Origin of the sequence: Micromonospora sp. NPDC007230 (assembly GCF_042869115.1) — a bacterium.
In the GTDB taxonomy this organism is placed as follows: domain Bacteria; phylum Actinomycetota; class Actinomycetes; order Mycobacteriales; family Micromonosporaceae; genus Micromonospora.
This window is the reverse complement of the sequence record NZ_JBIAFE010000008.1, coordinates 168,132-283,474: the sequence shown is the minus strand read 5'-3', so window position 1 is coordinate 283,474 and position 115,343 is coordinate 168,132. Positions and strand designations below refer to the sequence as shown.

Below are 115,343 nucleotides of genomic sequence, written 5' to 3'. Positions count from 1 at the left end.
ATCACGACTACCGCAGCCGGTATGCCTTGATGACGGTGTGGTCGACGGTGGCGTCGTCCGCGTACGCCGCGCTGGCGCGCAGCGACACCTACCCCTGCTTCGGCTGGTGGAGCAGGGCCAAGAAGGCGTCCTTGCCGGTCGTGTCCCGGACAAAGGTTTGGACGGAAGGCCGGGGTCGTTGCCCTCGGCGGTTCACTGCCTGGGGCGGCCCGGTGCAGAAGTCCATCGGACCCCGGTCCTCCGCGCGGTGAAGAGTATCGGCGCCCACTGACACCCGGGTGCCGGTTATGGCGGATTTAATCCGCCAATAAGCTGTCGATCAGCCATAGTCGTTCGCTCATCGAGGATCGCCTGGACCGCGACGAACTGCTCCTCGGTGACCAGCGGCGGGTGGGCGATCTGGTTCGAGACGACCCAGTGCGGGGCAGTGTTCCACCGCTGGACCTGCCGGCGTACGGGTTCTGATGCAGAGTCAGGTACGCAAACATGCACAGCTCAGGGTGCCCGGCGCGGCTATCCTGCGCGGGTCCCCGCCCAGGCGGTAGCCCAGTCGACCGCTCACGTTGCGTTACCGTCGAAGTCTCGCCGCGCTCGGATCGCCAGATCAGTCCGTGTCTCATCCCCTATGCTGACGCTCGACGTCGGCCGGGTTTCGTCAGCTCAAATCGTGGCGGCCGGGAGGAAAGCGAGAGACTGGGACGAGGACATTGGCCAGCTTGGCAAGGGCGAGTCAGGACGCATGCGCTGCGGCGCTACGGCGTTACGGCTTCGTCGCCAAGCGCAGAGGTCTTCTCCTTCAGAGGGGTGCTTCTAGGGCAGCGTCGGGATGGCTGGGACTCAATCTCGCCACGTGGTCGCTACCTCAGGTCCTGCATATCAACCCCGTAGTCGGCGTCAGGCACGACGCCCTGGAAGCCATCCTGGTCTCCACTGCCGGTTGGTCGGCTCCCGTAGCGTGCGTCAGCAGGCCCCTGGGCTACCTGATGCCGCAGAACACTTTTGTCCAGTGGGACTTCTCCGCGACTGGCGATCTGGCGGCGGTAGCGGAGGACCTCACTCATGCAGTCGCGACCTATGGCCAGCCCTTCATCGACCACTGGTCGGACTGGAGCACATTCTCCCGTGAGGTCGCCAGTTCCGATCTCCTCCTCGACAACGTCCGCTTCGTCATGTTGCCGGCTGTAGCCGCAGTCAACGGCGACTACGAGTTTGCGGACTGGCTGATCCGAGGGGAAGTCGAGCGCACGGCAGGCGAGCAGGACGCCTATTCGAAGGGGTATCGCGACTTCGCCGAGAAGTTCCGCAGGACTGTCCTGACGCACTGATCTCGGCACGAGCGCGCACCGATTCCGCAGATCGGGTCGCCAGAGCGGTGCACGGAGCGTGACGATCGCCGGGGAGCCGCAGTTGTCACCGTTCGCAGTGGACTTCTTCGCGTATCCGCTCAGATCGTCAACGGCGCACCCGATAGCGCAGGTGAAGCACCCGGTTGCCCTGAATCACCACGTCAGGATCCTCCAACAGGTGCTGCGCGTGGACCGACCCGAAGTAGCGCTTGCCGGACCCGAACACGACGGGTACGACGTCCATGCGCACCTCGTCGATCAGGCCCGCGGCAAGCACCTGGCCACCGACGTCGCCAGCGGCGACCTCGACCATGCGGTCACCCGCGAGCTCCTGCGCCTTGGCCACGGCTGCCTCGACGCCGTCGACGAAGTGAAACGGCGCCTCGGGGTCCCAGCCATCGGGCGCCGGCCGGTGCGTCACGACGACCACGTGGTCGACCCCGCCCGGAGGCTTCCCGTCCCAGCCGTCCGTCATGTCGAAGACGTGGCGGCCGACGATTGTCGCCCCGATCTGGTCCCAGTACGGCCGGGTGTAGTCGTAGGACGTCTGCGACACCTTCAACTCGCCGCTCTCGTCCAACGGGACGTCACCGCTGGACAACCAGTCGAACAGCGGTCCGGGCTGGTCATTCTCGTCCGCGACGAAGCCGTCCACCGACACCGAGCTGTACATGACCACCTTGCCCACGGGGCTCTCCTCTGCTTTGGCGTGCCCCCAAATTAGCGGGTCGTGAGCCGTCGCTCTTGTAAGAAATCAATCGGCCGGCAGCGGCCAGCTGTCCAGCACGTGGCCGGGATGTTCGCGCAGGAACCGCCGCCGGACTTCGACGTACCGGGTCGGCGTGAGCCCGGTGAACGCCCGGAACTCATGGCCGAAGTGGGCCTGATCGAAGTAGCCTGCGCCACCGGCGAGGTCGCCCCAGTCGATCGGTCCGGCGGGGTCGATCGCGAACACGGTGGCGGCGAACCGGTAGGTGCGGGCCAGCCGCTTCGGCGTGACGCCGATGAGCTCCTTGAACCGCCGTGCCAGATGTGTGCTGCTGACACCGGCTGCCACGCTCAGGTCGCCGATCGCCACCGCCCCGCTGGCCGCCGCGATGACGCTGCTCGTATGGCGGACCAGCCCTAGGCCGGCGGTCTCGCACAGCCGTCGCATTAGCTCCTCCTCAAGCAGCGTCAGCATCTCGTGCGGTCCGTCCGCCGTGGCCAGCCGGTCTCGCAGCTCAGCAATGGTGGGCCGGCCCCAAACCTGCTCCACCGTCACCGGCCGGTCACACAGCTCGGCCGCGGGCATCGGCAGGAACGGCGCCAGCCCCCACGGCTTGAAGTGCACGCCGACGGATCGGGTCCGGAGTGGGTAGCCGAACTCCAACGCGCGGGTGGGCGTCGTGACCACGCAGCCGTCGGCGTACTCGGCCGTCTCGATGTCGGTGCCGGCGCGGATGCGGAACGGCGCCCCGAGGTTGACGATGAGCAACGCCGACGGCATCGGCGGCAGCGTCAGCCGGGCGTACGGCGGCGCACCCCCCAGGTAGTAGAGGTCGTCGATCAGCCCGTCCAGCGGCGGTCGCGGCACTCTGGACACGTACTCCACGCCCACAGCATCGCCGCCACCGTGTTCGCGATCAACCCCGCCGGCATCGCGCGCCGGGATGGTCCGGCCGCGCTGCCGCCAGCATCGAGCCGGCGCCGATCCCGGACGAGAGAGGCGTTCGAGATAGCGGCGTTTTCATCCTGAGTAGTGGCTAGTCTCGACGCGGTGTAGGACGAGGAGCCGTCAACTGCCTGTCGGGTTCGAGATGGCCTGCGGTGTCATCTCACAAATTCCGGTCGTGGGATGAAGGCCTCGATCCGGGTGCCGCGACTTGGCGTGCTGTGTAGGAAGAGTTTGCCGCCGAGCAGTTCGGTCCGTTCGCGCATGGAGGTCAGTCCGCTGCCGCCGGTGGAGCTGCCGTGGTCGGGGTCGAAGCCGACGCCGTCGTCGCTGACCCAGATGCGGATCTCGTGGGGGGCGATGTCGACGTGGCTGAGGATGGTGTGCGCGTGCGAGTGGCGGAAGGCGTTGCGGAGGGCTTCGCGGGCGACCAGGAAAACCTCGGCCAGTACTTCGGCGGGGACCCAGGCTTCGTCGCCGCTCACGGCGAGGTCGACGGTGGCGTTGCCTTCACCCATGACGTCGAGGAAGCCGCGCAGCGCCTGTTCGAGGTTGTCGAACTTAAATTCCAGTCGCAGGTCGGTGGTGACTCCTCGGATTGCTTCGAGGGTTTGCACGCTGGCCTGGTAGGCGACGTTGACCTTGTCGTGTGATCGGTCGCGGTCGGTGTCGGCGTAGGTTTTGGCCAGTTCCAGGTTGCGGGTGACCACGCTGGCCGGCCCGCCGACGCGGTCGTGCAGTTCGCGGGCTGTTCGGCGCCGTTCGGCGAGTTGGGCCTGCTGTACGCGGTCGAGCAGGAGGCCGACGTAGGCCTCGGAGGCCCAGCGGACGCGGGTCATGACACTGCGTTGCAGGGCCTGGGTGGCGGTGCGGATGATGCAGGTGGCGTCCGGGTGGCCGGCGGCGGTCTCGATCACCGCGTCGAGCACCGGTTCGAACAGTTCGGTCGCGGCTCGCAGGGACTCGACCGGGTGCAGGTTGGCCATGGCGCGGGCCGCGTCGGCCTGCCAGGCGAGCGCGATCGCCGTCTCATCGACCTGGACCTGTCCAGTTCGGATGCTCTCGGTGACGTCGGCCAGCACCTGCCGGGCCTGGATAACTGCCTGGTCGAGAAGCGTTTCCTCGACGTCTATCGGCCCGCAGGCCCCGATCAGACGCTTACGGAAAGTGTCCAGAACCGTGTCGTGGTGGGCCTGGAACGCGCTCGCGATCAAGAATCCCGTGGCGAGTCCGCTTGAATCCACCATGGAACGCAGACGGGGGTTCATTACGGAGGCCTCCTCGCGGGGGATGGGGTGGTGCGAGGAAGCCGGAGGGCGGATCGCCCGCCGGCTGATCGATGAAAGACCTTGCAATGATTCCAGGACGCTACCAGCTAAATGCATCAATGGGAACCGGCTGGCGATCGGCCGGGCGCGAGATGCCGCGCGTCCGGAAGGGCGGACGGCGAGCCCAGCAGCGGAAAGCTGTTGCACAGGCAGCAAGAACTTGCCGCGCCATCTTGGGTGGGTAGCGCACTGCCTTCAGCCGGCGCGGAAGCCGCCCGGCGCCCAGGTGTGGGCGCGTTTCCCACGCCGCGTCCATCGCACCCGCGCAGGATGCCGCACGGGACCTTGCCGACGTCGAGGTCGAGGTCGAGGGCCCGTCGGCGAAGGGAAGCGGCTCGCTGAGGTCGGCCACCAGCAGCGTGGCGTCCTCGCCCAACCGCCGTTCGGCCAGCTCGACCATCGCCGGGCTGGAGTCGAAGCCGGTCACGATGGCCCGTCGCTCGCGAAGAGCCGCGGACAAGGGACCTGAACCGCAGTCGGCAAGGCCCGGCAGGTCGCGGGTCCCAGGTTTCCAGCATCTTCCATCGGGACATGACGCATGCCCTCCGTCCCGGCCAACGCGTCATTCCAGCGCACCGGGTGCAGCCCTGACATCCGAAGCAACTTTCATTGCCCGCACCATGCTGGAATGCTGGCCCCGGGAGACGAAGCGCGGCGGTCTACGCCTCGCCGCTCGCTGGTGATGGCCGGCGACCTGCGAGTTCTCGGGTGCGCAGCGGGCTGCGCGGATCCGTCAGCAGCGGCGGCACCGCGGTCTCCGCCCACCGGATGGTGTCCGCGTCGCCGCCGAGGTAGGCGGGCAGGAGTTGGGCCGCCAGGAGGGTGCGTGACGACGGGTACCTGCGCCGGGCCAGCTCGCCGGCCCGGCGCAGGTAGTTGAGGCCCCGGGTGCGGTCCAGCCAGCCGACCGCCATAGCGCTACGGGCCAGGTGGACCCCATGCCCCCAGTGGAAGGCCAGCAGGGTGGGCACGAACTCACCGTCGCCGAGGATTCCGATGCGGCGCAGCTCCTCCTCGGCGCGGGCGACATGCTCGGCGATGTCGTGCAGGGCCGCGACGGCCTCCTCCGGCAACGTCGCGCGGGCCGCCCACTCGTCGATGGCGTGATGCCAGAGCTCCGGGCCGCCGCGCCGGCGGTGCCGGATCACCTCCTCGATCCGCGACAGGTGCCCACCGACGGTCTCCGCAGCCGGGCCGAGGAGGTCGTTGACGCAGCGGCTGATCGCGGTGGACACGTCTTCCTCGCCCAGTACCGACCGGCGGTAGGGCTCCGCCGCCGCCCGCAGGTCACGCTTGATCGCACCACGGGGGCGGCGGCAACCGACGGCGTCCAACACGTCGCCGGCCCGGAGGGCGGCCAGCGCCCCGACCGCCAGCGCGGGGGTGTAGGCCGTGACCGGCAGCGGCGCGTCGCCCGAGTACCGGGCGACCTCCGCCGGTGGTGACGGCCGCAGCCGCCATCGCTGGTACCCGGCCCGTAGTGCCGCAGCGAGCAGGATCAGCCCGACGGTGACCAGCAGCACCGCGAGCCGTGGCGTCACTGCCGGGAAGGCCAGGGAATCGTGAGCCACGGGCTGGCCGGCTCTGTGAACAGGACCTGGTGCGGTTCGAGCACGGTGGCGTACCAGACGTCGAACTCGTCGTTGTCGAAGCGGAGCACCCGCCCGAGCGCATAACCGGCGGACAGATCGGTCCACGAGGTGTATCGGCCGAAGGCTTGCTTGCCGGCGCGCAGCACGTAATCCCGTGCCTGCTGTTCCTTGATGTACCGCAGCTTGTAGCCCCATCGGGCCATGTTCACGGCGCGACCCCAGTCGTACGCGAGAAGGCTGCGGACGAATCCGTCGGCCGGCAGCAGCCCGTCCGCTCGGAACCGCTCCTCGTAGCGGAGCACGCGGTCGATGGTTGACATCATCTCATCGAGCGTGGTCTCAGGCACGCCCTGGCTGCGGGCGCTGGCGGTGACCGCCTGCCGCCACGCCTCCGTGCCGGGCGCGGCGCCGAGGCGGCCGGCGAGCTCCAGCCGTACGTCGAGCACGAAGTCGGCGACCGCGTCGCCGGTCTCGTTGTCCAGCAGGCCCTCCAGGCACTCCCGCAGCTCGCCGGCGTTGCTGATGTCCCACTGGTTCTTCAGGTTCGCGTAGATCTTCTGCGCGCTGTTCGCGTCGTCCTTGAGCGCGTTCCAGGAGACGCCGTGGTTAAGTGACATGTGCGCGCCGACGGCGAGCGCGGCGGCCAACTCGCCAGTGGTGGGCTGCTGCTGGTCCACGGCGACGACGTTGCGGAACGAGCGGACCATGCCGCGCGCGCTGCGGGCGGCGGACCGCACCCGGAACACGATCTGCACGACGAAGGCGACGATCACGAGGGGTGCGACGAAGTAGACGAAGGTAGGGATCTCCACGCGCGCAAGGTAGGCGCGGCCGCGCGAACTTTGCTCGCAACTCGCTATACCGCCAGCCCGTTGACTAGGATCGCGGGGTGGCCGACTCGCTGCGCTTCGAGCTTCTCGGACCGTTGCGGGCGTGGCGCGGCGACGTCGAGGTCGGGTTGGGTGGCGTCAAGCAGCAGACCGTGCTTGCGGTGCTGCTGCTGGAGGCCGGCCGCCCGGTCCCGGTAGACAAGATCGTCGGCACCGTGTGGGGCAGCGAGCCCCCGCCGAGCGTCACACACCTCGTGCAGACCTACGTGAGCCGCCTGCGCCAGGTGCTGAACCTCGGCCGGCAGCTGGTCTCCACCGACGCGGGCTATCTGTTACGGCTCGACCCGGCTCAGCTGGACGTCACGTCCTTCGACGGCCACCTGGCCGCGGCGCAGCAGCACCACGAGCGCGGCGACCAGGTGGCGACGGCTCGCGAGGTCGCCGCCGCGCTCGCGCTGTGGAGCGGCGAACCGCTGGGCGGGCTGGGCGGCGAGGCGATCGAGGTGGCCCGGCAGGGGCTGACCGAGCGGAACCTGACCGCTCTCGAACTGCGGATCACAGTGGACCTGGACGCCGGCCGGCACGCCGACGCGATCGCCGAGCTCACCCGGCTGGTGAAGGCGTTCCCGCTCCAGGAACGGCTGTGGGCGATGCTGATGTTGGCGCTCTATCGGGCCGACCGGCAGGCCGAGGCGCTCCGGACGTACGCGAACGCGCGCGCACTGCTCGTCGAGGAACTGGGCGTGGAGCCGGGCGTCGGCCTGACCCGCATGCACCAGCGGATCCTGGCGGGCGACCCATCCCTGGCAGCCCCGGACTCGGCGGGTTCCGATCGAGTGTGGACGCCGCGCGACGACCTTCCGGGTGACGTCGCCGACTTCACCGGACGGGAGCCGGAACTGCGGCGCCTGCTCGCCGCGCTCGAATCCGTGCCGCAGACGGCGGCCGTCGTGCTGGCCATCGACGGCATGGCCGGGGTGGGCAAGTCCACCCTCGCCGTACACCTCGCCCACCGGCTCGCCGACCGCTACCCGGACGGCCGGCTCTTCCTCGACCTGCACGCGCACAGCGAGGGCCGGCCCCCGCTCGATCCCGGCGCGGCCCTCGACCTCCTGCTGCGCGCCCTCGGCACGCCCGGCGACACTATCCCGGCCGAGATTGAGGAACGGGCGGCCCGGTGGCGCGCGGAGCTGGCTGGCCGCCGGATGCTGCTGATCCTCGACAATGCCGGCAGCGCCGCGCAGGTACGGCCGTTGCTGCCCGGCACCGCCGGCTGCCTGACGCTGGTGACCAGCCGGCGCCGACTCGCCGACCTGGACAGCACAGACGTCGTCTCCCTCGACGTACTGCGGCCAGCCGACGCGGCCGCGCTGTTCAACCGGATCCTCGGCGCGGAGCGGGCCGGGGCCGGCATCGAGGACGTCGCGGAGGTCATCGGCCTGTGCGACCGGTTGCCCTTGGCGATCCGCATCGCCGCCGCCCGGCTGCGCGCACGCCCCGCGTGGACGGTGCGTCACCTGGCGCATCGACTGCGCGACCGGCGGCGCGTGCTGACCGAGCTGGCGGTCGGCGACCGCAGCGTGGCGGCCTCTCTCGCCCTCTCGTACGCCCAGCTCACCGAACCGCAACAGCGGCTGTTCCGGCTGCTCGGCCTCGCTCCCGGCCCAGACTTCGACGCCCACCTGGCCGCCGCCGCGGCGGGCATCCCGGTCGACCGCGCCGAACGGCTGCTGGAGGACCTGCTCGACACGCATCTGGTGCAGGAGCCCGCGCCGGGGCGCTACCGCTTCCACGACCTGCTCCACCAGCACGCACACGCCGCCGCGCAGGAGATCGACGAGCCGGACGCGCGGCGTGATGCCGTGGGCCGGATGCTCGACCAGTACCTGTACACGGCGTCCGTCGCGATGGACACGATCTTCCCGCGTACCCGGCATCAGCGGCCGCGTCCCGCCGCACCGGCCACCGCGATGCCGCCCTTCACCGGCGCGGCCGACGCGCGGGCGTGGCTCGACGCCGAGCGGGTCAACCTGGTCGCAGCGGTCGGACACGCCGCCGCCGGCGGGTGGCCCGCGCACGCAACCGCCCTCGCTGCCACCCTGCGCCTCTACCTGGACACCGCCGCCCATCATGTCGACGCGCTCGCCGTCCACCGGCACGCGCTGGACGCGGCGCGGGGCGCCGGCGACCGCGCCGGGGAGGGCACCGCGCTGCACAACCTCGCCAAGGTCTGCTGGCGGCTCGGCCGCTACGACGAGGCGTACGACCACCTGCGGCGGGCGTTGCCGATCCACCGGGACACCGGTGACCGCCAGGCCGAGGCGGGCGCCCTGGAGACGCTCGGCGCGACCTGTTACAGCGTGGGGCGCTACGACGACGCCATCGACCATTACGGGCGGGCCGCGCTCATCCATCGGGAGGGCGGCGACCGCGTGGCCGAGGCGACCGTGCTCAACAACATCGGCGTTATCCAGGAGCGGCAGGGCCGCTATCGCGAGGTCCTCGCCCTGTGCCGGCAGGCCCTGGCCATCTACCGGGCGGACGGGGACCGGCCGGGCGAGGCCCGCGCGCTGTGCAACGGGGGCAACGCGTTGTGGCGGCTCGGGCGGTACGACGAGGCACTGGACCACCTGCGCCGATCGCTGGTCATCCACCGGGAGACCGGCGCCCCCAGCTGGGAGGCGCACACGCTGAACAGCCTCGGCAACGTGCTGGCCAGCCTCGGCCGGCACGAGGAGGCGGTGGACCACTGCGACCGGGCACTGGTCATTCAGCGGCGGAGCGGGGAGCGGGCCGACGAGGCGGCGACCCTCAGCGACCGCGGCGTGATCCACCGGATGCTCGGCAAGCACCAGGAGAGCATCGACGACCTCGGCCACGCGCTCGCCATCGCCCGGGAGATCGGCGACCGGGGCCTGGAGATCCAGGCGCGCAACGGCCTGGGGGAAACGCTGCAGACCCTGAGACGGCCGGAGGAAGCGAGCAGCCAGCACAAAGCCGCCCTCGCGCTCGCCCGCGAGATCGGCGACCGCCACGAAGAGGCGCGCGCCCACGACGGGCTCGGGCGCGCCCTGCGCGATCCCGGAGCCGCGCGAGATCACCGCGACCGGGCCATGGCGATCTATACGGATCTCGATGTGCCGGAGGCCCGGGCCGATGACCCGGCGACGGATGATCGGCGCTGTTCGCTGCCGGAAAACTGCGGTCAGCCCGGAGCGGGTGGCCGGGGCGCCACGGGTGGCGCCCCGGCCGCCGGTCAGGCGAGGGTGTAACCGTTCATTCCTTCGGTGATCTGGCCCTCGCAGTTCGGGTCGTTGGTGTCGAAGTGCTCCCCGTTGCTGCGGACCAGGCATCGGTAGATGGGGTAGGACGGCGAGGCCGGAGGGGCGTCGTAGACGTAGCCGATCACCCCGAGGACGGTGCGTCCCTCGCAGTTGGCCATCGGCGAGGTGAACCGGTCGGAGCCGACCAGGCACTGGTAGAGGGGGTGGGTGCCGCTCACCTGGCCAGTGTGGACCCGCCCGAGGCTGCCCTCGGCCAGGTAGCCGCCGCCGGGGTGGGTGGTGGAGCTGACGTGGTCCTTCCCGGGCCACCAGTACCGGGTGAGCACGGCGGTGCCGGGCTGCTGCGGCGGGCCGTTGAACAGCAGCCGGTTCGGCGAGCCCGTGCCCGGGTTGCTGACCTTGTTGAGGGTCGCGGCGTCGAGGACTGCGCTGGTCACCTGGGGCGGGGTGAGCCCGGGGTTCCCGCCGAGGACCAGCGCGGCGGCGCCGGCGACGTGTGGGCTGGCCATCGAGGTGCCGCTCAGGGTGGCGGTGGCGGTGTCGGAGCTGTTCGACGCCGACACGATGCCCTCGCCCGGGGCGAAGATGTCGGTGCAGGTGCCCCAGTTCGAGAAGCTCGCCCGGGCGTCCGCGCTGGTGGTGGCGTTCACGGTGATCGCCTCGGCGACCCGGGCCGGCGTGAAGTTGCACGCGTCGCTGTTGCTGTTGCCCGAGGCGATGGCGTAGACGACGCCGTCGGCGATGGAGTTGCGGATCGCGTTCTCCAGGGTGCTGTCGCTGCCGGAGGCGCCGAGGCTCATGTTGGCCACGGCCGGCACGCCGGCGGCGTGGTGGCCGGTCACCCAGTCGACGCCAGCGGCGACGCCGGCGAGGGTGCCGCTGCCGCCGCAGTTCAGGACCTTGACCGCGACCAGGGAGACGCCCTTGGCGACGCCGTACTCGGCCCCGCCGATGGTGCCCGCGACGTGGGTGCCGTGACCGTTGCAGTCGGTGTCGATGCCGTCGCCGCTGGTGTTGGTGCCCCAGGCGGCCCGACCACCGAAGGTGGTGTGCGTGGTGCGGATGCCGGTGTCGAGGACGTACGCCCGCACGTTGGCCGCCGTCGTCGGGTACGAGTAGCTGCCGTTCAGCGGCAGGTCGCGCTGGTCGATCCGGTCCAGGCCCCAGGAGGGCGGGGAGGGCTGCGTGTCGAGTACGCGGACGACGCGGTCCTGCTCGACGTACGCCACGTCGGCCTCGGCCGCCAGCCGGCGCGCCGCGACCGGGGTCATCGTGCCGGCGAAGCCGTGCAGCGCGTGCTCGTAGACGTGCCGCATTGCGACGCCGTACTTCGACGCCAGCCGGTCGGCCAGGGCGCGTGCGCCGCTGCGCTCGGCGGCCGCCGCGGTGTCCTTGAAGACCACGAGGTAGCTGTCGGCGACGGCGCCCGGGGCGCCAGCGCCGCGCACCTGCCCGGCGGCCGTCGCGGGCGTCGCCACTCCCGTGGTCAGCACGACCGCAGCAGCCGCCAGCATGCCCAGGCCGGCCAGTTTCCGTTGACGCGTTCGAAAGGGATCCATGCGGAGAATAATCGACGCAGACTTCGTCGGGTGTCAATGCGTTGAATTGCGGATCCGCCCCCCGTCTCGAGTTATGGCCGGATTGTTACGTCAACCCGATGGTCGAATCGGACCGTACCGGGACACCCGGGGAACGCCGGCAAGTTCCTTGCGGCCCTGCCCGGCGAGTCAGCCGTCGAGCGAGGCAGCGGTGCCAACGGCAGCAGCGTCCACCACCGCGTTGTTGCATAACTCGGCCGGACCGACGTAGCGGTACCGCTTGGTCTGGACCATCGCGCGGCGGTGTCCACCTGACGCGGGGCATCTGCACCCGATTTCGGACCGGCACAGGAACCCGCTCCGACTGCGGCAGAGCCGGATGCTCGATCAGCGAAGGGGTTGCGAGCGGTGTCGGATCGTGCAGCCGCGTCGCCGCGGAGGGCTGCGGCGTACAGCTCGTGGGTGGTTTCGTCGAACGCCCCGATTTGTCTCACGTTCGTGCACAGGTCGGGACGCCGGCTTGGATTTCGACCGTGCGGTAGCGACGGGCGGTGCGGACGAACTTTCTTGATCGACCAGCCGGTGCGGTCTTCGATCCAGCGGCTGACCGCGAGGGCGGCGAAAACGATCGTCAGGTCGGTCTCGATCGTGAGCCAGTCAGGCACGACAGCCGGCCGGTTCCCGCTACGCCGGCTAGCGGCGAAGTCACTCGCTGCTCGTCTGGCTAACAGCAGGGAAGTCGATGGTGGCGGGGGAGTGGTGCGACGACTCCTTTACTCGGCCGGTTTATGCCTCAGGTGACCTGGGCAAATGTGCGCGAGCATGCCGCTGGGCGGCCGGACTACTGGGGGTCATGTCTCAAGCATCTAGCCGGGATGTCTAGTCCCACCTGATGCTTGACGGATCCGTCCCAGGACGTGCTTGACGGTTGGTCTAGGAATCTTGTGCCCGGCTACTCGCGGCCGGTTGCCATGATGAGGGCCTCGGTGAACTGCTTCCAGGTCGGTTGTTCGGGGAAGTCGTCCCCGCGGTTGCGGTAGAGCCAGGGCAGGGCTTTGAGCGAGGACTCGAGTGCGGCCAGGAAACGTTCGAGGGTGTGGTTCTCCCACTCGGTGGGGTGCGCCTGCAGATCGGAGAGCATCCGGGCGACGATCTCGGCGGCCTCGGTGTTCGTGTTGACGTGGTTGACCTCGTCGGGACGGATGTTGGTGAACCTGCCGGTCTCATAGCCGCTGCTCATGGGGTCATCGTGCCTGTTCGGTAGAGGGAGTCGGTCTTGCGGGGTCGGCTGGCTTTGAGGTTGCGGACGGGCTGGTCGGTGGTGCGTCGGACGATGCGGGTGCCGTCGTCGCAGGCGATGGCAAGCTCGGTGTCGGTGACGTGGATGGTGACGGTCTTGCCGGCATGCACGCGGCCGAGGGCGACTTTCTGCCCGACGACCATGACCACTCCGCTGTTCGAAGCTCGGCGCTGCACCTGCACAGGTCCGGCCGCGGGTTGCGGGGGTGGCCCGGCGGGTCGGGCGCCGCGGAGCCGGGCCACCTCGGCGGGGGTGAGCGGGTTGGGTCGGGTGCGCAGCAGCTGGCGGGTGTCGAGGTCGAAGAAGCTCAGGGTCTTGTCGTCGATGCGGATGCCGACGCGTTGCCCGCCGAGGATTTCAGCGGCCAGGACGATGTGCTGGCCCAGGGAGACGTGGCCGGCGCGGCTGATGGTCCGGTCGACCTCGACTGCCTCGCCTGGTGGTGCCGGCGGCAAGGGTGGTTCACCGGCGGGGCGGCCTCCCTGTCGCAGCAGGGCGGCGAGGTCTGCGACGGACAGGTGTGAGCGCACCGATTTGAGGCGGATACCGGCGATCAGGAGGTGGATGACGTCGGTGTCGGCCCAGAACGTCACCGTCACACCGGAGCGGGCCGGGCCGAGCCAGAACTGCTTCCCGGCCACCTGAAGGTTCCCGGACGGTGGCACGACTCGGTCGAACTCCACCGCCCCCGTCACCGTCAGCGGCACCGGGATCGGAACTGGTGGGGAGACGAGGTCCTGGTCGACCGGCTGGGTGAGCCGAGCCGGCAGCTTCACAGGCACGACCTGCTCCGCGGCGAGGGCGGGGGTGAACCGGTCGGCGGGAAACGCCATGTCCAGGGACTGGTGCGGCCGGTCGGTGTTGTATTCGTGCCTGAAGGCGTCGACGGCCGCCTGGACGGTGTCCAGGTCGGGCCAGATCGGCACCTCGTCCAGGAGTTCCCGGCGCAGGGTCTGGTGGAACCGTTCCACCTTCCCCGTGGTGGTTGGCGACGCTGGCTGGGTGAGCCGGTGAATGATGCCGTTCTCTCGGCAGATCCGATCGAACATCACCTCCCCGCCCTTGCCGAACCGGTCGGTGAACTGCTTGCCGTTGTCCGTGAGCACTTCCTCAGGCACCCCGAACCGCTGCAACCCGTCGGCGAAGGCCAGGCAGACCGCCCGGCCGGTGGCCCGCCTGACCACGTGGGTGATGACGCAGAACCGGGAATGATCGTCCACCCCGGTGACGACCTTGGCCTCGGTTCCGTCGGCGAGCATGATTCCGCCGACGATGTCCATCTGCCACAACTCCATCGGCCGGGACCGCTGCCAGCGCACATAGTCCTTGCGACCCCGACGCCTTTTGGCCGGTTCGATCAGGCCGTGGCGGACCAGGATCCGATACACCGTCATCCGCGACGGCACCGGCTCAGGACACCCGTGCCGGCCCAGCTCGAAGGCGATCCGGCGAGTTCCCCACCGCGGGTGATGTCGGCGCAGCTCACACACCAACGCCTCCACCTCCGCCGACGCCTGATGACCACACCCCCGAGGCCGATGAGACCGGTCCTCCAACCCGGCCAGCCCCACCTCCGCATAGCGAGCCAGCCAGGAATGAATCGTCTGCCGGGACACCCCGGTCCGAGCTGCCACCTCCACCACGGGTTCTCCCGCATGCACGGCCAGAACCGCCCGATACCGCTGCTCCACGATCGACAACTCCACCAGCGCCAATCCCGGCCTCCCCAGCCCGCGATGCCCGCAACCATCACGCGATGAGGAAGCCGAATATCGATCATGTCAAGCATCTGGTGGGACGAGAGTGTCAAGCATCTCCCGTGACGGGACAAGCATCTAGCCGGGATACCTGCCGAATCGTTCGCTGTCTTCATCAAGGCCGGCCCGGCCCGGCCTGCTGGCGACCTCCGGCGGCATCGGTCGGGCCGGTCAGCCACACTACGTGCCGATCACCCTGCCCTTGGTGGCGGTACCCTGCTCTGCTTGCTGACGGCAGCTTCAGTCGCCCAGGAACCACAGATAACGGTGGGATTCCATGCGAGCGACCGCACAGAGCCGGCGTATCTCCGCTCGACTCTCGTCATTCAGCGCAACGCCTGACGGCAAGCGGTCCAACTCGTCAATCAGGAGCGGCAGCTGACGTTCGTTGAACATCGTGTCCAGATAGGCGCAGAGGCCACTGAGCATGGGGTAGGCCGACGGGAAGAGATCGATCAGCTCCTGCGACCAGTCGAAGCCGCGGGCTCCCCGGGCGACGATCTCCCCCTGCTCTGTCCTCACCTGCATATCGATCACTACGTCACCGTAGGCCCGGACGGCGAGGCATCTACTGCCGGGGCCCTGCCCCGTTGCCCGACCCTGTCTCAGAGATCAGCCGAAGGGCGACGGTCATCGGGCGAGGAGATCCCACCAGGCACGAGAGCGGGATGAACCCCAAAGAGCCAACCCGCCGTACAGCCATCCGTACAGCCAAGGCCACCCGCCGACGCCGACACGGCGCTGTAGCAACGGAGATTGCGTCTGGCTTCCTGGGGACCACGTCGGTCAAGTGCGCCGTCCGGAAGCGCTCCTTGACCGGCGGTCAAGCCATGGGCCAGCCCTTGTCCCTGCCGAATTGTTCTCTTCGCTTCGTCAAAGCGGGCCGCACCGGCCTGCTGGCGACATCCGGCCGCCATCGGCCGGGCCGGCCGGCCATGCTGCGGAGCACCAAGGGCATAAGAGACTGAGGCGGGACGATCGCCGGCAGGGTTGCCCCCGTCGATGCTGCGGCGATCGCTGCCGCGCAGCAGAGTTGCTTGCCCCCGAACTCTCGTGGGCACTGCCCGCGGTTCGATGACGACGAGGACCAGGGCGTGACCCCCCCGAGTGCCCGATCCTCTACGCCACCCGGCCGGCGTCAAGGGCGCTGCGTGTCGGCACGCCGATGGCCTACGGCCACCCTTGACACCGACCGGGCGTCGCAGTCCTTGGCACCTATCAGGGGATGGGAGCAGTGTGGCCGGCAGGTTCGAACGCTCGCCTGACTGCCGGACCCGCCGTCACGACCCACCCCGGCGGCGCTTGTCGGCGTCTTGGATCGCGTGCCGGACCGCAAGACGGATCACCCAGTAGAGAACGAAGAGGCTCAGCGCGTAGAAGGGAACGGCTGCGAGTAGGGCATCCATGATCGCGAACCCTAGAGATCAACCGCCCGGCCCGCTACAGCCATTCGTACAGCCAAGCCCGCCCGCTGGCGCCGACGCTGCCGGACAACGACGGACGGGCTGACCAGGAGCGACGCCACCCGACCAGCCATCCGCGATCTTCTTCTAATCCGAAGGCCAGCATGGGCCATCCGTGGGCGAGTAACGGTGGGGCACGAGCGGGCACGAGACGCAACCGGACCGGCCGCCGCCCGCAGGCGTTTCGGGCATCGCTACCGCCTGAGCGCGCTCGTCCAAACTGGCGTTCCAAGGCCGTCAATCAAAGAGTCTGCCGAGCAGGGCAGATTGGCCGGCGGCGAGGACGTGTCCTTGCGCCAGAGGCAGCCAGTACAGCTCGAAGCGGATCGGCTTGCCGGTGCCGTCGCCGTGTTCCTCAGCGATCCACCGGTCCGGAACCTCGGCGTCCTCGACGGATAACTGAAAGAAGTGCCGCACATGAACCGCATCGGCGTAGGGACGCATGTCCCACTCCGCTGACCCGAGGTATCGCTCAATGCGTAATCCGTGCAGGCCGGTTTCCTCGGCTGCCTCGCGCAGGACAGCCTGTTCCGGTAGCTCGTCGTCACGAACGGTGCCGGCAGGGACTTGGAGGCCGGATTGATCGAACTGTCCGTCGTCGGCATGGACGAACACCAGCAGCCGATCCTCGCGGACGATGTAGGCCAGAACCTTCTGCGGTCGCTTCACCGCCAGAGCCTACGACGGCGGGCGCGGCAGCTTCGTCGAGGAAAGCTGTGCCTGTTGCGTGCCCGATGCGGCGGCCAAGCGGGGGCAGTGGCGGTCAAGAACAGGCCTGGGCCAAGGTTCATGACCAGCGAAGGAAGCAGGTTCCTCCCAGACACCGGCGGTGAATCACTGGACATGACCGAGTGGGACAAAGTCAGCCGCCACCCGACCAGCCATCCCTGATCTTCTTCTAATCCGAAGGCACCTTCCAAACTGACGGTGGGGTAGAGGTCGACGGGGCCGCTTCTGGTCGGGGAGCATGTGGCGGTGAGTTTTGATCTTGTGGTTCTGGCGGTCGAGCCTTCCGCGACGGCAGACGCTGTGCGGCAGATGGCCGATCACTGCACCGGCATGGAACACCGAGATGGTGAGCTTGACCAGCGGATCGTCTCCTTCTATGAGGAACTGCGTGCACGCTTCCCGGATCATCCGCCGTATGACCCGGAGTCGCCCTGGATGTCAGCACCTCTCGCTGTCGGCATTGACCACGTGAGCATGAATATCAGCTACTCACCACGGGGCAACGCGGTGGTCGACGTCGTCCTGGATCTGGCGGAGCGGCACGGTCTAGTCATCTACGATCCTCAGTTCGACGAAGTCTTCGGCCTGCGTGGGGACTACGAGGTCCCGGTGGGACTGGGTGACTAACTGAGTGACGACCGGGACCGACGTCGGTGGACAACCGTGGGCGCCGGAGGACAGTTCTCGCAACTCATCTGTCGTGGGGGAGCAGGTCGGGTGGGTGTGTTGGTTGCCTTGGGGGTCAAGGGGTCGGCGGCTCAAATCCGGCCGTCCCGACAGCATGAAATGACAGGTGAGAAGGCTGGTCCGAAACATGGGGCCAGCCTTTCCGGCTTCTTGGGGACCACGCCGGTCAAGTGCGCCGTCCGGTAGCGCTCCTTGACCGCTGGTCAAGGCATGTGGTCAGCCCTGCTCCCTGCCGAATTGTTCTCTTTGCTTCGTCAAGCTGCTGGGTAAGCCGGTCGTCTGGAGACGGATAAGCGAGTCCGGACCTTGCTTCCTGACCAGACTTCGGACTCACTCGTCTAAGGCGCGTTTCGTAAGTGGGCGTGGGCCGGGTGAGATCACGGCGTGGCGGTGATCGATAACTGAAGAGGTCTCCGGTAAGTGGGTTAGCGACCAAGCAAACCTGAATACCGGAGACCTCGTGGCCAGCCTAGCGGCGGCGGCGCGGCATGACCTGAGCGACATCCAGTGGCAGCACCTGCACCCGTTGCTGCCTGCGGAATCGTCGCGGGGAAGACCGTGCAAGTGGACCAGACGACAGATCATCGACGGCATACGGTGGCGGGTACGCACCGGTGCACCGTGGCGTGACGTGCCCGCGAACTACGCCCCATGGCAAACGCTGTATCGATGTTTCCGCCGCTGGCAGCGTGATGGCACCTGGACCCGCGTCCTGGCCGGGCTGCAAGCCGCCGCCGATACGGCCGGGCGGATCGACTGGACCGTCAGCGTCGACTCCACGATCAGCCGCGCCCATCAACACGCGGCCGGTGCCCGTCGTGACGGCGATCAGCAGAAAGAACCACCCGGCGGGATCCAAGCCGAGCCTGCCGATCATGCGCTGGGCCGTTCGCGAGGCGGATGGACCACCAAGACTCACCTTGCCTGCGAACAGGGCCGCAAGGTCCTGGCCACCGTCGTCACGGCTGGGCACCGCGCTGACAGCCCGCAGTTCACCACGGTGCTCGACCGCATCCGGGTCACGCGGCCCGGGTCCGGTCGGCCCCGAACCCGCCCGCAGCAGGTCCTGGCGGACCGGGCCTACACGTCCAGGGCCAACCGCGCCTACCTGCGCCGACGTGGAATCAAGGCCTGCATTCCGAGCAAGAGCGACCAAGATGCCCACCGCCTCGCGAAAGGCTCCCGCGGCGGCCGGCCACCCGCCTTCAATCCTGAGATCTACCGCCGGCGCCACGCCGTGGAATGCGGCATCAACCAGCTCAAGCAGCACCGCGCCATGGCCACCCGCTACGACAAGCTGGCCGTGCGCTACGAAGCCACCCTGGCCATTGCCGCCATCAACCAGTACCTCCGGGCCTTATGAAACACGGGCTAGATCGCTCGGACGGGGCCGGAATCGGGCGTGGGAGCGGCGGTGGGGGTGATGGTGGCTTCGGCGGCGGCGATGGCGGCGGCGTCGGACCGCCGGTGACGCAACTCGGTCGGCAGCACGGCCAGCGCGATCAGCGCGCCGAGCAGGCCCGCCGCGGCGAAGCCCCAGGCCGGCGCGGAGGCATCGATCACCGCTCCGGCAAGCGGGGCGCCGAGCGCCAGCCCCACGGTCATCGCCGAGCCGTGCAGGCCCATCGCCTCACCCCGTACGCTCGCCGGCACCAGCCGGCTCACCGCATCGGCGGTGGCGGCTATGGTCGGCGCGGTAAGCGCCCCGGACGGCAGCAGCACCAGGGCCAGCAACCACCATTCGCCGCTGCCCAGACCGACCGGAATGGTGACCAGACCAAATACCACGGTAAGGCTCAGCGACGGCACCGGGCGGGACAGCGCACCGTAGGTGAAGCCGCCGACCAACGAGTACGAGGCCCAGAGCGTCAGCACCATACCGGTCCAGTCGACCTGACCGGCGTCACGTAGCACCGCCACCACCGCCACATCGGTGCCGGCGATTACCAGCGTGCTGGCCGCGCCACTGGCGAGCAGTCCGATCAGCCGTGGGGTCAGCCACTGCCGGCGGGGCAGCGGCTGGGCCGGTGTCGTCTCCTCGTCCCGGGCGTGGGTCGGCGGGTTGAGCACCAGCAGGGTGAGTCCGGCCAGCACGATGCCGCTGCCGACGACGTACATGGCCAGGGTGGGCGAGACATTGGTGGCCAGGGCCACCGCCACCGCCGGCCCGATCATGAAGCTGAGTTCGACCGACATTGAGTCCAGCGCGTACGCCTGACGGCGCTGGGCCGGCGGGACCAGCGCGGCGATCGACTGCCGGACCACGGAAAAGACCGGGAGGGTGAGCAGTCCGCCGACGAACGCGGCGCCCAGCAGCGCCGGGTACGGCAGGACCGGCGCCGTCCCCCAGAACAGCGCCGAGACGGCCGTGGTCAGCAGCAGCATCGGCCGCAGGCCGCGCCGATCGACCAGCCGGCCGAGCAGTGGTGCGCCGAGCGCCGAACCGAGGGTCATAGCGGCCCCGACCAGTCCGGCGGCGAAATAGCCGTGGCCCAGATCGAGTACGTGCAGCGTCATCACCACCGCGGTGGCCGCCACCGGCACCCGCGCCAGGATCGCGACCAACAGCAGGGGCCGCAACCCCGGCAGCGCGAGCGTGTCCCGGTAAGGCTTCAAATCCAACATGGTCCGTACCTCCCGGGCCATCCCGGCTAAGGCGAGTAGTCCCTTTGTCATCCCGGTGATGTGGGCATGGAGAAGGGTGTCGATCCGTTTGTCACGACAAACATCGGCATCCTTGGTGAGCCAGAGTTTGTTGTTGACCGACTGACCGGCCGGGAGTCCGGAGCCAACCCCGCCGAGCGTCGCGGGCCAGGGTCACCGAACCAGGGTGATCCAGTAGCGTCTCACTGGGCCGTGCTCGGTGTCGCGGATGTCTTCCAGAACGCCGCCGTTGCGTTCGATCGTGCGCGCCGAGGCGACGTTGTCGGCAAGGCATGGGATGAGTACACGGTCCAGGCCCAGGCCAGCCCGGGCCTCCTGGAGCATCTCGCCCAGCGCCCAACTGGCCAAGCCGCGGCGACGCGCGGACGGGCGTACGCCGTAGCCGATGTGCCCGATGTTGTCGTCGAAATTGTGCCGCAGGACGATCCCGCCGAGGACCTGACCGTTTTCGACGATCCACCGGGGTGTGCCGTGCTTCTCGTCCGGGCATGGTGTTCCGATCGGATGGACAAGCCGGACCCGTCGGTGCACCCAAGCGGCGAAACCATCCGGTGAGTCCACGTTGTCGTCGGCCCCCAGGCCGAAGCCGTCCTCGTGCACGCCGGGGCCCCAGTCGTCCCGGCACCCGAGGAAGGCGGCGTGCAAACCGGTGGTCGGCAGTATCAGTTCGGGCATGCGGCCGACGGTATTGCTGGCCTGGCGGCTAGGCCAGCCTGCCCACACCCAACATAAACAGCGCTCAGAGGTTGATCCTGCCACGATAAAGCCCCGCTCTACGGCAAGTAGAGAGGGACGCCCTGCCGCGCTCCAGGGCCGCACCAGGATCCTTAATGGGGACCATCAGCAAGAGAACGACGTCAGCCAGGCGCGGTTCCAGGTCTACCATTTGTGATGTGCACCACAGTTGGCCGGGCCGAAGGTCCTGTCAGAGTCGCCACTGATCAACAACGCCGACCAGGCAGCGGCTTGACGCGCGTGGTGAAGCCGTTCTCCATGGCGGAACTGCAGGCCCGGATCGAGGCGGTGCTGCGCCGGACCGCCCGCGCCGCGCGGGCCGAGGCGACGCTGCAGGTCGCCGACCTGCGGGTCGACCTCAACGCCCGGCAGGTCTGGCTCTCCGACCGAAAGGTGAACCTGACCCGCAAGGAGTTCGACCTGCTGATGGCGTTGACCCGGCAGGCGGGCACGATCGTGTCCCGCGAACGGTTGCTGATGGACGCATGGCAGACCACCCGGAAGGCCGGGCACACCCTCGACGTCCAGGTTGCGGCCCTGTGCGGCAAGCTCGACGACGCCGGCCTGGTGGAGACCGTACGCGGGGTGGGCTACCGGCTGCGGCCGAGCTGACGGCACCGGCCGATTCTCAGATCATCCTCAAGAAATCCCGCCCGGTCGGCCGCTGGCGGCACGGCTGGCGTGTGCTGACCCCACCGTGTCATCCCCCTGTTCTGGAGCTTCTATGAGAGACAGACGGACGATCACCTTCTCCGTCCTGCTCGCCGCGACCCTCGCGGCGACCGTTGCGCCCATGCCCAACGCGTCCGCGTCCAGCTTCGGCGAGGAGGGCTTCCAGCCGAGTGTCACCTACGATCTGTCGGTGACCGACGCCGAGCGGGACGCGATTCACGCGGAAGTCGAGGCGTTGGCTGGACGCGTCAACAGCGCGCGGGCGGGGGACGGCACCTACGACCCGCTCAGTCTGGTCGGGGCGATGCTGGACGGGTCGAGCTACGACTCCATCTCCCGAGGCGGCACGGCCGCGACGGCGTACCCCTTCCCGGTCAGCAACACTGCGGCCAACCAGTACGAGTACGACCGCAAGGTCGCCAAGCTCGCCTGGGTGGTCAAGCTGGCCACCGACCTGGGTTTCCCGGTGGTCGTCCAACGCCAGCCCGACAAGTACGTCTATGCAGAGATCGGTGACCCGGACGCCCCGGAGATGGTCATGGCGTTGAGCCACCTCGACTCGCCGACGGCTTCGGTTTCGCCAGCCCAGCTGGCGCGCTGGCGGGACGCCGATGGCAACCTCGGCACTCCTGGTGCGTACCACTCGCCCTATGTCCAGGACGGCTGGGTCTACGGGGCGGGCATACAGGACGACAGCGGCCCGACGCTGGCGACGCTGCTCGCGGCCAAGGCGCTGCTCGAGGCGGGGTTGCCCCTCGACCGACGCATCCGCATCGTCATGGGAATCTACGAAGACGGCGGTCCCGGCACGCCCTCGACGGCGAACACCGCCACCTTCCAGTCCATCCCGTACAACTCGAACCCGAGCTTCTACGACAACTGGGCCTACAAGAACCTCAACCGGGAAGAGATCCCGATCGCGGCCTACACCTCCGACTCGCGGTTCCCGGTCATCGTCGGCAACTCCGGATCGGTGACCCCGCCGGTGTCGATGAGCTTGGCCGCAGACAGCACCAAGGCCTTCCGGCTGACGAATGCCACAGCCGGCGTCACCCTGCGCGAAGGCGACCCGACGCTCAAGGACATCGCCTACGGCAGCACCACGCAGATCGCCTCGCGGGCCATTTTCACCCTCGACGTGGCGGGGGCCGGCTCCGCCGAGCGCGACCGATTCGTGTCGGCGATCACCGCTGCCGCGACCACGAAGGGTTGGCTCCCGGCCGCTCCCCGCACCACGCCCAAGGTGCAGACCACGATCACCGGCGACTCGCTCACGCTGGAGATCAACACCGATGTGGCGATGGAGATGCCGACCCCGCAGTACGGCAAGAATGCCGTCGTGTGGGGAATGTTCCTCCTCTCCAAGGGACTCGGCGCACTGGGAACCACGGCCGCCGACATGCAGTTGAAGAAAGCCGCCGACGGCATTGCCGACCTGTTCTTCCGCGACGGTGTCGAAGGCGAAGCCTATATCGGCAAGTACATGGGCATCCCGGCGAGCCTGTTGCGCAACCCGAGCAACGGCACCCCGAACCTGACCTTTGCCCTCATGGGAGGCATCAACTCGGAGACCCCGACGAGCTTTTACACGGACGCCTCCGGCATCCTCAGCATGCCGATGTATGTGCGCAGCATGCACGTCACGGCGGCTGACTCCGGCCAGGCAACGACGGCGGTCACGGCCGCCTTCCAGGCGAAGGGGTTCACCATCGGCAACCTCGGCTCGCCCGTCGGCGCCGGGTTGTACGTCACGCACGACAACCCGCTGACGGCTCTTCAGTTCGGGAGCTACCAAGCCTCGATCAACCGCAACCCGGGGGAGTTTGCGGATCCGTATTCCCTCAGGGACGTGGTCTATCCGCAGGGCACGACCGGCGGCACCCTGGCCAGCAGCTTCCGCAACAAGATGACCGCCTTCGGCGCCGTCATCCCGGGTAACGAGCGCTGGTGGCACACGGCCAACGAGCGGATGAAGATCGACTCGGCAGTGCAGATGACCAAGATCATGGCCGATGGCATGCTGGAAATGGCCCGGTACTCCGGGCCCGCCGGTGCCAAGTTCATGTGGGCAGACATGCCGGGGCTGAACGCCGACCGGGCGGACCTCGACCTGCTCGACGTCACGATCGGAACCTACAAGGACGCGTCGGCGGCTGTCGGCACGAGCCAGTTGGGCAACCAGGCCCTGCTCGGCGCCACCTCGTTCAACATCCCGATGTGGAACGGGCGCGGCAACTCGACCCCGACGGCGTCGGCTTTCGAACTGGGCCACGCCCCGGGAGGGGTCTACTTGCCCCTGACCGACACCGAGTACCTGAACTCCACGTACGTGGCGCCGATGCGTCTGGAGTTCAAGGTGGAGCGCCCCGACCACATGCCGGACGCGGCTTGGGCGAAGTTCGTCGCCGGGGGCTACGGCGACTTCCAGTTCAACATTCTCGTCGGCGACAAGGTTGTGCCGCTGGCCGTTCCTGCCGGGCAGAGTGCGGACAAGTTCTTCTCCTCGCGCATCTCGGCCAACAACCCCGACGCCATCTACCTGTCGGTCAACCTCGCGATCACCGATGCACCGTACACCGGGGTGCAGGCCAAGCTCGCGGATTCCAAGACGGACCTGTACACGGTCAATCCGACGTACTTGGCCTCAAACCCGGATCCGTTCCCCGGGCGCGGGGCCATCGAACAACGGGGTTTCTTCGTGTTCGGTGATGGGCAGAAGAACGCGGAGTTCTCTTCGCCCGACGCGGTCTACGTGACAGTCGCCAACGCGGTCATCGATGCGAAGCCGTCGGCGGTGGTGAAGAAGTTGAAGGGCAACACGAACGAGTTGACCATCACGGTGAAGCAGACCCACATCGACGGCAGCGAGTCTCCTGTGACGGCCACGTTCACCATCGACAACAACGCTGCTGGCACCTACACCGTCGGCGATTACAAGGTATTCGTCGACACGAAGGGCAACACCCAGGTGCGGTCGATCTCCATCATGTGACGCGTGTGAACGGGAAGTTCCGCGCGCGCACGAGATGGCATGCGCGGTGGCAGGATGCCTCGACTCGGGGTCAGCGGCCGCCGGGGTGCGAGGCACAGTGACAACGGAGTGGAGCCATTGCCGTCGGTAGTGGCTCCACTCCGTTGTGCGCCATTGGGCGTGGCTGTTCCTGTGAGTGGGAGGCTGGAAGGTCTACAACTGCCCGACGAGGAGATCCGCCAGGTAGCTAATCAGGTTGAAAGCAGCTCGCTGTCTGACAGGATCCTCTGCCGTGAGCACCTACCACGCCCTTTTCCGCCATCGTGGCTACCTCGCCTTCTGGCTTGGTCAGGTGACAAGCGTCATCGGCAACGGCATCCGGCTAGTAGCCCTTCCCGCGCTGATCCTGCAGTCCCACAGTGGCAAGACCTATGCCTACGTGCTCGCCGCCGACGCGTTCTTCTCGGTGGTTTTGATGCTGCTCGGCGGCGCATTTGCCGATCGGCACTCGCGGACCGGCCTCATGGCGCTGTCGGATGTCATCCGGGCGATCGCCGTCCTCGGCTACCTCACCTTCGGACCCCAGTCGGCGCTGGCGCCGCTGCTGTTGTGCGCAGCGCTCGCCGGCACTGGCTCGGCTCTCTTTCAGCCCGCGCACCGCGCGGCACTGCCACAGATCGTCCCAGCTGAGCTGCGGCAGAAGGCCAACTCACTCGACGGCGCCACCAACAGCCTCGGCCTGGCCGCGGGCGCAGGGCTTGGCGGCGTCCTCGTCGCAAGCGTTGGCCCTCGCTGGGCGCTGCTGTTCGACGTCGCGACGTTCATGGTGAGCCTGCTCACGTTGCTGTGGATCCGGCTACCGGGGGTCGCGGCGCCTTCAGTCAAAGCCGCGTCCCCGTCCATCTTCGCTGAGATCAAGGAGGGTGCCAGGGAGGTACGCCGCCGCGCATGGGTCTGGACGATCATGCTTCAAGGGACACTGCAACTCCTCCTCGTCTTCGCGCCCTACTCCGTGCTCGTCCCAGTGGCCAGCGCGGACCGCTACGGTTACGTCGCCTACGGCTGGATCAGCGCCTCCGGCTCCCTCGGCATGATCATCGGCTCAGCGCTGGCTGGACGGGTCACAACCGCGAGGCCAGGCCTGTGGGCAATGAACGCCCTCACGCCAGCCGCTCTGTTCGTCTGGTGCCTCGCCGTCGATGTGCCGCTTGCCGTCTTCTGCGTCTGTGCGTTTCTCGGCTGGGTGGGCATCGGGATTTTCGTCGTCTTCTGGTTTACGGCGCTGCAGAAGGAGTTCCCCCAGGAGGTCCAGGGGCGGGTATTCGCGCTGGAGTCCGTTGTAACGTTCGGCCTCAACCCGGTCGCGTTCGCTCTGACTCCGCTGGTTGCTGACCGAGTGGGGCTCACCGCGTTCGCAGCCATTGCCGTCGCGATGTTGATCGCGAGCAACTATGTGGTTCTGCTGGTGCCCGGGGCGATCACCCTGTCAACCCCGACGGCGGTCAAGGAACCTGCCGAAAGTAACGCCGCCGAACTAACGACTTGAGCCACCATCGCAACACTGCACCGGTTCATCACCTCTCTCCGGGGCGGATCGGCTGCCGTGGTCAGACTCGCAACGGGCGCGGTTGGGCGACGGGCGGGCGCATCCAGAGCGGAAAAGCGGGCCCGCGCCGGCCGGCCATGCCCGTTGCGGGTGTTGTCCAGCCTTTGTGATCATGAGGACCGCCCACTCCGTCGACGTGTTTGCCTGGCCTGCCGGTTGTGGAACCAGAGCGCCAGCCCTTCGCGATTGCGGTACGCCGCGATACCGGCCACCAGGACGGTGATGAGGACTGTCCAAAACCAGAATCGGGGACCCACCCCGTGCGGCGGGCTTGCGCCGCGGGTGCGGCCGCTGCGGATCACGTCGTTGGAGACGTCGATCGAGACGACGTCTTGTGGAGCGGTGAGCAGGGTGGTGGGAACCTCTGCGCCCCGGCCGAGGGCCAGCACCCGGACGGTGCCGACATTGCCGTACGCCAGTCGCTGATCCATCTCTAGGGGCACGTCGAACGCGGCCGGCGCGTGGGGTGCAGGGAGGTAGGCGACGACCCGCGCGGATCCGTCCGCTGCCCACCCGAGCAGCCGGATGGCGGTCACCCCGGAGACGGCGGGGGTGTCCATCGCGCCGAGGTCCCGGCCGGTGGCCGGGTCGATCTGTCGCAGACTCCAGCTGTCGCCGTCCCGCCGGGTGACCGTCAGCGCCCGGCCGTCGGTGCTCCAGGCGCCCTTGCCGGCCAGCTCCGTCTCGGGCGCGAGGCTGAACGAGGAGAGCCGCCGGCCGTCCAGGTCGGTGACGGTGACCGTCCGTCCGGTCTGGAAGGCGAGCCGTGCGCCGTCCGGGGCGAATGCCGGCCAGGCGAAGCCCTCGGGCTCGTCTGCCAGCCGGGTTCGGCGATTGCCGTCCAGCCAGACGATGCTCAGCACTCCCCGGTAGGCGCTGCGCTCCGGGTTGGCTGGCACGGCGTCCCCGACGAGCAGCGCCCGGCCGTCCGGCGACCAGCCGGCCGGCCCGGTCAGGACCGTGCCCGGGACGCCGCTGGACACGGTACGGCTGTGCCCGGTGACCAGGTCGACGATCTCCACCCGGGGCGTGAGGCCGACCGAGCGGAAGGCGATCTGACGGCCGTCGGGGGACAGGACCGTGTCCCCGCCGGCTAGCGCCTCCCTTTCGCCCTTGATGATTCGGTAACGATCGGCGTCCGCACCGACCACCGTGATGATGCTGCCCTCGTCGCCGTACATCAACCCGGGAGCCTGACCTGTGAAGATCACCGAGGCGGGGCCGAGTCGCGGCCGATCGGTTGCGTGCAGACTGCCGAAGGGCGGCACGCCGACCCGGTCGGGCAGCGCGGCGTCCACGCCGGCCGCCGGGCCGACCGCAGGGGTACGGGCCAGCGGCAGCACCGCCCCGGCCAGCGCGACCAGCACCAGCACCGCCCCGGCCGCGAGCACGGTACGGCGGCGGTGGCGGCGGGCCGTGGCGAGCGCCTGCCCGTAGACCGGGTACGCGGGGATGTCGGCCGCGGCGGTGTGCAGCACCTCGCGAAGTCGGTCGGTCATCGTGGGCTCCTTTCCGCCGTCCGGTCGACCAGGTCGGGGGCGATGGCGCGTAGCCGGCGGACCGCGTCGTGGCTGTGCCGCTTGACCGTGCCGACCGAGCAGCCGAGCACCTCGGCGACCTGCGACTCGGTCAGGTCTTCGTAGAACCGCAGCACGACCACGGCGCGCTGGCGCGGAGTGAGCTGACGCAGCGCAGCCGCGAGGCTCAGCCGCAGCGCCGTAGCGTCTGCATGGTCGTCACCGGCCCGGTCGGTGGGTTGCGACTCCAGCCGCTCGGCCGGCCGTCGGCGCCGCCACCAGGAGACCTGCTGGTGGTACATGACCCGCCGCACGTACGCTTCGGGGTCGCCGCCGTGGATCCGCCGCCAATGCCGGTACGTTCGCGCCAGGGCGGTCTGCAGCAGGTCCTCGGCAAGCTGATGATCGCCGGCGAGCAGGTAGGCCGTCCGGGACAGCGCCGGCGACCGGTGCACCACGAACTGATGGAACGTCTCGGTCATGCCCACCCCCTCGCACGTTAGAACGCCTCCCGTCGCCGCGATGGTTGAGGCCGGGCGCGGCGGGAAAGCAAGCACCACCGCCATGTCCCCATGCCGGCTGTCAGGACCTGCACGACAGACCGTCTCGGGACGTGCGTGACACGTCCGGCTAGACGATCTAGGAATGGCGGGCCGGTCACCCTACGGTGAAGCCGCCGTGGCTGACGGTCCGCCTCAGCCAGTCGAGCCAGGCCACCCACAGGTCATCCCCCTCCAACTCTGCGCGGAGGCTGGGTGATGAAGCTTGGTAGAGGTTCAGCGCTTGCTCGATCTCCCGCGCACCTACAAGCCACGGGCCGTTGCTCGTCAGCTTGAACTCCGGGATGCCAACCATTCCCGCGACCGTCTGGGCCGACGCCGCCCGTTCGGCCGCGTTGTAGGCGTCACGCCGGCTCTGATCGGCAGACCGCAAGTCGTCGATGTCATCGAACGGCCTGTCGGGGAACGGCTGCGGGGCTGCCTGGTAGGTCATGCCCGTGCGGCGCATACCGTCGCGGCAGAAGGCCATGCCGGCGATGTTCAGATGGAACTGATAGGCATCCGCAAGTGAGTGGTACTTGTCCGTGCATGGTCGGCACAGATCCCCGAGTTCCAGGTATGCCTGGTAGCGGAAGCGAGCGGTCGCAGCAGGTTCGGGCAGATCAACCCACTCGAAGCTGTAGCCCATGAGACCTCCTTCACTGTCGGCCACAACAGCCAATCGCTCAGCGCCATGAAACTTGGCCGTGTAGCGCAGGCGGTCGGGGCGTGGGCATCGGGCGACCTGGCTAGCCCAGGACGGCGAATCCGACCATCCCGACACAGCATGGGAGGGCACACCCACCGATGGGCGTGCCCTCTTTTCATAGCTGGGTTACTAACTGAGTGTCACCGTAAAACCCCGCCATGAATGCAGCGCCCGTGCCCGTGTAGCCAAACTGGGTGGTCCAATCGGGGTGGGTCGGCGACCATGGTCGGCATGACAGGGGGTCGGGTGAGGTTGCCGCTGCAGGGTGGGCTGCCGCCGGTGGATGCGGTGCCCGGCACAGTCGTGGAGATCGCCTGTGACGAGTCAGGGTTTTCCGGCACCAATCTGCTTGATCCAGCCACCCCCGTGATCACCCACGCGAGTGTCGACCTGTGTGGCGAGGAGGCGGCGGGGCTGATCGCGACACTGCGGTCCGGTTTCCGGTTCTCGCCGAACGAGTTGAAGTCCCGGCAGTTCCTCCGCCGGCCCGAAGCGGGTGAGGTGCTGGAGTGGTTCCTGGCGGCGCTGCGCGGCCGGGCGCACGTCCACCTGGTCGACAAGCAATACTTCCTCGTCACCCGCATCGTCGACCTGCTGCTGACGGAGCCGTCGTACGCGGCCGGTACCCGTCTGACCCAGGAACACCGTTCGGCGGCCCTCGCCTTGTATCGGGCCAGGCGCTCGGCCGGTTCCGATTGGGGGGTCTTCCTCGCGGCCTTCGTCGAGATGCTCCGGACCAAACGGCGAGACCGGCCGGATCGCCGCAGCGTGGAACGGTTTTTCCAGGCACGGGATGTACTGCTACGACACGCGCTGGGCGCGCCGGCCGAGGCCATCCTTCTCGGACTCGACCGGACCCGGGTGGCCAACGTCCAGGCCCGGCTGCACGGCAACGACCGGTCGATCCCTCCACCGCTGGAGCCGATGCTGCCGGCGCTGGCCGAGACCGTCCTGTTCTGGAGCGGCGGGGGGCGGCGGGTGCTGGTGATCCACGACGAGCAGAGCGCCCTCACGGCCGACCGGTTGCGCCGCCTCCAGCAGGTGCTGGCCGACAGCGCCGGACTGTCGCCGGCCGGGGGGTCGCCGCTGGCCGGGCTGGTGATGGTCGACTCCCGGGACGATCCGCGCGTCCAGGTCGCCGACCTGCTCGCCGGGGTGGCCCGGCGGTTGCCGGGGATTGTCGACGACGGCCCACTCCGGCCGTTGCTCTCCCCGACCTCACTGCGCGATCCGATCGGTGACGCCCTACCGACCTGACGGCCAAACGGGGACAGGGTTGGCGGAGCTCACTGGGTGGGCGGTGGGTGGCTTCGGGCCGCAGACACGGGTGGCCACGATCCTCGACGTTGCGGCCCTGCTGGCCTACGGGGCGTTCGGCCCGTAGAAGGGCTCCCGGTCTTCTCGACCTAGTGGAACTGCGCTGGGCAGTGAGAGCACGAGTGCCACCGGGGTCGGCCCATGTCCGTGGAGGTTGGGCACGCCGAGAAAAACCAGCTCGCGTCCCTACATCTCACACGTCACCCCGCGCATGATCCCCCCGATCGCTACCGCGATGCCTCGGCTTGTCAACCAAGGTCGTGAGGATCCGGAGCAGCCAGTGCCTCAGCCTCCGACAAACCTAGGCGGCTGGCGACCCGCCGCCGCATCCGGACTTCGGCGCTCGTTCGTGGCCGGAACTTCGGCTCCCGTGAACAGCCGCACACCTCGAAGCCTTCGTAGCGCAGCCCCGCCCTGAGAACTGCCGCAACCGCAGCCCACCCGGAGTCGTTCCGCCGACGGGGTGCCGCGAAGTCGTGCCCAGCAAAGACCATCGGCTGCCGGCACGACGTGCATGGGTGCTTCGCGCCGTCCCAGGGATACTTGTGACTACGACGGCACGGCACGCACACGTAGTGGACCTTGTAAGTGATCTCTGCGTACCGGCACACCTCCGCATGTTAGCGATATCTCGGTGGTACGCCTGCCAGCGCCAGGGCGCTCGGTCGCGGCGGGCGGTTTGGCGACTGCCCGGCGAAGAGATCGGCTCGGGGGCACCGCCATCCCGCCGCTGCCATGTGTTTGACGATGGTCCCCCGGAGACTGGCGGGTTGCGATACTGCATGAACTCGGCCGCGCTTCGGTTCGTCCGGCGCGACGACCTCGAGCGTGAAGGCTATGGCGAGTACCGCAGGATGTTTGACACCCAGACGGTGCGCGATGACCGAGGGGAGGAGCCTCTCCCCTGGGCCGGCCGCGCGTCACAGATCCGCTGATCGCGTCAGTTCGACGATGCAGAGCCTCTTGGTAGCGCGCGTCAGGGCGACGTAGAGGTCCCGCTGCCCTGACGATCGGGCCGCCACGATCTCGTCCGGAGCCACGACGATGACCGTGTCGAATTCGCGGCCACGCACCTGCCCGGCCGGCACCATTTCGGCATGGTCCGCGATCGCGGTGGCGGCGAGAAGGTCGGCTCGCTGGGCGGAGCAGATCACGCCGGCCAGCTCACCCGGCTGGGCCTCGCGCTGGGTCAGTAGTTCTCGAACGAGCGTCTCGATCAGCAGCCCGTCCGACGTGGTCAGGGTGCGGGGACTCTCGCCGTGGCGCAGTGAGGCGCTCAGCGACTGCTCCGGCGCGATCGCGGCAAGCAGTTCCCGGGTGCAGCCGAGGATCTCGGCCGTCGTGCGGTAGTTCACGGTGAGGGTGTGCACGTCGAGCGGGGCGCCGACGAACGGGCGGAAGATCTCCTGCCAGTCGTTGTGTACGGACGATGGGCCGGCCTGGGCGAAGTCGCCGACCACGGTCATCGATCTGGTCGGGCACCGACGCGTGATCATCCGCCATTCCATGTCGGTGACGTCCTGGGCTTCGTCGACGACCACGTGACCGAAGATGCGCTCGGGTGGCCCGTCAACCAGTGCGCGGGCTTCGTCCAACAGGGGCAGGTCCGCGCGGGTCCAGGGAGCCTCCGGCGTTCGTAGGAGGAGTTCTCGATCGCTCTGCTCGATGGCGGGAAGGAACTGCGACAGTGCCGCCTCATCGGTCAGCAAGCCCCGCACCACGTCACTGGGACGCAACTGTGGCCACAGACCCTCGATCACGGTGTCGACCTGCGCGTCCGCGCCAAGCGCACGCTGGACTGCTTCGCGGTCGAATGTCTCGTCCATCGCGTCGGCCGCGTCGTCGGTGAACCCCAGCGCGTCGAGATCGGCCGCTGCCGCCTTGTCCAGGTCGATGCCGACGAGGCTGGCCACCTCGGCGTCGATCTGCTCCAGAGATTCGACCGTTCGGCGCTCGACCGCATTCACCAGCTCGGACACCACGTGTTCCTTGAACGCCGCCCTGGCTTCGTTGTGGGCCAGCCCGGACGCGACCGCGCGGGCCTCAGCGATGACGGAGGCGTGGAGACGTAGCCGCTCCTGGCCGACCGTGATGGTGACGGGCACTGGCTGCGGCTGCTTGCTGCGCACCCAGCGGGCCAGGCCGTCGGCGAGCATCCGGTGCCCCTTGATCCGCGCCGTCTGCTCGTCTTCGGGCACTACGCGCAGACCGGGGTCGAGTAGGTCGTCGCGGGTGGCCAGGACCACGTCGTTCTCGCCGAGGGACGGCAGGACCTCCGAGATGTAGTCGAGGAAACGGCGATCCGGGCCGACCACCAGGACCCCGTCCTGGGTGGCCCGAGGGAACGCGTACAGGACGTACGCCGCCCGGTGCAGCGCGACGATGGTCTTGCCCGTACCGGGTCCGCCCTGGACCACGGTGATGCCTTTGCTCGCCGACCGCACGATGGCGTCCTGCTCCTCCTGCAGGGTGGAGATCGCCGCGCGCATCCGGCCGGTACGAGCCTCGGCCAGCGCCTCCGCCAGGGGACCGTCGCCGAGGACGTCGTCGGCGGTTGGCGGGGACCCGTCCAGGATCTCGTCGGCAAGTCCGATCACGGTGCGCCCGTCGACGCGCAGGTGTCGGCGCCGGCGCACGCCCAGGGGCTGCCGCGCGGTCGCGGCGTAGAACGGCCGGGCGGCCTCGGCGCGCCAGTCCACCAGCAGCGGCAGCTCTCCACCAGGCATCCGTAGTCCCGTTCGACCGATCCGCAGAACCGTGCCGTCGAGCTGGTCGATCCGCCCGAAACACAGTCCCTGCTCGGCGGCCTGGAGGCCATGCGACCGGCGCGTCAGCCTGGCTGCGGCGACCTCGCGTTCCTGCACCTCGCCCGCCGTCTCGGGGGTCGTCCTGAGAACGTCCGCGAGCTCGTCGCGCGTCGCCGCCAGCAGCGTGTCGAACTCCTGGTAGATCGCGGCGAGCGCCGACTGCTCCACGTTGATCTGTCGATCGGTACCGGCCATCGACCGCCTCGACCCCCCTTTTTTTGGGACTGCCGTCCGGGCGCCGTCCATAGTCCGCCGGAAGTCGCGGCGAAGTAAGCCTTGACTTACCTCCGGCCGTCCGCCGGGGGTGATCCTTCGAGGTGATGCATGTCATGGTGCCGTCTGAGAAAGTGTTGGGTAACTGGATGGCTACTTCTGGTTGAGTTCGTCGCTGAGGCGTCGAGCTGCCTCGGTCTCGATCAGGCCTTGTGGCTCGCGCCAGATCACGCGGCACCAGCCGCCGCGCGCGGCCAGTACGCAGCACGTACAGGATCGTGTCGATCACCAACCGACGTGGATAGCCCAGAGGCTGCCCGCCCCGGCGTGGATCACGCTGCGGCAGCAGCGGCTCGATCACCGCCCACTCCGGATCGGTCAGCGACGACCCGTACGCCGGTTTACAGACCAACGATACGGACGTGATCTTCGCCGACGCAGTCAGCGAAGATCACACCGAGGTATCACAACACTTTCTGAGGCGGAGCGCCGCGGCGACATCAGCAGCGCCCTGGCCACGCACCGCGAGCCACTGAAGCTTGTAGCCAAAACCAATCGCGGCCTCAGTCATGGCGTGATCGTAGGTGGCTGGGCCGTAAATGATGGTGCGTCGTCGCTCGCCTGGTGATGCCAACTACCGGGCCATCTCGTCTGACGTGTTCCGCGACACACTGGACACTGTGGACATCGGTGGTAGGAAATAGCTGACTGTCTACCTCCAGGAGATCACCGTGAAGCTCTCTCGTCTCTCTCGCCGGTCGCTGCTCGCGACCGGTGGCGCCGCCGTCGTCGCCGCGGCGGCTGCTCAACCCGCCGTCGCCGCGCCGGCTGAGGAGCCCGCTGTCACGCCGGACGAGGCCCTGCGCCGACTGCTGCGCGGCAACCACCGGTTCGTCACCGGGCACGGCCGGCACCCTCACCAGAGCCTCGACGACCTGCACCGGCTGGCCGCGGGTCAGCACCCGTTCGCCGTCACCGTCGGCTGCGCCGACTCCCGGGTGGCCCCGGAAGTGCTGTTCGACCAGGGCCTGGGCGACCTGTTCGACAACCGGGTGGCCGGGAACATCGTCGACGACCTGCTGTTGGGCAGCGTGGAGTTCGCGGTCGAGGAGTTCCACAGCCCGCTGATCATCGTCCTCGGGCACGAACGCTGTGGGGCCATCACGGCCACCATCGACGCCATCCGCTCCGGCGGCACGGCGCCGGGCCACATCGGCACGATCGTGGAGGCCCTCCGTCCCATCGTGGCGCCGGTTCTCGAGCAGCCGGGGGACCCGGTCGACAACGGCGTGCGGGCGAATGTCCGGGCGCAGGTGCGGGGGTTGGTCGAGCGCAGCCCGATCATCGCCGAGCGGGTGCACCAGGGCGCGCTGCGCGTGGTGGGCGGCCGGTACGACCTCGACACCGGCCACGTCACGCTCGTGGACTGACCCGAAACCAGCCGCGACGCCCGGAGGCGCGAGACGTGCCTCCGGGCGGGGCCGCTCGTGGCGACCGTGCCGGCGTCAGCCTTGCAGCGCCGCGGTCAGCAGGTCGTACGTGGCTTGGTCGAAGGCGACGAGGCGGACCTGCTCGACCTTTGTCGGGGTTGCCCGGATGGTCGAGACCGCGATGGTCGCCGCCTGGTCGGCGGGGAATCCATAGACGCCGGTGGTGATGGCGGGGAAGGCCACGCTGCGGGCGCCGATCTCATCGGCGACATCGAGGCTGCGCCGGTAGCACGACGCCAGGATGTCGGCCTCGCCGTGGTCGCCGCCTTCCCACACCGGACCGACCGTGTGGATGACATGGCGTACCGGTGGGTCCAGGTCGAACGCGGGTGTGGCCACCGCGTCGCCCGGGGCGCAGGGCGCCAGCGCGGCACCCGCCCGGGCCAGTCGCGGCCCGGCCGCCCGATGGATCGCCCCGTCCACCCCGCCGCCGCCCAGCAGCGACTCGTTCGCCGCGGTGACGATGGCGTCCGCGTCCTCGCTGGTGATGTCACCGAGCACAACTTCGACCACAGGCATCTGCCGATGATGCCACCCGGCGCTTCCTGGTGTGCGGCTCACCAGCCCGTTGCCGCCGGCATGCGACCGGTCGTCGATGCTGCCTCGACCCGGTCGTGGTCAGGTCGATGCTTCCAGGATCATCCGACCAACGACCGGCGATGGTGCGGCCAGGCCGGTGGGATAGAGGCGATCAGCTGTGCTGCGAGAGAGACTCCGGCGGTGGGACCCCCGGGTGTGGAACGCCACCCCGGAGGAGGTGGCGGCCGACTATCCGTGCGACCGCCACATGGCGATGCCGTTCCGCTCGTTCGTCCGGGCCGTCGACGTGGCGGCGCCCGTCCCGCTGGTGTACCGGTGGCTGTGCCAACTCAAGGTCGCGCCGTACAGCTACGACCTGGTCGACAACCTGGGACGGCGCAGTCCCCGGACCCTCACCCCGGGCGCGGAGCAGTTGGCGCTCGGTCAGAAGTTCCTGATCTTCGAAGTGGTCGACTTCGTCCCGGACGAGCATCTCACCGGGATGATCGCCCAGCGGCACCGGCGCAGCTACGGCGAGGTGGCGGTCACCTACCGGGTGACGCCGGCCGCGGGTGGCACCCGGCTGGTCGGGCGGCTCGACGTCGGTGCCACCACCGTCTTCGAACAGGCTCGACGGGCGGCGCTGGCGGTCGGTGACGCGCTCATGGGCCGCAAGCAGTTGCTCACCATCAAGGCTCTCGCCGAGCGGTCTGCCCGGGCGGAGTGAACCGTGGATGGGCCCGCGCCGGTTGGCGGCGGGCGCGTCGGTGAAATGGGAGTGAACGCGAATCGCAATCGCATTCCTCGGCTGCGGGTGGTCCGTTGTCGGCGCCTGGCGGCCTGCTTGGGAACTGTTTGTGAAACTGTCCTGCACGCTCAGCGACTTCGATGGCTGAAAAGTCAAGTCCTTTAGGGGGGTGGTGGCGTACCACCAAAGTGGTATCGATGAGGTCCGATGAGTAGCGGGTACGTTCACCTTGGACGCAGAAGGGCTTGAGACGGGCTCACAGGCAGTTAGCGTCTACGTCAGATGCGTAGAGAAGAGGGTACAAAATGCTCCGCTTCAACATCCTCGGCAGCCTGGAAGTCCGACACCACGGCGTGGATTGCACGCCCACCGCGCCGAAGGTCCGTGCGGTCCTCGCGCTGCTGCTGCTCCGGGCCAATCAGACGGTGAGCCAGGACGCCATCTTCGACTGGCTGTGGGGCAACCGGCCACCCCGAAGCGCCGCCACCACCACCCAGACGTACGTCTACCAGCTCCGGGCGCTCTTCGAGCGGGTGGGCGTGGCCGGCTCCGCCGACCAGCTGCTGATCACCCGGCCGACGGGATATCTGCTGTCACTCGGCGAGGAGCAGCTCGACGCGACCGTCTTCGCCCGCCTGTGCGAGGAGGGCGGCGCGTTGCTGGACGCCGGGCAGGCGGCGGAGGCGGCCCAGCGCCTGCGTACCGCCCTGTCCCTGTGGCGGGGGCCGGTGCTCGACGACGTCAACGTCGAGGACTGGATGGCCGCCGACCTCGCGCACCTCACCGAGCTGCGGATGCGGGCGTTGGAGCTGCGCATCGAGGCGGACGCCCGGTTGGGTCGCTACCGGGAACTGATCACCGAGCTGCGGGCCCTGGTCGCGGCGCACCCGTTCAACGAATGGTTCCACGCCCAGCTGATCACCGCGCTGAACCGGTGCGGCCGGCGGGCCGAGGCGCTGCACGCGTACCGGAGCCTGCGGCAGACCCTCTCCGACGAACTGGGCCTGGAACCGACGCCCGAGCTGCAGGAGCTCCAGCGGCAGGTGCTGAACGGCAGCCCCGCCCGGCTCCTCGTCGCCGCTGGCTGACCGCCGGGCCGGCGCCCTCGGTCCCGCATGCGGATCGAGGGCGCCGACAGCGTCAGCTGCCGCCCGCGGTCACCCACGCGGCCGCGGGACGGCCGGCTTCTCCGGGCTGACCAGGTTCATGGCGATGGCCTTGTTCACCGCGTCGATCCGGGACACCGCGCCCAGCTTGGTGAACACGTTGCGCAGGTGCCGCTTGACCGTGCCCTCGGTGATGTCCAGCCGCCGGGCGATCTGCGAGTTGCTGTAGGCCTGCGCGACCAGGCTGACGATCTCCACCTCGCGGTCGGACAGGATCCGCGCGCCGGCGTCGCTGACCTGCTCGAAGCTCTCCCGCGAGATCGACAGCATGATCCGGCCGGCGTCGGTGCGCACGCTGCGCAGCGTGGCGACCAGGTCGTCGCGGGTCACGCTCTTCAGCAGGTACGCGCGGGCTCCGGCGCCGAGCAGTTCCCGCACCACGGTGGGCTCGTCGAACATGCTCAGGATGACGATGCGGGTGGCCGGCGCCGCCGCCAGGGTCCGGGCGATGGTGGTGGCGGCGTGGTCGCCGGGGATGCCGACGTCGAGCAGCATCACGTCGGGCCGGTGTGCGGCGGCGAAGGCCACCGCCTCGGCCCCGGTGCTGGCCTCGCCGACCACGGTCAGGTCCGGCTCCATCGACAGCAGCTCGCGCAGGCCGTGCCGGAACAGTGCGTGGTCGTCGACGAGGAGGATCCTGGTGGGCGCGGAAGGCTGGGCGGACGATGTCATCGCGAGGTCCCCGAGAGTGGGATGAAGGCCTCGACCCGGGTGCCGCGACCTGGCGTGCTGTGCAGGAAGAGTTTGCCGCCGAGCAGTTCGACCCGTTCGTGCATGGAGGCCAGCCCGCTGCCGCCGGTGCAGGCGCCGTGGTCGGGGTCGAAGCCGACGCCGTCGTCGCTGACCCAGACCCGGATCTCGTGGGGTGCGATGTCCACGTGGCTCAGGATGGTCTGCGCCTCGGAGTGGCGGAAGGCGTTGCGCAGTGCCTCGCGGACCACCAGGAAGACCTCGGCCAGCACTTCGGCGGGGATCCAGGCCTCGTCCCCGCTGACTGCGAGGTCGACCGCCGCGTTGTCCTCGCCCATGACGTCGAGGAAGCCGCGCAGGGCCTGCTCCAGGTTGTCGAACTTGGACTCCAGCCGCAGGTCGGTGGCCACCCCGCGGACCGCCTCGAGGGTGTGCACGCTGGCCTGGTAGGCGACGTCGAGCTTGTCGTGCGACCGGTCCTGGTCGGTGTCCGCGTACGCCTTGGCCAGTTCCAGGTTGCGGGTCACGACGCTGGCCGACCCGCCGACGCGGTCGTGCAGTTCGCGGGCTATCCGGCGCCGCTCGGCGAGCTGCGCCTGCTGTACGCGGTCGAGCAGGAACCCGACGTACGCCTCGGAGGCCCAGCGGACGCGGGTCATGACGCTGCGCTGCAGGGCCTGGGTGGCGGTCCGGACGATGCAGGCGGCGTCCGGCTGGCCGGCGGCGGTCTCGATCACCGCGTCGAGGACCGGATCGAACAGTTCGGTCGCGGCCCGCAGGGACTCGACCGGGTGCAGGTTGCCCATGGCGCGGGCCGCGCCGGCCTGCCAGGCGAGGGCGATCGCCGTCTCGTCGACCTGGATCTGTCCAGTTCGGATGCTCTCAGTGACGTCGGCCAGCACCTGCCGGGCCTGGATAATTGCCTGGTTGAGAAGCGTTTCCTCGATGCCAATCGGGCCGCAGGCCCCGATCAGACGCTTACGGAAAGTGTCCAGAACCGTGTCGTGGCGGGCCTGGAACGCGCTCGCGATAAAGAATCCCGTGGCGAGCGCGCTTGGATCCATTGGTCTCTTACCTTTCGCCGAACTGTCCCCGCGAACGGCAAGTCTCCATTGTTTCGCACCGGATGGGCAAGGTCTTGTGACACATGATCGAACTAGTTTACCTATTTGTGCCGCAGAGTTCGTATGCTAAGCCTCGAGTAGCGGATTGCCGCCAGGGTGAACAGCAGGCCACCGGAGAGCCACACCGGGTCCCAGAGCAGCAGGTGCCAGGGCAGTGCCGCCCGGCCGAGCCCGGCCGGGACCTCGACCAACCCCGTCACGATCAGCAGGTGTTGCGCCAGGTTCGCCACACCATACAGGGACAGCAGGGCGGCGGCGCCCCAGCCGGCGAGCAGCCGCATCCAGCGCGGCAGCCAGCGGGGGCGCTCGTCGACGAGCGCCAGGGCGAGCGCCGCGGCGACCAGCTTGAGCACCGCGGTGGCCCACAGCAGGGCCACGAAACCGGGCTCCCGGGCCAGTGCCGGGCCTTCGACGGCCGGGCCGATGGTGCCGGTGCCGACCCGGCCCCCGGCCGCCCAGTAGAAGCTGAGCGCGGCGAACAGCACGGACCAGACGCAGGCGCCGTACGCGGCCCAGGGACCAGCTTGCCCACCGGCCCGCCGCGCCGGATCGGCGGAACCGCCGTCGCGCTGGCCGTCGGTGCTCGCTGCGGTGCTCCGGGTCACCGGTCCTCCCGTGGTCGGGTTCGTTGATCGGCATCGTATCGGTGGACGTCGGTGCGGCCGCGTCCGCCTTCCGTGGCAAGGCTTTTCCGTGGCCCTCGAAGCGGCCTCTACGTTGGCTCGACGTCGCGGCCGGGGGTTCGAGGCGGCGTCGAGGCCGCCGCGAGGCCGTCACAAGGCGGCGGCTCGACGGTGAGAACCCGACCACGCTGCGGATGACGGGGCGGCGCGCGGCGCTCGCCGACGGACGCGGCCCAAGGACTCACGAAGGACTCCTGGGTGATGAACCGACGGGTTGTGGTAACCGGGCTCGGGCCGGTGTCGAGCATCGGCATCGGCGTCGACGCCTTCACGACGGCACTGCGCGCCGGGCGCAGCGGCATCACGCCGATCGCCAGCTTCGACACCACCGGCTTCCTGACCGACCGGGCCGGCGAGGTGCACGAGTTCGCGCCGGAGGCCATGCTGGCCCGGCTCGACCCGGCGGACTGGGGCCGCAGCAGTCTCTTCGCCGCCGCCGCGGCCCGGCTCGCGCTCACCGACGCGGGAGCCACCGACCTCCCGGACCGGTCCGACCGGATCGGCGTCTGCATGGGTACGACCAGCGGCGAGTCCCAGGTGGTGGAGCGGCTCACCGAACACTGGTTGGCCCACGGCTACCCGGACACGCCGCAGCGGCTGGCCCGCCAGCTGCCCGCGGGACGCGTCGCCGAGGCGGTGAGCCGGGAACTGGGCCTCACCGGCGCGGCGCTGACCGTCTCGACCGCCTGCTCGGCGAGCAACTACGCCCTCGGCTACGCCCTCGACGTCATCGCCACGGGCGAACAGGACTACATGCTGATCGGCGGAGCCGACTCGGTGTGCCGGTGGGCCCATGCCGGCTTCTACCGCTTGGGCGCGCTCGCCGCCGAGCGGTGCGCGCCGTTCGACCGCGACCGGGCCGGGGTGATCACCGCCGAGGGCGGCGTGGCGCTGTTCCTGGAGAGCCTGGACTCGGCCCGGGCCCGCGGCGCCCGGATCTACTGCGAGGTGCTCGGCTACGGGCTCACCTGCGACGCCAAGCACCCGACCGCGCCGGACGCGACGAGCGTGGCCCGCTGCATGCGGCTGGCCCACCAGGACGCCGGCGTCAAGCCCGACGAGGTCGACTTCATCTGCGCCCACGGCACCGCCACCCCGGCCAACGACGCCGCCGAGTACGAGGCGGTCCGCGACGTCTTCGGCGACCGGCTGCCGCCGATGAGCTCGGTGAAGTCGATGCTCGGCCACACGATGGGCGCGGCCAGCGGGTTCAGTGCCCTGGCCGGGGCGCTGGCCATCTCGGCCGGCTTCCTCGCGCCGACCATCAACCACGTGACCACCGACCCGGCGATGACCGGCCTGGACGTCGTACCCAACGAGTCGCGTCCCGAGCAGCCGCGCATCGTCCAGGTCAACGGTTTCGCCTTCGGCGGCAACAACGCCATCACGATCCTTGGACGGCTCGCATGACCGTGACCACCGATTCGCGTACCGACTCCTTCGTGCTCGGCGTCTCCGGGTGGGGCGTGCTGTCCCCGTTCGGGTTGGGCGCCGACGAGTTCACCGCCGGCCTGCGTACCGGGCGGGACGGCACGGTCGACGCGGCCGCGCTGACCGAGGAACCGGTGCCGGACCCGCGGGCGTACGGCCTGGTCGGGTTCCGCGCCCGGGACCACCTGGGCCGCAAGGGCACCAGCTTCCTCGACCGGCGGACCGCGTTCGCGGTGCTGGCCTGCGGCCAGGCGCTGGCCGACAGCGACCTCGTGGTCGGCGACGACAACCGGGACCGGGTCGGCGTCGTGCTCGGCACCAGCGTCGGCAGCCTCCAGTCGACCAGCGACTACAGCCGGGACACCCTGGTGCAGGAGAAGCCCTACCTGGTCAACCCGATCCTGTTCCCCAACACCGTGCTCAACTGCGCGGCCGGCCAGGCGGCCATCTGGCACCAGCTGCGCGGGGTCAACACCACCCTCGCCGGCGGCGGGATGGCGACCCTGGCCGCGCTCCGCTACGCCACGACGGTGCTGCGGCGCGGCCGCGCGGAGGCGCTGCTGGTCGGCGCGGTGGACGAGTACACCCCGCAACTGGCGTGGACCGAGCACGCCACCGCCGCGTCGCCGACCGCGGTCGGCGGCGAGGGCGGCGCGGTCTTCCTGGTCGAGGACGCGGCCGCCATGCGCGCCGCCGGCCGCGAGCCGGTCGCCGAGATCCTCGCGGTCGGCCTCGGCCACACCGGAGGGCGGACGGAGCTCGCCGCGGCGCTCGCCGACCGGGTACGCCGGGTGCTGGACCAGGCCGACGTCCACCCCCAGGACCTCGCCACCGTGGTCACCTCCGGCGCCGCCGCCGAGGAGCAGGCGCTCGACGAGGTGGTCGGCCCGGACGCCGACCGGGTGGCCATCACCGACCTCGCCGGCAACTGCCCGACCGCCGCCGGCGCGCTCCAGGTCGCTGCGGTGCTGGCCCACCAGCGGGGCGCGCCGGAGCACGACGGGTGCCTCTCGCTGATCGTCGCCAGCACCGCCGACGGCTCCGTCGGCGCTGCCGTCCTGAAGGGAACCGGGCGTGCGGCTCGCGATCACCGGTAGCGCGATGCGCACCAGCCTCGGCGACACCGCCGAGACGTACCAGGCGTTGCTGGCCGGGGAATCCGGCCGGCAACCGCTGCGGTACGTCGCCCCGGACGGCGTCAACGTCCGCCACGGCTACCACCTGGACGCGGCCGGCCCGGAACGCCCGTACCGGGCCAGCGCCTGGCTGGCCGAGTGCGTGGCGGCGGCGGCCCGGGAGGCCGGCCTCGACTACGCCCGGCAGCGTGTCGTCGTGCTGGTCGGCACCGGGCTGCGGGAGCTGCGGGCGGTGGAACGGTGGCGGGCCGACGGGCAGCCGGCGGACCTGGACGCGCTGCACTTCGGCGCCGCCGTGCGCGCCGCGTTGCCCGGCGTCGAGGACGTCGTCACGGTCTCCAACGCCTGCTCGGCCTCCTCGCACGCGCTCGCGCTCGCCGCCGACCTGCTCCAGCTCGACGAGGCGGACGCGGTGCTGGCCTGCGGCGCCGACGCGATGACCGAGAGCATGCTCGCCATGATCGGGCGGGTCGGGGACGAGTCCAGCGACGCGGTACGGCCGTTCGACGCCGACCGCAAGGGGGTGCTGCTCGGCGACGGCGCGGTGGCCGTCGTGCTGCAGCGGGCCCCCGACGACGCCACCGTGCTGCTGCGCGGAGTGGGCATGTCGTGCGACGCGTACCACGAGACGGCGCCCGACCCGGCCGGCCTGCGCGCCGCGATGGACGACGCGTACCGGCGGGCCGGGCTGAGCCCGGCCGACGTCGGGCTGGTGCTGGCGCACGGCACCGGCACCGCGCTGAACGATCCGACCGAGGCCGGGGTGCTGGCCGGGCTGTTCGCCGACGCCGGCCCCGGACCGCTGGTCACCGGGATCAAGGGCGCGATCGGGCACACCTCCGGCAGCGCCGGGCTGATGAGCCTGCTGGTCGCCGTCGAGGCGCTGCGGCACGGCCAGGTGCCGCCGGTGGTCGGACTGCGCACCCCGATCCCCGAGGCGGCCCCGCTGCCCCTGGTGATCGGCGGGCCGGCCGGCACCGACGCCCGGGTGGCCCAGGTCAACGCGTTCGGATTCGGCGGCGTGAACGCCGTCTGCCTGGTGGAGGTGCGGCATGGACGGTGACCGTGTGGTGGTCGGGGCCGCGGCGGTACACGTGCCCGGGATCGCGCCGGAGCGGCTGATTGCCTCGGCCACCGAGCCCGACTGCGGCCCCGACGAGGCGCACACGCTGCTCGGCCGCAAGGGTCTGCTGTTCAAGGAGCCGGCGGTGCGGCTCGCCATGTGCGCCGTACACCGGGCCCTGGGCCTGCCGCCCGGCCGACCGACCGGGCCGGTGCCGGGCGCCGCCGGGACCGCCGTCGTGGTCAGTTCCAACCTCGGCAACGTCGCCACCGTCTGCGACATCGTCGACCAGGTACGCGCGGGCGGCCTGCGCGGGGTGAGCCCGATGCAGGCGCCGAACGCGTCGAGCAACATCATCGCCAGCAGCATCGCCATCCGGTACGGCTTCACCGGCCCCAACCTGATGGTCTGCTCCGGCGCGACCGGTGGGCTCGACGCGGTGCGGCTCGGTGCCCTGCTGGTGCGCAGCGGCCGGGCCCACCGTGCCGTCGTGGTGGGCGCCGAACCGGCCGACGAGATCGCGGCCGGGTTGCGCGCCGCCGGCGGGATCCCGCCGGGGCCGCCGCAGGGGATGGCCGCCTGCGTGGTGCTCGTCCCGGCCGAGCAGCCGGGCCCGGTCCGGCTGCACTCGGTACGCCGGCACCGGGCCCCGGAGCCGGTCCCGGCCGGCGGGCCGCGGACCATCCGGCTGGCCTGCGGCACCGGCGATGGCCCGGACCAGGACCTGGCCGCCCTGCTCGGGGGCGGATACGGCGCGGCCGGGGTGCTGCAGACCGGGCTCGCCACCCGGTGGCTGACCGACCCGGCCACCCGACCGGAAGGTGTCGAGGACGCGGTCGAGGCGGTGCTGACCTGCGGCTCGACCGGCGACGGATTCGCCACCGCACGGCTGTGCCGCGACGGGGACCGGACATGACCTGGCGGCTGCTCGCCGCGCCCGGCGCCGCCCCGGAGCACGGGCGGGCCCGGGTGGTGGCGGCCGTGCACGGCCTGGCCGACCACGGGAGCACCTGGCAGGACCTGGCCGTACGACTCGGCCCCGGCTACCGCTGCTATGCCGTCGACGCCCCGTGGAGCGGCGACCCCGGTCGGTCCCTGGTGGACTCGGCCGGTCCCGCCGAGTGGCTGCGACGGGCCCTGGCGGCCGTGCCCGAACCCGTCGACGTGCTCGTCGGCCACTCCTTCGGCGCCAACGCCGTCCTGGACCACCTGGCCACCGGAGCGCCGCCGGCGGTCTGCGCCGCCGTCCTGCTCGCGCCGCTGGTCCGCCCCGCCGACCGGGCCCCGCACCCGGTGCTGATCGCCCGCACCCGGGCGGCGATCCGGCAGGTGGTGGCCGACGGGCTGCGGGCCCGGCTCGGCCCCCGCGCCGCGCACGTCGCCGACGACCTGCTCGCGGCGATGGTCGACAAGGCCCTGCAGCGGGTGCCCGACGGTGCCGCCGACCTGGTGCTGGACCGGCTGCTCGCCACGCCGCGGCCCGCGCTGGGACAGGTCCGCACCCCGATCCTGGTCCTGGCCGGGCGGGACGACCAGCGGCTGGCCGGGGTGCGGGCCAACTCGCTCGCCGTGCTACCGGCGGCGCAGGTGCGCGTCCGCCCGCACTACGGCCACTTCTGTCACATCACGCAGGCGACCGAGGTGGCCGCCGAGTGTGCCGAGTTCCTCGACCGCGTCGTGCCGGCACTGTCGCCGGCCGGTCCGACCTTGGAGGTTTCCGCATGACCGTCCTGCTCGACGCCCACCCGACGACCTACCGCGGCCGGCCGCGGTACGAGGGTGCCAACATCGGCACCTGGGTCGGTTTCAAACAGTTCGTCTACCTGGCCGAGGACGCGGTGTTGCAGTACTACCGCGACCGCGGGACGGGTCCCGGCCAGCTGTTCCACGGGGCCGGGGTGCAGCTGTCCATCGTGGAGCACTCGGTGCGGCTGCCCGGCCCGGTGTTCGTCGACGACGAGGTGCACGCCGAGGCGACGCCCGCGCCGGGCGGCAACGACGCCGAGGACACCTTCGCCGTCACGCTGACCGTCGAGCGGCACGGACAGCCGGTGCCCGTGCTCAAGGGCAAGGTCCGGGTCGCGTTTGTCGCGCCGACCGGGGTCACCGGGAAGCTGCCCGCGGAGCTGGCCGGCCGGGTGGTGCCCGGCGTCGCCGCGCTGCGCCCACCGGCCGAACCGCCCGCCGCCTTCCGGCCCGGCTTCCGGTGGAGCGAGACGATCCCGTACCCGCACTGCCAGTTCTCCGACCGGATCCAGCACTCCGGTTACGTGCGCGACCTGGAGGAGGTGGTGCACCGGTACCTGGCCGAGCGGGGCATCTCGATCCGGCGGATGCTCACCGAACGCAACTGGATCCCGGCCGTGACGCGCTCCCAGGTGCGGCTGCTCGCCGACGCGCACCTCGAAGAGGAGCTGCACATCGTCTTCACCGTCGACGACATCGTCAAGGACGTCATGTTCAGCGGCCGGATGGACTGCTACGTGGTCCGCGACGGCCGGATCGTGCACACCGCCACCGGATCGATCACCCACGGGTACGGGGTGGCCAGCGGCCCCGACGCCGGCCAGGTCGCCGTCATGGACCCGCAGACGCAGGCCGCGCTGCTGTGGAGCGCGCCGTGACCGGCCGGCCGAGGGTGTACTTCTCGTTCCAGAGCCCGTTCAGCTGGATGGCGTTGCGGCAGCTGGAAGAGCGCGTACCGGACTTCGCGGACCTGTTCGAGTACGTACCCTTCTGGGACCCCGACGACCGGACCCGGGCCGGCCTCGACGCGCACGGTGCGGACTTCCACTACACCGTGATGAGCAAGGCCAAGCACCTGTACATCCTGCACGACACCAAGCGGCTCGCGGCCGGCTTCGGCTACCGCCTGGTCTGGCCGGTGGACGTCGCGCCCTGGTGGGAGCCGTCCGCGCTGGGCTGGCTGCGCGCCCGCGAACTGGGTTGTGAACGGCGGTTCTACCAGGTCGTCACCGAGGCCCGCTGGGACCGGGGCGACAACATCAGCGACCCGGCGGTGCTGCGGGCCGCCTGCGACGCGGCGGGCCTGCCCGGCGCCGAGCTGATGGCCGCCGTCGACGACGACCGGATCCGCGAACTGGGCGTGGCAGCGCTGGTCAGCGCGCACCACGACGAGGTGTTCGGCATCCCGCTGTTCCTCGTCGACCGCCAGCGCTACTGGGGCGTGGACCGGATCGCCGACGTCGAGGCGGCGGTACTGGCGCTGCGCGGTGCCGGCCCGGCGGTCGAGTCGGCCGACCTGCTGGCGAGCCTCCCGGTGGCGGCGCTCGCCACGGTCGGCTCGTTCGACCACGACGAGCCCGGCGGCTGCGGCTGACCGGGCGAGGGGAGGAGATGACAGTGCGCACCTGGCAGGGATCCCGCATCGCCGGGCTCGGCTACTACCAACCGCCGCGGGTACTCACCAACGAGCAGCTCACCCAACTGGTCGACACCGACGACGCGTGGATCCGCAGCCGGGTCGGCATCCAGCAGCGGCACATCGCGGAGGACCAGTCGGTGGCCGACATGGCCTCCGCCGCCGCCGGCAAGGCGCTCGGCGCGGCCGGCATCATGCCCGCCGAGGTGGACCTGGTGGTCGTCGCCACCTGCACGTCCATCGACCGGGTGCCGAACGTGGCGAGCCGGGTGGCGGCGAGCCTGGAGATGGCCGGGCAGGCGGCGTACGACATCAACACCGCCTGCTCCGGCTTCTCGTACGCGCTGGCCACCGCCGACCACGCCATCCGCGCCGGCGCCGCCGGCACGGCCGTGGTGATCGGGTCGGAGCGGCTCACCGACTGGATCGACTGGCAGGACCGCAGCACCTGCATCCTGTTCGGGGACGGCGCCGGCGCGGCGGTGCTGGTCGGGGACGACGACCCGGGCATCGGCCCGGTGGTGTGGGGCGGGTCCGCCCAGCGCGGGCCGGCGATCCGGATCGAGGGCCGCTCGGCGCGGATCGAGCAGGACGGCGCGACCGTGTTCCACTGGGCCACCACCGCGCTCGCGCCGATCGCGGAGGAGGCCTGCCTGCGGGCCGGCATCAAACCGGCGGAGCTGGCTGGATTCGTGCCGCACCAGGCGAACCTGCGCATCATCAACGCGATCGCCCGGGAGCTCGGGGCCGAGCAGGCCGTGATCGCCCGGGACATCGTGTCGTCCGGGAACACCTCGTCGGCGAGCACCCCGATCGCCCTGGCGAAGCTGGTGGAGCGGCGGGAGGTGCCCAGTGGCGCGCCGGTGCTGCTGCTCGGGTTCGGTGGCGGGCTGACGTACGCCGGTCAGGTGATCCGCTGTCCCTGAGCCACCGCCGACCGCCCGGCGCCGCCCGGCGTCCGCCGCCCTGCAGGGCGTCGGGTGCCGGGCGGCGCCGGTTCGCGCCGTCCGGGGCCGAAGGGGGAAGCCCCGGACGGGCGGTCCGGGCCGGACTGGCAGCAGGGCGGGCCGCGTCAACCCCGCGGGTGTGTCCGGGGAGTCGTCGAGTGCCGGGACCGAGATCGTCGACGCCTGGTCCGCGTCCACGCCCTGCCGCGGTGCGACCCTGGCCGGACTCCGGTCGGTTTCCGGCCCGGACGGCCTCTCGTGGCGGCCGCCGGTGTCGCACGGGAACCAGCCTGCCCGGCCACCCTCGAACCGGGATCGACCGTGGCTCGACGGCGGTGGCCCGGCGGCCGACCCCGGCCCGACCGCCCGCCCCCTTCGGCCCGGCCGCCCGCCCGCGGCCTGACCGGCGGCTCGAGCCGGCTGCTAGCCGTCCCCGACCTCGATCCGAGCCCACCCCGAGCCGGGTGGCCGACCGTGAGCGGCGTTCCCATCCGCCCGCCGGTGCCTGACCTGAGCCGCCGGGCCTTCATCGAGCCGGACCGGGAGTAGTCGAGATGGACCAGTGCGGAAGTGATAGCCATGAGCCGTGAGGCGCTGCTGGCGCGCCTGGCCATGGTCGGGCGGGCGATGCCCCGCACCCCGGTGGTGCAGCTGCGGCACGACCGGCTGGACCTGTTCGCCAAGCTGGAGTACGTCAACCCGAACGGCAGCTCCAAGGACCGCTCGGCGTACTGGATCCTGCAGCGGGCGGTCGAGCGCGGCGATGTCACCGAGCGGACCACCATCGTGGAGTCCTCGTCGGGCAACTTCGCCATCTCCCTCGCCTCGTTCTGCCGCTGGATCGGGCTGACCTTCGTCCCGGTGATCGATCCGAACGTCAACGCCAGCACCGAGGCGTACCTGCGCCGGCTCTGCGACCGGGTCGAGAAGGTCACCGAGCCGGACGGGACGGGCGGGTACCTGTCCACCCGGCTGCGGCGGGTGGAGGAGCTGCGGGCGGAGCTGCCCTCGGTCTACTGGCCCAACCAGTACGCCAATCCGGACGCGATCGAGGCGCACGACCGGCTCACCGGCGCGGAACTCTGCGCCGACCTGCCCCACATCGACTACCTGTTCGTCGGGGTGAGCACCGGCGGCACCATCGGTGGGCTGTCCACCCGGCTCAAGCGGCTGCACCCGGACGCCTGGGTGGTCGGCGTCGATGCCGAGGGGTCCGTCATCTTCGGTGGCCCGCCGGCCAAGCGACGCCTGCCCGGGCTCGGCTCCAGCATCGTGCCGCCGCTGGTGGGCAAGGCCAGCATCGACGACGTGGTGATCGTGCCCGAGGTGGACGCGGTACGCGGCTGCCACGAGCTGTTCGAGCGGCACGGGCTGTACACCGGCGGATCGACCGGCAGCGTCTACAGCGCGATCGAGCGGTACTTCGCCGACCACCGGGGACCGCGCCCGACCGTCGCCTTCCTGTGTGCCGACCGCGGCACCGGTTACGCCGACACCGTGTACGACCCGGACTGGGTCGACCGGTTCGTCGCCCAACGCGACCGCGGCCAGTCCGTGGCCCTGGTGTGAGAGGAACAGCATGACCGAGACGCACCGACCGACCGTCCGGCCGTTCACGGTGGTGACCGCGGCCGAGGTGGCCGCGGCCATCGAGGCGGACCGGGCGGCCTGTCTGGACGCGGTACGCCGCTGCTACCTCGCCCACGACGAGGCGACCAGCGCGCTGCCGCACAGCAGCTTTCTGCGCTTCCCGCAGCTGCCCCGGGACCGGATCATCGCGCTGCCCGCCTACCTCGGCGGCGAGTTCGAGGTGGCCGGCATCAAGTGGATCGCCAGCTTCCCCGGGAACACCGCGCACGGCATCCCCCGGGCGTCGGCGGTGCTGCTGCTCAACGACCTGGCCACCGGCTACCCGTACGCCTGCCTGGAGTCCTCGCTGATCTCGGCGACCCGGACCGCGGGCTCCGCGGTGCTGGGCGCGGAGGCGCTGGTCGGCGGCCGGCGGGTCGGCAGCGTCGGCTTCATCGGCACCGGCCTGATCGCCGAGCACGTCCGCCGGTTCCTGCGCGACCTGGACTGGGAGATCGGCGAGTACCGGCTGTTCGATCTCGACCCGGCGGCGGCCGAGCGGTTCGCCGCCACCGTGCAGGCCGACGGGGTGGCCGCGGCCAAGGTGGTCCCCGAGGCCGCCGACGCCTTCGCCGCCGACCTCGTGGTGCTCGCCACCGTGGCCGGCGAGCCGCACCTGCACGACCCGGCGCTGCTCGCCCACCACCCGGTGGTGCTGCACCTGTCCCTGCGCGACCTGTCGCCGGAGATCGTGCTCGCCGCGCAGAACGTCACCGACGACGTCGACCACGCGGTCCGCGAACGGACCTCGCTGCACCTGGCCGAGCAGCGGGTCGGGCACCGCGACTTCGTCGCCGGCACCATCGCCGACGTGCTGCGCGGCCGGATCCGCCGGGACCCCGACCGGGCCGCGATCTTCGCGCCGTTCGGCCTCGGCGTGCTCGACCTGGCCGTCGGGGCATGGGCCTTCGACCGGGTACGCGCCGCCGGCGGCGGCCGGGAGATCGCCGACTTCTTCCCGCTGGCGAACTGAACTAGGGGGTGGGCACGTGGACCTGACGATCGAGGCCGAAGGGCTGCGCAAGACCTACGGCACGCACACCGCGCTGGCCGGGGTGGACCTCGCCGTGCCGGCGGGCACCGTGCTCGGCCTGCTCGGCCCGAACGGCGCCGGCAAGACCACCATGGTGCGGATCCTGTCGACGCTGCTGACGCCGGACGGAGGCACCGCCCGGATCTGCGGACACGATGTGGTCCGGCAGCCGCGCGAGGTACGCCGGCGGGTCGGTCTCACCGGCCAGTACGCGGCCGTGGACGAGCTGCTGACCGGCCGGGAGAACCTGGTCCTGATCGGCGTGCTGCACCACCTCGGCCGGCGGGCGGCCCGCGCCCGGGCCGACGAACTGCTCGAAAGGTTCCAGCTCACCGACGCCGCCGGCCGGGCCGCCCGGACCTACTCCGGTGGCATGCGGCGCCGGCTCGACCTGGCCGCGAGCCTGGTCGCCGACCCGCCGGTGCTGGTGCTCGACGAGCCCACCACCGGGCTGGACCTCACCAACCGCCGCACCCTGTGGACGATGGTCCGGGAGCAGGTGGCCCGCGGCACCACGGTGCTGCTGACCACGCAGTACCTGGAGGAGGCCGACCAGCTCGCCGACCGGATCCTGGTCCTCGACGGCGGGAAGGTGATCGCCGAGGGCACCCCCGACGAGCTGAAGCGCAAGGTCGGCGACGAGCAGCTGCAGATCCGGCTGCGCGACGGCGGGCAGCGCTCCGCCGCCGTCGCCGCCCTCGCCGCCGTCACGGCGCACCAACCGGTGCCCGACGACGACGAGGCGAGCCTGCGGCTGCCGTTGACCGACGGGCTGGCCGGCATCGCGGCCGTGGCGGCGGCGCTGGACGGCGCCAGGATCGACGTCGAGTCGTTCGCCAGCTGCACGCCGACCCTGGACGACGTCTTCCTCTCCCTGACCGGGCGGAGCACCGCCGAGAAGCCGGAGGCAGCGGCATGACCACCCTCGCCGTCGAGACCTCGGCCCTGGTGGGCCGCCACCTACGGCACCTGGCCCGGGTGCCGATGCGGTTGCTCGGCGTGACCGTGATGCCGGTCGCGTACGTGGTGATCTTCGGGTACCTCTTCGGCAGCGTCATCGAGGTGCAGGGCGGCGGCTACCGGGAGTTCCTGATGGCCGGCATCTTCGCCCAGATGATGCTCACCAACCTGCAGCACACCGCGCTCGGCGTGGTCGACGACCTGGGCAACGGCATCGACGACCGGTTCCGGTCGCTGCCGATCGCCGGGCTCGCCGTACCGCTGGCCCGGACCATGGCCGACCTCACCCGGGTGGTGGTCGCCTGCGTCGCCATGGCCGTGGTGGGCTTCGCGATGGGCTGGCGCACGCACGCCGGCCCGGTGCAGGCGCTCGCCGGCTTCGGGCTGCTGCTGCTGCTCGGCTTCGCCGCCTCCTGGCTCGGGGTCCTCCTCGGGCTGCGGCTGCGCTCGGCCGAGGCGGTCAGCGCCGTGGCCTTCCTCGTCGTGATGCCGATGACGTTCCTGTCCAACGCGTTCATCCCGCTGCACGGGCTGCCGGGCTGGCTGCGCACGGTGTGCGAGTGGAACCCGCTGTCCGCCGTGGTCGCCGCCTGCCGGGACCTGTTCGGCAACCCGGGCTCGGCCGGCGACGCCCTGCCGATGCGGCACCCGGTCGCCGCCTCCCTGCTGCTGATCACCGCGCTGCTGGTGGTCAGCGCGTCCCTGGCCACCCACGCCTACCGGGCCGCCGCCCGGGGCCGCTGACCCCGCCGCCCGCCCGGCCGGTTCGCGCGTACGCCGACCGGCCGGGCGGCCACCCGCTCGCCACCCACCGAGCAGCCAGCCACCCCGCGAACACACCACGTCCGTAGCTCCGGAGGACTGCTGTGCCCGACCACGAGGATGTTCACTGCCCGCTGACCACCGCGCAGTTCGGGGTCTGGCTGGCCCAGCGGCTCGACCCGGACAACCCGATCTACCTCCTCGCCGAGTACGCCGACCTGACCGGCCCGCTCGACCACGCGGTGTTCGAGGCGGCGCTGCGCCGGACCGTCGCCGACACCGAGGCCCTGCGCAGCCGGGTCGAGGAGCCGGTCGAGGGCCGACCCGTGCTGGCGGTGTCGCCGGCGGTCGACTGGCCGCTGCCGGTGCTCGACCTGCGCGGGGAGGCTGACCCGTTCGGCGCCGCCCTGGACTGGATGCACACCGACGCCGCCCGGCCGCTCGACCCGGGCCAGGCGCCGCCGTTCCGGTACGCGCTGCTGCGCCTGGCCGACGACCGGACCCTGTGGTACCAGTGCTACCACCACCTGGCCGTGGACGGGTACGGCATGGTCCTGGTGGCCCGGCGGGTCGCCGCGGTCTACACCGCGCTCAGCGGCGGCGACGAGCCGGAGCCGGCGTCGTTCGGGCCGCTGCGGGCGCTGGCCGACGCGGAGGCCGCCTACCGGACCAGCGAGCGGTTCGACCGTGATCGCGGGTACTGGACCGGGCGGTACGCCGACCGGCCCACCCCGGCCAGCCTCGCCGGCCGGCGGCCGGCCACCCCGCGCCGGCTCACCCGGCGTACCGCCCCGGTGGCACCGGCCACCATGGACCGGCTGCGGGCGGCGGCCCGGGAGCGCGGCGTCGCCGTGCCGGCGGTCGTGGTGGCCGCGATCGCCGCCTACCTGCACGGGCTGACCGGCAACGAGGACGTGGTGCTCGCCCTGCCGCTGACCGCCCGGCAGAACGCCGCGGCGCGGACCACCCCCGGCATGGTCTCCGCGATCGCGCCCCTGCGCGTGGCGGTACGCGCCGACGCCACCCTCGGCGCGCTCGTCGCCGGCGTCTCACGGGAACTGCACGACGCGCTGCGCCACCAGCGCTACCGCTTCGAGGACCTGCACCGTGACCTGGGCCTGACCGCCGGGGCGTCGGTGCTCGGCCCGCACGTGAACATCCTGCTCGACGCCGGCGGCGGAGCCGGAACCCGGTTCGGCGCCGCCACCGGCACCGACCACAACCTCGCCGGCGGCCCCGTCGACGACCTGGCCTTCGTGCTCGACGCCCGGCGCGGCGACGCCGACGCCCGGCTGGACCTGGACGCCAACCCAGACCTCTACCCCGACGAGCAGGTCAGCGGGCACGCCCAGCGCGTCGCCGCCTTCCTCGACACCTTCGCCCGGGCCGCGGCGGAAGACCCGGACACCCCGGTCGGCCGGCTCGACCTGGCCGGCCCCGCCGAACGGCGGCTGGTGCTGCACGAGTGGAACGACACCATCCGGCCGGTGCCGGACGTGCGGCTGCCCGCGCTGATCGAGCAGCAGGTGGCGCGTACCCCCGACGCCCCGGCGGTCACCTGCGGGCCGACCACCCTGACGTACGCCCAGCTCAACGCCGCCGCCAACCGGCTGGCCCGGCTGCTGGTCGCCCGCGGCGCCGGCCCGGAGCAACTGGTCGCGCTGGCGCTGCCCCGGTCGGCGGAGATGTTGGTCGCCCTGCTCGCCGTCCTCAAGGCCGGTGCCGGGTACCTGCCGGTCGACCTGCGGTACCCGCCGGACCGGGTCGAGTTCATGCTGGCCGACGCGGACCCCCGGCTGGTGCTCACCGTCGACGGCGCCGGCGCCGGACTGCCGGTCGGCGACCGGCTGCTGCGCCTCGACGAGCCCGCCGTCCGCGCCCTGCTCGCCGCACAGGACGACGGCGACCTGACCGACGCCGACCGGCCGCGACCGTTGCGCGGCGCGCACCCGGCGTACGTCATCTACACCTCCGGCTCCACCGGCCGGCCGAAGGGCGTGGTGGTCAGCCACGACAACGCGGTCGACCTGGCCTGCTGGGCGGTCGCGGAGATCGGCCCGGCCGCGCTGTCCCGGGTGCTGGCCAGCACCTCGCTCAACTTCGACGTCTCGGTGTTCGAGATGTTCGGCCCGCTCGCCTGCGGCGGCGAGATCGAGGTGGTCGACGACCTGCTCGCCCTCGCCGAGCGGGCCGACGGCTGGTCCGGCAGCCTGATCAGCGCCGTCCCGTCGGCCTTCGCGCAGCTGCTGGCCGGCGGGGCGGTCGACGCGCACGCCGACCTCGTGGTGCTCGCCGGTGAGGCGCTGTCGGCCCAGGCGGTGCGGGACATCGGCGCGGCGCTGCCCGGCGCCCGGGTGGCGAACATCTACGGCCCGACCGAGGCCACCGTCTACTCCACCGCCTGGTACGGCGGGGACCTCGCCGACGGCGGCACCCCGCCGATCGGCCGACCCACCACCAACACCCGGGTGTACGTGCTGGACAGCGCGCTGCGTCCGGTGCCGCCCGGCACCGTCGGCGAGCTGTACCTGGCCGGCGCCGGACTGGCCCGCGGCTACCTCGACCGGCCGCGGCTGTCCGCCGAGCGGTTCGTCGCCGACCCGTTCGGCGCGCCCGGCGCCCGGATGTACCGCACCGGCGACCTGGTGCGCTGGCGGGCGGACGGTCACCTCGACTACCTCGGCCGGATCGACCACCAGGTCAAGGTGCGCGGCTACCGGATCGAGCTGGGCGAGATCGAGTCAGTGCTGTCGGCCCACCCGGCCGTGGCCCAGGCCGCGGTGGTCGCCCGCGCCGGGGTCACCGCCCAGCTCGTCGGTTACCTGGTGCCGGCCGACCCGGCCACCCCGCCGACCCCCGCCCAGCTGCGCGACCACATCGCCGCGGCGCTGCCGGAGTACATGGTGCCGGCGGCCTTCGTGCTGCTGGACGCGCTGCCGCTGAACCCCACCGGCAAGCTGGACCGCGGCGCCCTGCCCGCCCCGGACTTCGCCGCGGCGGCCGGCGCCGGCCGGGCCGCGGCCGGCCCGCGCGAGGAGCTGCTCGCCCGGCTCTTCGCCGAGGTGCTGGGGCTGCCCGGGGTCGGCGCGGAGGACAGCTTCTTCGACCTCGGCGGGGACAGCATCGTCTCCATCCAGCTGGTCAGCCGGGCCCGGCAGGCCGGGCTGCGGCTCACCCCGCGCGAGGTGTTCACCCACCGGACGGTGGCCGCCCTGGCCCGGGTGGCCGGCGAGCTCGGCTCGGCCGAGACCGAGGACCCGGACGCCGCGCTGGGGGAGGTGCCGCTGCCGCCGATCGTCGACTGGCTGCGCGGCCGGGCGGGCGAGGCCCACCCGGTCGACGGGGTGGCGCAGAGCGTCGTCGTGCGTACCCCCGCCGGGCTGCGCGCGGCGGACCTGGCGGCCGGGTTGCAGGCGCTGCTGGACCACCACGACGCCCTGCGGATGATCCTGCACCGCGACGGCACGGCGTGGCGGCTGGCGGTGCCGCCGCGGGGCACGGTGTCCGCCGCCGACTGCCTGCGCCGGGTGGCCGCCGACGCCACGGTCGGCGCCGCCCGCGCCGACGCCCTGGCCGGGCTGCGCCCGGGCGACGGGCAGCTGCTGCGGGCGGTGTGGGGTGACGCCGGGGCGGACCACCCGGGCTGGCTGGTGCTCGCCGTCCACCACCTCGCCGTGGACGGCGTGTCCTGGCGGATCCTCCTCGACGACCTGGCCACCGCCGTGGCGGCGAGCGTCGCGGGTGAACCAGCCCGGTTGGCGCCGGTCCCGACCTCGTACCGCACCTGGGCGCGGCGGGTGACGGCCGCAACGCCGACCGGGAACGCGACGGGCGCTGGGCCGGCGGTCGAGCCGGTCGAGTCCATCGTGGACCCACCGTTCGGGCGCCGACCGGTCGGCCCGGACGACACCGAGGCGACGGCCCGCCGCCGGACCGTCGGTCTGCCCGTGGCCCGCACCGAGGCGTTGCTGCGCACCGCCGCCCCCCGGTTCTACGCGGGCGTCGACGACCTGCTGCTGGCCGCCTTGGCGGTCAGCGTGGCCGACTGGCGGCGCCGGCACCGGCCCGGCACCGGAGCCGGACTGCTGGTGGACGTCGAGGGGCACGGCCGGGACGGCGTCGACGGGCTGGACCTGACCCGCACCGTCGGCTGGTTCACCCGGCTGGCCCCGGCCCGGCTCGACCTCGGCGACCTCGACCCGGCCGAGGCGCTGGCCGGCGGTCCGGCCGCCGGCCGAGCGGTGAAACGCCTGAAGGAACAGCTGCGGGCGCCCGGCCGACGGGGCGGCGAGCCGCAGATCGGGTTCAACTACCTGGGCCGGCTGACTGCCGACGACGGCGCCGACTGGTCGCCGCTGACGGTCGACGGCGAGGTCGCGGCCGGTGGGGCGAGCGCGCTGCCGATGGCCCACCCGCTGGAGATCAACGCGGTGGTGGTCGACGGACCGGACGGGCCTCGGCTCACCGCCGAGTGGAGCTGGCCGGACGGGGTGCTCACCGACGGCGACGTCCGCGAACTCGCCGACGGCTGGCTGGCCGCGCTCGAGGCGATCACCGAACACGCCGCCCGCCCGGGCACCGGTGGGCGTTCCCCGTCGGACCTGCCCCTGGTCGAGCTGGACCAGGCCGAGGTGGAACGGCTGGAGCGGAGCTACCCGGCGCTGGCCGACGTGCTGCCGCTCGCCCCACTGCAGGAGGGGCTGCTGTTCCTGTCCGCGTATGACGAGCAGACCCCGGACATCTACACCGTGCAGTTCGTCTTCGACCTCGACGGCGAGCTGGACCCGGCGCGGCTGCGCACCGCGGCCCAGGCGCTGCTCGACCGGCACCCCGGGCTACGCGCCGGCTTCACCCACCGGGACCTGCGCCGGCCGGTGCAGGTGGTGCTGGACGGCGTCGAGGTGGACTGGCGCGAGCCGGACCTGACCGGGATCGCAGCGGCCGACGTGGACCGCCGGCTCGCCGAGCTGCTCGCCGCCGACCGGGCCGAACGCTTCGACCTGACCCGGCCGCCGCTGCTGCGCTTCACCCTGGCCCGGCTGCCCGGCGGGCGGCACCGGCTGGTGCTGACCAACCACCACATCCTGCTCGACGGCTGGTCGATGCCGGTGCTCGCCGGGGAGCTGTTCGCGCTGTACCGCGCGGGTGGCCGCACCGACGGACTGCCGCCGGTCACCGACGCGCGGGCGTACCCGGCCTGGCGGGCCCGGCAGGACCGGCCGGCGGCCGAGGCGGCGTGGCGGGCGGCCCTCGCCGGGCTGACCGAGCCGACCCTGGTGGCGCCGGCCGCCGAGCGGGGTCCGGTGCCGCCGGCCAAGCTGCTGCGTGCGGTGCCGGCCGCGCTCACCGAGGCGCTCACCGCCACGGCCCGGGCGGCGGGCGTCACCCTGAACACCGTCGTGCAGGGCGCCTGGGCGGTGCTCGTGGGCAGCCTCACCGGCCGCGATGACGTGGTCTTCGGCGCCACCGTCGCCGGCCGGCCGGCGGAGCTGCCCGGCGTGGAGACCATGGTCGGCCTCTACATCAACACCGTGCCGGTGCGGGTACGCCTCGACCCGGCCGAACCGGTGGCCACCGCGCTCGCCGCGTTGCAGGAACGGCAGGCCGCCCTGCACCCGCACCAGCACCTCGGCCTGCCCGACATCCAGCGTCTGGCCGGGCACGGCGAACTCTTCGACACCCTGGTGGTCTTCGAGAACTACCCGGTCGACCCCGCCGTGCTCGACCTCGCCGGCACCGGCCTGGCGGTACGCGGGGTGCACGGGCACGACGCCACCCACTACCCGCTCACTCTGGTGCTGGTCCCCGGTGACCGGCTGGGGCTGCGGCTGGAGTACCGGCCCGACCTGATCGACGCGGACACCGCCGGGGCGCTGCTGGAGCGGATGTGCCGGCTGCTCAGCGACATCGCCGCCGACCCGTCCGTCCCGGTGGGCCGGCTCGACCCGGTCACCCCGGCGGAACGCCGGCAGGTCCTCGTCGAGTGGAACCGCACCCGGCAGCCGGTCGACCCGGCCACCCTGCCGCAGCTGCTGGCCCGGCAGGCGGCCGCCACCCCGGACGCCACCGCGGTCGTCTTCGAGGGGAGCAGCCTGACCTTCCGCGAGCTGGACGAGGCGAGCAACCGGCTGGCCCGGCTGCTGGTCGGGTACGGCGCCGGGCCGGAGCGGTTCGTCGCCGTGGCGGTGCCCCGCTCACTGGAGCTGGTGCTGGCGCTCTGGGCGGTGCTGAAGGCCGGCGCGGCGTACCTGCCGGTCGACCCGGACTACCCGGCCGACCGGATCGCGTACCTGCTCGACGACGCCCGGCCCGCCCTGCTGCTCACCACCCGGGCCACCGCCGCGCTGGCCACCGGCACCGCCACCGCCCTGGTCCTCGACAGCGACGAGGTACGCCAGGCCGTGACGGAACACGCCGCGACCGCGCTGACCGACGCCGACCGGGCCGGGCCGCTGCGCCCGGCCAACCCGGCGTACCTGATCTACACCTCCGGCTCCACCGGCCGGCCCAAGGGCGTGCTGGTGCCGCACCAGGGCATCGTCAACCGGCTGCTGTGGATGCAGCACGAATACCGGCTCACCCCGGCCGACCGGGTGCTGCAAAAGACGCCGTCCGGCTTCGACGTCTCGGTGTGGGAGTTCTTCTGGGCCACCATCGTCGGCGCCACCCTGGTGGTGGCCCGGCCCGAGGGGCACAAGGACCCCGCGTACCTGGCCGGACTGATCCGCGCCGAGCGGGTCAGCACCCTCCACTTCGTCCCGTCGATGCTGCAGGCGTTCCTGGCCGAACCGGCCGCCGCCGACTGCACCGGGTTGCGCCGGGTGATCTGCAGCGGCGAGGCGCTCCCCGCCGACCTGGCCGACCGGTTCTTCGCCACCCTCGACCCGGCCGGCGCGCACGGCATCGAGCTGCACAACCTGTACGGGCCCACCGAGGCGTCGGTCGACGTGACGTACTGGGCCTGCCGGCCGGGGGAGCGGAGCGTGCCGATCGGGGCGCCGGTCTGGAACACCCGGCTGTACGTACTGGACGCGTTCCTCCGGCCGGTGCCCCCCGGCGTGGCCGGCGAGCTCTACCTGGCCGGCGTGCAACTGGCCCGCGGCTACCAGGGCCGGGCCGGGCTCACCGCGCAGCGGTTCGTCGCCGACCCGTTCGCCGCCGCGCTGGCCGCCACGGACCCGTCCGTCACGCGCGGGGAGCGGATGTACCGGACCGGGGACGTGGTGCGCTGGCGGGCCGACGGGGTGCTGGAGTACGTGGGCCGGACCGACCACCAGGTCAAGATCCGCGGCTTCCGGATCGAACTGGGCGAGATCGAGGCGACCCTCGCCGAGCATCCGTCGGTGGGGCAGTGCGTGGTCCTCGCCCGGGAGGACCACCCGGGGGTGAAACGCCTCGTCGCGTACGTCGTGGCGGCCGCCGGGCAGCGGGTCGACGCGACCGTCCTGCGCGAGCACGTCGCCGGGCGGCTGCCCGAGTACATGGTGCCGGCGGCGGTGGTGGCCCTGGCCGGCCTGCCGGTGACCGCCAACGGCAAGCTCGACCGGGCGGCCCTGCCGGCCCCCGACTTCGCCGGGGTCAGCGCGGCCGGACGGGCGCCGTCGACGCCGCGCGAGGAACTGCTCGCCGGGCTCGTCGCCGAGGTGCTCGGGCTGCCCCGGGTCAGCGTCGACGACAGCTTCTTCGACCTCGGCGGGGACAGCATCGTCTCCATCCAGCTGGTCAGCCGGGCCCGGCAGGCCGGGCTGGAGCTGACCCCGCGCGAGGTGTTCACCCACAAGACCGTGGCGGCGCTGGCGACGGTGGCCCGGGAGGCGGCCGGCAGCGCCGCGACCGATCCCGATGCCGGCATCGGCGAGCTGCCGCTCACCCCGATCGTGCGGTGGTGGCTGGACCGGGCCGGTTCGCTGACCGGGTTCCACCAGTCCGTGGTGGTGCCCGCGCCGGCCGGACTGACCGCCGACCGGCTGCGCGACGCGGTGCAGGCGCTGCTCGATCACCACGACGCGCTGCGGATGCGGCTGGCCGGCCCGGCCGGGCAGCGGCGGCTGGTGATCGGTCCACGTGGCAGCGTGGCCGCAGCGGACCTGATCACGCCCGTGCCCGCCACGGACACCGGCCCAGCCAGTGCGGACAACGGGTTCGAGGTCGGCGGGACCGACGCCGACGGACCCGACCTGAGCGCACTGGCCGAGGCGGCCCGGGCCGAGCTGGACCCGGTCGCCGGCCGGATGCTGCGCGTCGTCTGGTGCGACGCCGGCCCCGGCCGGCCGGGCCAGCTGCTGATCCTGGTGCACCACCTGGCCGTCGACGGCGTCTCCTGGCGGATCCTGCTGCCCGACCTGACCGCCGCGCTGGACGCCACCGCACCCGACGGGACGGCCGGTGAGGCCGCCGCTGGCAGCCACCCGCCCGGCACGTCGCCCCCACTCACCCCGGTCGGCACCTCGCTGCGGGAATGGGCGGAGCACCTGGTCCGGGACGCGCACAGCCCGGCCCGGCTGGCCGAGCTGCCACTGTGGACCAAGCTGCTCGACCAGCCGGAGCCGGCCCTGGCCGGGCGGCCGCTCGACCCGGCCCGGGACACCGTCGCCACCCTCGCGGACCTGCAGGTGGAACTGACCGCCGCGCAGACGGAGCCGCTGCTGACCGCCGTACCGGCGCTGTTCCACGCCCGGGTCGACGACGCGCTGCTGGCGGCGCTGGCCCTCGCGGTGGCCCGCCGGCGGCAGCGGCGCGGCCTGGGCGACGACCCGGCGGTGCTGGTGGACCTGGAGCGGCACGGCCGGGCCGACCACGTGCCGGGCGTCGACCTGTCCCGCACCGTCGGCTGGTTCACGAGCCTGGCTCCAGTCCGGCTCGATCCCGGGACGGTGGAGTGGGACCAGGTGCGCAACGGCGGTGCGGCCGTCGGAACCGCACTGAAGCGGGTCAAGGAGCAGTTGCGGGCCGCACCCGACGACGGCCTCGGCTACGGCCTGCTTCGACACCTGAACAGCGAGACCGCGGGCGTGCTGGCGGACCTGGCCGAGCCGCAGATCATGTTCAACCACCTCGGCCGGCTGGGCGGCGCCCAGGGCGGCGGTGCGCGGATCGGCGGCGGCGCGGACCCGGAGCAGCCCGTGGCGTACCCGATCGAGGTCACGAGCTGGACCGTCGACGGCGCCGACGGGCCGCGACTCACCGCGGTGTGGCGGTGGCCGGCCGGGCTGCTCGACGAGGGTGACGTGCGTCAGCTCGCCGACGACTGGCGGACGGCCCTGGCCGGGATCGTGGCGTACGCCGCGGCGGGCGGAAGCGGTGGGCACACCCCGTCCGACCTGACGCTGGCCTCGCTGTCCCAGGACGAGATCGACGAGTTCGAGGACGAACTGGAAGCGGAGTGGGGGTAACGTGGTGAAGCAGTCACGCGTCGAGGACATCCTGCCGCTGTCACCGTTGCAGCAGGGACTGCTGTTCCACGCGCTGTACGACGGAGCGGCGTCGGACCTCTACACCGTCCAGTTCGCCCTGGACCTGACCGGTCCGGTCGACGGCGACCGGATGCGTCGCGCCCTCGGCGCGATCCTGGCCCGGCACGCCAACCTGCGGGTCGGCATCCGGCAGCGCAAGACCGGCGAGTCGGTCGCCGTGGTGCCGCGCGAGATCGCCCCGGCCTGGCAGGAGCACGACCTGACCGGCCACGCCGCGGCGGACCGGGACGACGAGGTGGCCCGGCTGCTCGCCGCGGACCGGGCCGCCGGGTTCGACCTGGCCCGCCCGCCGCTGCTGCGCGCCGCGCTGATCCGGACCGGACCGGAGCGGGCGAAGCTGGTGCTCACCAACCACCACGTCCTGCTCGACGGCTGGTCGATGCCGCTGCTGGCCAGGGAGCTGTTCGCGCACTACGTCGCCGGCGGGCACGACCGCACCCTGCCACCGGTCACCCCCTACCGTGACTACCTCGGCTGGCTCGACCGGCAGGACCGAGCCGCCGCCGAGCGGGCCTGGCGGGACGCGCTGCGCGGGCTGACCGGGCCGACCCTGCTCGCGCCGGCCGACCCGGCGCGCCCGGCGGCCGCACCCGAACAGCTCACCGTGGCTCTGCCCGCCGAACTCACCGCCGGGCTGACCGCCGCGGCCCGCAAGCTCGGCGTCACCCTCAACACCGTGGTCCAGGGCGCCTGGGCGCTGGTGCTCGGCATCCTCACCGGCGACGACGACCTGGTCTTCGGCGCCACCGTCGCCGGCCGGCCGCCGGAGCTGCCCGGTGTCGAGTCGATGCTCGGCCTGTTCATCAACACGGTGCCGGTGCGGATCCGGCTCGACCCGGCCGAGTCGCTGGCCGCCCTGCTGGCCCGGGTGCAGGACGAGCAGTCGGCGCTGATGACGCACCAGCACCTCGGCCTCGCCGACATCCGCCGGCTGGCCGGCACCGGCGACGGCGACCTGTTCGACACGCTGACCGTGTTCGAGAACTACCCCCTCGATCCGGCCGCGCTGGACCTGCCCGGCACGGGCCTGCGGGTCACCGCGGTCGCCGGGCACGACGCCACCCACTACCCGTTGACCCTGGCCGTGCTGCCCGGAGAACAGTTCACCCTGCGCCTGGACCACCGGCCGGACCTGCTGGACGCGGCGGCCGCCCGGCGCATCGCCGACCGCCTGGTCCGCCTGCTCAGCCAGGTCGTCGACGCGCCGCAGACCCCGGTCGCCGCGCTCGACGTGCTCGACGGCGCCGAGCGTGACGCCGTGCTCGGCGACTGGGCCGCCGGACCGCCGCCGGTGGCGCCGCGCACCTTCCCGGAACTGTTCGCCGCCCAGGTCGCGGCCCGACCGCAGGCGCCGGCCCTGATCGGCGACGACACCATGTCGTACGCCGAACTGGACGCCGCCGCCGACCGGCTGGCCCGGCTGCTCGTCGACCGCGGCGTCGGCCCGGAGCAGGTGGTCGCCCTCGCCCTGCCGCGCAGCCCGGAACTGGTCACCGCCGCGCTCGCGGTGAGCAAGGCCGGCGGCGCCTGGCTGCCGGTCGACCCGGACTACCCGGCGGACCGCATCGCGTTCATGCTCACCGACGCCCGGCCGGTGCTGCTGGCCACGCGGACCGGGATCGACCTGCCCGACACCGGCGTGCCCCGGCTGCTGCTCGACGAACCGTCCACCGTGGCCGACTGGGCGGCCCGGCCCCCCGGCCCGGTCACCGACGCCGAGCGCACCGCCCCGTTGCGGCCCGGCCACCCCGCCTACCTCATCTACACCTCCGGTTCCACCGGCCGGCCGAAGGGGGTGGTGGTCACCCACGCCGGCCTGTCCAGCTTCACCGCCGCGATCGTGGCCGGCTTCGACGTCGACCCGACCAGCCGGGTGCTGCAGTTCTCCTCGCCCAGCTTCGACGCGTCGGTCCTGGAACTCTGCGCCGCCTTCGGCGCCGGGGCGGCGCTGGTCGTACCGCCGCCGGGGCCGCTCGTCGGCGACGACCTGGCCGCCGTGCTGACCGGCCAGCAGGTGACCCACGCGCTCATCCCGCCGGCCGCGCTCGCCGGCCTGCCCACCGTGGCGCCGCCGGTGCTGCGCACCCTGGTGGTCGGCGGCGACGCCTGCGGCGAGGACCTGGTCGCCCGGTTCGCCCCCGGCCGGCGCATGGTCAACGCGTACGGGCCGACCGAGATCACCGTGGCCGCCACGCTCAGCGCGCCGCTGGTCCCCGGCGCCGGCGCCCCGCCGATCGGCGTCCCGGTCGCCGGTGCCCGCGCCTACGTCCTCGACCGGTTCCTGCGCCCGGTGCCGCCCGGCGTGCCCGGGGAGCTGTACATCGCCGGGGCCGGGCTGGCCCGCGGCTACCTGGACCGGTCGGCGCTGACTGCCGAGCGGTTCGTGGCGGACCCGTTCGCCGCCGAGCACGGTGGCCGGATGTACCGCACCGGCGACCTGGTGCGCTGGCGCGCCGACGGGACGCTGGAGTTCGTCGGCCGGGCCGACGCCCAGGTGAAGATCCGCGGCTTCCGGGTCGAGCCGGGCGAGATCGAGGCGGTGCTGTCCCGCCACCCGGCCGTCGGCCAGGTCGCGGTCATCGCGCGGGAGGACCAGCCGGGCGTGAAGCGCCTGGTCGGGTACGTGGTCCCGGCTCCCGGCGCGCTGGTCGACCCGGCCGCGCTGCGGGCGCACGTCGGCGCCAGCCTGCCCGAGTACATGGTGCCGGCGGCCGTCGTCGGCCTGCCGACGCTGCCGCTGACCCCGAGCGGGAAGCTGGACCGGCGGGCGCTGCCGGCCCCCGGGTTCACCGGCTCCGCCGGCGGCCGGGCCCCGGCCAACGACCGCGAGACCCTGCTCGCCGGGCTGTTCGCCGAGGTGCTCGGGCTGGACGCGGTGGGCGTCGACGAGAGCTTCTTCGACCTCGGCGGCGACAGCATCGTGTCGATCCAGCTGGTCAGCCGGGCCCGCAAGGCGGGACTGTCGTTCAGCCCCCGGGACGTCTTCGTGCACCGGACGGTGGCCGGCCTCGCCGCCGTCGCCGCGGACGACGCCATGCCGGTGCCCACCGACGACGGTACGGGTGAGGTGCCGCTGACCCCGATCGTGCACTGGCTGCGCGAGCGGGGCGGCCCGATCGACGGCTTCCACCAGTCGATGCTGGTGACCAGCCCGGCCGGGCTGCGGCCCGAGCAGCTGGTCGCCGCGGTGCAGGCGCTGGTCGACCACCATGACGCGCTGCGGCTGCGGCTGGTCCGCGACGCGGCGGGCGGCTGGCGGCAGGAGATCGGCCCGCGCGGCAGCGTGTCCGCGGCCGAGCTGGTGACCCGGATCGACGCGGCCGGGCTGGACGCCGACGAGCTGCGCGGGCTGGTCGAGGAGCAGACCAAGGCGGTCCAGGCCCGGCTGGCCCCGGGTGAGGGGCGGGTCCTGCAGGCGCTGTGGTTCGACGCCGGGGCCGACCGGCCCGGCCGGCTGCTGCTGGCCCTGCACCACCTGGTGGTCGACGGGGTGTCCTGGCGGATCCTGCTGCCCGACCTGGCCGCCGCCGCGCAGGCCGTCGCCGCCGGGCGTACCCCCGAACTGGAACCGGTGCGGACCTCGCTGCGCCGCTTCGCGGAGCACCTGGTCGCCGAGGCCGCGCGCCCCGAGCGGACCGCCGAACTGGCCGGCTGGCTGGACCGGCTCGGCGTCGCCGAGACCCCGCTCGCGGGGCGGCCGCTCGACCCGGCCCGGGACATCGTGGACGCCGGCCGACTGCTGACCGTCACCCTGCCCGCGGAGCGCACCACGCCGCTGCTGACCCGGGTGCCGGCAGCGTTCCACGGCCGGGTCAACGACGTGCTGCTCACCGCGCTCACCCTCGCGGTCACCCGGTGGCGGCGCCGGCGCGGCAGCCAGGAGGCCGGACTGCTGGTCGACCTGGAGGGCCACGGCCGGGAGGAACTCGCCGCCGGCCTGGACCTGTCTCGGACCGTCGGCTGGTTCACCACCATGTACCCGGTCCGGCTCGACCTCGGCCGGCTCGACCTGGACGAGGCGTTCGCCGGCGGCGCCGCCGCCGGGCGCGCGGTCAAGCGGGTCAAGGAACAGCTCCGCGCGGTGCCCGACAACGGCATCGGGTACGGCCTGCTCCGCTACCTCAACGCCGACACCGCCCGGCAGCTGGCCGACCGGCCGGCCGCGCAGATCGGCTTCAACTACCTCGGCCGGTTCGCCACCGCCGACGGCGGCGACACGGACTGGACGGTGGCCGCCGACGCCCGGGCCCTCGGCGGCGGTGCGGACGGCGCCCTGCCGGTGCCGCACGCCATCGAGGTCAACGCGGTCACCCGGGACCACGCCGACGGTCCCCGGCTGTCGGCGACCTTCTCCTGGCCGCAGACCCTGCTCGGCGAGGCGGACGTCCGCGAGCTGGCCGACGACTGGCTGGCCGCGCTGGACGCCCTGATCGCCCACGTCGCCACCCCCGGCGCCGGCGGGCACACCCCGTCCGATCTGCTGCTGCCCCTGTCCCAGGAGGAGATCGAGGCGATCGAGGCGGCCCAACCGGCCGCCAGCGACCTGCTGCCGCTGTCCACCCTGCAGGAGGGGCTGCTCTTCCACGCCCTGTACGACGGACCGGACCGCGACGTCTACACCGTGCAGCTCTGCTTCGACCTGGCCGGTGAGCTGGACGCGGAAGCCCTGCGCGGTGCCGCCGACGCCCTGCTGGCCCGGCACGCCAACCTGCGGGCCGCGTTCCGCCAGCGTCCGTCCGGCGAGTCGGTGCAGGTCGTGGTGGACGGGCTCCGAGCCGGCTGGCGGGAGCACGACCTGCGGGAGCTGGCCGGGACCGAGCAGGCCGACCAGGTTTGCGCGCTGCTCGCCGCCGACCGGGCCGAGGGCTTCGACCTGACCCGCCCGCCGCTGCTGCGGTTCACCCTGCTGCGGCTGGCGGACACGGCACACCGGCTGGTGCTCACCAACCACCACATCCTGCTCGACGGCTGGTCGGTGCCGACGCTGATGCGGGAGCTGCTGGCCCTGTACGCCGCCGGCGGCGACGACCGGCAGCTGCCCCGGGTGGCGCCCTACCGCGACTACCTGGCCTGGCTCGGCGCGCAGGACCGGGCGACCGCGGAGCGGGCCTGGGCCGAGGCCTTCGCGGGCCTGGCCGAGCCGACCCTGCTCGCCCCGGCCGACCCGGCCCGGGCCCCGGAGCTGCCCGACCGGCTTGTCCTCGACCTGCCGGCCGAGCTGACCGCCGACCTGCAGGCGCAGGCCCGGCGGCACGGCGTCACCCTCAACACCATTTTGCAGGGCGCTTGGGGGGCGCTGCTCGGCGCGCTGACCGGCCGCGGCGACGTGGTGTTCGGCGGCACGGTCTCCGGCCGTCCGCCGGAGATCGCCGGCGTGGAGACCATGGTCGGGCTCTTCATCAACACCCTGCCGGTCCGGCTGCGGCTGGACCCGGCCGAGCCGGTCGCCCGAATGCTGCTGCGCCTGCAGGACCAGCAGTCCGCGCTGATGGCCCACCAGCACCTGCCACTCACCGAGGTGCAGCGGCTGGCCGGGCACGGGGAACTCTTCGACACCCTGGTGGTCTTCGAGAACTACCCCCTCGACCCAAAGCTGCTGACCCTGCCCGGCACCGGGCTGCGGCTGACCGGGGTCTCCGGCCGGGACGCCACCCACTACCCGCTCACCGTCACCGCGATCCCCGGCGAGCGGCTGCGGCTGCAACTGGACCACCGCACCGACCTGTTCCCGGCCGACGCGGCGCAGCGTCTCGCCGACCGGCTGCTGCGGCTGCTCACCACCGTCGCCGCCGACCTGGACACCCCGGTCGGGCGGCTGGACGTCCTCGACCCGGCCGAGCGGCGGCTCGTGCTGGCTGACTGGAATGACACCACCCGGCCCGAGCCGGCGCTGACCGGCGGGGTGGCCGCCCGGTTCGCCGCGCAGGCCGCCCGCACCCCGGACCAGGTCGCCGTCCGCGCCGCCGACGGCGCCACGCTGACCTACCGGGAACTCGACGCCCGGGCCAACCGGCTGGCCCAGCACCTGGTGGCGCTCGGCGTCGCCGCCGAGGACCGGGTCGCCCTGCTCCAGGAACGCTCGGTCGACCAGGTGGTGTCGGTGCTGGCCATCCTCAAGGCCGGCGCCGCGTACGTCCCGCTGGACCCGCGCTACCCGGCCCACCGGTTGACCCACATCGCCGCCGACACCGCCAGCTCGGTGCTGCTCACCGACCGGGCCATGGCCGGCCTGCGGTTCGACCACGACCTGACCGTGGTGGCCGTCGACGGCGACGCCGCCGCCGAGATCGCCGCCCGGCCGGACGCCGACCCGGGCCGGCCCGCCCACCCCCGGCAGCTCGCCTACGTCATGTACACCTCCGGGTCGACCGGCACCCCCAAGGGTGTCGCGGTCACCCACCACGACGTGCTCAGCCTCGCCGCCGACCGGTGCTGGCGGACCGACCGGCAGCGCCGGGTGCTGCTGCACTCGCCGCTGGCCTTCGACGCCTCGACGTACGAGCTGTGGGTGCCGCTGCTGAACGGCGGTGAACTGGTCGTGGCCCCGCCGGGTGACCTGAGCATGGACGACCTGCGGGCCGTCCTCACCGGTGGCCAGGTGACCGCGCTGTGGCTGACGGCCGGCCTGTTCCGGCTGCTGGCCGAGGAGACCCCGAAGGCGTTCGCCAAGGTCCGTGAGGTCTGGACCGGCGGTGACGTGGTGCCCGCGCCGATGGCGCGCCGGGTGCTGGCCGCCTGCCCGGGCCTCGTGGTCGGCGACGGCTACGGCCCGACCGAGACCACCACGTTCGCCTCGCACCACCTGATGCACGCCGTGGCCGAGGTGCCGGACTCGGTGCCGATCGGCCGGCCGCTGGACAACATGCGGCTGTACGTGCTGGACGACTACCTGCGCCCCACCCCGCCCGGGGTGGCCGGTGAGCTGTACATCGCCGGCGCCGGGCTGGCCCGCGGTTACCTGAACCGGTCGCGGCTGACCGCGGAGCGGTTCGTGGCGAACCCGTTCGGCGCCGCCGGCACCGGTGACCTCGGCTCCCGGATGTACCGGACGGGAGACGTGGTCCGCTGGCGGCCCGACGGCACCCTGGAGTTCGTCGGCCGCGCCGACGAGCAGGTGAAGATCCGCGGCTTCCGGATCGAGCTCGGCGAGATCGAGGCGGTGCTGGCCCGCGACCCCGGCCTGGGGCAGGTGGCCGTGGTGGTCCGCGAGGACCGGCCCGGCGACAAGCGGCTGGTCGCCTACGTCGTACCGGCCGCCGACGCGGCGCCGCCGGACCCGGCCGCGCTGCGCGCGCAGGCCGCCGCGGTGCTCCCGGAATACATGGTCCCGGCCGCGGTGGTGGTGCTGGACACCCTGCCGCTGACCGGCAACGGCAAGGTGGACCGCCGGGCCCTGCCGGCACCCGACTACGCGGCCGGCTCCACCCGGCGGGCGCCGCGCACCCCGCAGGAGGAGGTGCTCTGCGGGCTCTTCGCCGACGTGCTCGGCCTGCCCGAGGTCGGCATCGAGGACAGCTTCTTCGCCCTGGGCGGCCACTCCCTGCTGGCCACCCGCCTGGTCAGCCGGATCCGCACCGCGCTCGGTGCGGAACTGGCCATCCGGGACCTGTTCGAGTCGCCCACCGTGGCGGGGCTCGCCGCCCGGCTCGGCGGCGCGAAGCAGGCCCGCCGGGCGCTGGCGCCGATGCCCCGCCCGGAGCGGATCCCGCTGTCGTACGCGCAGAACCGGCTCTGGTTCATCAACCGGCTCTCCGGCGCCGACTCCCCGTACAAGATCCCGATCCTGCTGCGGCTGACCGGCGACCTGGACGTGGCCGCGCTGCGCGCCGCGCTGCGCGACGTGCTCGAGCGCCACGAGAGCCTGCGCACGATCTACCCGGACGCCGACGGCGACCCGTACCAGGTGATCCTGACCGCCGACGCGGCCTGCCCGCCGATCACCGTGGAGACCGTCGACCCGGCCGAGGTACGCGAGCTGATGCTCGCCGAGACCCGGCGCGGGTTCGACCTGGCCGTCGACCCGCCGCTGCGGACCCGGCTGTTCGACCTCGGCGGCGGCGAGTACTTCCTGCTGCTCGTGCTGCACCACATCGCCGGTGACGGCTGGTCGATGGCCCCGCTCGGCCGGGACTTCTCCGCCGCGTACGCCGCGCGGGTCGCCGGGCGGGCACCGGAGTTCCTCCCGCTGCCCGTGCAGTACGCCGACTACGCCCTCTGGCAGCGCGCGGTGCTCGGCGATGAGTCCGACCCGGACAGCGCCATCGCGGAGCAGGTGCGGTTCTGGCGGGACACGCTGGCCGGCGCGCCGGACGAGCTGACCCTGCCGGCCGACCGGCCGCGCCCGCCGGTCGCCAGCCACCAGGGCGGGATGCTCGGCTTCGTCGTCGAACCGGCGCTGCACGAGCGGCTCAACGCGCTGGTGCACGCCACCGGGGCCAGCCTGTTCATGGTGTTCCAGGCGGCCCTGGCGGCGCTGCTCACCCGGCTCGGCGCCGGCACCGACGTGCCGATCGGCAGCCCGATCGCCGGCCGTACCGACGACGCCGTCGACGAGCTGGTCGGCATGTTCGTCAACACGCTGGTGCTGCGCACCGACACCGCCGGTAACCCCACCTTCCGGCAGCTGCTGGACCGGGTCCGCGAGGCCGATCTGGCCGCGTACTCGCACCAGGACACCCCGTTCGAGCGGCTGGTCGAGGTGCTCAACCCGCCCCGGTCGATGGCCCGCAACCCGCTGTTTCAGGTCATGCTGGTGCTGCAGAACAACGCCACGGTCGACCTGGACCTGCCCGGCCTGCGGGTCGTGGTGGACAACGTCGGGGCGCACGCCGCCCAGTTCGACCTGTCCATCGACCTCACCGAGCGGCCGGCGGGCGCCGGCGGCATCGACGGCCGGCTGGACTACAGCCACGACCTGTTCGACGAGACCACCGCCGAGCGGATCCTCGCCGGGTTCCTCCGCATGCTGGAGGCCGCCGTCGCCACCCCGGACGCGCCGATCGGCGCCGTCGACGTGGTCGGCCCGGCTGAACGGCAGCGGATGCTGGTCGACTGGAACGCCACCGGCCGGCCGGTGCCCGGCGAGGACCCGGTGACCCTGATCCGGGCGGTGGCCGCCGCGCGGCCCGACGCGGTCGCGGTGACCGACCCGCGGCAGACCCTCACCTACGCCGGGCTGATCGCCCGCGCCGACGAGCTGGCCGCCCGGCTGCGGGCCGCCGGCACCGGGCGGGGCTCCCTGGTCGCGCTGCTGACCGACCGGGGCGCCGACGCGATCACCGGGGTGCTGGCCGCGCTCACCGCCGACGGCGCCTACCTGCCGCTGGACCCGCGCTCGCCGGTGGCCCGCAACGCTGACCTGCTGGTCGACAGCGGCACCCGCTGGCTGCTGGTCGACCAGGCGCACGAGGCACTGGCTGCCGAGGTGGTCGCCGCCGCCGGTGTCCCGGTCACCGTCCTGCCGCTGGCCCAGGCCGGCCCGCCGGTCGGGTCCGCGCCGCTGGCCGCCGGCCTGGCCGACCTGGCGTACGTCATCTTCACCTCCGGCTCCACCGGCCGCCCCAAGGGTGCCATGGTGCACCGGCGGGGAATGCTCAACCACCTGCTGGCCAAGGTGGAGGACCTGGACCTCACCGAGGCGGACGTGGTGGTGCAGAACGCCGCGCTCACCTTCGACGTCTCGGTCTGGCAGATGCTCTCCTCGCTGCTCACCGGCGGCAGCGTCGACGTGGTCGACGACGACACCGCGCTGGACCCGGGCGCCCTGTTCGGCCGGGTGGAGCGGCACGGCGTGACCATCCTCGAGGTGGTGCCGTCGCTGCTGCGCACCGCGCTGGACGCCTGGGACGCCGGCGCCCCGGTGCCCGAGCTGCCGAAGCTGCGCTGGCTGCTGGTCACCGGCGAGGCGCTGCCGCCGCAGCTGTGCCACCGCTGGCTCGCCCGGTTCCCGCAGATCCCGCTGCTCAACGCGTACGGGCCGACCGAGTGCTCCGACGACGTGACGCACGCGGTCATCGCCACCCCGGCCGACGTTGACGCGGACCGGGTGCCGATCGGCCGGGCCATCCGCAACACCCAGCTGTACGTGCTCGACGCCAACCTGCAGCCGGTGCCGCCCGGGGTGCCGGGTGAGCTGTGCGTCGGCGGCGTCGGGGTGGGCTTCGGCTATCTGGGCGACCCGCGCCGCACCGCCACCGTCTTCGTCGCCGACCCGTTCACCGACCGGCCCGGCGCCCGCCTCTACCGCACCGGCGACCGGGTCCGCTACCGCCCCGACGGGCAGCTGGAGTTCCTCGGCCGCAACGACGACCAGGTCAAGATCCGCGGCCAGCGGATCGAGCTGGGCGAGGTCGAGGCGGCGCTGCGGGCCGCGGTCGGGGTGACCGCCGCCGCCGTGGCGGTGAACACCGACCCGGCCGGCACCAACCGCCTCGTCGGCTACGTCGTCGGCGACACCGACCCGGAGGCGGTCCGCGACCACGTGGCCGCCCGGCTGCCGGACGCCATGGTGCCCTCGGTGGTGGTCCGGCTGGACGCGCTGCCGTTGAGCGCCAACGGCAAGGTCGACCGCAAGGCGCTGCCCGCGGTGGACTTCGGCTCGGCCGGCGGGCGGCCCGCCCGCACCCCGCAGGAGGAGCTGCTCTGCGGCGTCTTCGCCGACGTGCTCGGGGTGGCCCGGGTCGGCGTGGACGACGACTTCTTCGCCCTCGGCGGCCACTCGCTGCTGGCCACCCGGATCGTCAACCGGATCCGCGCGGTCTTCGGCGTGGAGCTGCCGATCCGGGCGGTCTTCGAGACCCCGACCGTCGCCGGCCTCGCCGCGCGGCTGCTGGCCGGCGGGGAGAGCCGCCCGCCGCTGCGCCCCGGGCCGCGCCCGGAGCTGGTGCCGGTGTCCTACGCCCAGCGGCGGCTGTGGTTCCTCAACCGCTTCGACGACTCCGACGTCAGCTACAACGTGCCGCTGGCGCTGCGGCTGCACGGCGACCTGGACCGGGCCGCGCTGCACGCCGCGCTGGCCGACGTGACGGCCCGGCACGAGACGCTGCGCACCGTCTTCGTCGAGGTCGACGGCGAGCCGTACCAGGGGGTCCTCGACCCGGCGGCGGCGGTGCCCACGCTGGCCGAGCACGACGTCACCGAGGCGGACCTGCCCGTCGCGCTGGCTGCCGCGATCGGGCACCGGTTCGACCTGGCCGGCGAGCCGCCGCTGCGCGCCGACCTGTTCCGGCTCGCCGACGACGAGCACGTCCTGCTGCTGCTGATGCACCACATCGCCAGCGACGGGCAGTCGGCCGGGCCGCTGTCGGCCGACCTGGCCGCCGCGTACACCGCCCGGCGGGCCGGCCGGGCGCCCGACCTGCCCGCCCTGCCGGTCCAGTACGCGGACTTCGCGCTCTGGCAGCGTGCCGTGCTGGGCGCGGAGACCGACCCGGACAGCCTGGTCAGACGGCAGACCGGCTACTGGGCGCAGACCCTCGCCGGGCTGCCCGAGCAGCTGGAGCTGCCGGTCGACCGGCCCCGCCCGGCGGTGTCCAGCCGGCGCGGCGGCAGCGTCACCTTCGAGGTGCCGGCCGACCTGCACGCCCGGCTGACCGACCTGGCCCGCGAGCGGCAGGCGAGCCTGTTCATGGTGGCCCAGGCCGGCCTGGCCGCCCTGCTCACCCGGCTCGGCGCGGGGGAGGACGTGCCGTTGGGCACCCCGATCGCCGGTCGGGTCGACGAGGCGGTCGACGGGCTGATCGGGTTCTTCGTCAACACGCTGGTGCTGCGCACCGACACCTCCGGAGACCCGACCTTCGGCGAGCTGCTGGACCGGGTCCGGGCCACCGACCTGGCCGCGTACGCCCACGCGGACGTGCCGTTCGAGCGGCTGGTCGAGGTGCTGAACCCGGCCCGGTCGGTGGCCCGCCACCCGCTGTTCCAGGTGGTGCTGGCGGTGCACAACCACGCCCGCCTCGACGTGACGCTGCCCGGCCTGACCGTGTCAGGGCTGCCGGCGGGCACCGGCGGGGCCAAGTTCGACCTGAACGTCAGCCTCGCCGAGCAGGTGGACGACGCCGGCGCTCCGGCCGGGCTGGCCGGCCGGATCGAGTACAGCGCCGACCTGTTCGACCACGGCACCGTCGAGCGGATCGCCGACCGGCTGCGCACCATGCTCGCCGCGCTCGCCGCCGACCCGGACCAGCCGATCGGCGCGGTGGACCTGCTCACCGGACCGGAACGCGAGCAGGTGCTGGTGACCTGGAACGACACCGCCGCCCCGGTGCCGGCGGCCACCCTGCCGGAGCTGTTCGCCGCGCAGGTCGTCCGTACCCCGGACGCGCCGGCCCTGGTCGACGCGGACACCGAGCTGAGCTACGCCGAGCTGGACGCGTACAGCAACCGGCTGGCCCGGCTGCTGATCGCGCGGGGCGTCGGTCCGGAGCGGTTCGTCGCGGTGGCCCTGCCCCGCTCGGCCCGGCTGGTCGGCTGGCTGCTCGCGGTGCTCAAGGCCGGCGGCGCGTACGTGCCGGTCGACCCGGCCTACCCGGCGGACCGGATCGCCTTCATGCTCGCCGACACCGCGCCCGCGTTGCTGCTCACCGACGCGGCCACGGCCGCCGAGCTGCCGGCGGGCGGGGTGCCGCGGCTGCTGGTGGAGGAGTGCGACCCGGACGGCTTCGCCGCCGAGCCGGTCACCGACGCCGGCCGGGCCGCCCCGCTGCGGCTGACCAACCCGGCGTACGTCATCTACACCTCCGGCTCGACCGGTCGGCCCAAGGGGGTGGTGATCGAGCACCGCTCGCTCACCGACTACCTCACCTTCGCCGGCGGCGACTACCAGGGCGTACGCGGCAGCGCGCTGCTGCACTCGTCGATCTCGTTCGACCTGAGCGTCACCGGCATGTGGGTGCCGCTGACCGTCGGCGGCACGGTGCACGTCGCCGGCCTGGACGACGACCCCGCGACCCGGGAACGGCTGGGCCGGCACGCCTGCACCTTCCTGAAGGCCACTCCCAGCCACCTGCCGCTGCTGGCCGCGCTGCCGGACGACTACGCCCCGACCGCCGAGCTGCTGCTCGGTGGGGAGTTGCTGCTCGGCGAGGTGGTCGACGAGTGGCGCCGGGAGCACCCGGGCGTGGCGGTGTACAACATGTACGGCCCGACCGAGACCACGGTCAACTGCACCGAGTACCGGATCGCACCGGGTGCGGTGATCCCGCCCGGCCCGCTGCCGATCGGCGGCCCGCTGGCCAACACCCGGCTGTACGTGCTCGACGCCCGGCTGCGGCCGGTGCCGCCCGGCGTGCCCGGTGAGCTGTACGTCGCCGGTGGCGGCCTGGCCCGCGGCTACCTGGCCCGGCCGGGCCAGACCGCCGGGAAGTTCGTGGCCGACCCGTTCGGCGCGCCCGGCACCCGGATGTACCGCACCGGCGACATCGTGCGGTGGACCGACACCGGCGACCTGATGTTCCTGCGCCGGGTCGACGACCAGGTCAAGCTGCGCGGGTTCCGGATCGAGCTGGGCGAGATCGAGGCGGTGCTGGCCGGTCACGACGACGTGGCCCGCTGCGCGGTGATCGTCCGCGAGGACCGCCCCGGCGACCAGCGGCTGGTCGGGTACGTCGTACCGGCACCCGGCCGGAGTCCGCAGCCGGCCGAGCTGCGCGCCACGGTCGCCGCGGCGATGCCGGAATACATGGTGCCGGCGGCCGTGGTGGTGCTGGCCGAGCTGCCGCTGACCCCGAACGGCAAGCTGAACCGGGGTGCCCTGCCGGTGCCGGACGCGGCCGACACGGGCGCCGGCGCGCAGCGGCGCGCCCCGCGCAGCCACCGGGAGCGGGTGCTGTGCGGGCTGTTCGCCGAGGTGCTCGGCGTACCCGAGGTGGGCATCGACGACGCCTTCTTCGACCTGGGCGGGCACTCGCTGCTGGCCACCCGGCTGATCAGCCGGGTCCGCGCCACCTTCGAGGTGGACCTGGCCCTGCGTACGCTGTTCGAGGCGCCGACGGTGGCCGAGCTGGCCGACCGGCTCGACACCGCCGACGACGACGGCCGCAGCGCCTTCGACGTGCTGCTGCCGCTGCGCCGGCACGGCGCCCGGCCGCCGCTGTTCTGCGTCCACCCGGCCAGTGGCTTCAGCTGGTCCTACTCCGGCCTGATGGGGCACCTCACCGACCGGCCGATCTACGGCCTGCAGTCGCGGGGCCTGGCCGAGCGCGCCGAACTGCCGGGCAGCGTCGGGCAGATCGCCGAGGACTACCTGGCCCGGATCCGGGAGGTCCAGCCGGCCGGCCCGTACCACCTGCTGGGCTGGTCGTTCGGCGGGCTGATCGCGCACGAGATCGCCGCCCGGCTGCGGGCCGACGGCGAGCAGGTGGCGCTGCTGGCGCTGCTGGACTCGTTCCCGAAGACCGAGGCGGAGCGGGCCGAGCCGGGCATCCTCAACCGGGCCGAGTTCCTGGCCGGGATGCTGCAGCTGGCCGGCTACCCGGGCGACGCCGCCGCCGCGCAGGTCGACGAGGAGCAGGTCGCCGAGCTGCTCAGCCGCAACGAGGGAGTGCTCGGCCGGCTGGAGGCCCGGCACATCACCGCCCTGTACGAGGTGTTCGCCAACAACTCCCGGCTGGCCCGGGAGCACCGCCCGGGGCACGTCGACCTCGACGCGCTGCTGTTCGTCGCCACCCGCGACCGGGCACCCGGGGCGGACCCGCGGGCCGCCTGGCGGCCACACCTGTCCGGCGGCGTGCGGACGCACGACGTCGACTGCCAGCACAACGACATGACCCAGCCGGAACCCCTGGCCGCCATCGGCCGGGTGCTGGCCGAGCGGCTGAGCGCGATCGACACCGAGCGAGAGGGAGAAACGCGATGAGCAGCAACCCGTTCGAGAACGAGGAGGGCCGGTACGTGGTGCTGGTCAACGACGAGGGGCAGCACTCGCTGTGGCCGTCGTTCGTGCCGGTGCCCGACGGCTGGCACACCGCCTTCGGCGACGACAGCCGGCAGGCCTGCCTCGACTACGTCGAGCGCGAGTGGACCGACATGCGCCCGAAGAGCCTGATCGCCGCGATGGCCGCCGACGGCGTCGCCGCGGCCCGTTAGGAGGACCGGATGGAGCAGCGCACCGCGCTGGTCACCGGCGGCTCGCGCGGCATCGGCCGCGCGGTGGCGCTGCGGCTGGCCGAGGACGGGTACGACGTGGCGTTCTGCTACCGCAGCGGCGGCGAGGCGGCGGCGGAGACGGCCGACGCGATCAAACAGCGGGGGGTGCGCTGCTTCCACGCCCCCTGCGACGTGGCCGACCCGGACGCGGTGACCGCGTTCGTCGCCGCCGCCGAGGCGGAGCTCGGGCCGGTGGAGGTGCTGGTCAACAGCGCCGGCATCGTCCGGGACAAGCCGCTGGTGCTGATGCCGTTCGCCGACTGGGCGGCGGTGCTGGACACCAACCTCACCGGCACCTTCAACTTCTGCCGGACCGTGGTGTTCGGCTTCATGAAGCGCAAGCGCGGCACCGTCATCAACATGTCCTCGGTGGCCGGGGTGTACGGCAACGCCACCCAGGCCAACTACTCGGCCAGCAAGGGCGGGATCAACGCGATGAGTCGCGCGCTGGCCAAGGAGCTGGGCCCGTACGGGGTGCGGGTGAACGTGGTGGCGCCCGGGTTCATCGAGACGGACATGACCGCGGCGCTGTCCGAGAAGGCGCGGGCGAAGGCCGTCGGCATGATCCCGCTGCGCCGGCTCGGCCAGCCGGCCGACGTCGCGGAGCTGGTGTCCTTCCTGGCCTCCGACCGGGCCGGGTACGTCACCGGCCAGGTGCTGCAGGTCGACGGCGGGATCGTGCTCTGACGGCCCGAGCCGACCTTAAGCCGGCCTCGAGCCCACGCCGGTGCAATACGGACAGCGAATCGGAGAGGAGGGCCATGAGCCGCAGTTTCGCCGCACCCCTGGACGCGGTCGACGAGGTGCGAACGAGCGCCGACGGCATCACGGCGACCAAGCGGATCGTGGCCACCGACCCGTATCTGGCGGGCCACTACCCCGGCTTTCCCATCTACCCGGGAGTGTTCACCGTGGAGACGGTCCACCAGGCGGCCCGCCGGGCCGTCGAGGCCAGCCGCGGCCCGGACGTCCGGGTGGAGCTGGCCGCGGTGCGGTCGGTGCGGTTCAAAGCGCCGCTGCTGCCCGGTGACCTGCTCACCGTGAGCTGCCAGCTGCGCGACGACCCGGACGACCCGCGCCGGGTCCGGGTGGTCGCCGACTGCCGCCGCGGCGACGGCGCGGCCAGCGCCAAGGTCACCCTGGAGCTGCGCGTGCGGTCGGGGGCGACCCATGCTTGAGTACGCCGACCTCACCGCGATCCTGCCCCACCGGCACCCGATCCTGCAGGTGGACCGGGTCCTCGAGGTGGAACCCGGCCGGCGCATCGTGGCGACCAAGGCGGTCACCGGCACCGAGCCGTGCTTCGCCGGTCTCGCCGAAGGACTGCCAAACTCCGCGTACGCCTATCCGGCGGCGCTGATCGTGGAGTCGCTCGGGCAGGCCGGGGCGGTGCTCTGGCTGCTCTCCGCCCGCGCCACCGGCGAGACGCCGGAGGGCACCCTCGTCTTCGGCGCGGCCCGGGACTTCGAGTTCCTCGGCGCCGCGTACCCGGGCGACGTCCTGCGCCACGAGGTGGTGGTGGAGTCGCTCAAACCGAACAGCGCGGTCATGCGCGGCGAGACCTGGGTCGGTGAGCGGCGGATCGCCGTCGTCGGCTCGATGCTCGCGGTCGCCCGGCCGGACACCGAACTGGCCGCCGGGCCGACCGGCTGAGCCATCCAGTCACACCTAGAGAAGGGAAGGCAGCACGATGACCCAGGTCATGAGCAACCGGATGAACGAGTTGCGCGAGATCGTCGCCGAGGTGCTCGAGGTGGAGCCCGAGGAGATCACCGAGACCAGCCACTTCATCGACGACCACGAGGCGGACTCGCTGCGGGCGATCGAGATCCTGGCCCGGCTGGAGAAGATGTACAAGATCGAGATCCCGCAGACCGAGCTGCCCAAGATGGAGAACCTGCGCGCCGTCTACGACGTCGTCAAGCAGCATGCCGGCTGGCAGGACTGACCCACATGACCGCCCCGGTCCCGCCGCGGGCAGCCACCACCTGGTGGCCCCGCGGCGGGCGAGGCTCGGAGGTACGCCGTGACCTGGTATCCCGTCGTCGAGGCCGAGTGCCACGGCGAACGCCTTGCCGTGCACCGCGGTCCGGGCCGCGGCCCGGCGCTGGTGCTCGCGCACGGCATGGAGGACTCCTGGCACACCTGGCAGCCGTTCCTCGACGCGCTGGGCGCTGACCTCCCCTTCACCCCCTACGCCCTCGACCTGCCCTGGCGCGCCGGCGCCGAGTACGAATGGGTGCACCGCACCAGCCCCGCAACGCTGCTGCGGCACGCCCTGGCCCTGCTCCCCGAACCGCCCGCCCTGCTGGTGGGCCACTCGTTCGGGGCGAACGCGGTGCTGGAACTCCTCGCCGCAGCCGAACTGCCCGCGGCGGACGGTGTCGTGCTGCTCGCCCCGTACTTCCGGCCCCCCGACGACCCGGTCAGCTGGCGGCTCTTCGACCGGGAACTCGCCCGGTTCCGCGCCGTGATCGGCGAGGGACTCCGGCTCCGGCTGGGCCGCCGGCGGCACACCCTGGACCCGGACCTGGTCGACACCATGGTCGCGAAGGCCCTCGACCGGGTTGGCCCGCTCGGCTTCGTCGCCCTGCTCCGCCAGTTCATCACGACCGCCGATCTCGGACTCGACACCGTCACGGTGCCCACCCTGGTGGTCACCGGCGCGCTCGACCCGGCCCTCGCCGGCGCCCGCACCGAGGCGCTCCGCCGGGCGATGCCGGTGGCGTCCGTGCACACCAGGTCCGACGGCGGTCACTTCTGCCACCTGGAGCAGGCCGCCGCGGTGACCGCGGAGATCCGGCGGTTCCTCGCGGCGCTGCCCACCCCGACCGTCGCCTGACCCCGAGGAGACCCCCCGACATGCGTAAGCCTCCCCGGCTCTACTTCTCGTTCCGCAGCCCGCGCAGCTGGCTCGCCGTACGTCAGCTCACGGAACGCTGGCCCGAAGCGCCGGACGCCATCACCTTCGTGCCGCACTGGGTGCCGGAGGACGGGCTGCGCACCGCGTTGGCCGAGGCGGACTCAAGCTTCCTGGACACCCCGATCAGCCGCGCGAAGCACGAGTACCTGCTGACCGACACCAACCGGCTGGTGCACCGGCTCGGGTACCGGATGGTGTGGCCAGCCGACATGGACGTCGACTGGGCGGTGCCCCACCTGGCCTGGCTGTACGCCCGCCAGCAGGGGCGCGGCTGGGACTTCTACCAGGCGGCGGTCCGCGCCCGGTGGGAGCAGGGCGAGAACATCAGCGACCCGGGCGTGCTGGCCGGCCTGGCCATTGAGGCGGGGATCGATCCGGCCGGGGCGATCGGCGCCGCGGCCGACCCGACCCTGCGCGAGGCGGCGGTGCAGGCCCTGGCCGGCGCGTACGACGACGACATCTTCGCGGTGCCGTACTTCATCGTGGGCCGGCACCGGTTCTGGGGCCTGGAGCGGCTGGACGGCTTCCTCGACGCCCTGCACGCCGCGGGGGTACGCCGGTGACCGTGCTGGCCCCGGCCCAGCCGGCCGCGACCGGCGGCGGCCGCACCGTGCTGCTCGGCACGGTCTCCTCCGACGCGCACACCTGGAACCTGGTCTACCTGCAACTGCTGCTCGAGGAGGCCGGGCACCGGGTGATCAACCTGGGTGCCTGCGTGCCGGAGGAGCTGTTCGCCGCCGAGTGCCACCGGAGCAACCCCGACCTGGTGGTGGTCTCCAGCGTCAACGGGCACGGCTGCACCGACGGCAAACGGCTGGCCGCCGTGCTGCGCGCCGACCCGGCCCTGGCCGACGTGCCGATCGTCATCGGCGGCAAGCTGGGCGTCGACGGCAGCCTGACCGGGGCACAGGTCGCCGAGCTGTTCGCCGCCGGCTACACGGCCGTCTTCGACGACGGCGCCGACCGGGACCGCTTCCTGGACTACCTCGGCCGGCTCGAACTCGTCGCGGCGGACCGGCCGGCATGACCGAGCGGAGCGCCGCCGGGGTGCCGCGCGGCCCGTTCGCCGCGGCCGTCGCCGCCGCCCGGGCGCGGGGCGAGCTGGTCGTGCAGCCCCGGATGGGCTTCGGCGACCCGGCCGCCATGCGGGCCGGGCTGGACGCCGTGGCGCGGGCCCGGGCGGCGACCGCGGCCACCGTCACGCTGGACAGCTACACCCGGGTCGGTGACCACGCGGCCGCCCGGCGCGCGCTGGCCGACGGATCACCCCTGAACGGGTATCCGATCGTCGACCACCCCCCGGAGGTGACCCGCTGGGTGCTCGCCGCCGCGCACCGGCACGACGTGCCGGTGCAGGTGCGGCACGGCTCGGCGCGGCCCGAGCAGATCTTCGCCGCCCTGCTGCGGACCGGGGTGGACGCGACCGAGGGTGGCCCCGTCTCGTACTGCCTGCCCTACAGCCGGGTGCCGCTGCGGGACGCGGTGGACAGCTGGGCGCGCTGCTGCGCCGGCTACACCCGGCTGCGGGACCTTGGCGTCGAACCGCACCTGGAGAGCTTCGGTGGCTGCCTGCTCGGGCAGCTCTGCCCGCCCAGCCTGCTGCTCGCCGTGACCGTGCTGGAGGGCATGTTCTTCCGGCAGCACGGGCTGCGCAGCGTCTCGCTGAGCTACGCCCAGCAGACCTCGCCCGAGCAGGACGAGGAGGCGCTGGCCGCGCTGCGCCGGCTGATCGCCGAACTGCTGCCCGACCTGGACAGCCACGTGGTGCTCTACACCTACATGGGGGTCTATCCACGGACCACCGAGGGGGCGCTGCGGCTGCTCGGCACCGCCGCCCGGCTGGCGGTACGCGGCGGAGCGGCCCGCCTGATCGTGAAGACCCCGGCCGAGGCGCACCGCATCCCGACGGTCGAGGAGAACGTGGCCGCGCTGGAGCACGCCGCCCGGGCCGCCGCCGCCGAGCAGCCGGCCCCGGCCGAGGTACCGGACACCGGCATCTACGCCGAGGCGCGGACCCTGATCGAGGCGGTGCTGGAGCTCAGCGAGGACGTGGGCGTCGCCCTCCGCCGTGCCTTCGCCCGCGGCTACCTCGACATCCCGTACTGCCTGCACCCGGACAACGCCGGACAGGCCCGCGGCTACATCACCGACCGGGGCCGACTGGCGTGGTCCCGGGCCGGCCGGATGCCGGTGACCGTCGACCGGTCGGCCGCCGGGCGGCCGGTGGAGATGACCAGCGACGGGCTGCTCGCCGCGCTGTCGTACGTGGCCGGCCGGTACGACTCGGTCCCGCCGCCGGTGGCCGGGCCCGGGCCCACCCCGGCCCTGCCGGCCACGGAGTTCATCCGTCAGCGGGCTCAGCAACCGGCCGTACCATGACCGTCCATGACCCGCTCCACACCGATCGCGCCTCCCGCCACGCCGCTGACTGACGGCACGGTCGCCCTGCGGCCACGGCGGGAGTCCGACGTCGAGGCGATCGCCGCGGCCAGCCACGATCCGGAGATCCGCCGCTGGCTGGACGACGAGCCGATGGACGCGCAGGCGCGCCGTGACTTCGTGGCGCGGGGCGCGGAGATGTGGCGCAGCGGGAAGGCCGCCCCGCTGGTGATCGCGGACGCGGTGACCGACGAACCGGTCGGGAGCATCAACCTGCAGTTCCGCAGCGACGCGGTGGCCACCGTGGCGTACGGGGTGTTCCCGCAGTGCCGGGGGCGGGGTGTCGCGCCCCGGGCGGTCCGGCTGCTGGCCCGTTGGGCGCTCGCCGACCTCGGCCTGGAGCAGGTGATCCTGGAGGCGGACGAGGCGAACACGGCCTCGATCCGGGTCGCGGAGAAGTGCGGGTTCCAGCCGGCCGGCACCCGCACCGAGCCGGCGGGCGACGGCGGCGAGCGGACCGTCGTCGTCTTCGCGCTCGGCGACTCCGGCGGGCCAGGCTGACGCCGGCCGGGCTCGTCAGGGCTGCGGGGCGGTGTCGCGCCGGACCCGGTAGCGCAGTCCGTCGGCCGAGCACCACGGCGCCCGTGTTCGCCATCGTCCCGCGGGGATCTCCGCGTCCACCTCGTTGGACGAGGCGTTGAAGATCCACTCGTGCAGGCGCAGCCCGCCCACGCCCATCGGGTGCTCCACGTCGACGTCGGGGCCGGCCATGAAGCCGTCCAGCGACATCGTCACATCCAGCAGCACGCTCATGGCAGCCCTTCCTTGCTGGACGCGGCGCCGTCCGGGTAACAGCATGTGGTGGACACCGTACCGATCGCAGCGGCGGGCGGCGGCACGGGCGGCAGTGCGCCCGTCACGTCCCCGTGGTTCGGCCTGGTGGCCGGGACGGCGGGTGGCGTGGCGCACGGCGTGGGCCGCCTGGCCGGCCGCTCAGACGGCGCCGGCGGGGCGGTGGTCGGTTGCGCCACGCTTTGGAGCTGATGGCGCAGACGATTCAGTCGGCGTCGCCGTCAGCGACCGCCGGTCGGTCCGTCGGCGTCGCCCATGAGGGAGGAGAGGCACGACCCGCACCCTGCAACGAGCCAGAACGACGCTCAAGGCCGCACGGCCGTGAGGCCGAGCTCGTTGCCGGCGGCGGGACCGCGCGGACGGGATGGCTTCGCCCTCGCGAGGCCGGGCGGCTGAGTCGTTTGCGCCATCAGCTCCAAAGGCGTCGCCACAGTGACGCCCGCCCGGCGGGCTGGCCCGGGTGAAGGCCACCCGGCGCCCCGACCGATCGACCCCTCTGGCGCCTACGACGGGCAGCCGCCTCGGGCAGGCCGGGCCGGCAGCAATTCGACGCGAGGGGACGCGGTCAGCGGGACCGGCCTCGGGGGAGCGGGTTGATGTTGCCGAGCCAGTCGACCACCTCGTCCTGCAGCGGCGACACCACGGCGTACGCCGCGTTGTACCGGCGGGGCGCCTGGTCGTCGGGTTGGAGGTGGGCCTGTTCGCGCCAGGTCACGGCCACGTCGGCCAGTTCGTCGGCCACGTCCTGCACCCGTTGGGCGAGCCGGGCGTTCTGTTCTGCGACCAGCGCCGCGGCGAGCCGTAGCTGGAAGTTGAGCACGGCCACCGCTTCGTAGTCCTCCCGCCAGGGCCGGTTGTCGGGCACGCCGACGAAGGTGTGGATGCTCGCCTCGATCGCCTCGATCAGCTTCTGCCGGGCCTCCTGCCGGCGGGTGAGCAGGCGGGTGCCGGCGTTGGTGCGGTTGACCACGGCGAAGCTGACCACGGCCGCGACCGCGCCGGTGATCGCGCCGCTGAGCAGACCTTGGAGGAGGTTCGGCCAGCCACCGGCGACGGTGTCGAACCAGGTGGGCGGGACGGCGGTGAGCATGCGGCGACCCTACCGGCCGCGCCCGACCTTGATCAGGTCGGTGGACGCCCGCCGGGCCCCGGGCGGACCGGACCTGCCGGCCCTGCTCAGTCGAGCGCGGGCGGGGTCGGCGGCACGGCCAGGGCCAGCGTGAGGTCGAGGACGGTGGCCGGGTGGTGGAGTCGCTCCCCGTACAGCTCGCGCAGCTTGCCCATTCGGTAGCGGACGGTCTGCGGGTGCACGAAGAGGTCGGCTGCCACGTCGTCGCGCCGGCCCTGGTGCAGCAGCCAGGAGCGCAGCGTCTCGGCGAGCCGGTGCGCGGTGGCCGGGGGCAGCGCGGCCAGCGGGCGCAGTGCCTGCGTGCGCAGGTCCGCCAGCCCCTCCGGGTCCATGCTGAGCAGCAGTTCGGCCAGGTGCTGTTCGGTGTCGACCGGGCCGGCGTCCGGCTCGCCGAGGCCGAGGGCGAGCGCCCGGGTGGCCCGCTGGTAGGAGGCGGCGACCCGGTGCCAGGGCCGGGCCGGCCCGAGCACCGCCCGGTGGCCGGGCAGCAGCCGGGCGAGCTGGCGGCGTCGGCCGCCGTGCATGTCCGGCACCAGCAGCACGGCCAGTTCCTCGGCCGGGTCCATCCCGGGCAGGTCCTCGCCGCTCTCGAGGGTGTGCGGGCTGAGCAGGGCGAGCACCGCGCGCAGGTCGCGGCGGGGCAGCAGGACGACGGTGAGGGTCTGCGGCAGCGGCCAGTCGGCCCGCTCGGCGCTGCGGCGCAGGATCTCCTCCGGCTCTCCGGCCAGGAGTTGCTGGGTGAGGCGTTCCAGGTTGCGGCGGCGGGCCCGGCCGGCGCTGGCCAGTTCGTCGGCGTGCCCGGCCACGCTGGCCGCCGACAGCTCGTCGATGTACGCGAACATCAGCTCGGCGAACTCGGCCACCGTCTCGGCGGCCAGCCCGCTGCGTACGGTGGTGGCGGACACCTCCCGCCAGGCCACCCGGGCGCCCACCCGGTACGCGGCCAGCAGCGCGTCCATGCTCCGCCCGGAGCGGGCCTCGCCGCTGCCCAGCGCGTACGCGGCTTCCAGCGCGGGGGCGAGTGGGGTGCTCGGGTCGGCGGCCTGCGCCCCCTCGATGAGCTGCAGGAACGTGCCCAGCGCGATGCGTACCGCGTTTTCGATCTTCGCCCGCATCGTGCCGGTGAGGGCGCCGGAGTAGGCGGTCACCTCGGCGGTGATCGCGCTGACCGTCCGCTCGGCCACCACGGGCAGACGGTCGCGGAGTCGGGAGGCGACCCGTTCGTCCAGTTCGAGGTGGGTGGCGTGGCGCGCCTCGTCCGACATCTTGTTCACCCCGCACAAAAACCCGTGGTCAATTCACCTTTGTCGGACAAGATGTTATGCGATCGGGTAGCCACCCTGGTCACATGACCACAACCGCCCGCCCGAAGGCCAGCTTCCGGCACCGGCTGCTGCGGCTGGCCGAGACGGTCACCACCCCGCTGCTGCCGGCGGACTACCTCGACTTGGTCGCGCCGCTGCGGGCCGGCGCCGCCCTGCGCGGCCGGATCGTCGAGGTGCGTCCCGAGACCCCGGACGCGGCGACCGTGGTCATCCAGCCGGGCCGCGGCTGGCGTGGCCACCTGCCCGGACAGTACGTGCGCCTCGGGGTGGACGTCGACGGGGTGCGCCAGTGGCGGGCGTACTCGCTCACCTCGGTGCCGGGCGGCGCCGATCGCCGGATCACGGTCACCGTGAAGGCGATCCCGGACGGCAAGGTCAGCAACCATCTCGTCCGCCGGGCCAGGCCGGGCACGATCGTCCAGCTCGACCAGGCACAGGGCGACTTCGTGCAGCCCGCGGCGACCCCCGAGCGGGTCCTCTTCCTCACCGCCGGCAGTGGCATCACCCCGGTCATGGCGATGCTCCGCGCCGGCCTGCCGGCCCGGGCCGACATCGTGCTGGTGCACTCGGCGCCCCGCCGGGACGACGTCATCTTCGGCGCCGAACTGCGGGCGCTCGCCGCCACCGGCGCGCTGCGGCTCATCGAGCGGCACACCGACACCGACGGGCTGCTCGGCGTACCCGAGCTGGACGAGCTCGTGCCCGACCACGCCGAGCGGCAGACCTGGGCCTGCGGCCCGGTCGGCCTGCTCGACGCCGTCGAGCGGCACTGGGCCGACCGCGGCGTGGCCGACCGGCTGCACACCGAGCGGTTCCGGCCCACGGTGATCGCCCCCGGGGAGGGCGGGGCGGTGACCTTCACCGGCGCCGGCGTGACGGTCGAGGCGGACGGGGCCACCCCGATCCTCGACGCCGGTGAGAACGCGGGGGTGCTCATGCCGTCGGGCTGCCGGATGGGGATCTGCTTCGGCTGCGTGGTGCCGCTGCGCCAGGGCGCGGTCCGGGACCTGCGCAACGGCGACCTCACCACCGCCGTCCCCGGCGACGGCGTGCTCATCCAGACCTGCGTGTCGGCGGCCGCCGGTACCTGCGACATCGAACTCTGACAGGAGGCCCCCGACGTGACCGCGATCCAGAAGAAGGCCGTCAACCCGATCGCCCACCTCACCGCCGAGGACATCGAGATCCTCGGCAAGGAGCTGGACGCCATCCGGGACCGGGTGATCGCCGACCGGGGGGAGCGGGACGCGCAGTACATCCGGAAGGTCATCAAGACCCAGCGGACGTTGGAAATCAGCAGCCGGGCGGTGCTGCTCTTCTCGCTGTTCCCGCCGGCCTGGATCCTCGGCACCGCCGGCCTCGCCGTCGCCAAGATCCTGGACAACATGGAGATCGGCCACAACGTCCTGCACGGCCAGTGGGACTGGATGCGCGACCCCAAGATCCACTCGACCACCTGGGAGTGGGACCACGTCACCCCGGCCGAGCAGTGGAAGCACTCGCACAACGAGCTGCACCACCGGTACACCAACGTGCTCGGCAAGGACAACGACCTCGGCTACGGCATCATGCGGGTCGACGAGGACCAGCCGTGGAGCAAGGGCCACCTGGGTCAGCCGTTCTACAACCTCATCAACGCCTGCTTCTTCGAGTACGGCATCGCCGCGTACGACCTGGAGCTGGGGAAGAACCTGCGCGACGGCGGGCACAAGAGCCCCGAGTTCCGGGCTCGGGCCCGGGCGGTCGGCCGCAAGATCCGCCGCCAGGTGCTCAAGGACTACCTGGTGCACCCGCTGCTGTCCGGCCCATCGTTCCTGAGCACCTTGGCCGCCACGTTCACCGCGAACCTGATCCGCAACGTGTGGAGCCACTCGGTGATCATGTGTGGCCACTTCCCCAGTGGGGTGGAGACCTTCGAGAAGACCTCCATCGAGGGCGAGACGAAGGGCGAGTGGTACCTGCGGCAGATGCTCGGCTCGGCCAACATCAGCGGCAGCCGGCTGCTGCACATCATGACCGGCAACCTCTCGCACCAGATCGAGCACCACCTCTTCCCCGACCTGCCGAGCAACCGCTACGGAGAGATCGCCCCCCAGGTCCGGGCGCTGTTCGACCGGTACGGGCTGAAGTACACCACCGGGTCGATGCCCAAGCAGGTGGCCTCCGCGTGGTGGAAGGTCATCCGGCTGTCGTTCCCCAACCGGCGCCGCAAGAGTGTCGAGCCCGTGGTGCCGGCACCGCTCGTCTCCGCCAGCGCCTGACGAGTCAGTCTGACGGCGTCACGACCCGACCCGCGTAGCGCCGGCGGGACGGCCGGAGCGCGCCTCGTCGTACAGCTCTTCCAGCAGCCGGGTCTGCCGGTGCAGGTCGAAGTGCGCCTCGACGTGCGTGCGGGCGGCGGCGCCGAGGCGGGTCCGCAGCGCCTCGTCGCCGAGCAGCGTGTCGAGGTGCGCGGCGAGCGCGGTCTGGTCCCGTTCGGCGCTGAGCAGCCCGGTCACGCCGTGCCGCACCGCCTCCGGGATGCCACTGTGGTAGGTCGCCACCGCCGGCAGGCCGGCGCTGCCCGCCTCCAGGATGGTGGTGGGCAGCCCCTCGCAGTCGCCGTCCGGGGCGGTCCGCGACGGCGCCGCCAGGATCCGCGACTCGGCGAGGTGACGGCGGACCACCTCGGGGCTCTGCGCGCCGAGGAAGGTGGCGTCCAGGCCGAGTTCGGCGGCCCGGCGCCGGACCGGCGCCTCGAGCGGCCCGCTGCCCACGAGGAGCAGCCGGGGCCGGCGCGCGGCGGGCAGCATCCCCACCGCCTCCACCAGGTCGTCGACGCCCTTCTTGGCCACGAACCGGCCGACGAAGATGACGTCCCACCGCTTCGGCGCCGCCGCCGGCGGGGGCGGGATCGGCACGCCGATGTGGTGCACCCGGACCTTCGCCGGGTCGGCGCCGAGGACGACCGCGCGGTCGCGGATGAACTCCGACACCGCGATGACCAGCGCCGCCCGGTCGAACGCCTGGCGCAGGTGGCGCCGGTTGCGGGCGCCGCGCGCCCCGGGCAGCGCGGGCTGCCGGGTCACGTCCTGCCCGTGCAGGGTCACCACCAGGGGTACGCCGAGCCGCCGCGTGCTGCCGCTGACCAGCCAGCCGTCGCCGCCGAAGTGGGCGTGCACCAGATCCGGCGCGAGTCGCGCCAGCGCCGCGTCGAGCCGGGCCGACCGGCCGGTGAGCTTGAGCCGCAGCAGTTCGGCCCGGCCGCGCGGGTCGTCCGGAAACGCGATGGCGTCGCTGTCCCGGGCCAGCGGGGAAGCCACCTTGACCGCGCCCAGGTAGTGGGGCGCCCAGCGGGTCAGCGCGTCACCCTGGTTGCGGACGAAGGTCTCCGACCCGGGCAGCAGGTGGCTGCGCCAGATCACCGCCCTGGACTGGGACATGACCGCGACCCTACTGCCGTCCGCCGCCACCGGACCCGGCCACCGGCTCCGGTTGGCCGACCACTGACGGCGTCGGCTCGGCGTGGCCGGCGCGCGGGCCGGGCACCCCGCTGTCCGGGCTCTGCGACGCCGGCTGCGCGGTGCGGCGACGGTTGAGCACCCGGTCGCGCAGCTGGTGCCGCAGGTCCGGCGGGATCAGCCAGATCTGCAGGTAGGTCACGTAGTCGATGAGGCTCGGGCGGCCGTGCCGGCGGGCCTCGGCGAGCAGCAGCCGGAACACCCGGAAGCTGCGGGTGGTCGCCGCCATCGAGCTGATCACGCTCATCGCCAGGGCCGCGTACGCCCGCGGGGTGAGCAGCGGACGGATCTCCTGGAGCCATTCGAACTGGGCCGCCCACGGCGACTGCAGGCTGATCCGCGGCCGGTCCTCGTCCTGGTGCCAGACGACCAGCGCCTCCTCGGTCATGACGAGGTCGACGTCCGGGTGGCTGACCGCCCGCAGGGTCCAGTCCAGCTCCTGCTGCCGGCGCAGGCCGACGGTGAACGGGACCCGGCGCAGCAGCTCGGTCGGCGCCATGATGGTCGAGGTCTGGATGAACCCGTCGCCGTGGAACAGCCCGCGCCGCACGGTGAGGTACTCGCTGATCGGCTCGCCCGGTTCGGGCAGCCGGCGGGGCAGCACGAACTCGGCCCGCGGGGTCCGGTTGACCAGCCGGCTGGCCACCACCGGCAGGGGCGCCTCGGCGCTGCGGGCCGCCGCCAGCTGCACCGCCAGCTTCTCCGGCAGCCACTCGTCGTCGTCGTCCAGGAAGGCGGTCCACTCCGCCCGAGCCTCCCGCGCCCCGACGTTGCGGGCGTTCGGGGCGCCGCCGCGCTCGGCCAGCGGCACCACCCGCAGCCGGTCGTCCGGCACCGCGGCGAGGGCCTGCAGGGTCGCCTCGTCGGCGCCGTCGACCACGACGATGACCTCGATGGTGTCGACGGTCTGGGCCAGTGCGCTGCGGACGGCGCGGAGCACCAGGTCCGGCCGGTCGCAGGTGGGAATGACCACGCTGACGTCAGGTGTACGGGTCATGAATACCTGCCCACTCGTACGTGACTTCGAGATGTATTCGCCGCCGTCGAACCAGGCGGGGTCGGTGAATTCGCGGGACTGGTGCGCCCCGAATGGTCCTGAGCACGCTAATTGGCGCTACCTGTGCACCGGGTTAACAACGAGTGCCAATCGGCTTCCGAAACGAACTATCTTTGATGTCTTCCCAGGTGAAAGCCCTACGGATTGGCCGGCACGGCGACGGTTGCATCGCAATTCGACCGGCCCCGGCCCGTCGCCTTGCCGGGCGTCGAACCTGCCGTACACTCGCCGGGCACCGGCCGGACGGAGAATGGGAGCGATCGTTCATGCAGCTCGACGTCGCAGCGCCGTCCGCCCCCCGGGGCCGGGTGGTCATGCTCGTCGACAACGCCGTCGAGGGAGACTCCCGGGTGCAGAAGGCCGCCCGGTCGGCGGCCGACGCGGGCTGGGACGTGACCCTGCTCGGCTGTGCCCGAACCGACGGCGAGCGGGACTGGCGGCTCGGCCGGGCGCACGTCCGGGTGCTGCCGATGGGCGGGCCGACCGGCGGCCCGACCGGCCCCCGGGGGCTGCGCCAGCGGCTGGTCAGCCGCGGCGGGCTCCCCCTGCGCGCCGCCCGGCTGGCCCGCCGGCCGGTCGAGCACGGCCAGGTCCTGCTTTGGCGGACGCTGCAGGGCGATCGGGCCTGGCGGCGGCTGGAGCCCGGCCTCTGGGGGTACGAGCGGCTCTTCGGCCCGGTCATCGACGAGCTGCGGCCTGACCTGATCCACGCGCACGACTTCCGGATGCTCGGGGTGGCCGCCCGCGCCGTGCTGCGCGCCCGGGCCGCCGGCCGCCCGGCGAAGCTGGTCTGGGACGCGCACGAGTGGCTCCCCGGCGCTAAGCCCCGGCGGGACAACGTCCGCTGGCTCCCCGCCCACCTGGCGTACGTGCGGGAGTACGTCGGGCACGCCGACGCGGTGGTCACCGTCTCGGACGCGCTCGCCGAGCTGCTGCAGCGCGACCATGGTCTGACCGAGCGCCCGACCGTGCTGCTCAACGCGCCGGCGACCGCCGACGAGCCGGCCGGCGACACCGAGCCCGCCCCTGACCTGCGGCGGCTCTGCGGCGTCGACCGGGACACCCCGCTGCTCGTCTACAGCGGCGCCATGGCCGTGCAGCGCGGCCTGGACACCGTGGTCGACGGGCTGCCCCGGCTGCCCGGCGTGCACCTGGCGCTGGTCGTGGGCGATCCCACGGCGGCGTACCTGCGCCAGCTCGCGGCCCGGGCCGCCCGGCTCGGCGTGGCCGACCGGGTGCACCCGGTGCCGTACGTGCCGCACCGGCAGTTGGTGGCGTTCCTGAGCGGCGCCGACGTGGGGCTGATCCCGCTGCACCACTGGCCGAACCACGAGATCGCTTTGATCACCAAGTTCTTCGAGTACTCGCACGCCCGGCTGCCGATCGTGGTCAGCGACGTGCGGACGATGGCCGACACGGTGCGGGCCACCGGCCAGGGCGAGGTGTTCCGGGCCCGCGATGCCGCCGACCTGGTCCGCGCCGTCCGCGCCGTGCTCGCCGACCCGGACCGCTACCGGGCCGCCTACGCGGGGCCGGACTCGCCGCTGCCCGGCTGGACCTGGGAGGCGCAGGCGCAGAAGCTGGACGCCCTCTACCGGCGGCTGCTGTCCCCCGAGGAGTCGACGGTGGAGGCACAGGCGCGGTGAACGCCCCCGACGTGAGCGTGGTGGTGGCGGTCTACAACACCATGCCGTACCTGACCCGCTGCCTGGACTCGCTGGTGGCGCAGACGATCGGCCCGGACCGGCTGCAGATCGTCGCGGTGGACGACGGGTCGACCGACGCCAGCGGCGCCGAGCTGGACCGGTACGCCGCCGGCCATCCCGGCCTGTTCACCGTCATCCACCAGGCCAACTCCGGCGGCCCCGCCGCCCCGTTCAACCGGGGCCTGGACGCGGCCACCGGCCGGTACGTCTTCTTCGTCGGCGCCGACGACCACCTCGGCCCCGACGCCCTGCGCCGGCTGGTCGAGGCGGCCGACGCGTGGGAATCCGACGTCGTGCTGGGCCGGGTGGTGGGGGTCAACAGCCGCCACATCTACCAGGACATCTTCGCCCGTACCCAGGTCGATGTTGACCTGTTCGACTCGCCGCTGCCGCGCTCGCTGGCCAACACCAAGCTGTTCCGGCGGGAGCTGCTGGAGAAGTACGGCATCCGCTACCGGGAGGACCTGCCGCTCGGCAGCGACCTGCCGTTCACGCTGGAGGCCTGCTACCGGGCCCGGCGCATCTCGGTGCTGGCCGACTACGACTTCTACTACGCGGTCCGCCGGCACAGCGCCACCAACATCACCTACCTGAGCCGGCACGCCGATCGGCTGCGCACGGTCGAGGCGACCACCGCCTTCGTCGCCGAGCTGATTCCGGCCGGCCGGCAGCGCGACGCCGTCCTCGCCCGCCGCTTCGACCACGAGATCGCCAAGCTGCTGGAGGACGACCTCCTCGGCCTCGACCGGGAGACCCAGCAGCTCGTGCACGACGGCATCGGCCGGCTGGTCCGCGCCCACCTCACCGAGGGGATCGCCGCCCAGCTCAACGCCGAGACCCGGATCCGGCTGGCGCTGACCCGTGACGGGGCGCTCGACGACCTGCTCGCGGTGATCCGGCAGGACGCGCGGGCCGGCGTGCCGGCGACCGTCGTCGAGGGCGACCGGCGGTACGCCGCCTATCCCGGCTTCCGCGACCCGGCCCGCGGCCTGCCGGACGCCTGCTTCGACGTGACCACCGTTCCGGACTGGTGCGCCAAGCTCGACGCGACGGCGCTGGCCTGGGAGACCGACGAGCGCGGCGAGAAGGTGCTGACCGTCACCGCGGTCAGCCCGGTGCCGGACCTGGCGGCGGCGGGCGCGGAGCCGGTGACGGTCAGCGCCGAGGAGATCCCGGGCGAGGTCACCACGGTCGACCAGGGCGCGCGGGGCACCACGCTGCGGATCCGGTTCCGCGCCACCGACCTGCTCGCCGGCACCGGGTCGACCGGGCAGCGGCGGGCGGTCTCCGCCCAGGCCGGCGGCTTCGACCCGGGTCGGGCGGCGGGCGCGGCGACGGCCACCGGCGCGGCCGGCTCGGCCGCCGTGCGCGCTCCCCGGGTACGCGCGACGGCGCCGCTGGTACGGCGGCGCGGCGCCCGGCTGTTTGTGGTCACGCCGGTGCTCGACGCGTCCGGCCGGCTGATGATCTCGGTGGTGCCGGTGACCGTCGCCCGGGTGGCCGCGCAGCTACGCCGGACCCTGCGCCGCGGCCGCTGACGCCCGCCCCGCCGGGTAAATCCGCTGGGCGGCGGCGTTCTCACTGAGCTACCGTCGGGGCATGCAGATCAGGCGCACCACCGTCGCGGCCGCGCGAGCTTCCCGCTCGCCGGTTGCCGCCGCCTGACCGACTCTTTCTCGCCGGCGACCGGAAACGGTCCGCCGGCGTCGTCGTGTCACGCCACCGCCCGCGCGGCGGACCCTTCCGGTCGCTCCGACCCGGAAGGCCCATGCCATGACACCCGACGAGATCGTCCGCATCTTCCTCGACCACTACCACCGCCGAGAGCACCGGGACGCGCCGGAGAGTTCCCTGATCCCGCCGCTGGGCGACCCGGTGCTGTTCACCACCTCCGGCATGCACCCGCTCACCCCGTACCTCCTGGGCCGGCCCCACCCGGGCGGCCGGCGGCTGGTCGACGTGCAGCGCTGCCTGCGCACCACCGACCTGGACGAGGTCGGCGACCGCACCCACCTGACCGTCTTCGACATGCTCGGCTCCTGGTCGCTCGGCGACTACGACATCGCGACCAGCCTCCGCTGGGGGCACGAGCTGCTCACCGGGGGCTTCGGCGTCGATCCCGGACGGCTGCACGCGACCGTCTTCGGCGGCGACGAGCAGGTCGGGCCGGACGAGACGGCCTGGGCGACCTGGACGGAGCTGGGCGTACCGGTCGAGGCGACCGGCGTGGACAACTGGTGGGACAACGGCCCGACCGGCCCGTGCGGGCCCGACTCGGAGATCTTCGTGTGGACCGGCGACGGGCCACCCACCGGCACGCCGAGCACCGACGAACGGTGGTTGGAGGTCTGGAACCACGTCCAGATGCGCTACCACCGGCACGACGACGGCGGGCTGACCCCACTGCCGACGTCCAGCATCGACACCGGGATGGGACTGGAACGCCTGGAGATGGTGCTGCGCGGCCACCTGTCGGTCTTCGCGGGCGACGGGCTGCGCCCGTGGATCGACGCGGTCCGCGACCGGTGGCCGCTGGACGGGCCGGAACTGCGGATCGTCGCCGACCACCTGCGCTCCACCGTGGTCGTGCTCGGCGACGGCGTACGACCCGGGAACACCGGGCGCGGGTACGTGCTGCGCCGGCTCATCCGGCGGGCGCTCACCGTGCTGTGGCGGGACGACCCGAGGCGCGGCCTGACCGAACTGCCCGTCGAGGCGTACGCGGACACGCTGCGCCGGTTCCGGCAGCGGGCGGAGGTGGAGCCGCTGCGCGCGGTGCTTCTCGACGAGGAGCGGCGCTTCCGTGGGCTGCTGCGCCGGGGTCGCCCGCTGGTCGACCGGCTCCGCGGGCGCGGGCCGCTGACCGAGCGCGACTACCACTGGCTGCACGACACGCACGGGCTGCCCCGCGACCTGGTCGACGGCCTGCTCACCGAGACCGGCTGACCCGGGCAAAGGACACAGGAAGATAACTCAGGGTTCACGGCCAGCGAAGATCGTTAGCCTCGATGGCTGACCGGACGATGTCGTCTGGAGTTAGGTGGAGGATGGATGAACCTTCGGCGGAAGGTGGTGTCGCCGGTCGCGGCGGCCGGCGCGCTGGCCATCATCACGAGCCTCACCGCGGGCGCCCTGCCCGCGGCGGCACAGGCCGCTCCGGCGGCTGCGGCAGCTGATGCCCCGATCACCCATGAGGAGAATCCGCGGGTTCCCGTGGGGGCGGCGTGGACGGAGGCGTACTTCCCGTCCTCGGACGGGAGTGACGTCGAGCTGCACGCCGACGTCCTGCGCCCGGCAAACCTGCCGGCGGACGCGAAGACACCGGTGATCCTGTCGGTGGGTCCGTACTTCTCGCACGCGGGGCAGACCAGCCCCGAGGGATGGGACCGGGTTGGGCCGTCGGCGCGCTTCCAGGACTTCATCGACGGCGCCCGGCTCATGGAGCGCGGATACACCGTCGTGATGGTCGACCTGCGGGGCTTCGGTGGCAGCACCGGGTGCCTGGACTTCCTCGGCCCCGGGGAACAGGCCGACATCAAGGCGGCCGTCGAGTGGGCGGCGAGCCAGCCGTGGTCGACCGGCAAGGTGGGCATGTACGGCAAGTCGTACGACGCCAACACCGGGCTGGCGGCCAACACCCTCAAGCTCAAGCCGCTGCAGGCGATCGTCTCCCAGGAGCCGACGTGGAACAGGTACAACTACCTGTTCAGCAACGGGGTGCCGCGTTCCAACGCGACCAGCACGCCGCGGAGCTACTACTCGATCGCGACGATGGCCCCGCTTGCCGATGACAGCGACCACTACAAGGCGAATGCGGCGTACGAGAAGAGCCACCCCGAGTGCGAGAGTGACAACCTCACCAACACCCAGAACCCCGACCCGAAGTCGTCGTTCTGGCGGGCCCGTGACTTCGCCTCCCGCGCCGCCGGGTCCCAGACGCCGCTGTTCGTCACGTCGGGCTTCATCGAGGACAACACCAAGCCCGAGGAGATGCAGAAGTACCTGGCCAACCATCAGGGTCCGGAACGCGGTTGGCTCGGCCCGTGGGAGCACGTGCGCGGTAACGAGACCAACGCCAAGGGCCAGCTCAAGATGGGACGGGCGGGCTGGTTCGACGAGGTGATGCGGTTCTACGACCAGCACCTGCGCGGCATCGAGCCGTCGGTGACCGACCCGGCGTTCTCCATCGAGGACAGCCTCGGCCACTGGCGCGCCCAGCCGACCTGGCCGGTGACCAACGACGCGTACAAGGTGCGGCTGTCGCCCGGGCAGTACGTCGACAACGGCAGCAACGCGCAGGTGGCCGCCCGGTCGATGACGACGCCGCAGGCCCCGGGCTGGGACATCGAGTACGCGCCGGAGGCCGGCTCGCTGACAACTGACCAGACGACGCTGCTCAGCGCCGACGCGCCCGGCAACAGCTACTGGTCCTGGTCCACGCCCGCCGCCGAGCAGGTGCGGATCACGGGCAGCCCGCAGATCAGGCTGATGACCAGGGGCCAGGGCAACGTCTGGGTACGGCTGTGGGACGTCGCTCCGGACGGCAAGGCGACGATGTTCAACGAGAACGTCGCAGTGCTGGACCACAGCGGATCGACCTCGTTCGAGCTGAAGGCGACGGACTGGACCTTCCAGCCGGGGCACCAGCTGGGGGTCCAGATCGGGACCATCGCCTCGAGGGGCTGGCGGGCCGTACCCTCGGGTGAGACGGTCACCGTCACCGACGCGCACCTCGCCGTCGAGGTGCAGGACCCGCGGTTCGACTCGCCGACCCAGGGTGACCGCTCGCCGTACCTGGACACGTACGTGAGGGCGAACAGCACCACGCTCAACGACGTCGGCACCGGCACCTTCCCGCTGGGCGTCTCAAAGCAGGGATGACCAGACGGCTGCCCGGCACCCGCACAGGCGGGTGCCGGGCAGCCGCCCGTTCCAGCCGTGCGACTCGCCGAGGCGACGCGGGAGGCAGCGGAAAGTGCGTTGGGCGCCGCGATCCGTCACGATGACCTCCGAGAGACCTTCGCCGGGCCGCGCCGCGCCGGCCCGACGACGGTCCGGCCGGAAGGAGACCTGTGTCGTCCTCGTCCACCCTGTTGTCCCGCCGCGACCTGGCGTTCCTGCTCTACGACTGGCTGGACGTGGCTCGGCTGATCGAGCGGCCCCGCTACGCCGAGCACTCCCGGGAGACCTTCGACGCGGCGCTGGACCTCTCCGCCCGCGTCGCCGCCGAACAGTTCGCCACCCACAACAAGGCCGCCGACGCCACCGAACCCACCTTCGACGGGCGCCGGGTGCACACCATCCCGCAGGTCAAGGCCGCCCTGGACGTCTTCGCCCAGACCGGGCTGCTGGCCGCCACCATGGACACCTCGATCGGCGGCATGCAGCTGCCGCACGCGGTCGCCGCCGCCTGCTTCGCCTGGTTCCAGGCTGCCAACATCAGCACCGCCGCGTACCCGTTCCTCACCCTCGGCAACGCCAACCTGCTGCTCACCCACGGCAGCGCCGAGCAGATCGACACCTGGGTCCGGCCCATGGTCGAGGGCCGGTTCTTCGGCACAATGTGCCTGTCCGAGCCGCAGGCCGGCAGCTCCCTCGCGGACATCACCACCCGTGCCGAGCCGCAGGACGACGGGACGTACCGGCTGGTCGGGACCAAGATGTGGATCTCCGGCGGGGACCACGAGCTGGCCGAGAACATTGTCCATCTGGTCCTCGCGCGGATCCCCGGCGGGCCGCCCGGGGTGAAGGGACTCTCGCTGTTCATCGTGCCGAAGGTGCTCCTCGACGCCGACGGCACGCTCGGCCCGCGCAACGACGTGGTGCTGATCGGGCTCAACCACAAGCTGGGCTACCGAGGCACTGCCAACACGTTGCTCAACTTCGGTGAGGGGGTGCACCGGCCGTACGGGCGACCCGGAGCGGTCGGCTACCTGATCGGCGAGCCGCACCAGGGGCTCGCGCAGATGTTCCACATGATGAACGAGGCGCGGATCGGTGTCGGCGCCGGTGCCACCGCCCTCGGCTACACCGGCTACCTCAAGTCCATGCAGTACGCCCGCCAGCGCCCCCAGGGCCGGCCGGTCGCCGACAAGGACCCGACCGCGCCGCAGGTGCCGATCGTGGCGCACGCCGACGTCCGGCGGATGCTGCTGGCGCAGAAGAGCTACGTGGAGGGCGCTCTCGCACTGATCCTCTACTGCGGCCGGCTGCTCGACGAGGAGAAGACCGCCCCCGCCGAGGCCGACCGGAGCCGGGCCCACCTGCTGCTGGAGCTGCTCACGCCGATCGCCAAGAGCTGGCCGTCGCAATGGTGCCTGGCCGCCAACGACCTGGCGATCCAGGTGCACGGCGGCTACGGCTACACCCGGGACTACGACGTCGAGCAGCACTGGCGGGACAACCGGCTCAACGCGATCCACGAGGGGACCCACGGCATCCAGGCGCTGGACCTGCTCGGCCGGAAGGTCACCATGCGCGACGGTGCCGGGCTGGAGCTGCTGCTGGAGACGATGCGGGCGACGGTGACGCGGGCCTGGAAGGCGGAGGGGGAGGCGGCCGAGCTGGCCGGGCAGCTCGGGGCGGCGGTTGATCGGATCGCGGTGGTGACGCGGCGGCTGTGGGGGACCGGAGATCCGGAGCGGGCGCTGGCCAATGCCTCGCTTTATCTGGAGGCGGTCGGGCATGTGGTGATCGCGTGGATGTGGTTGGAGCAGTTGCTTGCTGTGGAGGCGTTGGGGGGCCGGGAAGGGGCGGACGGCGACTTTCTCGCGGGGAAGCGGCAGGCGGCGCGGTACTTCTTCCGGTACGAGCTGCCGCGGACGGGGGCGCAGTTCGACCTGCTGGAAGGCCTGGACCGGACCACGTTGGACACGCGGGAGGCCTGGTTCTGACCTTCGGCGAAGGACGCTGACGGACAGCAGTTGTGATTGTCGGCCGCGATCGTGAACGCTGCTGTGGTGGAGAACATCGAGAGGTTACTGGCCGCTGTCGCAGCGTGGGCTCGGCAGCGACCCGACATCCATGCCGCGCTGGTGGTCGGGTCTCACGCCCGTGTCGAGGTTCCCGCGGACCAGTGGTCTGACATCGACATCGTCCTGATGGTCGACAATCCAATGGCCTACGCGGCCGATGCCAGCTGGGTGGCAGCTTTCGGTCGACCGTTGCTGACTTTTACCGAACCCACTGCGATCGGCGGATTCGTCGAGCGCCGGGTGCTCTTCGACACTGGGCAGGACGTCGACTTCGCGCTGTTGCCGGCAGGCGCGGCGCAGCAGATCGCTACCCACCCTGAGATCGCCCAAGCGCTCGGCCGGGGGTTCCGGGTGCTGGTCGACAAGCTCAACCTCGGCGAGACGCTCCCGCCAAGCGGTGCATCGATGCCGCCGGCTCAGCCGGATGCCGCTGCCTTCGGGCACCTGACCCACGACTTCTGGTATCACGCACTGTGGACCGCCAAGAAGCTACGACGCGGCGAGGTCTGGGTCGCCAAGCAGAGCTGCGACTGCTATCTCAAGGCGTTGCTGGTCAGGCTGCTCGCGTGGCATACGCAGGCATCGCATCCGCTGGTCGACACGTGGCATGAAGGGCGCTTCCTGGAGCGGTGGGCTGACAAGCGAACGCTCCTGGATCTCCGCAGCACTTTTGCCAGCTACGACCCCATCGACGTCGCCCGTGCCCTGTGGGCGACTGCCGACATGTTTGAACGACTTGAGCGCGAGTGCGCCGAGCGTCTCGGGCTCGAGCTGACCGTTGCCCATGACGAGATCCGGGAGCACCTGCGGGCAGTACTCGCGTAGACCGTGATGCAGCCCAGGCGGTGTACCGTCCGAGTGGCGGCTCGTCAGGGCGTGTTTGGCAAGCAGTCCCAGTCGTCCACCTGGGAAGCAGGCGAAGGTATGGCTAGGCAGACAGACACGATCGGTGCCCGGATCCGGTACTGGAGGATGCGCCGTAGCGGGATGAGCCAAGCCGTCCTCGCTGGACTCGCGGGCGTCAGCCAGTCGTACATCTCGCAGGTCGAGTCCGGTCGCAAGACCGTTGACCGTCGGTCCACCCTGGTGGCCATCGCCGCCGCGCTGCAGGTCACGGTGGCTGACCTGCTCGGTCAGGGCACCGAACCCGGCGACCCGGCGCGGGAGCGTGCCGCCGAGTGCGTACCGGCGATCTGGTCCGCGCTGATCGAGATCGAGGATGGCGAGCGCAGGCCGTTGACCCGGACGAGGGATGAGCTGGCCGCCGACATCGCCCGCAGCGACCAGCTGCGCAACCGCTCGAACTATCCGGCGATGGCCCGGTTGCTTCCGGACCTTCTGCTGGACGCCGCCGCCGTCGGTGGGACCGTGCTCGCGCAGGTGGCGTACCAGGCTTCGACATGCCTGCGGCACCTCGGCTACCGGCACCTGGCGCTAAACGCCGCGCGGGTCGCGGTGGCCGCCGCTGAGGACGTCGAGGAGCCGGCCTGGCTGGGGGCGTCGCGGTTCGCGTACGCGCAGAGCCTGCCGATCGAGTCCGCGCCGCTGGCCGCCCGGTCCGCCGATCGGTCGCTGGCTGAGCTTCAGGCCGCTGCCAGCGACGAGCGGGTCCGGCAGATGCTTGGCCAGTTGCACCTCTCGGCCGCGCTGGCCTCGACGGTGAGCGGGCAACCGGACGTCGCTCGCGACCACCTGGCCGAGGCGGCTCGTGAGGCGGCGATCCTCGGGGATCCGCCGGACGGTGCCGGGTTCAACGGCTGTGGGTTCGGGCCGACGAACGTGGGGCTGTGGGAGATGTCCATCGCGGCGGAGCTGGGTGAGTCCGGCCGGGTGGTCGAGCTGTCTCGGACGGTACGGCCACAGGTCCTCGCGGCGTCGAACCGCCAGATGTCGTATTGGCTCGACCTCGGCCGGGCGCTGGCCGAGTCCGGCCGCCGGGACGCCGAAGCGCTGGTGGCGTTCGTGCGGGCGGAGCAGGCCGCGCCGGTGCCGTTCGCGCTGAACCCCCTTGCCCAGGACACCGTCGTGGCGATGGCACAGCGGGTGAGGCGGCGAGCTGTCCCTAACGAACTCCGATTGCTGGCCGGCCGGTTGGGCATCAGCCTGGCGCCATAACCAGCGGTAATTAGGTCATCACCAGTCCGCCCTAGTGTCCGGTTCGGGTGAGGCACTCGCCTCCCTTGGCCGGGTGCGGCGCAGTCACGTTCTCTCACGGGCTGACCGTCGCGCCCCTACCAGTGGAGGTGGGGATGGGTGGCCGGGACGACGCCGCCAGGCAGAGCAGGGGCGAGCAGATCCAGGCGGCCGAGCGGGAGGCGGCGAAGCGGCGGCTCCTTGCTCTGGCCGAGGGGGATCGGATGCCGGTCGAGGAGATCACCCGGGCGGTGCCGGAGCGGCGGTGGCGCCGCTCCATGTGTGATGACCTCTCGGCACCACGCAGACAACGCGTCGCATACGAGGAATACCTGCTCGCCGTGGCGCTTACCCTCGCTCGGCGCCATCGGCCGGTCTGGTCCTGGCGGAGGTGGCGGCGGGTCTGTCGCTGCGGCGCCGACCTGCCCTGTCACACCCGGCACCGGATTCCGATCCACCGGGGTCGCTGGCCGCAGGGAGAAGCCGAGTGAACGACGACCACGAGCAGGTGATCCTTGCCGTGCACGTGCGTGGGCTCGACGGGATGTGCGTCGGGTGCCGGGCGTGGTGGTCGCGGTTGACTCCGTACCCGTGCTGGCAGGTGGAGTGGGCGACCAGCCGGCAGGCTCGGGCCGTCACCGCGCGTTTCCTGGGGGTTCGCGGGTGACCACCCACGGGCCGGTGCTGCCGATCTGGACCTGCGGCGGCTGTGGTGCAGCGTGGCCGTGCGCGACCCGGCGGCGCGAGTTGCGGGCGGAGTTCGAGGATGCCCCGGTCTCGCTGGCGCTCTACATGGGGGCGCAGCTGGTCCGCGCCACCGCGGATCTGAGCTGGGCGCCCGCCGGCACGCTGCATCGGCGCTTCCTCGGCTGGCTGCGGTGAGCATTCGGCGGCCGGGCGACGAGAGGTCCCACTAGCTCGTGACGAGAAGGTTCTTGTGGTGGCTCCACAGCCACTGTAGGTACTGCTGCACTTCCTCCGGCGTGGCGACCCAACCGTTGTCCATGTAGTCGAGGATGCGTTTGATCTCGCCGGGTACGAGGTCGTAGGCGGTCGCTCCGGTTTCCGGGACGGGTGTGTCAGGGGAGACGGCCACGGGGAGCGGGATCATGGGGAGGCGAGATCCAGCCCTGGTGAAGGCCTTGAGAACCGTGAGGTAGACGCGGGTCAGGTGGTACGGGGAGACAGCGAGCGCGAGGCTGGTGATGCCGCGGGCTTGGACCTGGTTGACGATCCACGCGGCCTGCAAGCCGGTGTTGGGGGCGGGCTCGGCTTGGAGGTGGACACCATTGGTGCGACGAAGGCCGAGACTCCGCAGGTAGTCGAGCGTGATCTCGACGTAGGTCTCCTCATCCGGGTTTCCGTTCGCCACCAAGAGGTGGCGGAGGGTCGGGTTCGCCTCCCAGCTGCGGACCGCATGAGTGAGACGCCAGTCTTCGCCCTGACCGGTGACCACCACGAGCGCGTCGACGTGGTCGGCAGCCGACTGGGGCAGCGTCAGGATCACCGTGAGGGCTTTCATGACCTCCAGAAACTGGCCGGCGGTGAAGCCGGCCAGATCCTCTTCCGCCACAACCCGAGGGGCCGCCTTGTGGGGATTCATCGGACTGTCCCGCCCGCGTCGCCGTGCGAGCCGGTGCGCAAGGGCAGGGACGCCAGATCGTCGGAGATCATGCCTGCGATCCTTCCAGCCTTCAATCGAGCCATGGGCCCCAACCACTTCCAATGCGGCAGAGGGATCGCGTTGACGTGCAGGGCCGGGGCGAGACACAACGGTCGTATGACGCCGGAAGCGACCTACAACCCTGGTCGTAGGTCACCGCAACGCTGGCACGACGACCCGTGGCCATGCCGGTACATACGCTGCCGCCTGTACCCGTCATGCGAGCGAAGGGATCTCCGATGTCCGTCCGCCACCTGCTTGCCGCCGCCAGCGCCGCCCTGCTCGGGGCAGTTGGGCTTGCCGAACCGGCGGCCGCGCACGTCTCAGTCCAGCCGGCCGCCGTCAGTGCCTACACCCTGAGCGCCGGGCGGATCGGGGCCATCGTGGCCGCCCTGCTGGCGTTGACCGGCGTGGTCCTCGGTGGGCTGGCCATGGCCCGCTCCGCCGGTCGGATCGGCGGCGGCAGCGGGCGACGCGGGGCCATCGGGGCCCTGGCGTTGGGCCTGACCGGCATGGTCATCGGTGGGCTGGTCGTGGCCACCGCCGACGGTGGTCTCGGCACCGGCAACGGGCTCGGCGGGGGCGTGGTGGCCCTGGTGGTGGGGCTGATCGGCGTGGCCCTCGGTGGGCTGACTCTGGCGCGCTCCCGCCGCATCGGCTGACCCGCAATACCGGGTTCGCCGACCGCCCGCACCGTCCCGCACCGTGCTGACCAGCCCGGCGGCACGCAGCCTGCCGCCGTGACGCCGGGCGGGTCAGCGGCGGTCAGCTCTGCTTCGTCTCCCAGAAGATCTTCGAGATCTCCTCGATCTTCGCGAGCAACTGCTCGGCCACGGCCGGGTCCGGGGAACCCTTCGCGCCGCCGGCGCCGGCCAGCTTGGTCGCCTCGTTGAACAGGCTGTGCAGCTGCGGGTACTTCTCGAAGTGCGGGGCCTTGAAGTAGTCGGTCCACAGCACCCACAGGTGGTGCTTGACCAGCTCGGCCCGCTGCTCCTTGATGATCAGAGCCCGGGTACGAAACTCCGGGTCCTCGTTCGCCTGGTACTTCTCGGCGATCGCCTTGATCGACTCGGCCTCGATGCGCGCCTGCGCCGGGTCGTAGACCCCGCACGGCAGGTCGCAGTGAGCGCTCACCACGGTGCGCGGAGTGAACAAGCGTGACAGTCGCATGGGGGCTCCCTTTTCTCCGAGTGGTACCGCTGAACGCTAAAACCTCCACCCCACTTCAGGTCAACGCAAGATCAGCAGGACGTTCGTCACGTCACCATCGGCAGACCCGGCGCGGGCGGGGGAGATACCTTGAAGGATGCTGTGACCGTTGGGGCCGTTCGAAAACCCTGCTCAGGAGAGTGCATGGCATCGCGTACCGATCTCGTCGAAGATCTGATGAGCCGTTTCCCGCACGTGCCGCGCGAGGCGGTCATCAAGGAGGACCTGCTACGCGGCGGTCTGGCCTTCGACGACTCGGCCCTGACCGACAACGAGCACGGCGACGTCAAGCCGAAGTCGTACTTCATCTTCTCCTTCGACCACCGCACGCTGCCTGAGCTGGGCACTGCCGCGCTGCGTCGGCCGCCGGAGGAGATCGTGCTCACCGGCGGCCCTTACGGGCTGCGCCGCACCGTGGTCTCGGTCCGCACCAACCCCGGCTCGCCGTACCGGGTCAAGAGCGACGACGAGGGACGGCTGCGCCTGTTCCTCGACGACCGGCCGATCGCCGAGGTCGGGCTCCCGCCGATGCCGGACTACTACCGGCACACCCTCGCCAACGGCAAATCGGTCATGGAAGTCGCCCCGACCATCCAGTGGGGCTACCTGATCTATCTGACCGCCTTCCGGGTCTGCCAGTACTTCGGCGCCAAGGAGGAGTGCCAGTACTGCGACATCAACCACAACTGGCGCCAGCACAAGGCGGCCGGCCGCCCGTACACCGGGGTCAAGCCGGTCGACGAGGTCCTCGAGGCCCTGGCGATCATCGACAAGCACGACACCGAGAAGGCCTCCCAGGCGTACACCCTCACCGGCGGCAGCATCACCTCCCACGTCGGGGGACTGGCCGAAGCGGACTTCTACGGCCGGTACGCCCAGGCGATCGAGGAACGCTTCCCGGGCCGGTGGATCGGCAAGGTCGTCGCCCAGGCCCTGCCCCGCGCCGACGTGCAGCGCTTCCGCGACTACAGGATCCAGATCTACCACCCCAACTACGAGGTGTGGGACAAGCGGCTGTTCGAGCTCTACTGCCCCGGCAAGGAGCGCTACGTCGGCCGCGAGGAGTGGCACCGCCGCATCCTCGACTCCGCCGAGGTCTTCGGCCCGCGCAACGTCATCCCGAACTTCGTGGCGGGCGTCGAGATGGCCGCTCCGCACGGCTTCACGACCGTGGACGAGGCGATCGACTCCACCGCCGAGGGCCTGCAGTACTTCATGTCCCGCGGCATCACGCCGCGGTTCACCACCTGGTGCCCGGAGCCGACGACGCCGCTCGGCCGGACCAACCCGCAGGGCGCGCCGCTGGAATACCACGTCCGGTTGCTGGAGGTGTACCGGGCGGTGATGGAGGCCAACCTCCTGTCCAGCCCGCCCGGTTACGGCCCGGCCGGCCCCGGGCGAGCGGTCTTCTCGGTCAGCTCGTTCATGGACAGTCTCCCCGGCGAACCCGAAGCCGACCGAGCCTAGCCCGCGATCGGCTGGTGGCGGGCCAGCGTCGCCCGGCGGCCGCGCCCATGGGCCGTCGCCTGCTCACGGATGGGGACGGACGCGGTGGTCGCGATAGGTTGCACAGTGATGGCCACGATCGACGACGTCCGTCACGACCTCGCCAGCCTCGCCGACCCGGATCGGGCCGAGGGAGTGAGCCGGTATCTGCAGATGGTTCCGGGCGGCTATGGCGAGGGCGACCGGGCCATCGGCGTCTCCGTGCCGGAACAGCGCAGGGTGGCCGGCCGGTACTGGCGCGACCTGTCCCTGACCGACACGGCGGTGCTGCTGACGAGCGGCGTGCACGAGGAGCGGCTGACGTCGCTCCTCATCCTGGTGCGCAAGTTCGCCAAGGGGGGCGAGGCCGAACGGGGCGAGATTTTCAGCATCGTCCTGGCCAACACCGACCGCATCAACAACTGGGACCTGGTGGACTCGTCCGCGCCGTACATCGTCGGCCCCTGGCTGAGTGACAAGGACCGGAGCGTACTGGATCGGCTGGCCGAGTCGAGCCTGGTGTGGGACCGGCGGATCGCCATCATGGCAACTCTCGCCTTCATCAGAGCCGGCGACTTCCACTGGACCTTCCGGCTCAGCGACCGGCTCCTGCGCGACCCGCACGACCTCGTCCACAAGGCGGTGGGCTGGATGCTGCGCGAGGTGGGCAACCGGGACCGGGCGGCGGAGGAGGAGTTCCTGGCCCGGCGTTACCGGGCCATGCCACGGGTCATGCTGCGGTACGCGATCGAAAAGTTCGAACCGCAGCGACGTAGGGAGTACCTGTCCGGCCTGGGGTAGCTGATCGATGCTCGAGCGGATCGGCCGGGCGGGTCGTTGCCGGACGTCGGTTCAGTGGCCGGGCCGGCGCGGGCGCAGGCCGTTGAGGGCGGTGGCGACGACGCGGTCGGCGTATTCGGCGGTGAGCGGGCCGCTGCGCTGCAACCACCGGTTGAGCACCGGCCCCCAGATCATCTCCACGGCCACGTCGAGGTCGAGGTCCTCGGCGAGTTGTCCGGCCTGCTGGGCGCTGCGCAGCCGTTGTCGCTTGAGTTCCTTCAACGGCCCGTCCAGCCGTGCGGCGTACGCGGCTGCCAGTTCGGGGTCGTGCGCGATCTCGGTGGCCAGCGCGCGCATCGGTTGGTCGTAGCGGGGGTCGGTCAACTCCGCGACCGTGGCGTGCAGCACCGCCGTCAGGTCGGCCTCCAGGTCGCCGGTGTCGGGCAGCGCCGCGGGTTCGCCGTCGTTGCCCTCACTGAGCATGAGGAAGGCGTCGAAGAGGATCGTGCCCTTGGACGGCCACCAGCGGTAGATGGTCTGCTTGCCGACGCCGGCCCGCGCGGCGATGCCCTCGATGCTGAGTTTGGCGTATCCCACCTCCTGCACCAGGTCGAACGCCGAGGTGAGGATGGCCCGCCGGGAGGTCTCCTTCCGGCGGGCCGCGTTGGCGGGGGCTTTGCGCTGCGTCGTCATGGGGCCAACGTACCGGAGGTGAGACGGACCGTCTCGTCTTGACCCGAAGATTCCGATCGCCTATTGTTCCAGGCAATAGCGAGACGGACCGTCTCGTCTCGTGCGAACTACGGAGGCCTCGTCCATGCGCACCTCATCCAGCCCTGCTCCGCGTACCTGGTTCATCAGCGGCGCCAGCCGCGGTCTGGGCCGCGCGTTCACCGTGGCCGCGCTCGAACGTGGTGACCGGGTGGTCGCCGCAGCCCGGACCATCGACCGGGACGACTTCGACAAGCGCCACGCTGACCGGCTGCTGACCCTGGCGCTCGACGTGACCGACCGGGCGGCGGTCTTCGCCGCCGTGGCCACCGCGGTGGAGCACTTCGGGCGGCTCGACATCGTCGTCAACAACGCCGGCGCCATGTCCATGGGCATGGTCGAAGAGTTCACCGAGGCTGAGGCGCGGGCCCAGTTCGAGGTCAACTTCTTCGGCGCGTTGTGGGTCTGCCAGGCCGTGCTGCCGCACCTACGCGCCCAACGGGCCGGCCACATCGTGCAGATCTCCAGCATCGCCGCTCTCGGCGGCTTCCCCAGCACCGGGATGTACAGCGCGAGCAAGTTCGCGCTGGAAGGCATGAGCGAGGCCCTGGCGCTGGAGGCGGCGGCCTTCGGCGTCACCGTCAGCATCGTGCAGCCCGGCGGCTATTGGACCGACCTGTACACCAGCATGACGTCCGCCAAGCCGCTGGCGGCGTACGGCCCGCTCCGCGCCGAACTGGAGCGGCAGTGGGCGGACGGCTCGATCGACAGTGAGCCCCGGCTGGCTGCCGAGGCACTGCTGAAGCTGGTCGACAGCGACGACCCGCCGCTGCGGCTCCTGCTCGGCAGCATGGTCTACGACCTGGCGTTCGACATCTCGCGCCGACGAATGGACACCTGGGCGGGCTGGGAGCAGGTCAGCCGGGCCGCAGAGCATGCTGTCCCGGCACCCGGGCCTGCGCACTGACTGGTTACGTGCCGGATCGCTGCGCCTCGGGGTGCTGGCCGGCGAACGCCCGGAGCAATGTCGCGATCGCGATCGTCAGGTCCGCTCGGTTCGCGGCTGTTCCAGGTGGTGGGGCGGTGCGGGCGCCCGCACCGATCAGACGGTCGAACAGCAGGCCGTCGATGCAGGCGACGAGGTGGTCGCCGGCCTGCGCCGGATTCCGGGCGCCGGCGGCCGCCAGCATCGCCCTCGATTGCGCGCGTGAGGCGTCGCCGTATTCCAGGATGGTCCGTAGCTCGGGATGGTGCGTGGCTTCGAGCAGGCAGGCGTAGCGGGCCAGCGTGCGATGGCGCGCGGTGCTCATCCACTGGTCGAGGAGGGCGGCGATGCCGGCGGCTGTCCGGTCGATGTCGGTCAACGTGACCGCCGCCGAGTCGGCCCCGGCCGGCAGTTCGCGGGCATCCAGGTCCGCCCGGTCGAGGTCGGCGAGCCGGCGTACGACCGCTTCGATGAGCGCCTTGCGGGTGCGGAAGTAGGCGGACGTGGTGCCCTGCGGCATTCCGGCCCGAGCATCGACGGCGCGGTGGGTGAGGCCGCGCATGCCGAGTTCGGCGAGCACGTCGATCGCGGCGTCGGTCAGGACCGCGAACCGGTCGGTCGTCATGGTGTTGCGTCTCCCTTCTACGGCTGTAGTATGATCTTCTACACCTGTAGAAAGACGGTGTGCGGATGGACCGGACGGCCGTGGTGATCGGTGCAGGTATCGGCGGGTTGAGCACGGCCGTGGGCCTGCTTCTCAAGGGCTGGCAGGTGACCGTGCTCGAGCGTGTCGCCACCTTCAGGCCGGTCGGGGCTGGCCTGGTGCTCCAGGCGAACGGGCTGCGCTGTCTCGACACCCTCGGTCTCGGCGCGGCCGTCCGGGATCTGGGGCGTGCCGGTATGTCCGGTGGCACCCGCCGGCCCGACGGCCGGTGGATTGCCCGCATCGGCGCTGACGAGATGGAGCACCTGCTCGGCACCGCAGCGGTCGGTGTCCACCGTGCCACCCTGCACGAGATCCTGCTCGGCGCCTTGCCGGAAGGCACCGTCGTGACCGGTGCCGAGGTCAGTGCCGTCACCGCCGACGGGGACGTCACGTATCGAAGCCGGGACGGACTCGTCCGGAAACGAGCCGATCTGGTGGTCGGGGCGGACGGGATCCACAGCACCGTGCGGAGACTGCTGTGGCCGGATGGCGCCGGCCCGGTGCGCGTCGGCGTGACCGCATGGCGCGGAGTGACGCCGACCTGGGACAGGGACCTCGTCGTCGCGATCACCTGGGACCGTGGCGCCGAGTTCGGGATGGTGCCGCTCGCCGACGGACGGGTGTACTGGTTCGCCGCCGTCAACACCGCGCCCACCCAGCCGGACGTCGACGAGGTGACCCAGGTGCAGGCCCGGTTCGGCAGTTGGCACGACCCGATCCCCGCCCTCATCGGCGCGACCGACACCGTCCTGCGCGACGAACTTGCCTGCCTCGACGAGCCGCTCCCCACCTACGTCAAGGGCCGGGTCGTCCTGCTCGGCGACGCCGCTCACGCCATGACACCCAACCTCGGCCAGGGTGCCAACCAGGCGCTCGAGGACGCCGTCGTCCTCGCCGCCGTCGCCGATCGGCCGGACGACCTGGTTACCTACGACCGGCAACGCCGCCCACGGAGCCAGCAGGTGGCGAAGGCGTCCCGCGCGATCGGCCGCTTCGGCCAGCAACTGCACACCCGGTCGCCGTGGCCGCCCGCAACATCATCATGCGCGTGACCCCGCCGCGGTTGGCTCTCCGCTCGATGGCCCGCTACGCCGACTGGCGCCCGCCGTCGATCGAGTAGGGACGGCTCCCCGCGGCGGCAGCCGTCGCGCGGGAACCCGGCTTCAGCTGACACCTCACCGCCGGTTCGCCTTGACTGCGCGGACTATGGCATTGCGCGCTTCCGCACGAGCGGCAGGTATACCTCGTCGACGATGGCGATGAGGACCTCGTCGGGTGCGGTGGGCACGCCTCGCGTGACGAACTCGTTCCGGAGCAGGACGATCGCCACGGTGGCGACCCGGGGGTGGAGGGATTCAGGGGAGGCTTCCCCGCGGGCGACGGCGCGTCCCAGGATCGCCAGCCACATGGCGGTCATGGCGTCGGTGGATTGCTCCGGTAGTTGCGCCGCGAGGTTCTGCGCGCTGCCGGCCGCCGCCAGCAGTTCCCGCAGGATGGCGCCGAGCGGCGAACTCCAGTGCTGATTGGCTCGGCGCAGCAGTTCCAGGGCATCCTCGCGCAGACTGCCGGTGTCGGGGGCTTGGATCGTCGTGGCCAACTGCTTGTAGGCGGCGATGCCGAGAGTGAGGCGGTCCGGCCAGCGGCGGTAGATCGCGTTCTTGTTGGTGCCTGCCCGCTTGGCGACCCGGTCCATGGACAGCCCCGCGTACCCGGACTCGGTGAGTTCATCGGCCGCGGCGCGCAGGATCGCCTCCTCCAGTGCCGCGCCCCGTCGTCGGGTCTGTCCAGCACGGGCCTGCGTCATCGGGTCGTCCGACATGCTCTTCCTTGCGCTCGGTACTGCTCGTTCCTTCCAAGCATCCACTTGACGTGCGACCTCCGTCAAAATACGGTACTACCAGTACCTTATTGAGACGCGGAAGGGACCCACGCGTGCGTGCCAGAGGCATCACCTACGACACCGGATTCGTCCGCCATGGCCTGAACTCCCGCCAGCGCTTCGAGCTGGAGCTGGTCGAACGCGAACTACACATCATCCGGGATGATCTGCACTGCACTGCCGTCCGCGTGACCGGCGGCGATCCCGAGCGGCTCGAGACCGCCGCGACGTTCGCCGTCGACCTGGGCCTGGAGGTCTGGTTCTCGCCGTATCCGCTGGAGATGACTGCCGACGAGATGCTGTCGCTGTTCGCCGACTGCGCCGAGCGGGCGGAGCGGCTGCGGCGGCGCGGCGGTGAGGTCGTGTTCGTCACCGGCGCCGAGCTGAGCCTGATGAACCCGGGATTCCTGCCCGGCGACACCACCGAGGAACGGATCGGGCTGCTGAGCCAGCCGCACCGCGTGCGCGACCTGATTGCCGAGGCCGGCGCCCGGGTCAACGACTTCCTCGGCAGAGCCGTAGCCCTGGTCCGCGAGCGGTTCGGTGGCAAACTCACCTACGCCTCGGTGCCAATCGACCGCGTCGACTGGACGCCCTTCGACATCGTGTCCATGGACGTCTACCGGTCGGCCGCGACCGCCGCGACGTTCGCCGAGATGTTCGCCGAGGGCATGCGCAGCCCGGCACTTCAAGGAAAGCCGGTCGCGATCACCGAATTCGGCTCAGCCACCTACCAGGGCGCGGGCGACCGGGGCGCGCAAGGACTGGAGATCGTCGAGTACGACCAGGACACCGGGCCGGTCCGACTCAACGGGAAGTACGTCCGCGACGAGGCCGGCCAGGCGGCCTACCTACGCGAACTGTTGGAGGTCTTCGACGCCGAGGGCGTCGACACCGCCTTCGTGTTCCTCTTCGCGCTCTACGACCACCCGCACCGCCCCGACGGCGATCCCCGCGACGACCTGGACCTGGCCAGCTACGGCATCGTCAAGGTCTTCGACGACCGCCACGGAGACACCTACCCCGACCTGCCGTGGGAGCCCAAAGCGGCGTTCACCACCATCGCCGAGCATTACGGAAGGCGATGAGAGCGTCGCGCTGCCGCAGGCGGTCGGCCGGCGTCTCGGCCGGCGTCGACATGGCGCTCACCATGGCCGGCCGGATCGCCGGCGACGGGGTCGCCCAGGCCCTCCAGCTCGGCATCGAGTACGACCCGCGGCCCCCGTACGCCGCCGGGTCGCCGAGGACCGCGCCGGCCCCCGTGGTCGCCGCGCTGCGGGCGAACCCCGCGCTGGTGCTCGGCTGAGATCTCCCACCGCGGGCGGCTCCCGGCGTGCCGGCCGGGAGCCGCCCGCACGACCGGGGCCGGTCAGTGCCGGGCCACGTAGACGGTGTTCGCGGACTCCCGGCGCTGCAGCGGGTTGGCGAAACGGACGACGTGCGCCACCGAGGTCGGAAACACCTCGGTGAGTACCCGCTGGAACGCCGGATCGGGCGGGTCGTTCGACCACAGCGCGAAGACCCCGTCGCGGTGCAGCAGCGCGGCGAGCCGGCGCAGCCCGTCCACCGTGTAGAAGCCGGCGTGGCTGGGGTGCAGCACCTGACGCGGCGAGTGGTCCACGTCGAGCAGCACCGCGTGGAACCGCCGGCCCGGCGACTCCGGGTCGAAGCCGGCGCCGCTGGCCACCGCCGCGAAGAAGTCCGCCCGGACGAACCGGGTACGCGGGTCGGCGGCCAGCCCGGCGGCGAACGGCAGCAGGTCCTGCCGATGCCAGTCGATCACGTCCTCGATCGCCTCGACCACCAGCAGCGACCGGACCCGCGGGTCCTCCAGCGCGGTCCGCGCGGTGTAGCCGAGCCCGAGGCCGCCCACCACCACGTCCAGGGCGTCCCCGGCCAGCGTGGCCAGCCCGAGCCGGGCGAGTTCGATCTCCGCGACCGGGAACAGGCTGGACATCAGGTACTCGTCGTCGAGCTTCACCTCGTACACGTCGACGTCGAGCGAGGGCTCGCGGCGCCGGCGCAGGCTCAACTCACCGATCGGCGTCTCCCGCCAGGCCAGTTCTTCGAATCGCGCGCCCACCGGGTGGTCCTCTCCGCCGGTTCCGTGAGGCGGATGTTACCGGCCCGTCCGGGCCCGGCCCGGCCGTCCGCCGCGCTCGGACCCCCTTTTTCCGCCGCCGGGGGCATCGCCCGGTCCACCCCGGGTACGCCCACGACGACTCCAGCTCGGCTGGCGGCCAGAACGCGGCCTCCGCACCGCCAGGCGGCGCTCCGGACCGGACACCGGTCTGCCGCCGCGCAGCGACCTGGAGCCGTCGGGATCAAGGACGGCTAAGGAAGGAGCCGAGCGTGGCGGACATGCTGGCCGGACGGCTGCACCTGACCGAGCGGGCACTGCGGATGGAGCAGGTCCCGGTGCCCGAGCCGGGACGCGGCGAGGTCCGGATCCGGGTCGCCGCCGCCGGGGTGTGCCTGTCGGACGTGCACCTGATCGACGGCACCCTCACCCCGCTGTACCTGCCCGGCGACGTGGTGACCCTCGGCCACGAGGTCGCGGGCACCGTGGACGCGCTCGGTGAGGGGGTGCGGGGCTGGGAGCCGGGCCAGCGGGTGCTGCTTCAGGCGGGGGAGCGGGACCGCTTCGACCTGGTGCTCACCCGCGGCGTGGACTACGACGGCGGCTGGGCCGAGTACGCCCTGGCCCGCGAGGGCACCCTGGTCCCCGTCCCGGACCTACTCCCGTTCGAGCAGGCCTGCATCATCCCGGACGCGGTCTCCACGCCCTGGGCCGCGATCACCGACACCGGGCGGGTCCGACCGGCGGAGGCGACCGCGGTGTGGGGCGTCGGTGGTCTCGGCGCGCACGCGGTGCAGCTGCTGCTGCTGGTGGGCGCGGCCCCGGTGATCGCCGTGGACCCGCTGCCGGCGGCCCGGGACCGGGCGCTGGCCCTCGGCGCGGACCTGGCCCTCGACCCGAAGGACGGCGGCTTCAAGGACGCCATGCTGGAGCTGGTCGGTAGCCGGGGGCTCGACGTCGCCTTCGACTTCGCCGGCGTCCCCGCGGTCCGCGAACAGGCCCTGACCGTGCTCGGCCGGCACGGGCGGCTCGTGCTCGCCGGCATCGCCAACCAGCCGGTCAGCATCCCGTCGGACAGCCGGTTCACCTACAACCGGCAGGCGGTGCTCGGCCACTACGGCTCCGAGGCCGAGCACGTCGGGCAGTTGGTGACGCTCACCGGGCTGGGTCGGCTCGACCTGTCCGCGTCGGTCAGCGACGTGCTGTCGCTGGCCGACGCGCCGGAGGCGGTGCGCCGGGTCCAGGAGAAGCAGGGCAACCCGATCCGCCTGATCCTGCGCCCGTGAACGCGGGAGACGCCGCCCTCACGCCGTCAACCGCAGGAGGAAGAGCCCGACCACGCCGGCGATCGCGAGCGCGCCGAGGGCGGCCGCGACACGGTTCGACCCGCGCGCGTACAGGGCGATCGCCGTGACGGTGGTGGCGCCCACGGCCACCGTGCCGGAGAGCAGAAGCATGACGTACGCGGCCAGCCCGGCCATGCCCTCGGGGCTGTTCCGCGCGCCCACGGCCATCCAGCCGCCGCAGGCGACGCCGATCAAGCCCAGCCCGGCGAACACGGCCGCCAGCAGCGCCACCGCGTCCACGACGAGACGTGGTCGCCGCCAGGACGCCGGTGGGCGTCGCTCGGCCGGGTCTCCGAGGGGGCACCGGTCGTGCCCGCTTCCGTCAGCGCCGGGCCGCCCGGCACGGGGCCGTCGGTCGTCTCAGCCTCGGCCGGGGCGCGGCCCGCCGGGCGGACCTGATCGGGTAGGGCGGGCCGGATCGGCGGCCGGTCGGCGTCCATGGCCCGACGCTAGCCTCCGGGCCGGCGGGGCGGATCAGGCGTCGGGTCGGGTCGCCACGACGACCGTGTCGAGGGCGTCGACGCTGCCGCCGTCGCGGGTGGGCACCGGACGGCGGGCGGTCTCGGCCCGCTGGATGCGCAGCCCGGCCAGCCCGTCGACCACCGCCTCCGGGGTGAGCAGGATGGCCGGGTCCTGCGGGCCGCCGGTGCCGCCGGTGAGGTTGGCTCGGTCATGGCCGATCACGACCAGGGTGCCGCCGGGGCGCAGCGACTGCCGCGCCGCGTCGAGCACCCGCGCCAGGTCCTCGGCGGGCAGGTGCAGGTAGCTGATCAGGACCAGGTCGTAGCTGCCCGGCACCGGCCGGTACGTGGTCACGTCCGCGACCCGCCACTCCACCGCTACGCCCCGGCGGGCGGCCAGCTCGCGACCCCGCTCGACGGCCACCGGCGAGAAGTCCACCGCCGTGATTCGCCAGCCGCGCTCGGCCAGCCAGGCCGCGTTGCGTCCCTCGCCGGCCGCCAGGTCGAGCGCGCTGCCGGGGGTGAACCCGTCGACCGCCTCGACGACGAACCGGTTGGGCTCAGCGCCCCACACCAGATCCGTACTGCTCGCGTAGCGCGCGTCCCAGCCGTTGCTGTCCACTGTGTTTCCTCCTTCGGCGGCGTCGCCCCGCCGCCACGGTGACCGTACCGGCCAGTGCGAGCGCCCCCAGCGCGGCCACCGCCAATCCCAGTCCGGCCGGAAGCTGCTGGGCGAGCACGAAGACGCCCATCACCACGACGAACCAGCCGAAGGCCCGGCGCAGCAGGTCGGCCGGGACGCGTCCGGCGAGCCGGCCGCCGAGGACGCTGCCGAGCACCGCGGCGACGGTCACCGTGACCGCCAGCCCCCAGTCGATGCGCACGCTGGACAGGTACCCGGCCAGGCCGGCGAAGGACTTCATGGCGATCACCACCAGCGAGGTGCCGACCGCCACCGGCATCGGCAGCCCACCGAGCAGGGCCAGGGCGGGCACCACCAGGAAGCCGCCGCCGGCGCCGACCAGGCCGGTGACCAGCCCGACCACGATCCCGTCGAGGACGACCCGGAGCACCGGCAGCTCGTGCGGCACCGGCCGCCCCGCGGTGGCGCGCCGGCCCCGGATCATCGCGACCGCGGTGGCCAGCATCATCAGCGCGAACCCGGTGAGCAGGAACGCCGACGGGACGAACGCGGCCAACCGGCCACCCGCGTAGGCGCCGGCCATCCCGGCGACACCGAAGACCAACCCGGTACGCCAGCGGACCCGTCCCGCCCGGGCGTGCGGCAGCAGGGCCACGGCGCTGGTGGCGCCGACCACGAGCAGGGAGGTGGCGATCGCCTCCTTCGCGGGCAGGCCGGCGACGTAGACCAGCAGCGGCACCGCGAGGATCGACCCGCCGCCACCCAGCAGGCCGAGGCTG

92 protein-coding genes and 1 pseudogene (1 of these 93 only partly in view) are annotated in these 115,343 nt (G+C 72.1%); 55 read left to right on the top strand and 38 right to left on the bottom strand.

Features of this window, described 5'->3' with window-relative positions; all coding sequences use genetic code 11:
- Positions 1-285 precede the first annotated feature (285 nt).
- Positions 286-492, bottom strand: a complete 207-nt coding sequence (locus ACFYML_RS14510) for a recombinase family protein (protein WP_387421047.1) — start codon at positions 490-492, stop codon at positions 286-288.
- A 491-nt stretch (positions 493-983) separates the two neighbouring features.
- On the opposite strand from ACFYML_RS14510, the gene ACFYML_RS14505 reads away from it, so the two are divergent.
- A complete protein-coding gene (locus ACFYML_RS14505; RefSeq protein WP_387421046.1) occupies positions 984-1,325 on the top strand; it encodes a hypothetical protein in 342 nt (113 codons plus the stop codon).
- A gap of 127 nt (positions 1,326-1,452) precedes the next feature.
- Here the strand turns inward: ACFYML_RS14505 and ACFYML_RS14500 are convergent, their stop codons facing one another.
- From ACFYML_RS14500 to ACFYML_RS14475, 6 genes are all read right to left on the bottom strand, one after another.
- The gene (locus ACFYML_RS14500) at positions 1,453-2,034 is read right to left on the bottom strand and encodes a dihydrofolate reductase family protein (protein WP_387421045.1); all 582 of its coding nucleotides are present in this window, start codon (positions 2,032-2,034) and stop codon (positions 1,453-1,455) included.
- A gap of 66 nt (positions 2,035-2,100) precedes the next feature.
- Complete coding sequence (locus ACFYML_RS14495; protein ID WP_387421044.1) at positions 2,101-2,940, bottom strand: helix-turn-helix domain-containing protein; 840 nt, start codon at positions 2,938-2,940, stop codon at positions 2,101-2,103.
- A gap of 218 nt (positions 2,941-3,158) precedes the next feature.
- Positions 3,159-4,268, bottom strand: a complete 1,110-nt coding sequence (locus ACFYML_RS14490; protein WP_387421043.1) for a sensor histidine kinase — start codon at positions 4,266-4,268, stop codon at positions 3,159-3,161.
- 100 nt (positions 4,269-4,368) lie between these two features.
- Positions 4,369-4,821: a class I SAM-dependent methyltransferase gene (locus ACFYML_RS14485; protein ID WP_387421065.1), complete on the bottom strand. Its 453-nt coding sequence runs from the start codon at positions 4,819-4,821 to the stop codon at positions 4,369-4,371.
- Positions 4,822-4,987: 166 nt separating this feature from the next.
- Positions 4,988-5,869: a DUF1266 domain-containing protein gene (locus ACFYML_RS14480; protein WP_387421042.1), complete on the bottom strand. Its 882-nt coding sequence runs from the start codon at positions 5,867-5,869 to the stop codon at positions 4,988-4,990.
- Positions 5,866-6,732, bottom strand: a complete 867-nt coding sequence (locus ACFYML_RS14475; RefSeq protein ID WP_387421041.1) for a DUF1266 domain-containing protein — start codon at positions 6,730-6,732, stop codon at positions 5,866-5,868. Before ACFYML_RS14475 ends, ACFYML_RS14480 begins: the two co-directional genes overlap by 4 nt.
- 77 nt (positions 6,733-6,809) lie before the next feature.
- Here ACFYML_RS14475 and ACFYML_RS14470 point away from each other — a divergent pair, with 77 nt between their 5' ends.
- Positions 6,810-10,022 carry a tetratricopeptide repeat protein gene (locus ACFYML_RS14470; protein ID WP_387421040.1) on the top strand — a complete coding sequence of 1,071 codons (3,213 nt, stop codon included), beginning with the start codon at positions 6,810-6,812 and terminating at the stop codon, positions 10,020-10,022.
- On the opposite strand, the gene ACFYML_RS14465 is transcribed toward ACFYML_RS14470, so the two are convergent.
- From ACFYML_RS14465 to ACFYML_RS14440, 6 genes are all read right to left on the bottom strand, one after another.
- Positions 10,007-11,593 carry a S8 family peptidase gene (locus ACFYML_RS14465; RefSeq protein WP_387421039.1) on the bottom strand — a complete coding sequence of 529 codons (1,587 nt, stop codon included), beginning with the start codon at positions 11,591-11,593 and terminating at the stop codon, positions 10,007-10,009. The two genes, ACFYML_RS14470 and ACFYML_RS14465, sit on opposite strands and share 16 nt — an antisense overlap.
- Before the next feature lie 931 nt (positions 11,594-12,524).
- Complete coding sequence (locus tag ACFYML_RS14460; RefSeq protein WP_387421038.1) at positions 12,525-12,812, bottom strand: hypothetical protein; 288 nt, start codon at positions 12,810-12,812, stop codon at positions 12,525-12,527.
- On the bottom strand, positions 12,809-14,587 hold the full coding sequence (locus tag ACFYML_RS14455) for an IS481 family transposase (RefSeq protein ID WP_387421037.1): 1,779 nt from the start codon (positions 14,585-14,587) through the stop codon (positions 12,809-12,811). Before ACFYML_RS14455 ends, ACFYML_RS14460 begins: the two co-directional genes overlap by 4 nt.
- 282 nt (positions 14,588-14,869) lie before the next feature.
- Entirely contained in the window at positions 14,870-15,166 is a 297-nt protein-coding gene (locus ACFYML_RS14450; RefSeq protein WP_387421036.1) for a hypothetical protein, read from the bottom strand.
- Positions 15,167-15,909: 743 nt separating this feature from the next.
- Positions 15,910-16,035 carry a hypothetical protein gene (locus ACFYML_RS14445; protein ID WP_387421035.1) on the bottom strand — a complete coding sequence of 42 codons (126 nt, stop codon included), beginning with the start codon at positions 16,033-16,035 and terminating at the stop codon, positions 15,910-15,912.
- Positions 16,036-16,329: 294 nt separating this feature from the next.
- Positions 16,330-16,761, bottom strand: coding sequence for an NUDIX domain-containing protein (locus ACFYML_RS14440; protein ID WP_387421034.1), 432 nt, complete (start codon positions 16,759-16,761; stop codon positions 16,330-16,332).
- Between the two features lie 306 nt (positions 16,762-17,067).
- Between ACFYML_RS14440 and ACFYML_RS14435 the strand changes: the two genes are divergently transcribed.
- Both ACFYML_RS14435 and ACFYML_RS14430 read left to right on the top strand, forming a co-directional pair.
- The gene (locus ACFYML_RS14435) at positions 17,068-17,448 is read left to right on the top strand and encodes a hypothetical protein (RefSeq protein WP_387421033.1); all 381 of its coding nucleotides are present in this window, start codon (positions 17,068-17,070) and stop codon (positions 17,446-17,448) included.
- A 520-nt stretch (positions 17,449-17,968) separates the two neighbouring features.
- Positions 17,969-18,871 (top strand): IS5 family transposase, encoded by a 903-nt coding sequence (locus tag ACFYML_RS14430; protein WP_387421032.1) that lies wholly within the window; start codon positions 17,969-17,971, stop codon positions 18,869-18,871.
- Positions 18,872-18,879: 8 nt separating this feature from the next.
- On the opposite strand, the gene ACFYML_RS14425 is transcribed toward ACFYML_RS14430, so the two are convergent.
- Both ACFYML_RS14425 and ACFYML_RS14420 read right to left on the bottom strand, forming a co-directional pair.
- Positions 18,880-20,154 (bottom strand): MFS transporter, encoded by a 1,275-nt coding sequence (locus tag ACFYML_RS14425; RefSeq protein ID WP_387421063.1) that lies wholly within the window; start codon positions 20,152-20,154, stop codon positions 18,880-18,882.
- A gap of 171 nt (positions 20,155-20,325) precedes the next feature.
- Positions 20,326-20,847 (bottom strand): GNAT family N-acetyltransferase, encoded by a 522-nt coding sequence (locus ACFYML_RS14420; protein ID WP_387421031.1) that lies wholly within the window; start codon positions 20,845-20,847, stop codon positions 20,326-20,328.
- Positions 20,848-21,147: 300 nt separating this feature from the next.
- Here ACFYML_RS14420 and ACFYML_RS14415 point away from each other — a divergent pair, with 300 nt between their 5' ends.
- The 3 genes from ACFYML_RS14415 (at position 21,148) to ACFYML_RS14405 (ending at position 26,096) form a co-directional block, all read left to right on the top strand.
- On the top strand, positions 21,148-21,519 hold the full coding sequence (locus ACFYML_RS14415; protein WP_387421062.1) for a DNA-binding response regulator: 372 nt from the start codon (positions 21,148-21,150) through the stop codon (positions 21,517-21,519).
- Between the two features lie 112 nt (positions 21,520-21,631).
- Positions 21,632-24,571: a hypothetical protein gene (locus ACFYML_RS14410; RefSeq protein WP_387421030.1), complete on the top strand. Its 2,940-nt coding sequence runs from the start codon at positions 21,632-21,634 to the stop codon at positions 24,569-24,571.
- Between the two features lie 271 nt (positions 24,572-24,842).
- Entirely contained in the window at positions 24,843-26,096 is a 1,254-nt protein-coding gene (locus ACFYML_RS14405) for an MFS transporter (protein ID WP_387421029.1), read from the top strand.
- A gap of 170 nt (positions 26,097-26,266) precedes the next feature.
- On the opposite strand, the gene ACFYML_RS14400 is transcribed toward ACFYML_RS14405, so the two are convergent.
- The 3 genes from ACFYML_RS14400 to ACFYML_RS14390 form a co-directional block, all read right to left on the bottom strand.
- Positions 26,267-27,655, bottom strand: coding sequence for a hypothetical protein (locus tag ACFYML_RS14400; protein WP_387421028.1), 1,389 nt, complete (start codon positions 27,653-27,655; stop codon positions 26,267-26,269).
- Positions 27,652-28,155 (bottom strand): SigE family RNA polymerase sigma factor, encoded by a 504-nt coding sequence (locus ACFYML_RS14395; RefSeq protein ID WP_387421027.1) that lies wholly within the window; start codon positions 28,153-28,155, stop codon positions 27,652-27,654. The genes ACFYML_RS14400 and ACFYML_RS14395 overlap by 4 nt, the downstream gene beginning before the upstream one ends.
- A gap of 175 nt (positions 28,156-28,330) precedes the next feature.
- Entirely contained in the window at positions 28,331-28,861 is a 531-nt protein-coding gene (locus ACFYML_RS14390) for a hypothetical protein (RefSeq protein WP_387421026.1), read from the bottom strand.
- Positions 28,862-29,152: 291 nt separating this feature from the next.
- Between ACFYML_RS14390 and ACFYML_RS14385 the strand changes: the two genes are divergently transcribed.
- Together ACFYML_RS14385 and ACFYML_RS14380 are read left to right on the top strand one after the other, a co-directional pair.
- Positions 29,153-30,178, top strand: coding sequence for a hypothetical protein (locus tag ACFYML_RS14385; RefSeq protein WP_387421025.1), 1,026 nt, complete (start codon positions 29,153-29,155; stop codon positions 30,176-30,178).
- A gap of 677 nt (positions 30,179-30,855) precedes the next feature.
- Positions 30,856-31,173 carry a peptide-methionine (R)-S-oxide reductase gene (locus ACFYML_RS14380; protein WP_387421024.1) on the top strand — a complete coding sequence of 106 codons (318 nt, stop codon included), beginning with the start codon at positions 30,856-30,858 and terminating at the stop codon, positions 31,171-31,173.
- Here ACFYML_RS14380 and ACFYML_RS14375 read toward each other — a convergent pair.
- Positions 31,159-33,291 carry a HelD family protein gene (locus ACFYML_RS14375; RefSeq protein ID WP_387421023.1) on the bottom strand — a complete coding sequence of 711 codons (2,133 nt, stop codon included), beginning with the start codon at positions 33,289-33,291 and terminating at the stop codon, positions 31,159-31,161. The genes ACFYML_RS14380 and ACFYML_RS14375 overlap by 15 nt on opposite strands.
- A 199-nt stretch (positions 33,292-33,490) precedes the next feature.
- Positions 33,491-33,670, bottom strand: a pseudogene (locus ACFYML_RS14370) (transposase); the annotation flags it as partial.
- A 319-nt stretch (positions 33,671-33,989) separates the two neighbouring features.
- Between ACFYML_RS14370 and ACFYML_RS14365 the strand changes: the two are divergent.
- Positions 33,990-34,688, top strand: a complete 699-nt coding sequence (locus ACFYML_RS14365; protein WP_387421022.1) for a carbonic anhydrase — start codon at positions 33,990-33,992, stop codon at positions 34,686-34,688.
- 75 nt (positions 34,689-34,763) lie between these two features.
- On the opposite strand, the gene ACFYML_RS14360 is transcribed toward ACFYML_RS14365, so the two are convergent.
- Positions 34,764-35,267, bottom strand: coding sequence for an O-acetyl-ADP-ribose deacetylase (locus ACFYML_RS14360; protein ID WP_387421021.1), 504 nt, complete (start codon positions 35,265-35,267; stop codon positions 34,764-34,766).
- 178 nt (positions 35,268-35,445) lie between these two features.
- Here ACFYML_RS14360 and ACFYML_RS14355 point away from each other — a divergent pair, with 178 nt between their 5' ends.
- Positions 35,446-35,994, top strand: a complete 549-nt coding sequence (locus tag ACFYML_RS14355; protein WP_387421020.1) for a hypothetical protein — start codon at positions 35,446-35,448, stop codon at positions 35,992-35,994.
- A gap of 326 nt (positions 35,995-36,320) precedes the next feature.
- Positions 36,321-37,103: a BTAD domain-containing putative transcriptional regulator gene (locus ACFYML_RS14350; protein WP_387421019.1), complete on the top strand. Its 783-nt coding sequence runs from the start codon at positions 36,321-36,323 to the stop codon at positions 37,101-37,103.
- Between the two features lie 69 nt (positions 37,104-37,172).
- Here ACFYML_RS14350 and ACFYML_RS14345 read toward each other — a convergent pair whose 3' ends face one another.
- The 3 genes from ACFYML_RS14345 to ACFYML_RS14335 all read right to left on the bottom strand — a co-directional run bounded on the left by ACFYML_RS14345 (position 37,173) and on the right by ACFYML_RS14335 (position 39,600).
- On the bottom strand, positions 37,173-37,853 hold the full coding sequence (locus tag ACFYML_RS14345; protein ID WP_387421018.1) for a response regulator: 681 nt from the start codon (positions 37,851-37,853) through the stop codon (positions 37,173-37,175).
- The gene (locus ACFYML_RS14340; protein ID WP_387421017.1) at positions 37,850-38,935 is read right to left on the bottom strand and encodes a sensor histidine kinase; all 1,086 of its coding nucleotides are present in this window, start codon (positions 38,933-38,935) and stop codon (positions 37,850-37,852) included. The genes ACFYML_RS14345 and ACFYML_RS14340 overlap by 4 nt, the downstream gene beginning before the upstream one ends.
- Positions 38,936-39,036: 101 nt before the next feature.
- The gene (locus tag ACFYML_RS14335; RefSeq protein ID WP_387421016.1) at positions 39,037-39,600 is read right to left on the bottom strand and encodes a DUF3995 domain-containing protein; all 564 of its coding nucleotides are present in this window, start codon (positions 39,598-39,600) and stop codon (positions 39,037-39,039) included.
- Positions 39,601-39,879: 279 nt separating this feature from the next.
- Here ACFYML_RS14335 and ACFYML_RS14330 point away from each other — a divergent pair, with 279 nt between their 5' ends.
- From ACFYML_RS14330 to ACFYML_RS14215, 24 genes are all read left to right on the top strand, one after another.
- The gene (locus ACFYML_RS14330) at positions 39,880-41,088 is read left to right on the top strand and encodes a beta-ketoacyl-[acyl-carrier-protein] synthase family protein (RefSeq protein WP_387421015.1); all 1,209 of its coding nucleotides are present in this window, start codon (positions 39,880-39,882) and stop codon (positions 41,086-41,088) included.
- On the top strand, positions 41,085-42,206 hold the full coding sequence (locus ACFYML_RS14325) for a beta-ketoacyl synthase N-terminal-like domain-containing protein (protein ID WP_387421014.1): 1,122 nt from the start codon (positions 41,085-41,087) through the stop codon (positions 42,204-42,206). The genes ACFYML_RS14330 and ACFYML_RS14325 overlap by 4 nt, the downstream gene beginning before the upstream one ends.
- On the top strand, positions 42,184-43,308 hold the full coding sequence (locus tag ACFYML_RS14320) for a beta-ketoacyl synthase N-terminal-like domain-containing protein (RefSeq protein ID WP_387421013.1): 1,125 nt from the start codon (positions 42,184-42,186) through the stop codon (positions 43,306-43,308). The genes ACFYML_RS14325 and ACFYML_RS14320 overlap by 23 nt, the downstream gene beginning before the upstream one ends.
- Positions 43,298-44,224 (top strand): beta-ketoacyl synthase N-terminal-like domain-containing protein, encoded by a 927-nt coding sequence (locus ACFYML_RS14315; protein WP_387421012.1) that lies wholly within the window; start codon positions 43,298-43,300, stop codon positions 44,222-44,224. The genes ACFYML_RS14320 and ACFYML_RS14315 overlap by 11 nt, the downstream gene beginning before the upstream one ends.
- Positions 44,221-45,033: an alpha/beta fold hydrolase gene (locus ACFYML_RS14310; protein ID WP_387421011.1), complete on the top strand. Its 813-nt coding sequence runs from the start codon at positions 44,221-44,223 to the stop codon at positions 45,031-45,033. Before ACFYML_RS14315 ends, ACFYML_RS14310 begins: the two co-directional genes overlap by 4 nt.
- Entirely contained in the window at positions 45,030-45,932 is a 903-nt protein-coding gene (locus tag ACFYML_RS14305) for a thioesterase (protein WP_387421010.1), read from the top strand. The genes ACFYML_RS14310 and ACFYML_RS14305 overlap by 4 nt, the downstream gene beginning before the upstream one ends.
- A complete protein-coding gene (locus ACFYML_RS14300; protein WP_357441530.1) occupies positions 45,929-46,648 on the top strand; it encodes a DsbA family protein in 720 nt (239 codons plus the stop codon). The genes ACFYML_RS14305 and ACFYML_RS14300 overlap by 4 nt, the downstream gene beginning before the upstream one ends.
- A 23-nt stretch (positions 46,649-46,671) precedes the next feature.
- Entirely contained in the window at positions 46,672-47,616 is a 945-nt protein-coding gene (locus tag ACFYML_RS14295) for a beta-ketoacyl-ACP synthase 3 (RefSeq protein ID WP_387421009.1), read from the top strand.
- 600 nt (positions 47,617-48,216) lie between these two features.
- On the top strand, positions 48,217-49,206 hold the full coding sequence (gene sbnA, locus ACFYML_RS14290; protein WP_387421008.1) for a 2,3-diaminopropionate biosynthesis protein SbnA: 990 nt from the start codon (positions 48,217-48,219) through the stop codon (positions 49,204-49,206).
- A gap of 10 nt (positions 49,207-49,216) precedes the next feature.
- On the top strand, positions 49,217-50,239 hold the full coding sequence (sbnB, locus tag ACFYML_RS14285; RefSeq protein ID WP_387421007.1) for a 2,3-diaminopropionate biosynthesis protein SbnB: 1,023 nt from the start codon (positions 49,217-49,219) through the stop codon (positions 50,237-50,239).
- 16 nt (positions 50,240-50,255) lie between these two features.
- Positions 50,256-51,218 carry an ATP-binding cassette domain-containing protein gene (locus ACFYML_RS14280; RefSeq protein WP_387421006.1) on the top strand — a complete coding sequence of 321 codons (963 nt, stop codon included), beginning with the start codon at positions 50,256-50,258 and terminating at the stop codon, positions 51,216-51,218.
- Positions 51,215-52,003 carry an ABC transporter permease gene (locus ACFYML_RS14275; protein WP_387421005.1) on the top strand — a complete coding sequence of 263 codons (789 nt, stop codon included), beginning with the start codon at positions 51,215-51,217 and terminating at the stop codon, positions 52,001-52,003. The genes ACFYML_RS14280 and ACFYML_RS14275 overlap by 4 nt, the downstream gene beginning before the upstream one ends.
- A 122-nt stretch (positions 52,004-52,125) precedes the next feature.
- Positions 52,126-61,413 (top strand): amino acid adenylation domain-containing protein, encoded by a 9,288-nt coding sequence (locus ACFYML_RS14270; RefSeq protein ID WP_387421004.1) that lies wholly within the window; start codon positions 52,126-52,128, stop codon positions 61,411-61,413.
- A gap of 4 nt (positions 61,414-61,417) precedes the next feature.
- Positions 61,418-76,348: an amino acid adenylation domain-containing protein gene (locus ACFYML_RS14265; RefSeq protein ID WP_387421003.1), complete on the top strand. Its 14,931-nt coding sequence runs from the start codon at positions 61,418-61,420 to the stop codon at positions 76,346-76,348.
- A complete protein-coding gene (locus ACFYML_RS14260; protein ID WP_387421002.1) occupies positions 76,345-76,578 on the top strand; it encodes an MbtH family protein in 234 nt (77 codons plus the stop codon). Before ACFYML_RS14265 ends, ACFYML_RS14260 begins: the two co-directional genes overlap by 4 nt.
- Before the next feature lie 9 nt (positions 76,579-76,587).
- On the top strand, positions 76,588-77,325 hold the full coding sequence (gene fabG / locus ACFYML_RS14255) for a 3-oxoacyl-[acyl-carrier-protein] reductase (RefSeq protein WP_387421001.1): 738 nt from the start codon (positions 76,588-76,590) through the stop codon (positions 77,323-77,325).
- 74 nt (positions 77,326-77,399) lie between these two features.
- Entirely contained in the window at positions 77,400-77,816 is a 417-nt protein-coding gene (locus ACFYML_RS14250) for a 3-hydroxyacyl-ACP dehydratase FabZ family protein (protein ID WP_387421000.1), read from the top strand.
- Positions 77,809-78,291 (top strand): 3-hydroxyacyl-ACP dehydratase FabZ family protein, encoded by a 483-nt coding sequence (locus ACFYML_RS14245; protein ID WP_387420999.1) that lies wholly within the window; start codon positions 77,809-77,811, stop codon positions 78,289-78,291. Before ACFYML_RS14250 ends, ACFYML_RS14245 begins: the two co-directional genes overlap by 8 nt.
- A 37-nt stretch (positions 78,292-78,328) precedes the next feature.
- Positions 78,329-78,586, top strand: coding sequence for an acyl carrier protein (locus ACFYML_RS14240; RefSeq protein WP_387420998.1), 258 nt, complete (start codon positions 78,329-78,331; stop codon positions 78,584-78,586).
- 78 nt (positions 78,587-78,664) lie between these two features.
- Complete coding sequence (locus tag ACFYML_RS14235; RefSeq protein ID WP_387420997.1) at positions 78,665-79,480, top strand: alpha/beta fold hydrolase; 816 nt, start codon at positions 78,665-78,667, stop codon at positions 79,478-79,480.
- A 20-nt stretch (positions 79,481-79,500) separates the two neighbouring features.
- Positions 79,501-80,124 (top strand): 2-hydroxychromene-2-carboxylate isomerase, encoded by a 624-nt coding sequence (locus ACFYML_RS14230; RefSeq protein ID WP_387420996.1) that lies wholly within the window; start codon positions 79,501-79,503, stop codon positions 80,122-80,124.
- Positions 80,121-80,588 carry a cobalamin B12-binding domain-containing protein gene (locus tag ACFYML_RS14225; RefSeq protein ID WP_387420995.1) on the top strand — a complete coding sequence of 156 codons (468 nt, stop codon included), beginning with the start codon at positions 80,121-80,123 and terminating at the stop codon, positions 80,586-80,588. The genes ACFYML_RS14230 and ACFYML_RS14225 overlap by 4 nt, the downstream gene beginning before the upstream one ends.
- Entirely contained in the window at positions 80,585-81,940 is a 1,356-nt protein-coding gene (locus tag ACFYML_RS14220; RefSeq protein ID WP_387420994.1) for a methylaspartate mutase, read from the top strand. The genes ACFYML_RS14225 and ACFYML_RS14220 overlap by 4 nt, the downstream gene beginning before the upstream one ends.
- 6 nt (positions 81,941-81,946) lie before the next feature.
- Complete coding sequence (locus ACFYML_RS14215; RefSeq protein WP_387420993.1) at positions 81,947-82,501, top strand: GNAT family N-acetyltransferase; 555 nt, start codon at positions 81,947-81,949, stop codon at positions 82,499-82,501.
- Between the two features lie 15 nt (positions 82,502-82,516).
- On the opposite strand, the gene ACFYML_RS14210 is transcribed toward ACFYML_RS14215, so the two are convergent.
- The 3 genes from ACFYML_RS14210 to ACFYML_RS14200 form a co-directional block, all read right to left on the bottom strand.
- Positions 82,517-82,753: a hypothetical protein gene (locus tag ACFYML_RS14210; RefSeq protein WP_387420992.1), complete on the bottom strand. Its 237-nt coding sequence runs from the start codon at positions 82,751-82,753 to the stop codon at positions 82,517-82,519.
- 604 nt (positions 82,754-83,357) lie between these two features.
- Positions 83,358-83,882, bottom strand: coding sequence for a hypothetical protein (locus ACFYML_RS14205; protein ID WP_387420991.1), 525 nt, complete (start codon positions 83,880-83,882; stop codon positions 83,358-83,360).
- 86 nt (positions 83,883-83,968) lie between these two features.
- Entirely contained in the window at positions 83,969-85,186 is a 1,218-nt protein-coding gene (locus ACFYML_RS14200) for a PucR family transcriptional regulator (protein WP_387420990.1), read from the bottom strand.
- Positions 85,187-85,269: 83 nt separating this feature from the next.
- On the opposite strand from ACFYML_RS14200, the gene ACFYML_RS14195 reads away from it, so the two are divergent.
- Complete coding sequence (locus ACFYML_RS14195; RefSeq protein WP_387420989.1) at positions 85,270-86,352, top strand: ferredoxin reductase; 1,083 nt, start codon at positions 85,270-85,272, stop codon at positions 86,350-86,352.
- 15 nt (positions 86,353-86,367) lie between these two features.
- A complete protein-coding gene (locus tag ACFYML_RS14190) occupies positions 86,368-87,507 on the top strand; it encodes a fatty acid desaturase family protein (RefSeq protein ID WP_387420988.1) in 1,140 nt (379 codons plus the stop codon).
- A gap of 18 nt (positions 87,508-87,525) precedes the next feature.
- On the opposite strand, the gene ACFYML_RS14185 is transcribed toward ACFYML_RS14190, so the two are convergent.
- Positions 87,526-88,668 carry a glycosyltransferase gene (locus ACFYML_RS14185; RefSeq protein ID WP_387420987.1) on the bottom strand — a complete coding sequence of 381 codons (1,143 nt, stop codon included), beginning with the start codon at positions 88,666-88,668 and terminating at the stop codon, positions 87,526-87,528.
- A gap of 10 nt (positions 88,669-88,678) precedes the next feature.
- Positions 88,679-89,743 carry a glycosyltransferase family 2 protein gene (locus ACFYML_RS14180; protein WP_387420986.1) on the bottom strand — a complete coding sequence of 355 codons (1,065 nt, stop codon included), beginning with the start codon at positions 89,741-89,743 and terminating at the stop codon, positions 88,679-88,681.
- Positions 89,744-90,069: 326 nt separating this feature from the next.
- On the opposite strand from ACFYML_RS14180, the gene ACFYML_RS14175 reads away from it, so the two are divergent.
- The 9 genes from ACFYML_RS14175 (at position 90,070) to ACFYML_RS14135 (ending at position 101,498) form a co-directional block, all read left to right on the top strand.
- A complete protein-coding gene (locus ACFYML_RS14175) occupies positions 90,070-91,449 on the top strand; it encodes a glycosyltransferase (RefSeq protein WP_387420985.1) in 1,380 nt (459 codons plus the stop codon).
- Positions 91,446-93,047, top strand: coding sequence for a glycosyltransferase family 2 protein (locus ACFYML_RS14170; RefSeq protein WP_387420984.1), 1,602 nt, complete (start codon positions 91,446-91,448; stop codon positions 93,045-93,047). Before ACFYML_RS14175 ends, ACFYML_RS14170 begins: the two co-directional genes overlap by 4 nt.
- Before the next feature lie 235 nt (positions 93,048-93,282).
- On the top strand, positions 93,283-94,455 hold the full coding sequence (locus tag ACFYML_RS14165) for an alanine--tRNA ligase-related protein (RefSeq protein WP_387420983.1): 1,173 nt from the start codon (positions 93,283-93,285) through the stop codon (positions 94,453-94,455).
- Positions 94,456-94,560: 105 nt separating this feature from the next.
- Entirely contained in the window at positions 94,561-96,390 is a 1,830-nt protein-coding gene (locus ACFYML_RS14160) for a CocE/NonD family hydrolase (RefSeq protein WP_387420982.1), read from the top strand.
- 191 nt (positions 96,391-96,581) lie between these two features.
- Positions 96,582-98,402 (top strand): acyl-CoA dehydrogenase, encoded by a 1,821-nt coding sequence (locus tag ACFYML_RS14155; RefSeq protein ID WP_387420981.1) that lies wholly within the window; start codon positions 96,582-96,584, stop codon positions 98,400-98,402.
- A gap of 66 nt (positions 98,403-98,468) precedes the next feature.
- Positions 98,469-99,308, top strand: coding sequence for an aminoglycoside 6-adenylyltransferase (locus ACFYML_RS14150; protein WP_387420980.1), 840 nt, complete (start codon positions 98,469-98,471; stop codon positions 99,306-99,308).
- 99 nt (positions 99,309-99,407) lie between these two features.
- Positions 99,408-100,598 (top strand): helix-turn-helix domain-containing protein, encoded by a 1,191-nt coding sequence (locus ACFYML_RS14145; protein WP_387420979.1) that lies wholly within the window; start codon positions 99,408-99,410, stop codon positions 100,596-100,598.
- Positions 100,599-100,935: 337 nt separating this feature from the next.
- A complete protein-coding gene (locus ACFYML_RS14140) occupies positions 100,936-101,283 on the top strand; it encodes a hypothetical protein (RefSeq protein WP_387421061.1) in 348 nt (115 codons plus the stop codon).
- Positions 101,280-101,498, top strand: coding sequence for a hypothetical protein (locus ACFYML_RS14135; RefSeq protein ID WP_387420978.1), 219 nt, complete (start codon positions 101,280-101,282; stop codon positions 101,496-101,498). The genes ACFYML_RS14140 and ACFYML_RS14135 overlap by 4 nt, the downstream gene beginning before the upstream one ends.
- A 31-nt stretch (positions 101,499-101,529) precedes the next feature.
- Here the strand turns inward: ACFYML_RS14135 and ACFYML_RS14130 are convergent, their stop codons facing one another.
- Positions 101,530-102,219, bottom strand: coding sequence for a hypothetical protein (locus ACFYML_RS14130; protein WP_387420977.1), 690 nt, complete (start codon positions 102,217-102,219; stop codon positions 101,530-101,532).
- A 299-nt stretch (positions 102,220-102,518) separates the two neighbouring features.
- Between ACFYML_RS14130 and ACFYML_RS14125 the strand changes: the two genes are divergently transcribed.
- Positions 102,519-102,941, top strand: a complete 423-nt coding sequence (locus tag ACFYML_RS14125; protein WP_387420976.1) for a DUF6223 family protein — start codon at positions 102,519-102,521, stop codon at positions 102,939-102,941.
- Positions 102,942-103,044: 103 nt separating this feature from the next.
- On the opposite strand, the gene sodN is transcribed toward ACFYML_RS14125, so the two are convergent.
- Complete coding sequence (sodN, locus tag ACFYML_RS14120) at positions 103,045-103,449, bottom strand: superoxide dismutase, Ni (protein ID WP_148798036.1); 405 nt, start codon at positions 103,447-103,449, stop codon at positions 103,045-103,047.
- Between the two features lie 183 nt (positions 103,450-103,632).
- Between sodN and ACFYML_RS14115 the strand changes: the two genes are divergently transcribed.
- Together ACFYML_RS14115 and ACFYML_RS14110 are read left to right on the top strand one after the other, a co-directional pair.
- A complete protein-coding gene (locus tag ACFYML_RS14115; RefSeq protein WP_387420974.1) occupies positions 103,633-104,955 on the top strand; it encodes a radical SAM protein in 1,323 nt (440 codons plus the stop codon).
- 108 nt (positions 104,956-105,063) lie between these two features.
- Entirely contained in the window at positions 105,064-105,774 is a 711-nt protein-coding gene (locus ACFYML_RS14110) for a DNA alkylation repair protein (protein WP_387420973.1), read from the top strand.
- A gap of 51 nt (positions 105,775-105,825) precedes the next feature.
- Here ACFYML_RS14110 and ACFYML_RS14105 read toward each other — a convergent pair whose 3' ends face one another.
- A complete protein-coding gene (locus ACFYML_RS14105; RefSeq protein WP_387420972.1) occupies positions 105,826-106,446 on the bottom strand; it encodes a TetR/AcrR family transcriptional regulator in 621 nt (206 codons plus the stop codon).
- Positions 106,447-106,570: 124 nt separating this feature from the next.
- Here ACFYML_RS14105 and ACFYML_RS14100 point away from each other — a divergent pair, with 124 nt between their 5' ends.
- Positions 106,571-107,431, top strand: coding sequence for an SDR family oxidoreductase (locus tag ACFYML_RS14100; RefSeq protein WP_387420971.1), 861 nt, complete (start codon positions 106,571-106,573; stop codon positions 107,429-107,431).
- A gap of 4 nt (positions 107,432-107,435) precedes the next feature.
- Here the strand turns inward: ACFYML_RS14100 and ACFYML_RS14095 are convergent, their stop codons facing one another.
- Positions 107,436-108,074, bottom strand: coding sequence for a TetR/AcrR family transcriptional regulator (locus ACFYML_RS14095; RefSeq protein ID WP_387420970.1), 639 nt, complete (start codon positions 108,072-108,074; stop codon positions 107,436-107,438).
- Between the two features lie 65 nt (positions 108,075-108,139).
- Here ACFYML_RS14095 and ACFYML_RS14090 point away from each other — a divergent pair, with 65 nt between their 5' ends.
- Positions 108,140-109,207 carry an FAD-dependent monooxygenase gene (locus tag ACFYML_RS14090; protein WP_387420969.1) on the top strand — a complete coding sequence of 356 codons (1,068 nt, stop codon included), beginning with the start codon at positions 108,140-108,142 and terminating at the stop codon, positions 109,205-109,207.
- A 152-nt stretch (positions 109,208-109,359) separates the two neighbouring features.
- Here ACFYML_RS14090 and ACFYML_RS14085 read toward each other — a convergent pair whose 3' ends face one another.
- Positions 109,360-109,974, bottom strand: a complete 615-nt coding sequence (locus ACFYML_RS14085) for a TetR/AcrR family transcriptional regulator (protein WP_387420968.1) — start codon at positions 109,972-109,974, stop codon at positions 109,360-109,362.
- Positions 109,975-110,087: 113 nt separating this feature from the next.
- Between ACFYML_RS14085 and ACFYML_RS14080 the strand changes: the two genes are divergently transcribed.
- Together ACFYML_RS14080 and ACFYML_RS14075 are read left to right on the top strand one after the other, a co-directional pair.
- Positions 110,088-111,122 carry a hypothetical protein gene (locus ACFYML_RS14080; RefSeq protein ID WP_387420967.1) on the top strand — a complete coding sequence of 345 codons (1,035 nt, stop codon included), beginning with the start codon at positions 110,088-110,090 and terminating at the stop codon, positions 111,120-111,122.
- Positions 111,119-111,340: a hypothetical protein gene (locus ACFYML_RS14075; protein WP_387420966.1), complete on the top strand. Its 222-nt coding sequence runs from the start codon at positions 111,119-111,121 to the stop codon at positions 111,338-111,340. Before ACFYML_RS14080 ends, ACFYML_RS14075 begins: the two co-directional genes overlap by 4 nt.
- Positions 111,341-111,403: 63 nt before the next feature.
- Here the strand turns inward: ACFYML_RS14075 and ACFYML_RS14070 are convergent, their stop codons facing one another.
- A complete protein-coding gene (locus ACFYML_RS14070) occupies positions 111,404-112,117 on the bottom strand; it encodes a spermidine synthase (RefSeq protein ID WP_387420965.1) in 714 nt (237 codons plus the stop codon).
- A 278-nt stretch (positions 112,118-112,395) separates the two neighbouring features.
- On the opposite strand from ACFYML_RS14070, the gene ACFYML_RS14065 reads away from it, so the two are divergent.
- Entirely contained in the window at positions 112,396-113,400 is a 1,005-nt protein-coding gene (locus ACFYML_RS14065) for a zinc-binding dehydrogenase (protein ID WP_387421060.1), read from the top strand.
- Positions 113,401-113,418: 18 nt separating this feature from the next.
- Here the strand turns inward: ACFYML_RS14065 and ACFYML_RS14060 are convergent, their stop codons facing one another.
- The 3 genes from ACFYML_RS14060 to ACFYML_RS14050 form a co-directional block, all read right to left on the bottom strand.
- Positions 113,419-113,700 carry a hypothetical protein gene (locus tag ACFYML_RS14060; RefSeq protein WP_387420964.1) on the bottom strand — a complete coding sequence of 94 codons (282 nt, stop codon included), beginning with the start codon at positions 113,698-113,700 and terminating at the stop codon, positions 113,419-113,421.
- Positions 113,701-113,934: 234 nt separating this feature from the next.
- Positions 113,935-114,543 (bottom strand): class I SAM-dependent methyltransferase, encoded by a 609-nt coding sequence (locus ACFYML_RS14055; RefSeq protein ID WP_387420963.1) that lies wholly within the window; start codon positions 114,541-114,543, stop codon positions 113,935-113,937.
- Positions 114,482-115,343 carry the 3' portion of a sulfite exporter TauE/SafE family protein gene (locus tag ACFYML_RS14050; RefSeq protein WP_387420962.1) on the bottom strand. Its footprint extends 50 nt past the window's final position, so only the last 862 of its 912 coding nucleotides appear in the window; its start codon lies off the right edge, out of view — the gene reads right to left on this strand; the stop codon is at positions 114,482-114,484. Before ACFYML_RS14050 ends, ACFYML_RS14055 begins: the two co-directional genes overlap by 62 nt.

Bases quoted from the DNA above. Each gene is read 5' to 3' on its own strand.
- ACFYML_RS14505 (WP_387421046.1), top strand. From the start codon at position 984: ATGCCGCAGAACACTTTTGTCCAGTGGGACTTCTCCGCGACTGGCGAT.
- ACFYML_RS14490 (WP_387421043.1), bottom strand. From the start codon at position 4,268: ATGAACCCCCGTCTGCGTTCCATGGTGGATTCAAGCGGACTCGCCACG.
- ACFYML_RS14465 (WP_387421039.1), bottom strand. From the start codon at position 11,593: ATGGATCCCTTTCGAACGCGTCAACGGAAACTGGCCGGCCTGGGCATG.
- ACFYML_RS14460 (WP_387421038.1), bottom strand. From the start codon at position 12,812: ATGAGCAGCGGCTATGAGACCGGCAGGTTCACCAACATCCGTCCCGAC.
- ACFYML_RS14445 (WP_387421035.1), bottom strand. From the start codon at position 16,035: ATGGATGCCCTACTCGCAGCCGTTCCCTTCTACGCGCTGAGCCTCTTC.
- ACFYML_RS14425 (WP_387421063.1), bottom strand. From the start codon at position 20,154: ATGGCCCGGGAGGTACGGACCATGTTGGATTTGAAGCCTTACCGGGAC.
- ACFYML_RS14420 (WP_387421031.1), bottom strand. From the start codon at position 20,847: ATGCCCGAACTGATACTGCCGACCACCGGTTTGCACGCCGCCTTCCTC.
- ACFYML_RS14410 (WP_387421030.1), top strand. From the start codon at position 21,632: ATGAGAGACAGACGGACGATCACCTTCTCCGTCCTGCTCGCCGCGACC.
- ACFYML_RS14400 (WP_387421028.1), bottom strand. From the start codon at position 27,655: ATGACCGACCGACTTCGCGAGGTGCTGCACACCGCCGCGGCCGACATC.
- ACFYML_RS14395 (WP_387421027.1), bottom strand. From the start codon at position 28,155: ATGACCGAGACGTTCCATCAGTTCGTGGTGCACCGGTCGCCGGCGCTG.
- ACFYML_RS14390 (WP_387421026.1), bottom strand. From the start codon at position 28,861: ATGGGCTACAGCTTCGAGTGGGTTGATCTGCCCGAACCTGCTGCGACC.
- ACFYML_RS14385 (WP_387421025.1), top strand. From the start codon at position 29,153: ATGACAGGGGGTCGGGTGAGGTTGCCGCTGCAGGGTGGGCTGCCGCCG.
- ACFYML_RS14380 (WP_387421024.1), top strand. From the start codon at position 30,856: ATGTTAGCGATATCTCGGTGGTACGCCTGCCAGCGCCAGGGCGCTCGG.
- ACFYML_RS14375 (WP_387421023.1), bottom strand. From the start codon at position 33,291: ATGGACGGCGCCCGGACGGCAGTCCCAAAAAAAGGGGGGTCGAGGCGG.
- ACFYML_RS14360 (WP_387421021.1), bottom strand. From the start codon at position 35,267: ATGCCTGTGGTCGAAGTTGTGCTCGGTGACATCACCAGCGAGGACGCG.
- ACFYML_RS14350 (WP_387421019.1), top strand. From the start codon at position 36,321: ATGCTCCGCTTCAACATCCTCGGCAGCCTGGAAGTCCGACACCACGGC.
- ACFYML_RS14345 (WP_387421018.1), bottom strand. From the start codon at position 37,853: ATGACATCGTCCGCCCAGCCTTCCGCGCCCACCAGGATCCTCCTCGTC.
- ACFYML_RS14340 (WP_387421017.1), bottom strand. From the start codon at position 38,935: ATGGATCCAAGCGCGCTCGCCACGGGATTCTTTATCGCGAGCGCGTTC.
- ACFYML_RS14330 (WP_387421015.1), top strand. From the start codon at position 39,880: ATGAACCGACGGGTTGTGGTAACCGGGCTCGGGCCGGTGTCGAGCATC.
- ACFYML_RS14325 (WP_387421014.1), top strand. From the start codon at position 41,085: ATGACCGTGACCACCGATTCGCGTACCGACTCCTTCGTGCTCGGCGTC.
- ACFYML_RS14315 (WP_387421012.1), top strand. From the start codon at position 43,298: ATGGACGGTGACCGTGTGGTGGTCGGGGCCGCGGCGGTACACGTGCCC.
- ACFYML_RS14310 (WP_387421011.1), top strand. From the start codon at position 44,221: ATGACCTGGCGGCTGCTCGCCGCGCCCGGCGCCGCCCCGGAGCACGGG.
- ACFYML_RS14305 (WP_387421010.1), top strand. From the start codon at position 45,030: ATGACCGTCCTGCTCGACGCCCACCCGACGACCTACCGCGGCCGGCCG.
- sbnA (WP_387421008.1), top strand. From the start codon at position 48,217: ATGAGCCGTGAGGCGCTGCTGGCGCGCCTGGCCATGGTCGGGCGGGCG.
- sbnB (WP_387421007.1), top strand. From the start codon at position 49,217: ATGACCGAGACGCACCGACCGACCGTCCGGCCGTTCACGGTGGTGACC.
- ACFYML_RS14275 (WP_387421005.1), top strand. From the start codon at position 51,215: ATGACCACCCTCGCCGTCGAGACCTCGGCCCTGGTGGGCCGCCACCTA.
- ACFYML_RS14260 (WP_387421002.1), top strand. From the start codon at position 76,345: ATGAGCAGCAACCCGTTCGAGAACGAGGAGGGCCGGTACGTGGTGCTG.
- fabG (WP_387421001.1), top strand. From the start codon at position 76,588: ATGGAGCAGCGCACCGCGCTGGTCACCGGCGGCTCGCGCGGCATCGGC.
- ACFYML_RS14250 (WP_387421000.1), top strand. From the start codon at position 77,400: ATGAGCCGCAGTTTCGCCGCACCCCTGGACGCGGTCGACGAGGTGCGA.
- ACFYML_RS14245 (WP_387420999.1), top strand. From the start codon at position 77,809: ATGCTTGAGTACGCCGACCTCACCGCGATCCTGCCCCACCGGCACCCG.
- ACFYML_RS14240 (WP_387420998.1), top strand. From the start codon at position 78,329: ATGACCCAGGTCATGAGCAACCGGATGAACGAGTTGCGCGAGATCGTC.
- ACFYML_RS14230 (WP_387420996.1), top strand. From the start codon at position 79,501: ATGCGTAAGCCTCCCCGGCTCTACTTCTCGTTCCGCAGCCCGCGCAGC.
- ACFYML_RS14220 (WP_387420994.1), top strand. From the start codon at position 80,585: ATGACCGAGCGGAGCGCCGCCGGGGTGCCGCGCGGCCCGTTCGCCGCG.
- ACFYML_RS14215 (WP_387420993.1), top strand. From the start codon at position 81,947: ATGACCCGCTCCACACCGATCGCGCCTCCCGCCACGCCGCTGACTGAC.
- ACFYML_RS14210 (WP_387420992.1), bottom strand. From the start codon at position 82,753: ATGAGCGTGCTGCTGGATGTGACGATGTCGCTGGACGGCTTCATGGCC.
- ACFYML_RS14205 (WP_387420991.1), bottom strand. From the start codon at position 83,882: ATGCTCACCGCCGTCCCGCCCACCTGGTTCGACACCGTCGCCGGTGGC.
- ACFYML_RS14200 (WP_387420990.1), bottom strand. From the start codon at position 85,186: ATGTCGGACGAGGCGCGCCACGCCACCCACCTCGAACTGGACGAACGG.
- ACFYML_RS14195 (WP_387420989.1), top strand. From the start codon at position 85,270: ATGACCACAACCGCCCGCCCGAAGGCCAGCTTCCGGCACCGGCTGCTG.
- ACFYML_RS14185 (WP_387420987.1), bottom strand. From the start codon at position 88,668: ATGTCCCAGTCCAGGGCGGTGATCTGGCGCAGCCACCTGCTGCCCGGG.
- ACFYML_RS14180 (WP_387420986.1), bottom strand. From the start codon at position 89,743: ATGACCCGTACACCTGACGTCAGCGTGGTCATTCCCACCTGCGACCGG.
- ACFYML_RS14175 (WP_387420985.1), top strand. From the start codon at position 90,070: ATGCAGCTCGACGTCGCAGCGCCGTCCGCCCCCCGGGGCCGGGTGGTC.
- ACFYML_RS14165 (WP_387420983.1), top strand. From the start codon at position 93,283: ATGACACCCGACGAGATCGTCCGCATCTTCCTCGACCACTACCACCGC.
- ACFYML_RS14160 (WP_387420982.1), top strand. From the start codon at position 94,561: ATGAACCTTCGGCGGAAGGTGGTGTCGCCGGTCGCGGCGGCCGGCGCG.
- ACFYML_RS14145 (WP_387420979.1), top strand. From the start codon at position 99,408: ATGGCTAGGCAGACAGACACGATCGGTGCCCGGATCCGGTACTGGAGG.
- ACFYML_RS14130 (WP_387420977.1), bottom strand. From the start codon at position 102,219: ATGAATCCCCACAAGGCGGCCCCTCGGGTTGTGGCGGAAGAGGATCTG.
- ACFYML_RS14125 (WP_387420976.1), top strand. From the start codon at position 102,519: ATGTCCGTCCGCCACCTGCTTGCCGCCGCCAGCGCCGCCCTGCTCGGG.
- sodN (WP_148798036.1), bottom strand. From the start codon at position 103,449: ATGCGACTGTCACGCTTGTTCACTCCGCGCACCGTGGTGAGCGCTCAC.
- ACFYML_RS14115 (WP_387420974.1), top strand. From the start codon at position 103,633: ATGGCATCGCGTACCGATCTCGTCGAAGATCTGATGAGCCGTTTCCCG.
- ACFYML_RS14110 (WP_387420973.1), top strand. From the start codon at position 105,064: ATGGCCACGATCGACGACGTCCGTCACGACCTCGCCAGCCTCGCCGAC.
- ACFYML_RS14105 (WP_387420972.1), bottom strand. From the start codon at position 106,446: ATGACGACGCAGCGCAAAGCCCCCGCCAACGCGGCCCGCCGGAAGGAG.
- ACFYML_RS14100 (WP_387420971.1), top strand. From the start codon at position 106,571: ATGCGCACCTCATCCAGCCCTGCTCCGCGTACCTGGTTCATCAGCGGC.
- ACFYML_RS14095 (WP_387420970.1), bottom strand. From the start codon at position 108,074: ATGACGACCGACCGGTTCGCGGTCCTGACCGACGCCGCGATCGACGTG.
- ACFYML_RS14090 (WP_387420969.1), top strand. From the start codon at position 108,140: ATGGACCGGACGGCCGTGGTGATCGGTGCAGGTATCGGCGGGTTGAGC.
- ACFYML_RS14085 (WP_387420968.1), bottom strand. From the start codon at position 109,974: ATGTCGGACGACCCGATGACGCAGGCCCGTGCTGGACAGACCCGACGA.
- ACFYML_RS14075 (WP_387420966.1), top strand. From the start codon at position 111,119: ATGAGAGCGTCGCGCTGCCGCAGGCGGTCGGCCGGCGTCTCGGCCGGC.
- ACFYML_RS14065 (WP_387421060.1), top strand. From the start codon at position 112,396: ATGCTGGCCGGACGGCTGCACCTGACCGAGCGGGCACTGCGGATGGAG.